Source organism: Flavobacteriales bacterium (genome assembly GCA_020635395.1).
Taxonomy (GTDB): Bacteria; Bacteroidota; Bacteroidia; order NS11-12g; family UBA9320; genus UBA987.
On record JACJZV010000001.1, the window covers coordinates 1,211,102 to 1,326,444 of the forward strand.

Here is a 115,343-nt window from a genome sequence, read left to right on the forward strand (position 1 = left end):
TAGGATGGAGGTAAGTGTTCCGGCTCCGGCAATGATTGGGAAAGCAATAGGCACAATACTGGCCGATGTGGGCGTTTCTTCTTTGTAGAGTTTTACGCCCAAAATCATTTCCATGGCCAGAAAAAACAATACAAACGAACCTGCAACCGCAAAACTATTGACATCCACACCCAAAATGCCCAATATTTTTTTGCCGGCAAAGAGAAAGGTAATCATAAGAGCAAGTGCGGCAATGGTGGCTTTTTCTGATTGTATATGCCCAAGTTTTTGCCTAAGCGACAGCATAATGGGTACGCTACCCAAAATATCTATAACCGCAAAAAGCACCATGGAGGCAGATAGAATTTCGTTGAAATCCAGATTATTCATGCCGCGAAATTAGCGGATTGCCCAAAAGTGGTATCAAACAATTGTTCACAAAAAAAAAATCCCGATGTGAAGACACCGAGATTTTTTTGTGTTTACAAAATCTATTTAAACAATTATTGACCGCTTTGTGAGTCGTGCAATTGTTTTAGTTTTTCTTCCGAACGTTTTATGGCATCTTCGGCTCGTTTAATTCTAGCCTCACGCTCGGCTATATCTTCTTTGCTTACTTTGCCACCTTTTTTGTCGGCTTCCAATTTATCTTTGGCTGCTTTCACTTTAGCTTTCGACTCATCAATTCGAGTTTGTGCATCTGATTTTGCAGTTTCAGCTCGTTTTGTGGCTTCATCTTTTTGTTGTTTTGCCTGCTCAGAGCGTTCTTTTCCAAATTCACGACCACTCATAGAGTCTTTGTTTCGATTTTGCCCGTGATGGTTTCCGTTGTTACTGTGCATTTTGTCTTCGCCTTCGCCATGCTTTTCGCCTTCTGCGTGCTTGTCTTCACCTTCCTCGGCCTCATCATCGCCTCCACCTTTTTGCTCTCTCGATTTATGCTCCATCGATTTATCTTGGCCATGCTCTTTTTTGTATTTTTCAACGCTGTCTTTGGCTTTGTCCATCATTTTTGATTGCCCCTCTCTGCCATGCTCTGCTTTTTTCTCCATGGCTTTTTCATGACCACCACCTTTGCCGTGGCTTTGGGCAATGGCAACATTGAAACTTACTGTCAAAACTGTGGCTATAAGCCATGTAAATATGTGCTTTTTCATTTTTTTAAATTAAATGTTAAAAAATTGGGTTTAAAATTAAACATCCAAATCATTGATTACAGAATCCAATTCATTCAACGAATTGTTCAAAGAATCAACCTGGTTGTTCAATTCCTCTGCTTTGTTTTCGTTGTCAATAGTTTCTTGTTTTGTTTGCTCGTCAACTTCTTCCGTCTTGTCTGATTTACCACACGAAGCAAAAGCCGCAGCTAAAGCGAAAATTAATAGGTACTTTTTCATTCTCTTTTTTTTTGCAAAATTATGTTGAAAAAATCAATTTTTTAAGGATAAAAAATGAGCTTCTAAATCAGCCGAAATGCCGTCCCAACTAAACTTGCCCCGAGCCTGACTCAAACCCTTTTCTCCTGTTTTTTTTCTTAATTCTTCTGATGATAAAAGTTTTACAACATGACTGATAAACTCTGTATCATCATTTGCATGAAAAACCCCATCACCCGTGGCTATTTCGAGGCCTTTAAAGCCAATGTCGGTGCAAACCACCGGAACGCCCATGGCCATAGCTTCCAGCACTTTGTTTTGCGTGCCTGCACCAAACCGTAATGGGGCAACCACCACATCGGCCTGTTCATACATTTTAGAAATATCTTCTACAAACCCGGTAATTTTTACATCAGCCGAGGCCAAATCCAGAATAGACTTTAAGGGTCGTTGACCGGCCACAACAAACTCAATATCAGGAAACTGTGATTTTATTTTAGGGAAAATATTTTCGACAAAATGCAAGACAGCATCCACGTTTGGTGCATAATCCATGTTTCCCGTAAAAAGCAATGTTTTGTTTCTTGAATAGTTATGTCCTTTAAAGGCAAAAGTTTCTAAATCTACCCCATTTCGTAGCAAACCAATGTTCGATTTAGGGTGGATATTCAACAAATGGTCGCGGTCTTCGACTGAGCAAACCAGGTTTAAATCAAAATCGTAAACCACTTTTTCGTACTGCACAACTCTTTTTGATTCGAGGGCATCAAAAATTCGATTAAGTAGGGGTCGTTTTACCGTTTTTCGGCGTTGCCAGTACAACGAGTATGCATCCGGCAAATCCAATATCCGCGGTATGTTTGTTATGTTTCGGGTGTATTGAGACATTCGTAAATGCTGCGTATGAATAACATCAATAGAGTGGTTTTCTAAAAAATCGTGGAGCTGGTCGGCCATTTTTTTGCTTTTGAAGTAAGCCAACTGAAACGGGATTTTTCCGAAAAAGTTTAATGCACTATTCAACCATGATTTCCACACGGGTAGATACACCAAATGCACCTCATCAAAAATTTCCTCTAATTGCTTTTGATATTGAAAATCAGACTTTTGCTCAACAAAAGCAATTAAATATAGGGTGTGGTTTTTGGCAATGCGTCGAGCGAGATTGTATATCTTTAACTTGTCGCCTCGGTGGGGAGGAAACGGAATCCGATTTGCAAAAAATAGAATATTCAACCCTGCGAAAATAGTTTTTACCGTAGTTAAAACACTTTTTGCCCTCAATATTAATCTGGAAGCCCCACAATCTTTTTGTAGAATTTGGAAAAGCCGGAGGTATGGGAAAAAATCATAAATCTTTTTTTGGTAAAAAATGTTTAGACGAGAAAAGAAGGGAACTGTTTAAACTGTATTTTTGAATTAGTTGAGTTAACTTCAGTCGTTATAAATAAATAGAAATATGAAAAAATCATTGATAGCACTTTCACTTTTGGCGGTTGTATTTTCGGGGTGTGATGACGATCCGGCGGTGCCTGTTGTTGAAGAAAAACCAATAGTTTTGACCATTAATCACACATGGAATACGCAAGAATTGAAGTTGAAAACGTGGTACACCACGGATAATGGAGACAGCATTTATGTATCAAACCTTCGGTATCATATCAATAATTTTGTATTGATAGATGATGCCGGAAATGAGTATGCCGACGAAAAATATTATTTGATAGATTTTGTAGAAAAGCCGCAAAACAGCTTGAGTTTTGATTTGGCAAAAGGCAAAAAGATTGCAAAAATTCGCTTCACGCTTGGTGTGGCTGATTCTGCGGTAAATGCATCGGGAGCCTTGTTGAAACAATTTTTAGACCCCATGTCGTGGGGCATGGCTTCGGGCTACATCAATTTTAAGTTTGAAGGTAATTCGCCTTCATCGCCCACCGGAAATTTTTATTACCATATTGGAGGCTATCAACCTTCTGTGGCCACGGCCCGCACTCTTACTTTAGATGTTCCTGGTGATGCTTTAGAGCAGATTTTAGGCAAAAATACCATCAATCTCAACTTGGATTTGGAAGACTTTTTTCATAGCCCAAACCCAATTGATATTTCCACTTTATATGATTATGAAACTGTTGGGCAGCCTGCCGTAATGATTTCGCAAAACTTTGATTCCATGTTTTCGCTGAGCAAATAGTGAGCATTTAGGCTTAACCAACAAGGTATTTAATCGATCACGATTTTTTGACGTACTTGGTCAAAATCACGATGTTTTGACCTTCTACTTTGCCCTCAATGTACTCGGCATTGTCAGGGTCTAACCGGATATTTCTTACAGCAACGCCCCGTTTTGCCACTAAGCTGCTGCCTTTTACGTTCAAATCTTTAATAAGAACCACGGTATCGCCAGTGGCAAGCTCCGCCCCGTTGCTGTCTATATGCACTACTTTTCCATCTTCTGCACCGCTTTTTGCCCATGTCATTTCTTCATCCGTCAAATACATCATATCCAACAAATCAATAGGCCAACCTTCGTCTTTTATTTTTTGCAACAACCTATAAGATAGCACTTTAACAGCAGAATGCTCACTCCAAATGCTGTCGTTCAAGCATCGCCAGCGGGCAGAATTCATGGGTTGGTTACCCTGTATTTGCTCATTGCACTCATTGCAAACCAACACGGCATTTTCAGCAAGTTCGTCTGTTTTGGGCGAAACAATATATGCAGAAAGTTGGTCATTTCCGCCACACAATTCGCAGGCATTTGCCCTGTTTTTTAAATCATTTACTAAACTCATTGCCGCAAAGCACTTAATTTTTTTTGAAACAGAAAATTTAATTTGTTTTCAATGCATCAGGCAAATGGTGGTTAAAAAATACCAAGTGCAGCCAACATGAGCAAATCAGCTTTCTATATAAAACACCCAACGGCCTACGTGTTTTTGGAATTTTCGTTTTCAGCAAATAACGCCGCACCTACAATGCCGGCATCATTTCTAAAATGGGCAGCCACGGTGGGTGTTTTTACCGTTAAATAGTGCGAAAACTCTTCATATTTTTTGCTGATTCCTCCACCCAAAATAAAAAAATCGGGTGTGGTTATGCGGGCTAAATGATTTAGAAAAAAATCAAAACGAATTGCCCAATCTTTCAGATTTAATTTCTTTTCCTTTTTGGCTCCCGAGCCGGCATAATGCTCAATGAGCTTGTTTTTTTTATAAAACATACGGCCAAATTCAAAGTTTGGAATGAGTTGGCCGTTGTAGAAAACGCCTGTACCAATACCCGTGCCGATGGTTATGGTTATTACCTTTCCGGTTTTATCTTTTCCGGCTCCAAGTTTCATTTCGGCAAGAGCAGCCAAGTCGGCATCGTTGGCCACAAAAAATGAATTGTTACAATGATTTTTAAATAAAGTATCCACTTGCACATTCAGCCATTTTTGGCTTATGTTGCCCGATGTGAGGCATTTGCCATCTACAATAACGGTGGGAAAACTGCAACCCACAAGACCCTTCCAGTCCAATTTTTCAATAACTTCTTGAACCGAATGTGCTATTAAATCGGGTGTGGCAGGTTGGGGAGTTTCCAGTCGAATGCGTTCAGAAATTAATTGCCCGTTGGCGGTTTCCACTACGGCGGCCTTTATGCCTGAGCCGCCTATATCTATTCCTAAAACTTCCATTAACGACTTATTTTTTTGGATAGCTCTTCTAACGAAATTCCTTTTGTTTCGGGCATTTTGAAATGAACCCATAAAAGCTGAAAAACCATCATTACCCCAAAAAATAAAAAGATACCACCACCACCAATTTGGTTTAATGCCAATGGCATGAGCAACGGAATTATGGCCGCCAACACCCAATGAACGCTGGAACCCACGGCCTGACCCGAGGCCCGCAATCGGTTGGGAAACAGCTCGGCAATAAACACCCAAATGACGGTGCCTTGCCCAATGGCATGAGAGGCAATAAACAAACACAGAAAAGTGAGCGAAACATAGCCCGACCAATTATAGAAAAAAGCCAAGGCTACCATAAAGAGTGAAACAATGTATCCAACAGAACCAATATACATGAGTTTTTTTCTTCCCCAAACATCAATCAGTTTCATGCCCAATAGGGTGAAAAGCAGATTGCACAAACCAATGCCCACACTGCCCAAAAAGGCGGCATTTTGCTCAAAACCAGCCTCTATAAAAATGCGTTTGCTGTAGTATAAAATGGCATTGATGCCCGAAAATTGATTGAAAAACGCAATAAAAAAGACCAAAGCCAAGCCGATTCTATATTTTTTGGAGAAAATGGTGTCGGTGGTTTCTGATTGTGGCGGAATTAAGGCATCAAACTCGTTGGTGGTTGGGTGCAGAATGAGTTGTTTTTCGCTATCGGTCAATTGCAACAACTCCATACTTTTTGTGGCTTCTTTGGTTTTGCCCATGCTAAAAAGCCAACGCGGACTTTCGGGCAAAAACCAAACCAATCCGCTATAAATCAATGCGGGGAGGGCTTCAATGCCTATCATCCATTGCCAACCGCTGTTGGCCATAAAATAATTCGATAAAAAAGCAATTAAAATGCCGCACACAATGCTTAGTTGATACAAGGCTACCATTTGCCCACGTTTGGCAGCAGGCGATATTTCGGTAATGTATGCCGGTGCAGCGATGGTGGAGGCACCCACCGCCAAACCGCCAATAAAACGAAAAAAGGCAAACATCAAATAATTGGTGGCCAAAGCCGAGCCAACCGCTGAAACAAAAAAGAAGATTCCAATAAAAAAAAGTGTGTTTTTCCGTCCGTATTTGTCGGTTGGAAACTTGCCAAAAACAGCACCCAACACCGTTCCCCAGAGGGCAGAACTCATCACCCAAAAGCCGTGTTGCCAATCGGAGAGTTGCCAAATACGCTGCAAAGTATCTTCCACCCCTGAAATGACCGCCGTATCAAAACCAAAAAGAAATCCGGCCAATGCCACGGCAAACGACCATGTAAATGATTTGTTCATAGATTTCAAAAATAGGGAAAAGTAACGTAGCCCCGTGCCATTGTAGCCCCGTGCCTCGAGGCACGGGGCTACTGAGACACGGCTACAATGGCACGGGAGACAAAAAATCTACATTTTTATTAATCTGTTTTTTGAAATTGAATTGCCTACGGCAATTTCCAAAATGTACGTTCCGTTTGATAGTTCATGCGTGTCAATGGTATCAAAATTTGTATCAACTTGACCGTGCATTACCATTTTACCTGACATATCCGCAATACGAAAGGAGATTGGTGGATGGTTCTTTTCTACGTCAATAAACAATACTTCATTAAACGGGTTTGGGTATAGTTTAACAGTATATTTATTTTCAAGATTGGTTATGCCAACGTGGTCAGAAAAATACACCACTATGGTGTCTCGGGCTTTGCAGCCGTTGCTTGCCGTTACTTCTGTCCACACCACTTTTTTATAAATGGTTTTATAATTCCGTTCTCGCAAAAGCACGTGGCTGGTGTCTCCTCCGGGAATAGTCCATACATATTTTGAGAATCCTACGCCGGGCGAGAGCCACACCGAATCGTTGTTTTTTAGATAAACATCTCCACCCAAATTTGGAGAGGGTGCCTGAAGAATGTTTAATTGCCGACTACCGAAAGTGTCTGTAACGTTGCATTCCTGTTGGTGGGTTATCAGGCGGTAATATCCGGCTTTGGGGTTTATTAAATTATCTTTGTTAAACGAAGAAGCGTTTAGGTCGTTCCAAGAGGTATTGTTTGTACTGTATTGCCAACGGTAGTTTACATCATACCCACAAACGTTTGGGTTAAATGGGTCTAAATTGTTGGAGCAAAGTGTGGTGTCTTTCCACGGAGTTTCCAATAGAGTATATCCTTTAGGGCCGGAAATTTCATAGGGGCCAATGTCCATCGTTCCGCATTGAATACGGGCATTTCCTGCTCTATCCACACCATTCCATATATTGAGTGGAACAGGAATATGAAAGTTTTGGCCACGATTGAACACATCGGAGGTATCACACGTTTCCACCACATGAAAATCGACATCCAACGAAGCATAGTCCACACCAATGCCTTGAGGTGGTTTTACAAAGTTTACTTTTTGGGTGTATAGGTTTTTGGTCTCGGAAAAGGGAACGGTGTCTGACCTGACAAGTGAATCGAAACCAATCCTAAGTGTAGAATATGTTCCACCCTCTAAAATAGAGTTATTACATTTTCCAGGAAACGGTTCTCTGTTTTCTGACCCGATAAAGTTGGCAACACCACCTAAATAGTCCTTATTATCTTGAACAATGCTGTTGTACAGATTAAGTTGCCCTCGATTACCAACACCAAGACCGTAAGAATATGACCAAGGGGCACCATTTTCAAATTCAGGGAAAGGTTTGGTGCTATCAATTCTTCCATTAAAGGCTATCACGGAGTTTAACAGATTAATATCGGAGTTAAAAAATGAGTAAAATCCTCTCCAGTTGTTGTGGATTAAACTATTAACTACATAAACTTTAGTAGATTGGGTTATGAAAATGCCATACCCTCTTTGTCCGGCAATTAGAGAATTACTATAGGTTCCGTGAACTCCTTGTGAAATGAATATGCCTTGTGCCATTTTGTTATTTATCAATTTACAATTGTCAACAACCATATCGTTTGAACCACCATTGTTGTTAAAACATAAGACAACACTCCCCGAAAGACCATCAAGGCATTCGTTCTCAATAAAATCGCAATCCCTTACATAAAAGCGGACGTGGTTGCTGTAACTACCGTTTAAGGCAAGTATTTCTTTATCACGTATTTTATTATTTTTTACTACACAGCGTTCCATCCAAAAGGTATCCAGTTTAAGTTCGTCATAGTATGATCCACCATAGCGTATAATAGACCCTGCATCACAAAAGTTATTTTCAAAAAGACAATCTAATATTTTCACCCTGTTTCCGTCAAATCCAACCAAACCAGATGCTCGTGCGGTTTCATTGTAATCAATATAGTCAGGTGCAATACTCATATTAAACTTGAAATTTGAAGATTTAATTTCAACATCTGAGAAATTTGAGACAATGCAACTTCCATAAGGCCCATATCCCTGTGCTGGGTGAGTGCTGTTTGAGTCATAGGCTCTGTTTCTTACAAATTCACAATCATTAATTCGACAGGTACTGTAGAATAGTCGCACGGCTCCTCCCGACAGAGAAGTATTATTGAAAAAATCACAAAAAGAGAATCGTACATTATCAACCGAATCCAACAATACAGCCCCAAAGTCCCGCCAAGGGTCAGGAGTTATTTGGTAGGTGTACGAAAAAGTACAATGCTCAAAAAGGTTGCTATCAGCACCTTGTTCATTTTTAAAAATTTGTATGCCTCTCCATCCGTTGTTGGTGTCTTTTGCGGTAAATACAATGGGTTGTGCGGCAGTGCCTAATGCTTGCAGGCTGCCTTCCACATTTAGGTTATATGCTCCGTCAAATAAAATTTGCACCCCGGGTTTTACCACAAGGGTTTTTCCTTTGGGCACGGTAATGGTGGCTTTAACAATATACGGGGAACCGCTTTTTAATAACTCTCCACTAACATCTCCGCCGTTGAGTGTTGTTTGTGCCAACGTTTTTTCAATAGAAAGGGCAAAAAGTAGAATGAATATCAGTTTAAAAAAAAATCTATGGCTCATAATAATTCAAATTAAGGAATATTTACACGAATAGCCAAAGGCTTCGTTTGAATAAGTCAAATCAACCTCCCAATAAGTAACGGGACTTCAAACCAACCAACCAAACAAAAGTTCTATGCATCAAAGCATCTAATCATCTAATCATCTAATCATCTAATCACCTAATCACCTAAAAACATATATTCGCAGCCCAAAGTTAAGAATAATGACAGATATAGAAATTGCACAATCGGTAAAGATGCAGCACATCAACGATATTGCTGCCAAATTGGGAGTAAAGGCAGATGACCTTGAGCAGTATGGAAAATACAAGGCTAAGTTGCCGTTGAATCTGATAGACGAAAACAAGATAAAAAACAGCAAATTGGTGCTTGTAACGGCTCTTACGCCTACACCTGCCGGAGAGGGAAAAACCACTGTTTCTATCGGTCTAAACGAAGGTTTGAACAAAATAGGCAAAAAAAGTGTGGTGGTGTTGCGTGAGCCATCTTTGGGCCCTGTGTTTGGCATAAAAGGCGGTGCTGCTGGGGGTGGTCATTCGCAGGTGGTGCCTATGGAAGACATCAACCTACATTTTACCGGTGATTTCTCGGCCATTGAAAAAGCCAACAACTTGTTGGCAGCTTTGATAGACAACAACATTCAAAGCAAAACAAGAAGCCTAAATATCGACCCCAGAACCGTTATCTGGAAACGGGTAATTGATATGAACGACCGTGCGTTGAGAGACATCGTTATTGGTTTGGGCGGCAAAGGAAACGGCGTGCCTCGCGAGGACGGTTTTAACATTACTGCTGCTTCCGAAATTATGGCCATACTTTGTATGTCGAACAATTTGGAAGATTTGAAGCAAAAGCTGGGCAGCATTTTTGTGGGTTATACCTACGACAACCAACCGGTATATGCCCGCGATTTGAATGCCGAAAACGCTATGACCATCTTGTTAAAAGATGCAGTAAAACCTAACCTGGTACAAACATTAGAAGGCAACCCGGCCATTATTCACGGCGGGCCATTTGCCAATATTGCACAAGGCACAAACACCATTTTGGCCACCAAAATGGGACTTTCGTTGGGAGATTATGTGGTTACAGAAGCCGGATTTGGTGCAGATTTGGGGGCCGAAAAATTCCTTGATATCAAATGTGGATACGGAAAACTTCGTCCGGAAGCATTGGTGTTGGTAGCCACCATCCGTGCTCTTCGCCATCATGGAGGTGCACAACCAGAGGAATACAACACACCAAGTGTGGAGCGGGTGCAAAAAGGGTTTGAAAACCTTGAAAAACACATTGAAAACAGCAAAAAATTTGGGCTAAACCCCGTTGTAGCCATCAATAATTTCTACACCGACAGCCAAGAAGAAATAGATTGGTTGATAGAAAAATGTGCATCAATAGGTGTGCAAGCTGTTTTGAGCAAGGGCTGGGCTGACGGCGGAAACGGTACTCAGGATTTGGCAAAAGCCGTTGTTGCAGAAATAGAAAACGGAGCCAACAATTTTAAAGCTCTTTACGATTGGAATGCTTCGATAAAAGAAAAAATAGAGACCATTGCCAAGGAAATTTATGGAGCAGATGGCGTGGACTATACCTCAAAAGCAGAAGCCGGAATACGAACCATTGACAAATTGGGCTTGTCCGCATTGCCTATTTGTATGGCCAAAACTCAAAAATCATTTAGCGACAACGAAAAGAAAATTGGTCGGCCAAGAGGATTTAGAGTTACCGTTCGCGAATTTGAAATTGCCGCCGGAGCCGGATTTGTTATCCCTATTTTGGGCGATATGATGCGTATGCCGGGCTTGCCTGCCGTTCCTGCCTCAGAAGGAATGACAATTGATGCAAATGGTGTTATAAGCGGTTTGAGTTAAGATTAGAGCCTACATTAAATGAATAAGTGGATTTATCTTTTTGTGGCGGTAGCATTATGGTCGTGCACCGATTCAAAGGAAAAATTGGCTGAAAAGATTGCAGCCCTCGAAACTGGGGAAGTGCAAAATGCAGAAACCAAAAAGGAGTTAAATGCTTTGTATGAGCAATATGCATTGAAATATCCGGATGATTCTGCCAGTCAATTTTATACCGAAAATGCGGCCATGTATGCCTTTTTGACAAACGATTTAGACAGGGCGTTAAAACTGTCTGAAAATAGCTTGAATCGTTATAAAAACAAGGATATAATGCCGGTTATCGCCAAGATTTACGGTTTGCAGGGCAAAAGCGATTCGTGTTTGGCCGTGTTTGAAAACTACGCAAAGTTGGATGGGAAAAAGCTTGAATTTGCCGATGCTCGGATATATGTGGATAATTTGACAAAAGTATTAAAAAGTAAAAAGGATGAAGAAATATCCAAATTTGTAAGCGAAAAGGCAGCATTTGTAGAGAGTCAAGTTGGAGTAGAGCCACTTATTCCGTTGTTTGAAATGGTTTATAACACCTACCCAAAAAATGAGTTTTCACCGCTCGCCATGGCACGCCATGCCGAGTTTTTATCAGAAATAGGCAATGTAGAGCAAGCCACGGCTATGTTTCAAAAATTGATTGCTACCTATCCGGATACGCAACTGGCAAAAGATGCCCAGATAATGATAGACAACAATATGATTGGAAAAACAGCAGAAGAGCAAATGCAAATAATCATGAAAAAGAAAGGAGTTTAACCTTTTCTATTATTGTTTATTTATGGTTTTTCGTAATATTGTTCCGATTTACAATGTAGTACTTAATAATTATTATAACATGAGCAAATTTGATGAAGCAATGGACACCTACAAAGGTGAGATGGACAAATTGGGTATTAAATATGATGCCAACTTGCTACAAGCCGTAGCCAAAGGTTTAGGTCCGTCAATTTACAACAACGATGCAAATAAAGTTTCTTGCTCGCAAGAGTCAGAATTGGAGACAGTTAAAAAGAACTTTTTAGTAGGAAAGTTAGGCCTGTCTGAATCAGATGATTTGGCGGGTGCATGCAGTAAAGTTTGTGAACAAATGGGTTCTTCAAACCGAAATAAATACCGAGCCATTTTCTATTATTTGTTGGTTAAACATTACAAAAAAGAAAACGTTTACGCTTCGGCATCCTAAATAAAAAATGTTTTTCAAAAGCCGTCTTCTTGTAGGGCGGCTTTTCTTTTTACCCTTTTCAGAACCTCACAAACCGAACCACACTATCCATAAATCTACAAAATACTACCTCTCAACCCCAACTTTTTAAATATGATTATCTGATTGTTTCGCGTACATTTGAAATAAAAAGAAACCTCGGGTTTTGTCTGAGAGAGAAATAAAATATCGGCCTCCGTTGAATTTTTGCAAAATAACAGCCGTTGTTTTTGCATTAGTTTGTTTGGCGTTTCCTTTGCACGCTGATCAACCCAAAGAGAAAAAACACCAAAGTAGGGAACACTTTTTTGCCAAGTTTTATAAGTGGATGCTTATTGAATACAGCAACGATATGTGCCAACGGATTAATGTTGATTTTAATGTATTAACCGAAAAAGGTAAACAACAGATTATGGCGGATAATCATATTGGCACGGCGGCCATTTTGCTTTATGAGTTTGCCACCGGAGAAGGGCCTGACACAAGATACTATATCGACTCATCTTCTTTTATTGACGAGATAAAAAACGGCTCGGCTGTTGATTGGATTTTGAACCAATATCTGTTGAGTTATTCAGAGAACGAGTACCTACAAAAATTTGACAGCAGCAGCAATCTTCTAAATTGTAGGTATCAGTTTTCGCCTTTGATAGAACCTAATACGTGGAAATTTGCAATAAAACAGCACGTTCAAACCCTTCGGCAAAAAAACATTTCGCAGTTTGTTTTGGGTAGTGTTAATGCCGATGTTTTCTACATAAGCGATTCAACACTTGGAGTACATCTTTGGAATATGACTTCACAAAAATCACTTCTTTGGGGTTTAGGAAAACGGGTTCAACGTCCAATTTTGTTGGGTACTATAACACAGCATATTGTGTTTGAACTAAGCCTCGAGGAAATAAAAGAGCATGAAAAAAGGGCAACCAAATAGCTGCCCTTTTCTTATTTAGAAATTTTAAACTTCTTAATTTACAGAAGAATCAATATTAACAAAGGAGCGATTGTTTTTCCCTTTTTTGAAAACAACCACACCATTGGTCAAGGCAAATAGGGTATGGTCTTTTCCAATACCAACGTTATCTCCTGGGTGGTGTTTTGTGCCACGTTGTCTAACAAGAATATTGCCGGCTACCGCTTGTTGGCCGCCAAAAATTTTAACGCCTAATCGTTTACTGTGCGATTCTCTACCGTTTTTCGAGCTACCCGCTCCTTTTTTGTGTGCCATTGTTTTATCCTTTTATTGATTCGATTTCAATTTTTGTATAATCTTGTCTGTGACCGTTTTTAACACGGTAACCTTTTCTTCTTTTTTTCTTAAAAACGATAACTTTATCGCCTTTTACATGCTCCAAAACTTTGGCCGAAACGGAAGCTCCTTTCACTTGTGGTGTTCCAACATTGGTTTTTCCATCGTTATCCACCAACAGAACTTTATCAAAATTCATAGAGTCTCCGCTGTCGCCACTCAACTTATTTACATACAGTTGCTGGCTGTTTTTAACCTTGTATTGCTTTCCGGCTATTTCTACTATTGCAAACATCGTCTTTTATTAAGGGCTGCAAAGGTAAATTTATTTTTCAAAAAATCATACAATTTGTTAAGATGTTGATTAGAATCGTTTTTCGGGGAAAAAGCCATTACGCTGAACATTTTTTTAGACTTATTTTCGCCACATGGCTTTATGGCATGGTTTATTGGCCGGGTTAGGCATGATGATTTTTATTGGGCCGGTATTCTTTTACCTGTTGCAAACTAGTTTGCAATATGGCACAAAGAGCGGTTTAACTGCGGCTTTCGGAATTTTTACAAGTGATATTTTGGCCGTAGTTGTTTGTTATCAATGGGCTTCGGTGCTGTTCGAAGGGGGCGAGAATAAATTTTGGTTGTCAATCATCGGTGGGTTTATTTTGGTTATTTTTGGTTTAGGTTATATTTTTAAACCTTCAATACCAAAAGATGTTGATATTCATCATGTGAGCAAAGGAAAATATGCTTCTTTTTTTACAAAAGCCTTTTTGATAAATATTGTAAACCCCTTTGTTTTTGGGGTTTGGACCGCCATTATTGGCTTGGCCGAAAAAGATTTTGGGCAAACCAATCAAGTAAAAATTTTTATGGCTGCGGCATTGTTTGGCGTTGTTTTTACCGATTCCTTAAAGGTGTTGGGTGCCAAATATTTGAGAAAATTTATCGAACCTACATTTCTCAGAAAACTTTATTTGGTTATCGGGCTTTTATTAATAGCCTTTAGCATCCGACTTTTTGTTTTTGCCGCCCAAACTGCTTTGTGATTTCCGGTCTTCGACTTACTTTTGATAAAAAACAGAAAATATGGGATTATTAATTTTACTTTTAGCGGCACTTGTGCCAATGGTTATCGGTTTTATTTGGTACAATCCAAAGGTAATGGGCAATGCTTGGATGGCAGAATCAGGCATGACCAAAGAAAAGGCAGAAGGAGCAAATATGCCGTTGGTTTTTGGTCTTTCGTTTGTGTTTGCGTGCCTCTTGTCTTTTGCAATGCACAGTATGACTATTCATCAAATGGGTGTTTATTCCATTTTTAATGGCGACAAAAGCCAACTTGATTACATTGATTTTATGTCTAAATATTCCGAAAATTTTAGAACCTTCAAACATGGTCTATTTCATGGAATAATTGGCGGATTGGTAGTTGCGTTACCCATTTTGGCCACCAACGCACTTTTTGAGCGTAAGAGTTTTAAGTACATTGCAATAAACGCTGGATATTGGATGATTACTTTGGGAATTATGGGTGGCATTATTTGTCAATGGTCACCATGGCCAGGTTCTTTGTAGTTCATAGATATGGTTTGGTAGAAAATAAAAAGACCTGCCTTGTTTTTAAAATCGGGCAGGTCTTTTTTTTATTTCACAAAAACCTGACTTTTATCTCCAAACGCCCGTCTATAAAGCATTCCAATTAATTTCGGAAAATCAGACTTATCAAAATCCGGCTTTTTTCGTTTCACGACAATTTTTCCATTTTCGTTTATCAATTCATTCATAAAAACAATTACACCGCTGTTTTCGTAACTCTCTCCAAACCGCAAATCGCACAAATAAAGGTGGTTAGAATCTTGTTGAACCACATACCAATTTTGGGTTAAAAAAATCAAACGTTTCACTTGATCTTCATTTTCATAAGGCTTTAACAAATCATAATTTTTTGGGTAGCTATGAAATTGAATGTTGCGGTCTTTGTCAAAAATGGAATAATAACCAATTAGAAATGAATCCTTTACATCAACAGTGGCCGTCCATAAAAACCCGTTTCCAAAAGTTGGTTTATTTGAAAAGTGTGCATATTCAATATTTTTTTGACTGAGATTTTTTTCAAAAACAGATTTTGTATAGAATTTAAAACCAATGGTTAAAAGCATATAGGCACTGCTTATTATCAAACCAAGATTATTCAACCTTTTGCGATTTCGGCTACCCCGTTTGGCTAAAAGTGCCATAATAACCAACACCAAAAAGGGGAGGGTATAGGCGGGGTCAACTACGTTTATGTTGTTGTATGCAATCCGCAAATCGAACGGCCAAAAAAATTGGGTACCCCATGTGGTATGACAATCAAGCAGCGGGTGGGTGACCAGCGTGAGAAAAAACATCCACGACCATTGTTTAAAGCTCGCTTCGTTTTTTCTTTTTTCGTGAAACTTAAACAGTAGCCAACCCAAAATAGGTGCCAATACCGAACTAAATATCAAGCTATGCGATATGCCTCTATGAAACTCTTGTGCCGAAATATCATCCATAAAAAAACGGCCAATCACATCAAGGTCAGGAATAGTGCCTGCAATGGCACCCCAAAGCATGGCCTTATTTCCAACCTTTTTGCCAAGAGTGGCCTCACCTACGGCAGCACCTAAAACTATCTGAGTTAATGAATCCATTTATTGATAATAAACTGCCTTAAACGGTTTGCGAATTTCAAACTGGCTGGGTGCTATTTTGCTTACAAATGGTTTTATCAATTTGTTGGCAATGCTGTTTCGATGTTTTATTAGAAGTTTCATGGGTATGGGTTCGGCACCAATGCAACTTTTTATCTCTTCGGCGGTTCGGCCAAGCCACAATTCGGTCAGATTATGCTCAAAACATAGTTTCACAAAGTCGCACAGCATACGTTGATAGATGGCAAATTCGTGGTTTTTATCATAATCAATACCCACAAAATTAGCATCAAAAATATTCTTGAATTTAAAACCAGAACTAAATCCAACCATTTTGTTTTCAATGAAATATCCGGTAAAAACAAAGTTGTTACCCATGTTTTTGGCCATCTCTGCAAAGGTTTCGGCTTTTATTTCTGCAAAACGGTAGTTGGCCAAACCAACAACATTTTTGTATAATTGGTTGATGTCGTCAATATGTTCGACTATTTCCGATTGGTTCATTACGCGAGATTGTACGGCCTCAGATTTTTTATAAATGCTCTTTGCCTTGGTTCTAAATTTGGTAATCATGGCTTCCAGATAATCATCGTAGGTTTTCCATGATTCATCAAAATGCAGAACCATGTTTACATCAATCATAAATTCGATAAAATCTTCGTGGTTCATTTCTTTGACATAACTGAAAGATTCAGGCCAAAAGTCTTTTAGCAATACCACAGAGACATCGTTTTTAGATTTCTTTTCATCGCGTTTTATTCTATCCAATGCCCTACTTAAGTTGACTTTTCCCAATTCGGGGTCAACTGTTGGGCAAAACAAATAGCCGTTTTCTCCGGTAGAAAATGCGTTGCCACAAAGCAAAACCCGTGCTTCCATTTTGCTAAACATTTTTTCGGAGAATAATCCGTTAAATCGGTTTTTTAAATCAGAAATGTTGAAATCGCTCAGATCAAATTTTAGCAATTGCACAATGGCCACCCCAACTGGTTCAAAATGTCCTGCAGATTCTGAACGATAAAATAAAATGTACCTAAAATCGATGGTATCGGATAAGGTGTTTTCGAGAGATTTGAGATAACCAGACAAAAGATAAACGTTATTATCAGCCACCAAACCATCCCACTGAGCTTGATTGACCAGATGTATCGAATCAAAAATACTTAGTTTTAAATCATCCGTTTTTGAGGATATTGTGCTGCAATGCATACTGTTTGCAAATTTAATTTGTGCCAGATTTTAATTCTTGAATTTTGCTATCCATTGCCTCGAATATGTTTTCCGATTCATCAGAAACTTCAAAAACTATGTTAAAATTATCATCCAATATCAGGTTTTGAGGATAGGTTTTTACCAATCTGCTCTGAATTTTTGATGTATATTTTTTTGCATCTGCCACCTGCAAATAGTCAAAATCAAACCGTTGCAAAATATTTTTCATTTTTGATTCATCATCATCGCACAAGGCTATGAAAACCAGAGCGGTATCGCTTTCGTATTTTTTATGAAGTTTGTTGAGTTCGGGCATTTCTTTTATGCATGAAGGACACCATGTGGCCCAAACGTTCAGCACAATGGTTTTGCCCAATAAATCGGCAGAGTTTATGCTATCACCCGAAATGGTTTTCATAGAAAAAGCGGGAGCCTTCTCTCCAACTTTGCTGCAAGAATGGAGCAAAAAGACTACCCCCAAAAGCGATATGAACATTTTCATTGGTTTGATAAACATATCAAGAGTGTAATTTGTTCTGCCTAAAATTGGTTTGATTTTTGAAATAGATGCAACAATCGATTTTTGAGATGCGTCTTATTCGTGCATAAAGTCATAATTTTGGTGTAATGAAAAATAAAATATTCGTAACAATAGTTTTAATGGTCCTTGCATATATGGGTTTTGCTCAATCAGCTCCCAAAGTAATTTTTTTGGACAGCATGAATTACAACATGGGTAGCTTTAAGTCTGGCGAGGCAGCGGAGCATACGTTTAAGTTTGTGAATGTGGGGAATGCCCCTTTTAAAATATTGGATGTAAAATCAACATGTAGCTGCACGGCCAGCAATTGGACTTCTGATTTTGTTCAAGCAGGTGATACAGGAAGTATTCACATTACATTTGATACGAAAGAAAAAATGCCAGGTGAGCATTTAAAAGGGGTAAATTTAGAAACCAACGCTGGAGATTTACATTTGGTAATTCGGGTAACGATAACCGAAGGACCATCCGAAATAATGGAAGAAGAAGACCACCAACATGATGGTCACAAACATTAAAGATGTACTTTCATTCCCATTCTAAGCCCAGTAATCCATTGATTTTGTTTGATTTCGTAGTCTTTTTTGAAGGTTGAAGTAAGCGAATATTTGAACTGCGGATTAACAAAAACTTCTACTTCTTTGCTGATGTATTGAGACAGCTGCACACCCACGGTGCTGTTTAGAAAATGTTTGTTAAGCAACGGAAATTTGGAACTGTATATCCAGTAATATTTATTCGTTTCGTAGTCGTAAATCAACAAATCGGCATGGTCGAGGTAAGAATAAGATAGACCCAACTGGGCTTCGGCAAATAATGAATTTCCGAGTTGGTGTGCTTTAAAATTGGCAATAAAAGGAATTTCGATAAATCCATAATAATTAGAGTATGGTATAAGTTCGGCATCGTCATATCCAACCATTTCTGGCGAATCAAATACGGCAGAATAATTGCTGAATACGCTTTCGGAGGATGAAAGTGCTGTTCGGTTTGCGTTTCGTTTGTTTACAACCAGCATTTCTTCCCCCAATGATGCGTAATAAACGCCGGTTTGCACACTCCATTTTGGGTTAATGTGGTAATAAATATCCAGACCGGCATAAAAACCTAAAGCTGCTTTATCGTTTTTATTTCTAAACGTTTTGCTTTGACCATACACAAAGGCATTGTTGCCATCAAAGCGGGCAAAATTTCTAAAGTCGTTGTATCCCAAATGCCGATAACTCAAACCTGGAGAAAAGGAAAGACCCAATGCCCATTTTGAGCGAATAGCCTTCAAATTTTCAGGGATAAGATTTTCTTTTTGATCAATTGCAATTGCTTTTCCAAAAGTTAGAAATGGGGTAGGGGTTGAGTTAAACCCAATATCTTTTAGTTCTTTATGTTCTAAGGTGGCAAAAGCAAATCTCGACTCACCCTGAGCATCATTTTTCTTTAATTGAGGGGCTTTAAGAACAGGTGCCACGTCCACAAATTCTCGTTCATTAATGGTTGAGACGGTTTTTTCTTCTTTGGGATAATGTATGAAAGGAATAAGAGGATTTTCTGTTTCAACAGCAATTGTTTTTAAAGGTGCAGCTTGTTTTGGAGATGCCCAATCCCATAGTTTTTCAATTTTGAAATCGAAGAAACCAAATCCGGAATCGTGTTTGAATTGATAAACAATGGAGCCAGTACCCAAAACAATAAGTGGAACGATAACAAAAGCACCAGTTTTGATGCGTCTGCTAATTTTTTGTTGTGATATTTTCTGGGAGGTTCCCACTCTATTACTTACCTACCTCGCAAAAATATCGTATTTACGCTGTTTTACTGCTTGTATTGTCAACCATTTTACCAAAATATGAGACTATAAAATACAATGCAGCAATACATAGCGGAAAAGTAATGTAAAATGGAACCCCGAAACCTGCCGGAAGTGTTCCAAGAAGTATGGCAACGGCACCAACTGTTAGGGCATAAGGCATTTGCGTTTTTACATGGCTAATGTGGTTGCAATCGCTGGCCATGGAGCTCAAAATGGTGGTGTCGCTAATGGGCGAGCAATGATCGCCAAGCACAGAACCAGCTAAAACTGCGGAAACCACGTTGGCAAAAACGAACAAGGACAAATCTTGTGATATACCCGAATCAATACAAATTTTCCAACTGGTAAATAGAACCATAGGGTATAAAATGGCCATCGTTCCCCAGCTTGTTCCTGTAGAAAAGGCAATTAATCCGGCCAAAATAAAAACAATGGTTGGCAGCAATTGTGGCAGTATGTTTCCTTCAGTTATTTGTGCCAAATATTCTGCTGTTCCTAATTGCTCAGTGAGGCTTCCCAATGTCCAAGCCAACGCCAAAATAACGATAGCCGGAATCATGGATTTGAACCCCTCTAACACATAATTCATGGTTTTTTCGATAGACAAAACTTTTGTAGAAACAGTTAATAGAATGGCAGAAACGAGACCCAAAAATGAACCCCAAACCAACGCTTTGTAAGAATCTGCATTGCCAATAATGTCGGATAGCGATGCGTTGTCAGCATTTTTGAGTGCAAATTTTCCGGTAAAATAAAGTGAAAGACCAACGGTAACTACTAAGGTTAAAATGGGTAAAAGCCCGTTTAAAACAAATTCTTTGTTGTCCGGAATTTGGTCAATTTCGCCCACTTTCGCATTTTCGATACCGGAGGTTTCTATCTTTCGAGCATTTTGCTCAGCCTTGAGCATTGGGCCAAAATCTCTGCCTTTCCAAATAAGAAAAAACATGAAAATAAGCGTTAGAATTGGGTAAAACATAAACTGCAACGAACTGATGAATACCGAGTATTCGCTACCAAACAAGTTTGCACCATTCGGAATTTTTGAAATGCCATCTTTTATGTAAACCAGCTCCGACCCAATCCAAGTGGTAATGAAGCCGATGGCAGCTACCGGAGCGGCGGTAGAATCTACCAAATAGGCCAGTTTCTCTCTGCTTATTTTGAGCTTGTCGGTTATGGGTCGCATGGTGTTGCCAACAATAAGTGTATTGGCATAATCATCAAAAAAAATGGCAATGCCCAAAAACCATGTGGCCATTTGGCCTGATTTTGCCGTTGATGCCCGATGAGATATTTTTTTGACAATGGCCATCATTCCGCCATTTTGGGAGATGACAGACACCATTCCGCCAATTAAAACCGTAAATAGAATTACCGACAAATGGCCTTCATCGAAAAGCGATTTTTGCACCTGAAGTGGCACATTCAAAAATGTTTGTGCAAGGTTTTCTTCGGCTCTATTGGCTATAATAAGCATTCCGCTGAGTATGCCCAGGGTAAGGCTGATAATAACTTCTTTAAAAATCAACGCCAGCACAATGGCTATGAGCGGTGGCACCACGCTCCAAAAGGAAAGGGTAGGGGTTATATCCAAAAATAAAGTGCTCATCGAGCAAATGTAATCATTGCCAAGTTTTACGACTACAATTCTATTCTAATTTTTAACATCCAATTAAATCCGGCCATCGGGAAAACGTAGTTGAAATCGGCTCTTTGGTTTTGCAAAATACCACCAAAAGTGTAGCCATTTGGTGCAAACGACTGGTTGAAAATATTGTTAAAAAACAGCGATAACGTGGTTTTTTTTATCCCTTTAAACTGGTCGGTAGAATAATTTATGGAAACATCGGTGTAATGAAAAGACGGCAGCATTCGGTTTTCGCTTTGCGTATTGTCCAAAAATTGTTTGCTAACGTATTTTGAGTGAATATTTAGGGTAAAGTTTGGATTGACTTTATAGCCCAATTGGGCTGCCGAAATGATGGACGGAGAAAATGAAATGTTGGTGTTTTTATAGGTATTTGTAAAGGTTTCGTAGTCATCATCCCATTCGTATATGGTTTCAATAAAATCAACAATTTTATTTTGAGAAAGGGTAAGATTGCCACCCAATTGCAGGCTTTTCGATAATGCACATTGAAACTCGGCCTCAATACCTCTTCGATAGCTTTTGGCCACATTTTGCCGGATGGCTTCGCCCACATCGTTTATGGCTCCTGTTAAAACCAACTGATTTTTGTAGTTCATGTAATACACATTCAGTCCAAGCATGGTTCTTTTTCGTTTCAGTTTGTAGCCTGTTTCAATATCATCAAGTTGCTCTGCCATTGGCCAATTTCCGTTTTTACTGTTTCTAAAATCATCTCTCACCGGTTCACGGTTTCCGCGTGCATAAAAAGCATAGAGCTGAGTAAATCGTTTTTCGAACAAAAAGCCTGCTTTTGGGTTGAAAAAACCATAATTTACAGAATAGTTTTTTGCTTCATTTTGATTATCAAAACCTTCAAAATGATATGAAATGGTGCGATACTGCACATCTAAATAAGGGTAAAAATGTTTGAGTTTGTATTGCAGTTTGGCATATACATTTCCATCACCTTTTCTTGAATTGTTGTCGTAATAAAGTGAGTTGAGGGCTTCATAAGCTGTAAATTCAGTAGCAATGGCTTCGCCAAAATGATTTCCGAAATAGGTATTGTAGCCCAAACCCATTGATGCTTCCATTTTTTTAACGTTATAATTGAGCGAAGCCAAACCACCTACCAATACGTTTTTTAACCATCTTCTTCTAATAATGTCGGCAGTAGTAAACGTGTCGTTTCCGACAATTTGATTTTGCAGATTGTAAAACGACAGGTCATCTTTTGGCCGAAATTGCTCATAAAATCCCTTTCCGGTGGTGGTATAAGCCGCCGAGCTAAAAGTTAGTTTTTTATTGAAATGATAGTCGTAGAAAAGTTGATAATGGTTTTGATTGTAGTCATCTACTTCATTTTCGTATGTGTAGTAATTATAGGTTTTTGAGTTCGATTGTTGCAAATTTTGAAGATCGTTTCCGGTTATCCAAAGTTGGTTTATGTATCGGTTCAGTTCGGGCGTATTTTGTTCAAATTTTGGTTGAGGAATGCCCCACCAGGCTTGGTAGGTTCGTTCGTTACCAAATAACAGATTTGCTTTAAATACTGCCTTTTTCCAGTATTTAGAAGCAGCCAAATTGGTTGATAAAAGCTCGGAAGAAGCTCTGTCAATAAAACCATCGCTCTCAATTAAACTGCCCCGAAATAAAAATGCCCAATTGTTTTTGAGTCTGCCTGTGGAGTATGCCGCACTTAGTCGTTGAGTATTAAAACTACCAAAACCAAAATTTAAAACTTTCGAATATTGACTCGGAACAATGTCGGTTTTAATGTTTATACTCGAGCCAAAGGCCGCACCACCATTGGTGCTTGTGCCAACGCCTCGTTGCACTTGCACATTTTGTGTTGAGCTTGTCAAATCAGGCAAATCAACCCAATAAACGCCCTGACTCTCGGCATCGTTTAGTGGAATTCCGTTTATGGTCACGTTTACACGTGTGGGGTCTATGCCCCGAATTCGAACTCCCGTATAACCCACGCCATTGCCAGCATCGCTGCTTATTACGGTTGACGGAGTCATATCCAACAAATAGGGAAAATCTTTACCCTGGTCGGTTTTTATTATTTCTTCTTTGTCGAGATAAGTGGTTACAGACGGATTTTTCCCATTAGCTCTAACCACATTTACAATGGCCGTTTCGGTGGTGTAATTGGCGGGACGAAGCGAAATATTATAAACCATGTTTTTATCAACCAAAATAGACTCGCAAGTCGAGTCGTAACTGATATGGGTTATGCAAATGCGGTAATTTTCGGAAGCCAAATTGGTAAATTGATAAAAGCCATTTTCGTCTGTAAGTTGATAATAGGAATTGTTACCGTTTGTAAGACTTACCGCGGCATTGGCAATGCCTTTCCCATCATTTTCATTGGTAATCCTTCCTGAAAAAGAAAGCTGAGCGTGCGAGGCATAGGCACTTAGCAGAATGATTAAAATGAATGTAAACTGTTTCATTTCCTGTGTTTTAAATAAAATAAAAAATACAGGAGTTGAGTGATACAAATTGAATTGTGTTTCCTACGGCAGCATTACCTGCATCAGGTTCTATGGGTATCATCTCAGCCTTTTGAACCTATCAAAAAGCACCCCTTTTGTACGGGCAAAAGTAGAGGAAATTTTGAAAATCTGCCTAAAAACCTACCTTCGCCGCGGTAACCAAGAATGCACACGGCTGACCGAGAAAATCTAAGACAAGTTCTCCGGGAAAATGCAGTTTTAGCCCACCACGAAGCCGAACTATTTAATACTTGCCTGTCTAAGAGAGTCGTAATGTGCTGAATGTAAATCCGGACGATCAAAGACTTTTAAACCAATTGAATTAAAAAATGATTTTAAATTGCCCATATCTGCCAAGTATTCTTTACTCGATTTGGCATTTCCGCATTCAAAACAAACCGAGACAAACTGAACGATACTGTCATTTTGGTCAACAAAAATGATGTTGTGCCGAGGAAAAAAACAATCGGCAACTGCTCTAACTGAATCCGCTTTGGGATATGGTTTTCGATAACGACCGCTTAGTAAATCGTTTAGGTAAACAGTTTGCGAACTATCTAATTGATGGCTAATGGTATCCCCGAATTTGGAAATATCCATGTTTTTTTCAAAAAATAAATCGGAATAATCATAGGCATCTAACGTTACAAAGGCGAAGATTTTTGAATATTCAAAGTCACTAAAGTCTTTTGGAGAAACCGTAACCATTTCAGTTTTTGATGCATCTTTTTTGAAACAACTACAAAATGCTGTAATTATAAGAATAGACAAAGAAATGAACTGCCGATATTTCATAAATTCGAATATAGCTAAACCCCGTGAATTCTGTTAAAATCTCCTTTCGCCGCGGCCAACAAAGAATCCATTGCACCCATCGAAGAATTAGGAAACCAATTTACTCAAGTTTCTTCTGATTTTTTCAATTTATACACTTGTATCGACCCACGTTCAAAAACTAATTCTCCCACCATTTTGGCAATAGCGGGTTTTTTTAATATGTTTTTTGAGTCCGTGTATAAATATTCCGCTCCCTTGCTAATCATCCATTTCAAGTTTTTGGCGGTAAGGTTGTCATCATGAAAACCCCATCCTTTTTTGTCGATATAATAAAACGATATAAAATAAGATTCGTCGTTTCCAACCACCACCAAAGCATCATTTGGTATGGCTTGTTGCAACTCCGTTTTATATACCAACAAATCTTTGTTAAATCCCGGTGCCTCCGGATTCCAGCGGTCGTGCATTCTAAAAAAACAAACTATTGGAATGGCCACCACACACGCCAAGGCTAGATTGCGATAAATCGTTTTACCCGAATTGTACAGGTGGAAAGCTCCATAAGCTACCAAAATGAACAATAAAGGATAGAACGGAAAAAGGTAGTAATCATGAATTTTGGCAATGGCATTGGCTTCAAAAAGATAATACATCAATACACCAACACTCAGCCACAGCAATAAAGAGAACTTGGCATTTTTGTATGATTTGTTTTTTACAAGAAAGAAAAATCCAGCCAAAAAGAACAACATTGAGCCGTAGCCAACCAACAATTCTGGCATGGTTGAAATTAAATTATGCTGCAAATAATCCATAATTTTATACGGCGAATCATCGTTTTTAAGCATTCCCCCCAACACTGCATTGCCCTTCCATTGCGGAATTACAACGGCATACCAAGCAATAGGAAAAATGGCCATGCCCCCGGCAAGAACGGCCTGTATAAAATACTCTTTTTTTAGACCATTCTTAATAGTTTGTTGAATAAAATATACCAACGGAACGATATAGAATAGAATGAAAGGCAGCTTACTCAAAGCACCCAGACAAATCAATAGGTTGGAAAAAATAAGATACTTGTTTTTCTGGCCATTATACCATCGGAAAAAAAGAGCAAGTCCCCAAATGGAGCAACAAAGGGCAAAATTGTCGGGCATGGGGTTGATGGTATAATAATAAAAGCTCGGCGAGAAATTGAAAGCCCAAGCCCCAATGGCCGATAATATGGGGGCATGAAATAGCTCATCCAACAATTGGTACATACCCAAAACGGCAAGCAAACCAACCAAAAACATGAACAAACGGGTAATGATTAAATGATTTCCAAACACTTTATAAAGACAAGCCACCAACCACTGCATAATGGGAAATTCCATCCTAAAAATGCCGTCGGTATCTCCTCGGTCGTGTCTTCGAGGGTTGAAAATATTCATATCTTCTTCATAAAACGTACTAATGGTAACCTGCGTTTGAGTTTGTCGCCACACATGCACGCTCATCAAATCTTTTGAAAAATGGTTGAAGTGCATGACAGTGCTGAGAATAATTATTGAAATGAAGGTGATGTTTCGAATCCTTTTTTCCATCTGTCAAAAATAAGTTTTCAAAGGAGGATTTTTGTTTTTAACCATTAGTGACAAAGAGTATGCTGATAAAAATGGAATACCCACATTTTGGTAAGACTAATATGTCTTAAAAGTAAATTTTAGTCACTAAATTTTGCAGTTTTTGTTAATCTTTCATCGGTTCCGCCCAATCCGAATTCCTTACAAATATGGTGTACTGTATGTATGGCTTGCCCTTATCAGTCATTTCAAATAAATCTGTAACAGGCAATAATTGAAAAGAGCTGTTTAATCGATTCGAATTTGCATACGGACTACTTTCGCTGTTCATTTTAATAAAGGATTTTTGTTTTTTGCCCGTCATTCTCTTCAAATCTTTAATGCCAACAATATACATTACCAACATGTTGTCGGCTGATAGTTTCATTTTTGTGTACTTGCCCTTATCACGCATCGGTTCTGGCAATTGTTTGCTATCCATTACCATATAGCTGTCGTTCATCAAAAAGTTTATCGACAACATTTTATCTTCCAATCCTAAATCAGACATTCTAATTTTTGCAGCCAATGGATATTCGCCATTTACTCTATATTGAAAGACATGATAAATGCCAAAATACCCATATATTTTCTGTCTGCTAAATTCATTTTCACGATAGGTAGTCTTAAAATTTGAGAACATTACATCTTCTCTGTTTATGTTCTGCTCTACCGCTTCAATATTGGTTTTTATATTCGCCAACTTTGCCAACACTATTTTATTGTCAGCATAATATCCATTTAGTTGGTTAATTTGCTTCAACAATCCTTCCTGTAAATTTTCGGTATTATATTCAATGGGTAAAATACTTTGGTCTTCTGGCAACAGGTCGTTCAAATATTGCGTGGTTAATTCCCAATCTTGAATTTTGTCTATTCCAAAAAACTGAAATTTATCGTTGTCATTTAGGCTCTCATAAAATGCCTGAAATTGGATGTATTTGTTAAAATAGTCCTCATTGTTTCTACCTTGGGCGACCACCCATCGCTTTAACACCTTTTTCAATAAATTGTAATCTTTGTTTACCAAAAATTGGTTGAGATATTCGGCCTGCACAAAGTCCAACTCTGCCACATAACTCCTAATTCCATAATTTTTATGTAGAAATTTAAAAAATTCTACATCAAATTTGGTGGGTTCTTTTGTGCCATGAATTTCGCCAACCAATATTAGTTTACACTTGTTAATATCCGATTTGGCAATTTCAAAGCTAAAAGAATCTTCTAAAAATACTGTTTCGCTGTTGTCTTTTAAGTATTTGACATATTTGCCACCAGTGGCATACTCCCAAAGGTGAAAAACCCCGTACATAACCAATGCCAATAATATGATGCCAACAAATAATTTAAGAGTGAATTTCGATATTTTTTTTATCATCTATTGTGATTTCTAATGTTGACCAGAAATAGGTATTACTCAACATTCATTCTCAACAAAGAAAATAAACTAAAAAAGAAAAGACCAATTTTTTTGGTCATTATTTCAAGACTTAAAAATCTTCAAGGCCATATTAGTAACTTTTATTGGATATGAATGGAATTGAACAACAAAATGATTAGTATTCGTTTCCTTCAATGTCGATATAGATTGTTCGACCGTCAATTGTTTCAGCTTCGGCCAAGTATGTTTTAAACACTCCTATCCTTATATATTTTGGTTCAATAATGCCATGCAAACCACAAAGCCCGTTTTTGAATGTTTTTAACGTGGGGGAATAATCGTTAAAGTTTATTGAATCGTAACCAATATTGATAGAATCCTCAAAATAATAGACTCCATCTTTCACTAAAATAAGGGTTTGCGGGTCAACGTTTTTTATCCCTATCTCAAAGTTTGAATCAAATTTGAATTCTGTTCGTCCGTTGATAAATAAAACCGAATCAACATCTTTGTCGCAAATTTGACGCTTTTTTTCTGGTGGAATCTTGTTTTGATAGTCGTGGTAGGTTTCATCCTCGAAAACTGTAAAACAAGAGCCAGAATGCTTTATCGAAAGTGTATAGTGTGGAACGGTTCCACATATCCCAATAAAATCAGGGTCTTTACTTTTTGCACCATTAAGAACCGAAACATAAAAAATGCGGTTATTCTCGTCCAGAACTTGAAAACATCTGCTATACAATCTCGCAAATTTTAAATTCTCGTACGTGGTGTCCAAAACCAACTTATACCTTTTTGTTTCAGGATTTTGTACTAAGAAGTGCTTTTCGGATATCGACCAAACGGTGTCAAGAGTTTGTTCGCCGCATTGATTAGCGACTTTAGTTTTTTTTGATGTTGAGCAACCAGACAAACCGGCATAGATGGCAAGTATAAGAAGTAGATAATATTTTTTATTCATTGTTTATGCTTATAAATTTACAAGTGTATTCAAAGATACGAAAACTCTTCTGACCTCAACATCCAAAACGGCAGTATCGGTAAAACACTTCATGATTTAAAACAAATTCCATAATAACGCTCCAGTTTATGGTCAATTTTAAATTTGTACGTTACCGGTGTTAAAATTACTTTGTTTGCCATTATATTCTCTATTCACTTGGAGGTTAGATTTTCCATTTCCTTCCATTGCAAGATTTCTTCTTTCGACTTTTGGTTAAAAATATTAAGTGCCATGGCCTCGCCTAAAGATTGTACGGCTATACCGCGGTATTTCGTCATGGAGCCCTGCATTAAAGGCTTAAACAATGGAAATAATCTTAGCATTAACCATTGAGTGAAACCAAAACGGTTGGTTGGGGTTAGAATCATTGATGGCTGAAAAACACTTAAACGCTTAAAATCGAGTTTCGACAACTCTTCCTGCAATTCACCTTTTACCTTTAAATAAAAGTTTCTGGATTTAGAATTAGCACCAACGGAAGATAAAATTTCAAAATGCTGAACGCCTGAATTTTTACAATGAGAAGCAAATTCTATCACTGCCTTTTTATCAACTTTTACCAATTCCTCTCTGCTCACTTTTGATGGTTCGCCAACACCCAAAGTGCAGATGGCCACAGTGTGTCCGTTTAAATATGACTTGTATGTTTCGGGGTTGAAAACATCAACTTCATATTGTTCTACTTGGATATTACCCGTTTCTAAATTTTCAATTTTTCGCCTTCCCAATAAAGTAATGCGATGTATCTTGTATGGCTGTTGCAATAATGCTTTAAGCACATAACTTCCGGCCATACCTGTTGCACCGAGCATAACCACAGAAATCGAATTATTGCTATTTTGTAATTCATCCATTGTTTTTTTCTTTTAAATTTTTGTATTCGCTTTCAGCCATTGCAGAAACTTTGATAGAAGCTCCATCCCGATAGCTATCGGGAGTGGTGTGAGAGGTGCACTCTCCTCGTTTATGGGGAGAGCCGCCTACTCGATTGTACACCGTTTTTTTTTATTCAGTTTTATATTGTTGTCCTACATTTTCAGGATTTTTTAAGTCAATCCAAAATATGTCCAATGGCTCATTAGATTCCATTTGACCATTTTGATTTTTATCTAATCTGGCAAATACATACATTAAATCATTTGCAGAATCATATTCTGAACTCATTACCGAATAAATTTTTGGAATAAGTGCTTTTTTATTCTGTCCATTTATGTCAAAAAAGTAAAATCTTCTCAAATCTTTTACATTTATAAAACCATCTTCATTTGTGTCCTCATCGTATGCAGAAACCATATAGAAATCCCTTTTTACAGGTTGAAAATTTAGCGTATCCTTTGAAAAAGTAGGATAATATAATGTTTTGATTAGCACAGGTTTATCAAATAGTTTGTTTTCTGTTTTTGTTCGATGGTTATAATGTGAAATGTTTACGAAATTATAGCCGTAAATTGCCTCAAATCCGGGCATTAGGTTGTTATTCCAATTATTCCCTATTTCATATTCATCGACCCAAGAAGAATGAAATTCATTTGACCCAGTAAATGGCTCATTAGTTCGCTTATCATAGTTAACCTTATAGATTGGTGTCAATCTATGTTCAGAATTGAAAGTCAACAGAACATTTCTTGGTCTTGTTTCAAGTTTCAAAGAGTCAATTTGAAGTCCGACAACTTTTTGTCCGTCTTCATTTTCTGTAATTTCATTTACCTGAAATCCTTTTTTATCAATCTTGTTGTCAGAGCAACTTGATATCAATAATCCAAAAAATATTGTTATTAAAATTCTATTCATTTCTATTCTTCTAATGTGGAACAACGGTTCTCGGCTTTGCGAAGTGGTGGAATTTCAGCATCAAAGTTACTAAAAACCGCTAAACTTTGATAAAGCACAAAAGTTTCTAAAAAAGTACTGAACACGCCACTTTTGCAAAACCCGTGTGCCTGTTGCAGAACTCAAAAGTAACTCTATTTTTCAACTATTTCAAAAAAGTTGTAATTTTAATCTTCTTATTATCAGCGAGTTAATTGTATTTTGTTTTTGAGGTAAAAATCAAAAATAGCGTTGAGGGTAGTTGTGCAACAGCTACCCTTGTTAGCGGTTCGTTGTTTTGTCTATGTCGTTTCTACAAGTTTTTTTAGTGTTTGTAAAATAGGATTTTCTTCACCTTGTGGTTCTTCCTGAACTGCGTTTGGTCGGTTGTCTTCTTGTATAATTTCAAGTTTTGTTTGTCCGTTTTCTGCTGTCAAAACATAGTTCATTATAAAATAATTTTCAGGCTTGTCTTCAAGGTCAGGTCTTGGTGCAAATAACGAATAATTAAGTTTTGTCAATGGAGTAAATTCCAAAACTGTTCCCCATTGTTCAAATACTTTGTCCTCCCATTTTGTTACGAATTTTATAGAAGTCCCTATTTCCCAGCTTGTTTGTAAGTCGCTACCATATTGCCAAAGTTTTACTTTTTCAGGATTTGTCAATGCGTCCCAAACTTTGTCTGGCGAAGCGTTTAGTTTTATTGTTGAAATGTTTGTTGCCATATTTTATTTGTTAATTGTTTTTTGTCGTTTTGTAATGTCCCGTAAAAATTTTGTCGTCTGTTTGGTGTTTTGTCAGGTGTTCATTGCAATGACAGCTAACGTTAACTTGTAGCCGCCGTTTGTCCATGTTCAGAGGTTTCGCGGACGCGAAACCGTCGAACGGGCAAATGGAGGCTACAAAATGTGTGTGCCGCAAATGGCAAACACTCTCCAAATTTAGCTGAAAGGAGGGTGATAACCAATAGTTAAAAGATTATTGGATTAGCTGATGAGGTAAAAGTCCTCTATACGCGTAGAAGATTAGTGCAGGGAAGTATTCGTAAGCCCCAAGCCCGATATTGGGTACAACCATCACCGTATCAAGGTTAAAACAAAGGGGTTATCTATCAATGACCGACTATTATCACAAACAAAGGTCAAGTTAACAAACCGCCGTATTCGAGACCCGAATCCCGATAGCTATCGGGAGTGGTGTGAGAGGTGCACTCTCCTCATTTATGGGGAGAGCCGCCTACTCGATTGTGCGGTCGGCTTTTTTATTCTTAATTCAAATTCATCTATTACCTTCAAGCATTCTGAGTAGTCAGAAACATACCTGTCACTTTCGAATTGCTCCTTAAAATATTGATAGTAGTTGTCGTAAGTTTTTTCAAAAATCTCATTCCAAGCTTTGTCTTGATTCTCTATTAGTTTCAACTCTTTTGCAGAAACCATCGCTAATATTCTGTCACCAGGTAAATCTTTGCCTGGATTATCGTGCCATAGTTCAAACGCTATTTCAATTCGGTTAGGATTGAGTTTTAAAAGCTGCTCTCCAAGATATTCACTAAATGAAATTTGGTCAATCTCTATTAAGTCTCCGTTTTCTTCTACTTGAAAAAATTCGACCTTCACATTTCCCATGAATTCTAAGGTTACTGGAAAAACAAGTTTATCATGGTTAATTTTAATATCTAACCTTTCTACGATTGCGTCTGAAAAAACGTGAGTCGAAAAGTCATTCAGGTCAATGAGTAGTTTTTCGTCGCCCAACTTGAAACTAGTTATCCAACTATCATGAAGTTTTCCGATTAGATATTTTTTCAAGTTCCCTAATTGGTCAGAATTATCATCTAGGAATTTTGAATATTGTGCAAAATCAAAGATTGGTTGGTCCAAGTCGACAAAGTCGTCTGCCAAAAATGGAGCAATTTCTTTTATGTTTCTAGTTTCTGTCATTTAATCTTTTATAGTTTTTTAGCTGCCGCACAACGGTTTGGCTATGATGCGTATCCCGCAGGGTATGCAATATAGCTCTTGTTACCTTGCGTTTATTAATACTGATATCCCATCTATGACACGGCAAACTTCAACTCCTTCAACATTATAATAATTTTCTATGGTCTCTCCATTCTGAATTTTGCGTTTCAAATATGAGTATTTTAATTCAATGCCCCGCCCAAGATCATTATGGTCTGCATCAATTAATTCTGAATTGGAATCGAGAAATTGCTCTTCAATAACAAAAGTGCTATCAGCCGAGTCAGTTTTTTTTACTTGAATTGACAATCCATTTTTATTTGGTTTTAAAACATCACCTCGGCCAATTCTTTTTACAATTATCTCGTTTTCTTTGTCATTGTAAAACGTTGCAATTTTAATGACTAATTGAAGTTGATTGTCAAATTCAGATTTTTCGATAATCCGTCCTTGTGAATCAACAATTGTAAGATTTCGATATTCCAATTTCGACTTAGAATCAAAATAGTCGGTAATTGTTGAATCTCCGAGATATTTATATTCAGTTATCGGGTTTAAATCCCACAGGTAATATTCTCCCTTTAGATTATAACCAACCCTTTTTATTGTCCTTCCCTTTTTATCCTTAAGAAAATAGGACACAGTCAAACCGAGGTATTCATTCAACTTACCAGTTGAGTCAAAATAAACTTCGTACAGTTCCTGTCCATCTGTACTTTCGTATCTCTGAAATTCCTCAAGAAGTCGCTTTGTGGGTTCAATCTTTTGGTATTGATTGGAATGCAATAGTTCATTGAGCAATGAATCCATATTTATCTGAGAATAACACTGAAATCCGGTTAATATGAATAGTATGAATAAAATTCTTTTCATTATGCTAGGTAACGGTGAGTGTATGATTTCGTAAGGGATTGCGGGCTTCGTTTGTATCCACCTTTACCAAATTTGAAGCGGGAGACTATGCTTCGCATGCCACTGAAACCCTTATGAATTATACACATTGTTGTAGTTCGTTTTTAATCAATTAGTTCCACTCCAATATCAAAATCTAGTCTAGGAGATAAGTATCCACAATCATTAAAATCAAATGGACTATCTTCATATCCGTTAACAACTTCAAGAATCTTGCTGGCAAAAATATTCCATGCTTGTCGAGGCATTTCAATTATTTTTTTGTCAATAGTGAAATTTGTAATCTCGTCAGAGACTCTCAAATCAACTTTATCTAATTTTATCAAGTCACCGTTTTCTAGCAAATTCAATTTTCTAATTTCATGAGCTAAATAAGTCAGACTGCTTGTTGTTCCAATAAATCTGATCGTATCATCCACTATCCTTGAAGACATACCTTTAGGCAAATCAATTTTTAACTTATATTTTGAAAACAATCCCATATCAATCCTCACCTTCAATTGTAACTTCTAACATTTCAAGTCCAACATTAAGCCCCAATAGAAAGTCAATTGTTTCATTATCACAATCTGTAACCAACAACTTATATTTGTCTTGTCTTGATGTAAACTCAATTTCTTCAATACTATTTATCCTTAAAGTCATTGAGATAGAATCATTAAATCTGATGCTTACAAACCAGTCTGGCTCTATAGTCCCTTCAATCAAATTGCCAATTACAAAGAATTGATTTTTTCTTCTTACAGCAAAACTGTCAATTGCTTCGAATATTCCTTGTATTTCAATGTCTTTCTTCATTATCAATTTATGCAGTATGGTCTTTTAAATGAACTACAACATCCGTATATGCCCAATACAAACCACCAATTGTGCATATTTCCATTATCTACAAAATAAAAATCACGCTCCCAACGCATTCCGCAAATCGCCTACTTGGCTTTCCCAAAGCATCGATATTTCGTCTGCTTCGTCTTCGTCGGCATAGTCGGTTACTACCAGAGCAATGTCTCCGGTTAGTTCGTCTTTTTGTATTTCCATTTCAAAAAACTCGCCTTCTTCACTGTCGTCCCACTTAAACTTTACAAACTTTCCGTTGGTTTTGCTTACCAATTCGGCAGTGTTTTCGTCTCCGTCCCAAAAAAAGGTATATTTTTTCCCTTTTACGTTTACATCATCGGCAAACCATTCTACCAATCCTGAAGGGGTAGAAATGTAGTTAAAAAGTATCGTTGGCGAAGATTTTATAAGAAATTCTAATTCTAATTTTACGCGTTCCATCTATCAAATGATTCTAAAATTTCAAATTAAACACTATTTACCGAAAAAAAAAGAGTTGCCACGATTAATTTTACCGCCGTTTTGGTAAAAGATGTGTTTCTAAAAAGCAATCGAACGGCCTTTATTCTTTGGCTTTCGTTTGTAACTATCGGGTTATTAACGGCTTTGCTCACTAAAAGGGGAGAACCCATACTTTGGTTGAATGAACATTATAGCACTTGGGGAATGAATTTTTTTACCTTTATGACCCGCTTGGGCGAGTCGTGGGGCTTTTTGGTGGTTTGGGGTTATGTTTTCTTGTTTAAAAGTGTTCGTCACCAAATGGCCTTTTTGGTGGTGGCTTTACTCACATTGGCATTGGTGGCCATCTTAAAACATTGGGTATTTGAAGATGCCATGCGACCTGCTATCTATTTTGAGCAGTTGAATATAAAAATTGAGAACCTGCCTGAAATTCCGCTCAACAAAAAGCACTCGTTTCCGTCAGGCCACACCACCAGTGGGTTTGCCTATTTTTTCTTTGCCGCATTGTGTTCTTCAAAACAGTTTTTTAAAGCATTTTTTGTAGTTTTGGCCATGTTGGTTGGCTTTTCGAGGGTGTATCTGGTGCAGCATTTTGTAATGGATGTGGTGGCCGGAAGCTGTTTGGGTGTAGGCATTGCGGTTGCATCTTATGTTGTTTCGTTTCGATGGGTAAAACCCCATACTTTCTTAGATAAAAAATGGCTGAATGGATAATCTGACTACCCGACAATTGCACCTACTTTTTAGCCTGCTCGGGGTGTTTTTTTTTATTCCGTTTTTGGGCAGCGTGCATCTGTTTGATTGGGATGAAATAAACTTTGCCGAATCGGCCAGAGAGATGTTGGTAAGCGGAAATTTTGGCCAAGTGCAGGTAAATTTTGAACCTTTTTGGGAGAAACCACCGTTGTTTATATGGCTGCAAGCTGCCTGTATGAAATTGTTTGGCATTTCGGAGTTTTCGGCTCGGCTGCCCAACGCTTTGGTAGGCATTGCCACCCTCAACGTGTTGGTGTTTTACGGAAAAAAGTTTGCCAATCAAACGCTGGCCTTGCTGTGGCCGTTGGTTTACCTGGCATCCATCACTCCCCAATTTTATTTTCATACAGGCATTATCGATCCGTTGTTTAACCTATTCATTTTCTTGGGGTTAATGCAAATTTATCAGACGTTTAATCAATATCACCTCAAACATTGGCTGCTTGCCGGATTGTTTCTTGGTTTGGCCATTTTAACCAAAGGCCCTGTGGCCGGGCTTGTTACGTTGCTGGTTTTGATGGTGTTGTTCGTAAAAAACAAATTCAAACCCTGGATGAAATTAAGTCATTTTTTACTCTACGGAATCACTGCTTTGGCGGTATCTGCCGTTTGGTTTTTGCCCGAAACGCTCAAAAATGGTTTCGGTTTTTTATCCAACTTTTTGGTTTATCAAATTGATTTGATGCAAAATCCGGTGGCCTCGCACGGGCAGCCCTGGTTTTATCATCCTGTGGTGTTGCTAATAGGGTGCTTTCCTGCATCGGTGTTGGGTTTGCGGTTAGTATTTAAAAAAACCGAATTGAGTTTTGAAAGCCTGATGCGAATCCTTTTTTGGGTGGTGTTAATTCTTTTCTCATTGGTTACCACCAAAATTGTACACTATTCATCCTTGTGTTATTTGCCGCTTACTTTTTTGGCAGCCAAACGACTTTCAACCCTAAAAGAAAAGCCATTAGTGCACTACGAAAAATTCTTTATTTGGTTGGTTTCGGTTTTATGGGTAATCATTTTTCTTGCCGTGCCCATAATCGGTTTAAACCGATTGTGGCTGGCCGAAAAAGTAAATTCTACTTTTATTAAGGAGCTCTTGAGTGTTGCCTCAACCTGGGGCATTTCGCAGTTATTGGTCGGATTATTGTCAATGGCCGTGCTGGCATTTTGGCTGTATGCGGTCATTTGGAAACAATCGCTAATCAAACAATCGTTGTTCATTTTGTCGGCTTATTTGGTTTTGTTTATGATAACAATTATACCAAACATAGAGCGACATACGCAGGGTTCCATCATCGAGTTTTATAAAAGCATGGAGCAGGAGGATTGTTATATAGAAACCTACAAATTCAAGAGCTACGCTCAGTATTTTTACACCAAAGTGAAACCGCTTGTGAGCTCGGATAACTTGTATCTAAAGAGAGAAGAATGGTTGTCGAAATTAGATGCTAAAACACGATTGGATTTAAACGAAAACGGGCGGGGCATCTATCAAAACGAACATGTAAATTGGTTTTTGTACCAAAATACTGACAAACCAGTTTACCTGATTTGTATGCCTCACAAAGCCTTTGAATTGGATGAAAACCCTCAATTTGAACCTGTGGGTAATTATGGCGGCTACCGCGTATATAAAAAAGAATCGAGGCCTTAATGCACTCTATCTCCTCTATATTCCAAACGTTTCATTAAATCAGCTTCGTAATCCAGAAATTCGTTCCAACGCTTTTTTACGTATTCCTTATCGCCATATTTTTCGGCCAAATCAATAAACAAGCGATAGTGGCCGGCCTCCGAAACCATAAATTCATGGTAAAATTCTTTTAGTTTTTCGTCGGAAACATGGAGCGAAAGCAGCCGAAAACGCTCGCAACTTCGTGCCTCAATCATGGCACAAACCAGCAAGGCCTCAATGATGTTGTTTTCGATACTCCCACCTTTTTTTACAAATTTTTGCAGCTCAATCACATAGTCATCCTTTCGGGGTTTCCCAAGGTCGTAACCTCTGTTTTTAAGCTCTTTTAGCACTTTTCTAAAATGCCCCCATTCTTCGGCCACTACTGGCGAAACTGCATCAACAATTTCGGGATAATTAGAAAACCGGACAATAAGTGAAATGCCCGTTGTTGCAGCCTTTTGCTCGCAAAAAGCATGGTCTATCAATATTTCTTCAATGGTTTTTTCGGCGATGTTTACCCAACGAGGGTCGGTGGCAAGTTTTAAACCTAACATATCATTTTTTCAATTTCGGGTGATACTCAAAATTATTTTTAGCATAAATTTCATGGAGATAGTAGGTGTTATTTTGGAGCAAAAATGCGTCAATTTTTCCTTTTTGAAAAGGCAGAAGCTGACCGGAAAACACTTTTAAACTATCGGCAAACTGATGTTTTTCATCCAAAAAAAGAATTCGGTCAAACACCTTTTTGTTGTGTTTTTCCCATTCCCAATAGCGGCGTTCGTATAGTGGCAAAACACTTTTAAATTGTGGGTCAATGGCATTGCAACCATAGTTGTAAACATCTGATTTTGAGTAGAAAACAAGTGCTTCTGCTCCTGATTTTTTGTACAATTTTTTTATTGCTTCGCAATCTTGGCAGAGTTGTTTGTGCGAAATGGCCGTAACAAAATCCGGGTTTTGATTTACTGCGTATTTAATAACTTTATTCAACCGAAATAGGCCGATAATGGCCGACAAAACGGCCAAAAAACTCAGGGTTTGTATAAACCTTTGATTAAGTGCTTTTTGAAAGATAAACGGAATCAAAAAAAGAAAGGGTATGGCCAAATACATGCGGGAATAAGGGAAATAAACGGAGGCCATTCCATCGTCGGTTTTGTTTATTGCAAACGTGGCAAACACGGCAACAAAGGCAGCAATAAACGCCAACAGCAGCGATTTTTCGATGTTGAGTTTTTTGCGAAACAACAAAATCATAGCAAAAAGCACAAGAATAACCCAGCCCTGTGCCGGAAAAAACGGAACCAAATAGCGAAACCTGTAATCGAATTTTTGAATTCCGGTTGCGAATATGTCAAAACTTGCTTTCAGGGTAGGAAGTACGTGCGTTTCTAACTCAGGATAGTTTCGTTTAAAGAAATGCAGCCAAAGAAATGTAGATGTAAAAATTAGTATTGGCAGTATCAGCAATTTTAGATTGTATTTATTTTGATATAAATGATTGTAAACCAATAAAATAGACAACGGAAAAAGGAGCAAAATGCTGTTTGGATTTACCAAAACGGATAGCCCTATAAAACTCAGACCGATGCTTTTTGCACTATTTGATGAGCCAAAAAGTAAAACAAATCCGCTAAAAAAGAACAACAATCCACCTGTAAACCCCCTGGCCAACGAGGTTATTAGATGAAACTCAATGGGCATTAAACAGCCAATGGCAGCCGAAAAAATGGCCAAGTGCATTTGTTTTTTTCGCCAAAAATGAAAAAAGAGCAAAACAAACGGAGCGAACCCAATGGCATTAGAAACCACAGGAATGGCCAACCTATTGGGAATGCCCAGATAAACTAAGGGTGAAGCAAAAAAAGCTTCCAAATTGGTACTGTAAAACTGGCCGTAATAAAAGGGTGTATAAAACAGTCCTTGCGACATATCGCGGGTGGCAATCCAGTTAATCAGCTCATCGCTGTCAACATAATTCAAATTAAACCGAAAAAGTACGAATAGTCTGACAATTAGTAGAATAAACAATAGAACTAAAGCAGTATAACGGTCAGAAATTTTTCTCAAAACAAATAAAGAGCAGATAAAAAAATGAGAGCCCCCACCAGCATAAACAAAACTGAATAGGGCAAAATATCGCGGGCCTTAAGACCTGTAATTCCCAGCAAAGGCAATGCCCAAAAGGGTTGCAGCATATTGGTTAGCTGGTCGCCGTAAGCCAAAGCCATAACCGTTTTGGCATTGGAAACACCCAATTTTTGTGCGGCTTCAATCAAAATGGGGCCTTGCACTTGCCATTGACCGCCGCCACTTGGCACCAAAATATTAACAATTGCACTGCTCAAATAAGCAAAAAATGGAAATGTTTTAGCCGAACTGATATGCACAAATGCCTGAGAAACAGACTCTAACAGTCCGGAGTATTTCATTAAACCCATAATGCCTGCATAGAGTGGAAATTGAATAATAATGCCTGTGCTACCCAATATGGCCGTTTCGATGGAATGTAAAAACCCAGCCAGCGACCGATGACTTAAAATGGCCAATGAAAACAGCAAAAAATTAACGTTGTTTAGGCTTAAAAAATTGATAGAAAATTGGGCTTCAAAAAGTTGTAAAAACCACACAATGAGAAAAATACCGCCAAAAACTACGGCCAAAAATTCAGAACGGTCTAATTTTTCGGCACCTTGCAGGGCGGTTGCATCAAATTGGTTGTTGTATTTTGTTTTTGGGTAGATGTCGGAAAATTTTCCTTTTGACAACCACCACGCAAAAATTGGAAGAACCAGAACACAAAGCATAAAAACCACCATGTTGGAAGCGGAAAAAATGGTTTCGGTAAGCGGTACAATGTCCATTTGATTTTCCAAACTATGTCCTGCTTTGTTTACGGTAAGCGGTGCAGAGCCTGAAAGCCCGCCGTGCCACACCATCAGGGCTGTGTAGCCACAAGCCGCAATGAGTGGATAGTTTATTTTAATGTGTTTTTCGTGGGCATATTCGCCCACTTTTCGAGCCAAAATAGCCCCAAAAACCAAACCCAAGCCCCAATTGAAATAGCCCATTAATACAGAAAAAAGTGTAACCAAAATGGCTGCATGAGCATTTGATTTACAATAACTTACAATACGATTTATGAACTTTTCAATAACCGGACTCAACGCAATGCTATGCCCTAAAATGAGCATAAGCACCATTTGCATGGTAAACTCCAACAATTCCCAAAAACCTTTTTGCCAAGCGTTTGCAATGAATGTTGCCGGATTTTTATCTGCCGGAATTTGTCCGAAAAAAAGTGCCAAAACTGCCGTGAAAACCGTTAAAAAAATAGCAATCACCATGGGCGAAGGCAAGTATTTTTTTACTAATTTTAGGTATGTTTGGGTAAACTTCATTTCCAGATAAGTTTCAACATTTTGTGTAAATAAACGGCATCTGTTTGGTCGAAGGTGTTGTATTTCTCACTGTCAATGTCAAGCACACCAACAAATTGGCCATTTTGCTCAATGGGAATTACTATCTCCGAATTTGAGACCGAACTGCACGCAATATGGCCTTCAAATTCATGAACGTTCGGAACAATTTGTATTTCTTTGGTTTTCCAAGCAGTGCCGCATACACCTTTTCCAAAATCAATTCTTGTGCAAGCCACAGGCCCCTGAAACGGTCCCAAAACCAACTGATTTGCTTCAACCAAATAAAAACCCGTCCACCAAAAAAGGAAATGTCGATGCACCAACGCACAAAAATTGCTCATGTTGGCCAACACATTGGTTTCATCTGCAAACAGTGACTCTGCTTGTTGTTCCAACTCTTTGTATGCCCGCTCTTTGTCCATTTTATAGTTGAATTGTAAGTCCGTCATAAGCCAAAAACATAGATTTAGGAAGTTCATGTTGCACATTTTGGTGCAAGCCTAATTGATGGCTAATGTGCGTAAAATAGGTAATATCAGCACCAATTTTTTGTGCCATTTCAATGGCTTCATCCAAAGTGAAATGCGAGATATGCGGTTCTTTACGCAAGGCATTTAACACCAAGATTTTTGTTCCTTTTATCTTTTCTATTTCAATGTCAGTGATATAATTGGCATCGGTTATATAGGTAAAATCATTTATTCTAAAACCAAAAACCGGCAATTTGTAATGATGCACTTCAATGGGAGTGAGCGTTATATCTCCAATTGTAAAGATTTTATTTTCAATACGATGCAGTTTTACTTCAGGCACGCCGGGATATTTAAAATCGGCAAAAGCATAGTCAAAATCCTTGCGTAAAACTTGCTCCACCCGCACATCGCAATACACTTGCATATCGGCTTGTTGCACATAATTAAACGCCCGAATATCATCAAATCCGGCGGTGTGGTCTTTGTGGCCATGCGTAAATACCACAGCATCCAATTTTTTGGCCTTAGCCCGAAGCATTTGCTGTCTAAAATCAGGGCCGGTGTCAATAACAATGCTCGTATTTTCGGTCTCCACCAAAATAGACGACCGCAATCTCTTGTCCTTCTCATCCACTGATTGACAAACATGGCATTGACAGGCAATAATGGGAACACCTTGCGAGGTTCCGGTACCCAAAAACGTTATTTTCAAGCCATTTTCCAAGACAGCCGCAAGGTGTCAAATTTTGGTTAATTCGCAAAATTTTGTTTGGGAGAGGGAGGAATGGGGCTATATACAGCTAATTTGCCCTACAATTTTTTCTAACTCGGACTTGAAAAAATGACGGTCGTAATAAGAAATCGGTTTGACGCCACCAATAACATTCAAATACTTTGTAACAAAACGGGTTTTGGACTCAAATTTACTTTTAAATAAATCCCCATTCTCTTGAATAAATTCCAAAATACCGAGAACGGCTTCTTTATGGCGACCAAGTTTGTATGTCCCCAAAGTACGTGTTGGAAAATCTAACTGACGAAACAAAATTTTAGTTAATTCATATTTGTCTTCTTTGGTCTCGTCAACCGACAAATAGGCTGACCACCATAATCCTGCCAAAGCGTGCCTCAAAAGACTACTTTGAGCAGAAGAATCTATAAACCAATGGTCGGAAATATATTTGTTCGGGTTTGACGATTTTCCTGTGTAAACATCTACCCAACGTTTGACCATATAAGGATATAAATCTGCGTGAGCCATATACACCCACAAACGTTCGTCGGATGCTTGTATTGGTTCTAATTTTTCAAAGGCTTCATAAATAGCAATTGCCGTTTTATAGTCATCCTTTACATCCAATTGACTTACTAAATCCGGAGTTGCTTCTATATTTGGCAACATTAAAACTTGTTTTTTGTCATAGACAAATTCATTTCCTTTGTAAAATTCCAATGTACTACCAGAATCAAGGTCTCTTTTCAGTTTTTGAATGTATTTGTCTTTAAAAATTAATTGTTTAGCCATATCATTCTTCGCTTTCGGATTCAATAATTACATTCAAACCTTCCAACAAACGCTTGAACGGATTTCCTAACAGTCTTTGTGCTATTTCGGGTATATTTTCTTTCTCTGCAATATCCAACAATTCAAATTGTTTTTCTTTTTTCAACCGATAGTCTATTACTTTAGCCCACAAATATTCTTTGTGTTCATCAAAGTTGTATAAAGCCGTCAAAAGTGCATTCAAAACAATTGACGAGTGAAAAACAGGAACAAATTTTACTTCTTGAGAGATAAGGTCACTTCTGTATATATCGTAAGTTTCAGAAGGTAGCTGTATTTCAATTTTATTTTTCTTCAAATCAACATTAGTGTATTTCAAATCCTCATTTTCTACAATTTCCATAAAGGAAGAAACCGCTTTGAGTTTTTCGTATTTAATGTCTGCATTGAACGAAAATTCACCAAAATAAGCCAAAATATCTCCTTGGTCTAAATCAAAAGTATATCCGTCATAATCGGAATGAGATTCCGTATTGGAATATTCGGGTATCCTTTCTTTTGCAACCAAAAGACAGGTAAATTCCACACGACCTTTGACCTCTTTTTTAGGAATTTCAAACTCCATTCTGCCATTATTGCTCAAAAACCGTTTTCTATAAAGCGTGTTAGTACAGGTTACTTCATATAAAAATTCTGCCTTATCATCAGTGAGCAAGTTTTTCAAGTCGGCATTATCGTTTTTGCAGTTTATATTTACTTCGTAAACATCTTGCAAAGAATTTATTTCTGGATTTCCCAACTCTATAGTTCCGAAAATGGCATCTCCCAATCCCAAAACTGGATGCGGAAAAGTTATATCATTGAATTTCATATGCTTTCATTTTTACGGAGTGTTTCAAGTTATCAGCAAATCGGATTTTTATTTTATTGTTTCCAGAAACCAAGGAAATTTTTTTAATAATGTTTTTTTCGATAGTACCCGAATCACTATACCGAACTTCTATACCGTCATCTCTATCATTGTCGGAACCAACTAATAATTCAAGTTCGGCATCGTCAATTTGTCTATCGGAATTGACTATCAAAATATGGTATAACTCATCATTCTCGATTTGAGCTAAAACTCTAAAACCAACTTTAACAAGAGTTTTGCTCAAAGTAGCTTCTTCTGATTTATCTCCTTTATCTTCTTTATCTCCAATATCTATTGAAGTTGTATCACCTCCTTCGCTTTCATTGTTTCCGCCAACGGTTATATTTTCCTCTCCAAATTCATTCGCTTCAATTTGGGCTTCTTCCCTAACTTCCTGCTTTTGTGATATGGTAGGCTTGATTTTTACAGGTTCATTGTCGGTAGTTTGCATCCCAGTTTCATCATCTGTAATTTTGTTACTCATTTCACCCGAAACAGTATTTGTTAGATCTCCTTCGAAATCAAACTCTTCTTCTTTTTCCAACAAATCTTCGGGAATGGAAAGATATTCTTCCAAACCTTGAAACGCTAACTTTTTTCCAGTTTTGATTTTGGATAATGATTCAAGCGACCTGTTAACGAAATCGCTAATCTCGATCTCTGCTTTACGAGCAATTTTATGAATTTTGCCTTCATTTTTAGGATAATTTTCTTTTTTCCACTCATTATGTGCAGGGTTTTCCATCAAACGGAGAATTTCATTTCCTTGCTCATTATCACAAATAAATACAGCCGAATAACCGTTTATTTTTCTTCGAGTTTGTTTGTAAACTACCATTTTCGGTTTTCGGAAATAGGAGGTTCGATTTGGCAACCCCTTTTCCAAATAAACATAAAGTTTCACAGCACCAACCGTACTTAATTTTTCTTCAAAAAGATGAAACTGGTCGGTTGATTTGGCGTATTTTACAGACTTTAAATAAGATTTCGGATTCCAGCTTTCTATTTCGTTTGCATTACCACTTTCAAATCCGTCAGATGAAAAATAATCGTCAATAATCTGCTCTAAATTATCTTTAGCAATTATAACATCATCTACTTGCACAATTAATTTATTGTCGTGAATTGCTAACCAAAAATTATTGAGAACGGATTTAATCATAAATCTTTTTCGTTTTGGCTCATCCCATAAACCAATTATGTTCACGTCTGTTCCAGCTTCAGTTCTTTTGAAAAATTCAGGGATATTATCTTCTGACTGTATGGGCTCCCCATTATTGTTATCATAATAACCGTAAGCCGTCAACTTTTCGTTATTGCCATTTTTGTGAGTGGTTAAAATGGTTGAACCTTCAAAAAAGAAGTCATTTGAAGTGGTTTGAGTTGAAACAATTAGCGTCTTTATGGGAGAAAGCGTATAATAAGCTCCTTTTCCAAAACCGAACGAACCACCTGAACCTTGACTTTTTGCACTAACACCACCAGCTCTTAAAAAAGCATAGAAAGGAGACTTGGTGTTATTTTCATCATACCGCATTCCGATTGTATTGTAATCTGAAATTTTCAAACAAGACAGATTTAATCTTTTCTTTTCTTCCACATCTCCATTGAGGTAAAACAACATATCTTTAAACAATCTCTCTGCATTATCATTATCGTGATAATAGGACTGACATTGTTCTATACTTTTCTTTATCTCAAAAAGATTAGGATAGTCATTTCGGTTCAAATCAAAAAATGTAAAATTAACCTTAACAGGCTTATTTTCATCATCAACAGCATCTAAAGAATTTTGAATAGCTTCTCTTACGATGGAATAGTATGGTTGCCCTTTAAATTTCTCGTCAACAGGGTCGTTCGGCCCGACATCGCGACCGCCTTCAGATTTAAAATGCCATTTGCAATTTTTCTCCATAGTGATAACTTTAAAAAGAAAATCCGCCTTTATTGGTTTTGTTTAATTCCTTATCATATAATATTCTTGTCTCTTTTAATGTTCGGTTGATTTCTTTAAACATCAACTCTACATCTTTTTCAGAGTATTCGTAATTGTTTTTGTTGGCACAATTACCAAGCAAATTCAGATAATCTATAACTTTTTGCACCCTGTTGGACGCTACTTTCTCAAATCTTTCTCTACGCTTTGAAGTCATTCCGTTAATGTTATACGTAATTTAATTCGACAAATATAATGTACATTATTTTATTATGCAAATATTTTTATTATATTTTTCAAATATAGGGTACATTTTAAGTATAAATGTAGTTTTTAGGAGCAAGAATATTCTGGAAAATTGGTTAATTTGCACTAAATAATTTGAGAGAATTTTAAATGCAAAATGGAAAAATCAAAGCAGTGGATTTTTTTTGTTCTGGAGGTGGAATGAGCTTTGGAATGCAACAAGCAGGAATACAAGTTATTGCTGGAATTGATTTTGACGAAAGTTGTAAAGAAACTTACGAATCTAACATAAGGGGAGCTGAATTTATACACGCAGATGTCTTTGAATTGAAGGAAGAAGAATTAGAAAATAAACTCACTCTCAAAAAAAATGATGATCAACTAGTCCTTATCGGCTGTAGTCCTTGTCAATTTTGGAGCATTATAAATACGGACAAGACAAAATCGTCCAAGTCCAAAAACCTTTTAGTTGAATTTTCACGCTTTGTCAAACATTTTAGACCTGGATATGTCGTTGTTGAAAATGTTCCAGGTATTTTTAGAAAAAAAGAAGAAAGTGGACTAAATGAATTTATTGAGTGGTTGGAAACAAATGGTTACAAAAAGCCTCATTTCAAAATTCACAATGTAAACGACTACGGTGTTCCGCAGAATAGAAAACGATTTACTTTGATAGCCACACGTTTATCCGAAGATGAAATAAAGCCACTCGAATTTGAAGGAGAAAAGCGTACAGTGAGAGATGTACTAGGAGAGGGAAACGGGTTTCCGAAGATTGAAGCTGGACACATCGACAAAACAAATTTTCGTCATAGTGTTTCAAATATTAGTGACCTCAATAAAAAACGTTTGAAAAAAGTAGAACAAAATGGAGGTAATAGGTTTGGTTTTGCGGATGACCCAGAGTTGCAGTTGGAATGCTTCTTAGGTAGAGATAATTCGTTTAAAGATACTTTTGGCCGTTTGTGGTGGGACAGACCTTCGCCGACGATTACAACCAAGTTCTTTAGTATTTCCAACGGGCGATTTGTTCATCCTGAAGAAGATAGAGCTTTGTCAATCAGGGAGGGGGCAACCCTACAGTCTTTTCCGAAAGATTATATTTTTGAAACAAAGAGTATTGAGAAGGCCGCCCGAATGATTGGTAATGCAGTCCCCCCTAAATATGCAGAAGCTATTGGTAGAGCTATTATAGAAAGTTGTAAATAGAGTTTTTTGACACGCAAACCTTCAAACACAAAATTCTTTTCTCAAATTGTTGATGTATTACAATCGGCAAGGAGCAAAGTTGTGCAAACTGTTAATCAAACAATGGTTCTCACTTATTTTGAAATTGGGAGAATGATTGTGGAAGAAGAGCAGGATGGAAAAGAAAGGGCTGACTACGGAAAACAAATCTTAAAAGAGCTTTCTGATGTCTTGACTAAAGAATTTGGCAAAGGTTTTTCGGTTGATAACCTTGAAAATATGAGACGGTTTTATGTTGTTTATGGAAAATCCGAAACACTGTCTCGGATTTCTGAAAATACCATTTCCGAAACATCGTCTCGGAAATTTGATTTAAGTTGGTCTCACTATCTGAAACTAATGCGAATTGATGATGAAAATGAACGGAAATTCTATGAAATTGAATCTTTTAAAAACAATTGGAGCGTAAGGGAATTGGAACGTCAATTTGATTCAGCACTTTACACACGACTTGTTTTAAGCAGAGACAAAGACAAGGTAAAAGAGCTATCCGAAAAAGGGTTGGTGCTTGAAAAACAAAAGATGCGATTAAAGACCCTTACATTCTTGAATTTATCGGGCTTCCAGAACATACGTCTTATTCGGAAAACGACCTCGAACAAGAGTTGATAGATAAACTTGAGCACTTTTTATTGGAACTTGGCAGCGGATTCACATTTGTTTCCAGACAAAAACGTATTTCCTTTGATGATAAACATTTTAGAATTGACCTAGTTTTTTACAACCGAATATTAAAGTGCTTTGTACTGATTGACCTGAAAATTGGAGAAATCAAACATCAAGACCTTGGACAAATGCAGATGTACGTAAACTACTATGACCGAGAAATCCGACTAGAAGATGAAAACAAAACCATCGGAATAGTATTGTGTAAAGACAAGAACCAGTCTGTTGTAGAATACACTTTGCCAGAAAATAATGAACAAATTTTTGCCAGTAAATATCAGACCGTTTTGCCAAGCAAAGAAGAATTTAAATTATTAATAAACGGTAAACGGCAATAGTGCATAGCCTTTTGATTTTTACCCACCCAAAATCTCCTTCAATCTTGCTTCTGAAATATCGGCAGTTTGTTGGTCAATTTTGTGCCGAGCCTCTGGGCTAAGATACCAGCCAAGCGGAATGTTTTCGCTGTCATCGCGTTTTAGGTTTAAAAGATACAGTGCATCACCATTGGCTTCTATTAAGGCTCTTCCATTTTCAATCACCTCGTCGCTATTGTTTCCCCAAATATGGGTAAATGTAATGGCAGGAGAAAGCGATTCGGCCATGCCCACCAACGGTTTGTCCGTTTTAAATGCCTTGGTGTTGCGAATGGCGACAAACCTAAATTTAACGTTCAAATGCTGCCTTTTGCATATTTCCCGTAGATTTTGATACACGTTGAGCATGGTTTGCAAACCGAGATTTTCATAATATCCGCCATCCACCAAATTGCCCCAAGAGTTGCCGTTTTTATCTTGTATCAATGCCGGGGGTGTAATAAACGGAAACCTTGAACTAATGCCAATGGCGGTGCTTGTGGGTATGTCGGTTTGTGTAATGTCAAACAAATCAATGATATGCGATTTATTTAAATCATTTAGTCGAACATTGGTTATTATGGCTCTATTTCCTGTTTCTACGTGCGTTGCGTTTAGCACCAATAGGGGAGAATGGTGGTTTGCAAAATTCTTTAAGAAGCCACTTTGCCACGTTTCAGGCTGGGCAATTCCGTCTTCAAACGATTTTTCTAACACTCTCGATCTGTCCAACTTTTTGATGGGAAATGGAATAAATTTTTGAATTAAATCACTGAAAATGAGAGCAGAAGTGACTGGAGCCAGTAAATCTTTGTTAAACACCCCCCGATTTTTTTTGCTTTTTGAATTGGTGGCTTGATAAACCGACCCAAGAGAGCCTCCCGAAACAGCACTAAAGGCATAAGTGTTTTCTTTAAATTGAGGGTTGTAGTCGGCAAGCTTGTTTAAAACCGAATTGGTCCAATAGGCAGATCGAAGTCCGCCACCTTCGGCCATTATTAAATAAACGGTTGTGGTATCACTTTTATTTAGTCGTGGGGTTAGCCATTGGGTAAAATGTGTTTCTAAATCAGGGCGGTTTATTGAAGAATTTTTGATGGTTCGGATAGCGTGGTTGTTGTTGAAAAAGCTAAAAACTAAAGTCATCAAAACCAAGCTGAATGCAATCGGAAATTTGATGATTTTCTGAATAAAATCTATGATGGTGGCCACTATAAGCCAGCAACCAAAACCGAGTAAAACGATGGTGGCCGAGCCCAGGTATTGAGGCAACTCTACTGGATTTTGCATTAAGGCAAAAACCAAAATGGCCATTAAGCATACCCGAAACAGCACCCACGATTTTTGTTTATTCCAAATAAACGATGCCGGATAGGTTCCGTTTTTTATGGGGATATAATCCGGTACGAAAAACTCAAAAAAGGGTTTTTTGCCGCGTATCCAAACAATAATTTGCTTTCTCAAATGTAAAAAAACAAACAGGGCTAATGCAGAAAACAAAAGCAACACGATAAGTCCGGTCATTTCCTTTCCTGCTCTATAAATGGCTAACGACAAAATTAAATAGGGAAAAATGGCTAACAATCGAGGTATTAAAACCTGTGCTTGTAGGGCATATCCAGGCTGTAATTGCCAAAAATTAAAGTAGGAGAAATGAAGTGTTACCCTTGCTGACCGAAAGCTTTGCCAAGCCCACCAGCTTACCGCCAAATAAACAAACCAAGTCTGTCGAACAACAGTCGAATTGCCCGACAACGAAAGTGTTTTTATTATATCCTGCCCCTGATCAAAAACAACGGTGGCAAAAAAACCGATGACCAAAAAGAACAGCACAAACCAACAGGTTTTTAAAACCAAATAGTAGTTGAAAATTAGCCGTAATATCTTTTTCAAATCAATACAAAAATAATCCGAAAGATAGCAAACTATCCTCTCAAAATCAACTCATTAACCGTCAGATTATTGTCTTAAATACTTTTGAAATTTAATCTGTTCCAGTGTCAAAAGACTAAAATAAAGCGAAAAAAGTCAGAGATTCATTGTGTGTTTTTAATCACCGCCTACTTCTTATATTAGGGCTTGCCAGCCCTATAAACTGGCTTTACTTTTTTTCTTAGTCAAAAAAAGTAAACAAAAAAGACAAGCCAAAAAGTGAGGCTACGAACCAATTACGTTCACTTTAGGCTAAATCAAAAGTCTTCTGTATCTATAAGATTTTTCTTTTTCGAGATATGGTTGAAGACAGGAATTGTGTGCTAATAAACCAACTTTATTTTATCCAAAACCCCGTCAAGTTCTTTTTTGGGTTTAAATAGTGTTGAATTTACCGTTGCCGTCAAAATGCCATCTTTCGTATTGGACGTGGTGGTAAGATTTGAGCGATAACTAATGTTGAGCAAGTGTCGTTTTTTATATCGATAGGTCAAGCCGAAATCATATCCTGTTTGGCTGTTCAAATCTTCATATTGTCCTGTTATGCCTAAATTTTTATAAGTCAGATTTAACCCTAAACTCGAAAAAACATCGCTGCCTTGTTGAGCATAAATGGCTGTGGGGGCGGCCATCAATTTTCCAAGTTTAAAAAACCCCATCAATTGAGCGTTCATTTCTATTTTTGATTTTAGACTTTGGGAGTTTTGAAGGTTTATATCAGGCTGGTTTAGGTGATTTACATTAAATCCCAATACCAAATTTTTCCATAAAAGAGCCGTTCCTATGCCCAAATCAAACACTTCTTGTTGTGTGCTGAAGTCTTTAATGTTTAATGAATCGACATGATATTCAAATCCGTTAAAGTCTTTAAACGAAAAATTTACCTCATTGCCGCGATGAAAAAGGCGAATTTGATAATTGACATTGGCTGCTAATTTCAAATTCAGGTTGTTTTTTAGTTCAATATTTCGGGCATATTGGGCGTTAAACGACTTTCGCTGAATGTGGTCAATGCCGTCAAAAGTGGCATAAACACCAAAGTGGTTCGATGATTTGAAAAGCCTTGTTTCAAAACCCAAATCAGTGGTAGCTGATTGGTTGTACATAAACCGTAGCCTATTTAAAACCCCTGTAAATGCTGGATTTAATTTGTTTAACTCCGGAAGTTCTTTGTTGTTTATTAAATCAAAATTTTGTGCAAAAAGACTGGAGGCAACAACTAAAAAATAGGCAATAAGCGTTAATTTTCTCATCTCAAAATATTTACGTGTTCAAAAATAGGCAGAATGATTTTGCTAATGGAATCAAAAATTAGACCGTAAAGAAAACTGAGCTCTCATTTACCGAAATTACAAAAACAAACATTTTCATATTTACCAAAAATTGGTAACTTTGACTAAAGTTTTAAAAATGAAAAATACATCAATATCTCTCGGTAGTTATTTCGACCAGTTTGTGAGTAAACAAGTTTCAGCCGGGCGTTATAAAAATGTTAGCGAAGTTATTCGTGCCGGACTTCGACTTTTGGAGGATGAGGAAAGTAGAGCTGCCACTTTAAGAAATGCCATCCAGCAAGGTATTGACAGTGGTATAGCTCACGACTTTGATCCTCAAAAACATCTTGCCAAACTAAAAGCCCAAAATAGAAAAGATGGCAAAATATAAACTGACAAAAAAAGCAGTCGAAGATTTAACTGAAATATGGGATTATACTTTTGACGAGTGGTCTGAGAAACAAGCCGACATATATTATCAATTGTTTCTTGAAAATTTCCAGCACATTGCGGACGACCCCAACATTGGGAAAAAATACGATGTAATAGAGGATAATCTTATGGGATTGCGGGTAAGTCGACACATTATATTTTATCGAAGATTGAATGACAAAACCATTGAAATAACGAGGATTTTGCATGGACGAATGGATTTGAAAAATAGAATGGAGGAATGAGCTATGTAATAGTTGAGACTTTAAAAAGTCGAATTTTTTAAATCATTTAAAACCATTGGTTCAATATGCAAAAAAAAAACGAACTGTAAAAAATCAAAGTGAACCTTATTTTTGCCCCGCGTGAAAAAACACCTGCAACATCCTATATTTAAAACGGTGGCGAAAGCTGCCCAAACGCTGAATCAACCGGTGTTTGTAGTGGGGGGCTATGTGCGTGATGTTTTGCTAAATAGGCCCTGCAAGGATATTGATTTTGTTACGGTTGGCAGTGGCATTGAGTTGGCCAAAAAAGTGGCCGAAATGCTCCCAAATGCTTCGGAAGTAAATATTTTTAAGAATTTTGGAACTGCTCAAATTAGACAAGCCGATTGGGATTATGAATTTGTTGGTGCCAGAAAAGAATCATACAGCCGCGATAGCCGAAAACCCATTGTGGAAGATGGCACGCTGGAAGACGACCAGAACCGCAGGGATTTTACCATCAACGCATTGGCCATTAGCCTCAACGAATCGAATTATGGAGAGCTTCTTGACCCGTTTGGCGGTATTTCTGACCTGGAGAATAAAATAATTCGTACCCCATTAGAACCGAATATTACCTTTTCTGACGACCCCCTTCGTATGATGCGAGCCATCCGATTTGCCTCGCAATTGGGTTTTAAAATTGAGGAAGAAACCTATCAAGGTATCATGGAAATGGCTCCCCGTTTAGAAATTATTTCAGGAGAAAGAATAATTGATGAAGTCAATAAAATAATCATGTCTCCGGTGCCATCGGTGGGTTTTAAACTATTATTTAACACTAAATTATTGCATCAGTTTTTTCCGGAGTTGGTGCAACTTCAAGGTGTGGAGGAGCGGAATGGATTGCGGCATAAAGACAACTTTTATCACACCTTAAAAGTGTTGGATAATGTGGCCGAAAACAGCAACAACCTCTGGCTACGCTGGGCTGCCATTATGCACGACATTGCCAAACCGGCCACCAAGGCATTTGACGAAAAAGAGGGTTGGACATTTCATGGACATGAGTTTTTGGGTTCGAAAATGGTAAAACGCATTTTTCGAAATCTACGGTTGCCACAAAACCATCATCAAAAATATGTGGAGAAACTGGTGTTACTGCATTTACGACCTATCGCTTTAACCAAAGAAATTGTGACAGACAGTGCGGTTCGGAGGTTAATTTTTGATGCAGGAGAAGAGTTGGACGACCTGATGTTGCTGTGCAAATGCGATATAACTTCTAAAAACGAAATCAAAGTAGAACGGTTTTTAAAAAATCTTGACCTCGTGCAACAAAAAATCATAGATGTGGAGGAGCGGGACAGAATCAGAAATTTTGAACCCGTGCTGTCGGGCGAAGAAATCATGGAAATATTTGGGTTGAAGCCATCAAAAGAAGTTGGAATTATAAAAAATGCGTTGAAAGATGCAGTTTTGGATGGAGAAATTAAAAATATTAGACCGGAGGCCATTAATTTTGTGCTGCAAAAAGGCAAAGAAATTGGTCTGATTCCGGTTTCAATTAACTGATTGATAGATGATTGTATATAAGTTTAAAGTAATATTTGAAGATGTTGACGATGTAGAACGTCACATAGAGATACGTGCCAATCAAACGTTTTCTGATCTTTATCGAAGTATTGTAGAAAGCATAAAATTCGACCCCAACATTACGGCATCCTTCTATATGTCGGGCGATAATTGGCGAAAAGGCAAAGAAATTACCAATGCCGAAAAGGCAGAGGTGTTGCAGATGGCTGATGCCAAGCTCAATTCATTTGTCAATGACCCACATCAAAAAATATTGCTCATAACCCACGATGAAATGGAATGGACATTACGGGTTCAATTGTTTGGTTTTCAGAAGGATAATGGCACTGATGCTTTTCCGAAATTGGTAAAATCTGTGGGTGAGGCTCCCAAACAAAAGAAAATTACAACCATTGGTTTGGCTACCAACGAGTTTGAAAAAATGGTGGACGAAATTGTGAGCGAAGCCGAAGAACCCGATGTGAGCGAAATGGGTTTTGACGATGAAATGGGAAATGATTTTTCGGACGACGATGAAAGAGGGGAGGATGAGGATGAATTTGATGGCGACGAAGAGGGTGATGATGATGGAGGATTCGATGACTTTGACGACTCCGACGACCAATAAACGTTGTCAGAACAAAAGAAATATCTCATCGTTATTGGTGGACCCACGGCTTCGGGCAAAACGGCACTGGCCATTGAGCTTGCAAAACATTTTGACACCGAAATCATTTCTGCCGATTCCAGACAGTTTTATAAAGAACTAAATATTGGTGTTGCAAAACCCTCATTGGAGGAATTGCAAAGTGCAAAACACCATTTTATTGGCCACATTTCCATTCATAATCCATTGTCGGCAGGCGAGTTTGAAAAGCAAGCCCTTTCTGTGCTTGAAAATCTATTTAAAACACGGGATGTAGCTATTATGGTAGGCGGAAGTGGCCTTTTTATCAATGCCATTTTGCATGGTTTTCATGAGGCACCCAAAGACGATGGAAGCATCCGCAAAAAATTAGAAAACCAATATGCACAACATGGATTAACCTATTTGCAAAACGAACTGAAACGAATAGATTCAGACTATTACAATAAAATAGACCTACAAAATCCACAACGGCTTATGCGAGCCATTGAGCGGGTGTTGCTTTCCGGAAAAACAAACGAAGAACAAACTGCCAAACAATTATCAAACCGTCATTTTGAAATACTCGAATTTGCCATTGATTACCCACGAGAAGAACTATACAATCGTATTAATCAGCGGGTGGACGAAATGATAAAAAATGGCTTGATAGCCGAGGTCGAAAATTTAGCACCATTCAAACAATTAAACGCCCTTCAAACGGTGGGTTACGCAGAATTGTTCGACTATTTCGATGGAAAAAGCACACTTAATGAGGCTGTTGATAAAATAAAACAAAACACCCGCCGCTATGCCAAACGTCAAATAACCTGGTTTAAAAACAAGAGCAATTCGGCGTGGATTGATAATAACATAGGCTTCGATTTTATCAAATCTCATCTCGATTTTTATTCAACCCCAAGTACATAGCCTCAATCAAGCGTGTCTCAAAATGATACAATAATTGTGTATTTGTCCCATTTTTAGATAAAAGTAGTTTTGGTAAAATTTAAAATGCTTTTGCATTTATAAAAACGAAATACGCACTTATGCATTCAAAGCCCGCACTTATTTGATATGGCCATATTTACCTATTGCGGGCATGGCTATTGAACCATCCTAAATGTCTGATTAAAAGTCGGGCAGAGAAAATATCGTTTATTTAAATTATTTATTCAAAAAGAAAAATTATGATTACTACAAGAAAAAAGAGCAATGCAAAAAAGAACATTTTGAACATTGCAAAAATTATGACCATTGCTGTGCTGAGCATGGTTGGCTACAACACGGCCAATGCCCAATTAAAAGTGGGCGAAAACGAATCAACCATTCAACCCAGTTCACTTGTGGAGCTTGAAAGCACCAGCAAGGGTTTGTTGCTACCCCGTATGACCACAACCCAGCGGGATGCCATAAGCAGCAATGGTAGCTTTGTAAGTTCCAAAAGCCATGGTTTGCTTATTTACAACACAACAGAAGGATGCGTAAACTGGTGGAACAATGAGTTGAACAGTTGGATTAGCCCTTGTAGCAACACCGACAGCCTTACAAACGACCACGATTACTACGTCTATGTAAGAACATCCAACAACCGGACGGATTCCATTCCCATGGACATTACCAAAGATCTTTGGACACAAGGAACCGTTGTGTGGGGTGCACAAAGCAACTCGGCAAGTGGTTCGAATGCTGCCACATGGGGTATTAATAATACATTATCTGGAAACAACTCTGCCGCTTGGGGAAATAATAATACAGTGACAAGTACCAACTCTTTTGCCACAGGTATTAATGATACAGTATCCGGACATCACTCCGCCGTTTGGGGTACTGCCAATAATGTATCTAGCTTAAATTCTGCAGCTTGGGGAACACAAAACAAAGTAAGTGCAGATCAATCAACAGCCATGGGTTCAAAAAACACAGTAACGGGTCCTCATTCTGCGGTTTGGGGATCTCTAAACGTTGTGTCCGGATCTCAAGTAGGTGTAACAGGTGTTCAAAATACTGTTAATGCAAGCCGTTCTTTTGTGGCGGGAAATGCTAATACGGTTGATAACGCATTAAATTCTGATATAGCAGATGCCTTTGTGGGAGGAAATAGTAATGTGGTGAAAGTAGATAATGCAGTAGTTGTGGGTTTGCAAAACTATGTTGAGGGAGAAAATTTAGCGGTTTTTGGTGCATATAATAGTGGTTCTGGTGTTCAAGGAGGAATAATTGCAGGAATTCAAGATACCGTTACGGGTAATTATTCTGCGGCTTGGGGAAATACCAACCGCATTTCGGGCGACAACTCCGCAGCGTGGGGTGCCACCAACACCGTTTCAGGACTCAACTCTACTGCTTATGGAAGTTCAAATAGCTCTACCGGATTTAATGCCGCTGTGTGGGGTACTGCAAATAAAAATGAAGGGAATGAGTCGTTGGTGTTAGGAAATTCAAATTATAACAAATCTACTCGAGGCATAACAGCCGGTATTTTAAATTACTCTGGTGATGGGTCTGGAAATTTTGTTTCAGGTTATTCAGATACAATATTTGATGGAGTTTCAAATTCAATAAATATCGGTCAACAAAACGTTATTTCCGGTACAGCCAACCAAGCAGCATTTGGATCAAACAATAGGCTTGAAGGACATTCTAATATTACTTGGGGAGCATACAATAAAATTCTTAATGGCTCAGGAGGTTTGTCTTATTCAAACGCAATTGGTGGACAAGGCAATATACTCACGGATTCAAGTACCTACAATCATGTTGTTGGAAGGTCAAATTACGTTTCAAGAAATGAGTATGCCGAGGTGTGCGGATATATTGATACCGCCATTTCTGCAACCAGTATTTTTATGTCTGGCACTCTAAATTACTTAAACGGTGGAAGCTATTCTGCGGTTTGGGGGTATTCCAATAGGATAACAGGAACAAGCTCTGCCGTATTCGGCCTTAGCAATAATGTTTCAGGTAAGCAGTCTGCTGTTTGGGGAACAAACAATACACTCTCAGGTAACAACTCATCCGTAATTGCAGGTACAGGTTTAACTGGAGCAGCAAACAACACAGCTTATGCCGACAAAATTGTAATCAACTCAGGTACAGTGGGTGGTGCTGCCATCACTTCTGATAGAAGGTTAAAAACGAACATCGTTGCCAACCCTTATGGTTTAGAAACCGTAATGCAGCTTCGTCCAGTAGAATACGACAAAAAAGCAAAATTAGCTTCTAACGAGTACGACCGACATGAAATGGGATTCATAGCTCAAGAAATAAAAGAAATTATTCCTCAAATTGTAGATTCTGCCACCAATGCCTACAATGAGCAAATACTTGCGGTGGACTACAATAGCTTAATTCCTGTTCTTACCAAGGCCATTCAAGAGCTAAAAGCTGAAAACGATGCGTTGAAAGAGGAATTGGAAAATACCAATGAAGCATCGGCAGCAAAAGTGACAAGTTTAGAAGCTCAATTGGCTCTTATACAAGTTGCTTTGCAAGCAAAAGGCATCGAAGTAAGTACTGCTGAGGTAACGGTTAAAGATTAAAGATATAGCTTAATCCCAAAACCTTGGCTCATAACGTATATGGTAACATAATCCTCCGTGTCCAACTTCCCCTCTTTTTTGGAGGGGGTTGGGAGGGAGGTTTAAAAAAAGAAAAAGATGAAAATACGAATTAAAAACAAAGCATTATCCACTCTGTGGATGCTTATATTAGGTACTACCACCACGGCATTGCACGGCCAAGTGGTAAACACCTACGCTCACCCAGGCACAAAAATGCACGTGTTTAGCCAAGACACGGTAACCGTATTTGGCAATGCCACCAACTATGGCAGTTGGGGCAGTGTAGAAGGTGGGGTAGTACATTTTTATGGCATTACATTTAAAAACGACAATGCAGCCACCATGCCCGGTGCGGGGCAGTTTTATTTCCAACAACCACGCCCGGCACCCTATGCCAGAAATGGCAGACAGAATTTAGAGGGCGGCTACGACTGGGCTACCAGTGCAGGATGCAGCTTTCCCGACATAAAGCTGTACAACTCCAGAGATTTATACTTGATAAACGATGACAGCAAGGTGCGAGACACCTTTACCTTTGTGGACGGCCACGTAATACACGGTGGAATGGATTTTACGGTGGGCGACAACGACCCGGGAGAGATACTTGGCTACAACGAAACCCAGTTTTTTGTAACCAATGGCAACCCTACCGACACCGAAGGTTTTTTGGAGCGGGAGAGTTTGGCAACATCCGATGCAGAAGAAGCCTACCCAATAGGTCATGCCAAAGGCGATTACACACCCGGGCGAATTAAAAATACCGGAACCGATGATGATTACAGCATGCGTGTGTTTTTAAACACCTTTGATGCAGGCCGCACGGGTACTAATCAAGACGATGTAACCGTGGCCCGTACGTGGGATGTGGAGGAGCGAACCACCGGCGGCAGCAACGTAACACTTGAGTTGCAACACAACGTGGCCACCGAGGGAAGCACATTTGCCTCAAAACGCACCAACCACTACATAACGCACCACGTGGGCAGTAGCCCCAACGGGCCTGCCAACGGCAACGGGGTAGATACCATCTCGCAAAGTGAGTGGGATTTGCTAAAATACAGCAATCTGTATGGCGGCGAAAGCGGCACCGGATATATTACTACCGGTACTGCCATATCCACGGCATTGGTAACAAAAAGAGCCAACCTAAGTGCTTTTTCGCCCTACACCAAAACGGTTTATAGCCTGTCTCCACTTCCGGTAGAGCTTGTTTATTTTGATGCCGAATGGAGCGGAAACAACGCATTGGTTAATTGGCAAACTGCCACCGAGTTAAACAACCGGCACTTTGTGGTGGAACGAAGTTTTGATGGCAAAACCTTTGAGCAAGTGGGCATTGTAAAGTCGCTTGCCGATGGGGGCAACAGCAGCCAAAGCATTGATTATCAATTTGTAGATAAAGGTGTAAAAAGCATTACTACAGAAGTGGTGTATTATCAATTGGTGCAGGTTGATTTTGATGGAAAGGCCGAAACGTTTGGCCCAGAAGCATTGTTCAACAAAAAAACAGCAGCGGGCGAGGTTATGATTTACCCAAACCCAACAAGCGGAAGCATAAACATAGTAAAAACCGATGCGGTGGGGGATATACAAAACGTTGAAATTACCAACATTGCAGGCCAGGTGGTTAGCCAATTTAGCATAAGCAACGAGCAATTGCGAAGCGGCTATAAATTTACTGTATTTGATGTGCCAACCGGCATTTATTTTATCCGAATATCAAACGGAATAAATAGCACGATTGGTAAAATAAGCATCGACCACTCGGTTCAAGACTAAACATGTAAAAAAGCTGAAAACAGCACAATAGTTTATATAACGCGATAACAAATGCACTTGATGGGATGCCCAGTTGTTGGGTGTCCCATTGTGCTTTATATGAATTAAACAACCTTGCCGCTAATCAGGTGGAGATTTACCATATATAGGGTTTCTTTTGTTTTGTGGTTCTGATTTTTGTACTACAGACTTTCCGTTTTGTAAATGACATTTGGTTGAAATGTGGGCTAAATTTCAACATCAAAATTATTAAAAACAACCTATTTAAGTAAGCCAAAACAGAACACATTTTGCCAAATCGAGTCATTTGTTAGTGGATTTATACACGGGTTGAAATCTCAAAATAGGAATCCAAGTATCATAATTACACAAATACGGGTAGTTTTTTAAAGTTCAATACAGTTAAGACATATTTTGATACAGTTGTTAATAAAAATGCTACAATTATTAATAAATGAAAAATCTCTATGCGAAATGTCTTCAAAATCAAGCACTTATCATTTTGTATGCAAATTGTTGACAATTGAAGTACCACTACTTAAAACGAAGAAAAAGTAATTAAGAACAGCTTATGGCACAAATGTTGGCATAACAAGGTTGTTTTATAAACGGCACCTTTAGTTAGGTAGCAAATATTAGATTACTACAATTTATTCCTAAGATGGAAGGCACTTCAAGGAGCAGAACCCTATATACAAAATTGGGGTTAACAGTAAAATATGAGCAAGGCGTTTCTGACGGTTTCGATTGCAAATTTGATTCAAACATCCAATTATTTTCAGGTGACGGGCAAAAGGCTCAGCACCTCCTATTAAAATATCCAAAATACAAGAAGAAATAACTAAATAACTGTAAAGAATTTTAAAACAGAGCATTTTTAAAATACAGAATTATTGAATTATTTATTATGATGAGTTCTTCTACAAATCCAAAAAAAGTTGCAAATCAATTATTATACAGCTTTTTATTTTTGTTGTTTGTTTTACAAGCACCAAACAGTTGGGCATGGTCTCACAGCCAAGTTTTACCCAACAATGTGTTTATCGATGGTAAATTAGAAAACCTTAAAGTTCCTGATTCGGAATGTATCGATAAACAAGTTTTTCACTTATTTTCTCACGGCAGACCTGGAGAGCTGCTGGTAAATGGGCAATGGATGGATGCCCATCAAATTGCCGAATTTCTTCAACCACAAGTTAAAAAAAGCACCCATATTAACATCTACGGATGTGAGTTTGGTAAAGGCAAAGTGGGTCGAGAGGCCGTAACTTATTTAGAAAAAACGTTAGGGATTTCAGTTGCTGCATCGGATGACATTACTGGTGTAGATGGTGACTGGGATTTGGAAGTGGGAAATGGGAATGCTGACATTTTAAAATTAGTTAGCTACCAAGGCAATTTACAGGATGCCTGTGGTGACTTTAAGCAAGCCGAAATTTTAACCCTAAATGGAGGAGTTATCAGCAATAATAACCAGTCAGGTTATTTTGGTTCAGGATTTGCCGATTATCCTACATCTACCGGTTCAAACATAAACGTTACTTGGACAGAAACCGTTGCAACCGCTGGCACTTATACTTTGGCCATTCGTTATGCCAATGCAGACGCCAATCCTCGTCCGTTAAGACTTAAGATTAATGGTACAGTAGTGGACACTTTTAGTATGTCTCCTACTAGTTCATGGACTAATTGGACGATTGAAACGAAAACCGTATCAGTAAATTCAGGCTCAAATACGTTTGTATTATCGGCAGATGCAGGCTCTCAGGGGCCAAACGTTGATCAAGTACAATTATTGGATTGTGCTGGTCTCAATAACCCTTGTAACCCAACAAGTCCTCAATTTACAGACAACGACGGAGATGGAATTGGGGATCTTTGCGATGAAGATGATGACAACGATGGTATTTTAGATATTGATGAAGGTTATGCGAAAAGCTGCTCAGGTGCTGGGAATATAACTGCTTCTATTAGCACCATTACTGCTGATGTGCATTACACTCAATATTTAGGTAATGGTATAACTGCAGACTTCCTTGGTGGCGGCACCAACACACCTTATTTAAGGGTGTGGAATGAAACTACCACTAGTACGGACGAATTATATGGTACTGGACTTTCAGGACATTACATAGAACCAAAGGGAGGTGGTAACTATGTGGACATTACATTCTCAACCGGTACAGTTTCGCTTTCTTTTGCTGTCGTAGATATTGATAATACTGGTGAAAACCATAATGTGCAAGTTTGGGATCAAAACGGTAACACAATAACCAACTTGAGCAACTATATTGCCACCACCTTAGAGGGTACCACAGGTAGTTATCCCAGCAGTGTAACTCCAACGACTTTTAACGATATAGGATCCAACATAGCTGTAACAGAAAACGGAACATACGTTAAGTTGGAAGGTATATCTACTGCCACTCGTCCGGAATTGACTCGAGCCAATATGGTAGTTTTTGACCTTTCGGGCAAAGAAATAAGTAAGATTAGGATTACGAATAATACAACGGTTACAAGTTATACCCCTGGAATATTATTTAATTGTGTTTCCTTACCCAATTCGCTACAACCAGACTTTGATAGTGACGGTATTCCCAATTACTTAGACTTAGATAGTGATAACGATGGTTGCTTCGATGCAATAGAAGGAGGAGGTTCTTATGTGTACAGTAAATTAAATAGTAGCGGAGCCATTAATACTACCATTTACTCAGTTGATGCGAATGGTGTACCAAACAATGGTGGATCTCAATCAGTAGGCAGTTCACAAAACACTGGCGTGGTAGTTTGTTGTGATGCTGCCGCAAGTGGTTATGTGGATACTGATGGTGATGGCGTTTCCGATTTTTGTGATTTAGATGATGATAATGATGGAATATTAGATACAAATGAGTTTGCTTGTTCTGGAAGTTCTACCTTCAATATTACTTGGTTTAATCATTATCCAAATGGGTCATCAGATACTACCTATACAAGTGTAGCTGGCTCTGGTGTGAATGTTCATTATACAAGAGAACTTAATGGCCCAATGACATCTTATGGTTCACCCCCGGAATATATGACACTTAGTAGTGTTTCTTATGCTACGCTTGCTATGGATTTAAATGGTGGATTTAATTCTGATGAAGATAGTATCAACTCGGTGTGGACGTATGAGTTTAGCAAGGAGATACTAATAGGAAGCAGTTTTAAAATTATTGATATTGAAAGAAGTGCCAATTTTGGTTCTTGGAGAGATGGGGTTAAACTGCTGGCTTATGATGCCAATAATTATCCAGTTCCAGTAAGCGTTACCCTTGGAGACTCCTTAGCGTACGACGTAGATGGTTTTATAACAAATCTAACAGGACAGTATAGTGTGGCTACATCAAATGTAAATTATTGGGCAACCTTTACAATAAGTAAGCCCATCAAAAAACTTGTGATAATTTACGATCCAGGTGATGGAGGAGGGAATTCTAATCCACAGGGTCAAAATATATTTTTAGAAAGACTTCCAAACGTTAAAGCTGTTTGCGATACCGATAATGATGGCATACCAAATTATTTGGACACAGATAGTGACGGTGATGGATGTGCCGATGCAATAGAAGGTGGCGGTTCTTATGTTCTTGGCCAGTTATATGCCAATGGTTCTATTAATACAACCACATACCCGGTAAATACAAGTGGTGTTCCCAACAATGGCAGTTCTCAATCAATAGGTAGCTCACAAAATGCAAGCGTTGTAGTTTGTTGCGATGCAGCAGCCAGTGGTTATCCTGATGTGGATGGAGATGGCGTTTCAAATGATTGTGATTTAGACAATGATAATGACGGAATATTGGATACGGATGAAGGAGCTTGTCAATCTACTACAACATATACACTGAATGTAGCTTCAACAGTTGCAGGGGCTTCAACCGCGATAAATGGTGGAAGTTTCAATTTGGTTTTTAACCGTACTTCTGGAAATGCGGTACCCGGTATTCAAGATACATTTACAGTACCATTTACCTATAGTGATTTTAATAATACAGCCACTAGTCAGGATCACCAATGGGCCGGTGTGGTAACAGGTTCAAGTGCAGTTAGCATTCTTCCTAACACCAGTTTGCTCGCTCAAAATCTTCCGGCAAACAATTCCACCAATGAAACTTTTATAGGGAATAATGTAGAAATAGCCTTTGACAATTGGTTGAGTAACGGGGAATTAACACAATTAGGCACTTTTACCACCACTGCTGGAGCACTTCCAACAAGTAGTGTAGCCTATGTTCAAAGCCAGTCTTTGTCCTATTTTTCAGTATTTAATGCTTCTAAAGATGCCAGTATATCCGTGCCTGGTCCGGTGACGGCGTATAATGGCTATTATGCACATCCGGTAGAGGCACCTCTTTATACCTCAGTAGGTTTTATTGCAAGAAGCGGAACACTGGTTACTAATGTTACAGGTACACATAACTGGATTTATACCGCTTTTCTTGGATCAGGAACAATGGCAGGTAATGGAGGTAGTCGTGGATTGATTTCAATAAATAACGGTACGGTAACTTATTGCGTTAGCAAAGACACGGACAACGACGGCACACCTGATTATTTAGACACCGACAGCGATGGCGATGGTTGTGCTGATGCAATAGAAGGTGGTGGTTCGTATGTGTATAGCCAGTTAAATGCAAATGGTTCCATCAATACAACCACTTATCCGGTAAATACAAGTGGTGTACCTAATAACGGTAGTTCTCAAACAATAGGAAGTTCGCAAAATGCAAGTGTTATTGTTTGTTGTGATCCAGTCGCCAGTGGCTATCCAGATGCCGATGGTGATGGTATCTCAAACCAATGTGATTTAGATGATGATAATGATGGGATATTGGATACGGATGAATCTTGCTCTCCTACCTTATCGGGTACATGGAGTGGCTCTACTGGCTCTACTGGATCATTGGGTATTAACATCACTTCTGTCGGCGTATCAGGTGCAACTAAACTTACTGGAGTTACAAATGACGTATTTAACAACATTAATGCTTGGTCTAATCCAAGTGTTATGGGTGCAACATCTTATCAATTTTTGATATATTGGGACACTATTCCCGAGCCTTATTACACTGATATAGATGCTCCGGGTGACGATAAAGGTATCCGACAAGTAACCTTTAATTTTTCATCACCAGTTAGAGATTTTATATTGCATGTTGATAGATTAGGTGGAAATGGAGCTTCAGGCTCTTCACCATATATTACAAACTCTACTGAGTGGACTGTTGCTACATCGGGCGTAACTATGCAAAAACTGGCGGGTAACAACCAATTTATCGTAGAGTCAGACGTTTTTTATCGAATCCCTGATGTAAATCTCGGATATACAAGTCCAGGCCCACAGTCATCGATGGATTCTACTGGAACTGCAGCAGGCTCGATAAAGTTCTCTTCTATGGCTCCTATCTCGTCTATTACCTTTAATGTAACAGGAATTGGAATTGAAGTTATAGGAAGTGATGCACTTGAATTTATCTTTGAAGCTTGTCAACCAATAGATACAGATGGAGATGGTATCCCTAACTATTCAGATTTGGATAGTGATAATGATGGCTGTCCTGATGCACTTGAAGGTGGAGACTATTTAACATATTCTCAGATTCAAAATGATACAATTACAGGTGGAGTGGATTCCAATGGAGTTCCTCTAAGTACATCAGGAGGACAAAGCATTGGCACTTCTCAAATTGATACTATTCAGTCAGCAGAATGTGACCCGTGTAATGCCGCAAGTTCACTATTCAATGATAATGATGGCGATGGTATAGGAGATGTTTGTGATTTAGATGACGATAATGACGGGATATTGGATACAGAAGAAGACCCTGGTTTGTGCCTAGGTTCTACCTTGAGTTATTCTTTTTCAGGTACGATTGATGCAGCCAGAGACAGAGGCAATCCAAATGACGTGAACAGGGATTTAATTTTTGGTGACAATTTTTATTTTAACCTTGCATTTGATAAATTAACGGGCGTTATAATTGAAACGACCATTGGTGATTGGTCATACAGCAGAACTGGTACAGCTACGGTCGATGGACAGACATTGTCTTTTTCAACCAGTGCCGGCAGCTTTCAAACATTGACATTCAGCCCTTCTATCGATTCAACGTATTCTATTCATGTTGTAGGTACCGATGCTTCAGTAACCGCGGTGGTTGTGAAAAACTCAGCTGGTGGTGTTTTGGCTAAATGTGATTTCGGGCTTAACGGTTCACCTATCGCTTCGGGTTACATTGGCGTTACGACCGATGCCACTGCAACAACTATACCTTCTGGTACAACCGCAATAGACTGTTCTGGAGTACCAGCTTTAGATACCGACAACGACGGAACTCCTGATTATTTAGACCTTGACAGCGACAACGACGGTTGTGCTGATGCCGTAGAAGGTGGTGGAAGCGTTGGACTTGTAAATCTAACAAATGACAAGATTTCTGGGAGCGTTGATGCCAATGGAGTTCCTGTTTTAGTATCTGGAGGTCAAAACATTGGAACTGCTCAAGATTCTACGGTAAAAGATTATGCATGTTACCCCAACAGTGTTACCCCAATAGTGGACTACAATACCACCTTAATAAATACACCAGTTGATGGCAATGTAAAAACCAATGACATTGATGCTCAAGGTGATGCGACAAAAATTACGGCAATTGCAGGTACTCCTGTTACTACAAGTCCCGTGACAGAATCTACCGCCCAAGGTGGTACGCTTATTATTGACAGCACAGGTAATTACACCTATACTCCACCAACAGGATTTGTGGGTAAAGACAGTATTGTTTATACGTTATGCGACAATGGAACTACAAAGGCTTGCGAAGATGAAGTTTTGTATATAACCGTACTTCCGGTAGAAGACCCAACTGATCCTACAAGTAACACAACCGTGGCAAACCCTGATGAAGGTGTGAGCTATGGCGACCCTGTAACCCTTCCATTGCTTGCCAATGATGGCGACCCGGAAGGCGACAACCAAAACTTTGGTGGGGTAATTGACCCAACAAAAGGAACTCCCGTTACCAATGGAACAATTTCGACTGTTCCCGGAGTTGACGAAAACGGAAACCCTGTTGCCGATGCAGGCGATTTGACGGTAAGTCCAGATGGAACAATTACGTTTACTCCAAATTCGGATTTTGTAGGTGTCATTGAAACGTTGTATTATGTGGTGTGCGACACCGTAAGCAGCCCATATACCGCTTGCGATACCACCACAATCGATATTACTGTATTGCCTAACGACCCATCGCATGATGAGCCTCCTTTGGCTGGTGATGATTATCAGATTACCAATATAAATACACCGGTAACTGGAAATTGGTTGGCTAATGACAGTGATCCAAATTCACCTAACGATGCCATTACGGTAAACGGTGGTTCAACCTTGGTTGACCCAACCAAACCCGGCACTGGAACATCGCTTGGCAAATTGTCAACAGATCAAGGTGGAACGGTAGAATTATTCGACGACGGAACATTTGTATATACGCCGCCAACCGATTACACTGGCCCTGATAAAGTTGTGTATTACATTACCGATACCGCCGACATTAAACAAACAGACAGTGCCACTATTTATTTGTTGATAGAGCCTATATACACCGACTTTGGCGATTTGACTTCATTGCCATCTGCTGGTGCCAAGTTTATTGACAGCGATAACAACGGCACACCGGATGGGACCAATTCAATATGGGCGGGAGCAACAATTACCGATGAGGTAACAGCCAATATCAATGCTACGGCTACAGCCGATGGAGGTGATGATGGTTTGATAATTCCTTCGCAATTGGATAGTGCAACGGCCAATATCTTTATGGTACCCATAAGCTCTACCAATGCGGGTATAACGGCTTATGCACAATTGGAAATAGATTGGAACAATGATGGGGTGATGGACAGCACCTACACCGGAACAGTTACAACTACCGCCAGCGGAAACGATACGGTAATATTTAACAACGTATGGACACCCGATGGCTTGATGAATGCCACGGTTAACTATAGGGTAAGAGTTTCTGACGACCCAACGGATTTTTCAAAATCATTGCAAAATAATGGAGAGGTGGAAGACTTTCAGGTGGCGAATGTAACTCCGATTCCGGTAGAGCTTGTTTATCTTAATGCAGAATGGGGCGGAAATAATGCCGTGGTTAATTGGCAAACCGCCACAGAGCTGAACAATAGCCATTTTGTGGTGGAGAGAAGCTTTGACGGAGTGAACTTTGAAGCGGTGGGAGTGTTACGCTCACTAGCCAATTGTGGCAACAGCAGTCAAAACATTGAATACCAATTTGTGGACTATGGTGCTAAAACCATTACTCCCGAAGTGGTGTATTATCAGCTGGTGCAGGTTGACTTTGACGGACAAACCGAAAGGTTTGGTCCTGTGGCATTGTTCAATAGAAAAACCGCAGCGGGCGAGGTTATCATTTATCCTAACCCAACAAGTGGAAGCATAAACATCGTAAAAACCGATGCAGTGGGCGATGTTCAAAATGTTGAAATTACCAACATTGCAGGCCAAGTGGTTAGCCAATTTAGCATAAGTAGTGAGCAATTGCGAAATGGTTATAAATTTACGGTATTCGATGTGCCAACCGGCATTTATTTTATCAGAATATCAAACGGAATAAATAGCACGATTGGTAAAATAAGTATTGACCACTCGGTTCAAAACTAATTATGTGAAAATGCTGAAAACAGCAAGATAATTTACATAACGCGATACAAATGCACTTGATGGGATGCCCAATTGTTGGGTGTCCCATTGTGCTTTTTATGAATTAACAATTACCCGATTACTTCGCAAATAATGCTTTGAAACAAAGCAAATTCAAGCTGCGTTGAAAGTGATTAAGAGTGAATTTTAGTATTTTACGTCAACAATTGGCATACTTATCATTCAAACCACCTCCGGCTAAAATCATAGGGATAATTTTATCTAACCGACTTTGTTTTGTGGTTTCCTGTTTTGCCGAGGAAATGTAATTGGCATATTCTTTTTGCCTTCCGGGTGTAAGTTTGTTAAAGGCATCCAACAAATTACCATCGGCATCCATTGCAGTTTTTAGCAATTCGGGCATTTCATATTTGGCATGTTCGGCCTTTGAAACTTTAAGTCCTTTTTTCTCAATATCTATGGCTTGCTCAACATATTTTTTTAAAACTTCAATGTTCAGTTGATCTATTTCAAAGTATTTTACAGAACGCATGGCTTTGGTGGTTTCTTGAGCAGTTTCCAATATTTTATGGGTGTCTTTCAAAAAAACGCCGTTAAAAAACCAAATGCCGAAATGATTCTTAAACGCCCCAAGGCTCAACACATTTTTGCCATGAGCCATATACACCGGAGCTCCCCATTTAAGCGTTTCTTCCATATTCAATGAGAGCATTAGTTCTCGCAAAAGAACAAGTGCGTCTGTCCATTGACTGTGTTTGGCTATAAATTCATCAACTTTTGGATTCATACTGTTTTTTGCAAAATATATTAATTCTTTTTTCTGGGATTAAAATGATGATAAACGGCCTCTACAAAGCCTAAAATAATGCCAATGCCTACCAAAATGTAGAAGATGGTAAATATTTTGCCCATGTCGGTTTGTGGAGCCAAGTCGCCAAAACCAACGGTTGTGAGTGTAACCACACTAAAATAAACCGAGTCAACCCAACCCCAACCCTCAACGAAATGATAAAACACCGAACCACTTATTACCACAAAAAGACAAACCAAGATTAATTCTCGGTATTCTTTATCTTTAAAAAAGGAAACAAGGGTTTGAACTACACTCACTTTGTTTAAACGTTATTTCCCCAGTGCCGATATCAAATCATACTTGGTAATGATATGATAGGAACCGGCCAAATCTTTGACCAATACCGCCGGATTGTTGGTATTTATGGATTTTGAAACAGTTTCAATTTCGTCGTAATAGCCCACCACCGGAAAAGGCTGTTGCATTATTTCGCTTACTTTTTTATCGGAAACCGAGTTGTCGTTGAGCAACATTTTAAAAATTTCGTGGTCGTTGAGCGAGCCAACAAAAGCTCCCGATTCATTAACCACCGGCATTTGCGAAATGCCGAATTTCTGCATTTTGTCGAAAGCCGATTTTGCCAAATCAGAGTCAGTTGCTGTCACCAATGGCAAGTGTTTGTGGCTGCTTATCAAATCCAACGCCCGAGCGGGTTTCGACTCCAAAAATCCACGACTTTTCATCCATTCATCGTTAAAGGCTTTGCCCATATATCGGGTGGCGTGGTCGTGAAAAAGTACTACCACCACATCGGTTGGTTTCAATTTTTCTTTCAGTTGAATGATTCCGGCCACCGCACTTCCGGCAGAGTTTCCTACCAAAATGCCTTCTTCTCTGGCCAATTTTCGTTGATAGATTAACCCGTCTTTGTCGGTCACTTTTTCAAACAAATCAATCACGTCAAAATCAACATTCAGAGGCAAAATATCTTCGCCAATACCTTCAGTGATGTACGGATAAATCTCTTTTTCATCAAAAATGCCGGTTTCTTTATATTTCTTAAACACCGAGCCGTAGGTGTCTATACCCCACACTTTAATGTTCGGGTTTTTCTCTTTAAGGTATTTGCCCACACCGCTTACCGTTCCTCCGGTGCCAACACCCACCACAAAGTGCGTGATTTTACCTTCGGTTTGTTCCCAAATTTCGGGTCCGGTAGTTTTGTAATGAGCTTTAGCGTTGCTGGGGTTGTCATACTGATTTACATACCAAGCACCCGGAATTTCGCTGCCCAATCGTTTGGAAACGGAATAATAGGAGCGAGGGTCGGTAGGTTCTACATCCGTTGGGCAAACAATTACTTCTGCACCCACAGCTTTAAGAATATCAACTTTTTCTTTGCTTTGTTTGTCTGTAGTGACAAAAATGCACTTGTAACCCTTTATCAATCCTGCAATGGCCAGTCCCATGCCCGTGTTGCCGCTGGTGCCTTCCACAATGGTTCCGCCGGGTTTTAAGCGGCCATCAGCTTCGGCATCTTCAATCATTTGCACCGCCATTCGGTCTTTTACCGAGTTACCCGGATTAGTTGTCTCAATTTTTGCCAAAACCGTAGCCGGAACATCCGCCACAATTTTATTTAACTTTACCAACGGCGTGTTGCCAATGGTTTCCAAAATATTGTTGTAATACATCGGGGCAAAGATAGTTCTTAGTTGATTAGATGCTTGGAAGATTAGTTGATTTGTTGTCTCGATTGCTATCGGGATGCTATCATTTCTTGTTTTTATGTTTTGTATTCGTATCTTCAACCCCATCCTATTTGCCTCCTGTACCCTCATGTTAATTGCCTTGCCCTCCTCTTAATATTTGAAACAAACATAGTAGGAAGTATAGTATGAATTTTGGTTGTCCGTATAAGGATCAAATTTTAACAATATTTTAGAAATAGCGTCTCTTAGGAGAGAATCACTTCTGTTGCAAATATTAATCTCTTCTCCATTATAAAGATATCTTTCTGAGGCACATTCGTAAATGTCGTCATTCAAAGTAAGTTCATTTCTCTTATATAAGCTAAGAAAAATAGGCTCAATTTCCAAGGTATCTACACGTGTATTCAGCTTTATTATGAAGGCAGCCTCTCCAGAATAACCATCCAATTTGGAGTTTTTTGAGCATTTGAAAAAATTTAGGCTATCTGGCGTAAAAACTCCTAAATTATTTATGCTATCATAATAATATTCGTTAATTAAAAACGTCGAATCATTCAGAATTCTAAAATTTCTATTAGTACTCAATCCGTAATCTGGAATTTTCTTAATTACATTGCACCCCATCAGAACGAGTATAATAATAAAAACAACTCTATTCATTTTCATTTCTTTGGGGGGCCAATGCTATCGGATCCTCTAGTGCTATCCTTAGTACCACTTGTACTATCTGTACCACTAACACCATTTGACACATTGCTATTATTTGAATATAGTGGTATAAGATTTTTCAACGCGACATCTGCCTTTTTTTCGTTAATTTCCTTTTTTTCTGCATAGTTCTTTCCTCTACTTGTTTTAGCATATTCTAACAATGTATTGATAGAAAGCTCCTGATTATTTTGTTTAAGTTTTATTAATTTAATTACATCTCCCATCAAAGTCATATCTCCGTCACAATAAGAATAAACTGATGCGTAAAAATTCTTTTTATATTCTCCAATTTGTAGTAGTATGGATAGTTCAAAAATATCGCTTGCAAATTCCATATTTACATCGTTACCCTTTTCTCCCTTTTCAGCTTGATATGCATTCAATAATTCATTAGACAATCCTCCCACCTTAATTGCACTCTTTTCGTCTTCCGTTGCCTTAATTGATGCTAAAGAATTCATTTTATCTCCACGTCTCTGGCTAAGGGGCGTTGATGACCGAAAGTGAAACCCCTGCCGGTACAAGCCTCCTCAATGGGTGTAAACGTTCAGCTGATATCCCAATTATAACTCCTTTATATTTTTACTTTATCAGAGTCACTCAATAGGGTAACTCTGAGGACAAATTTAAACAAACTCTGCAAACTTAGTCGGGCAGGTTGTTTGTATGTAATGCCTATCTTTATATAGTCCCGATAGCTATCGGGATGCCATAATTTTTTGTTTTTATGTTTCGTTTTTTTATCTTTTACCCCCATGTTAATTGTCACGTTGTTAGAGACGTAGAAATCAGAGCCTTTGCTAATCTGGTACGAAGCTACTTTATAACACCGCTGCCACCTTTGTTCTGTCTTGCCAAGTAATGTACGTTTGAGTAATAGACGGTGTTAAATAATTCTTGTGTACCGACTTTGATATTAAGATTCAAAATCTTCTGTCTTATTGAATTACGTATGAAAGAATCTGTTTCATTAAAAAGATTTGATAGCATTTCTTTGTGAATTCCCTGATAACTATTTCTTAAGTCTTGATCGAAAACCTTTTTATTTTTTTTATAAAGTTCCAAACGTATAATTTGAATGCTAACGCTATCCTCAGTCGGTAAATAGTAAACATCATACATTGCTTTCGCACTAGTTATTTTAAAAAAGAAACTGTGCTGTCTATATAGTTTCAATTCATCTGGCAAAATTTGAGGTATTTGTAGGTCATCTGCGTTCCTTTGAATTGAGTTTAGTAAAAAACTAGTGTCAATCAATGTTGGATAAATATCATACACAGGATTAATCCAATAGGTATGATATTTTGAACAATTTTGGCCAACACGACAACCTATTAATAGGTACGCAAAAATTAGAAAAACACAATTTTTATTCATCACTCGTATCTGAGGGTTTCACTTTTTTCTTCAGGGGTGTCAAATCTTTTAGGTCAATATTTTTTTTCTTGGCATTTATTGGTGTATCATCTTTTGAATAATTTTTTCCTCTTGCAGTTTTATGGGCATACCTATTAAGAGCTTTTGCATAAAGTTTTTGATCGAATGTTGATTGTTCTAAAATTTGAACAATTTGCTTCTTTAATTTCGAGTCACTTCCTGAATAATTTTCGAGCAACTTGTTATAGTGGCTCGAAAATTCATCAATTTGGGACAAGACCGCCAATTCAAACAAATCGCTTGCAAATTTCATATTTACATCGTTACCCTTTTCTCCCTTTCAGCTTGATATGCATTCATTAATTCATTAGACAATTCTCTCACCTTAATTGCACTCTTTTCGTCTTCCGTTGCCTTAATTGATGCTAAAGAATTCATTTTATCTCCACGTCTCTGGCTAAGGGGCGTTGATGACCGAAAGTGAAACCCCTGCCGGTACAAGCCTCCTCAATGGGTGTTAACGTTCAGCTGATATCCCAATTATAACTCCTTTATATTTTTACTTTATCAGAGTCACTCAATAGGGTAACTCTGAGGACAAATTTAAACAAACTCTGCAAACTTAGTCGGGCAGGTTGTTTGTATGTAATGCCTATCTTTATATAGTCCCGATTGCTATCGGGATGCTATCATTTCTCGTTTCTCTGTTTTGTATTCCAATCTTCTACCACCATCCTATATGCCCTTCAACATTCCGAGCATCTTAACCTATTTTTAGTCGTTCTAAGGAACTTGTGTGCTACCGTTCTTATGTGTTGCTGCCGCCGTGTCCAAAAGCACACCGTGAAACTCAAAGTAGGCGAAACTTGTGTCTGCTAGTGGTTTTATATTATTTTTTGCAATATGCTCGTTTAACTTAGATTCCGTAAGGTCAAAGAGAATGGGATAAATAATATTATAAATTGTGTCATTTTCCCAACAGTTTGGAGTGAAATAAAGTGCCTTTTTATCCATAACTTTGTACGGCGTATGTAGAAAATATAATGTTGTGCTATAGCCAATTTCAAAATTTGTAAGAACGAAATCCAAGCTCTTTAATTCGTTTTTGAAGACCACAATGCGACCAAGAAAAGTGAAGTGAGTTTTCTCTGGAAAACTTAAACATGACAAATTGCATTCAACTGGTCTGTGTATTTTTTTTACCCCATTTGAGTATAACTTTGGATAAACCGAATCACTTTTATGAGCCCGGTAAAACCCAGTTATGGCATAGGTGGTATCGTTAAAGTACTGAAAATAATTGTATGATGCACACCCACGATCAAAAGACGGATACGAATCTTTTGAATAAAAGCACCCAAAAGTTAATCCAATTGAAAGAAGAAAAGTAACTTTTCTAAGTTTTTTCATAAATCATTTTGTAGTAGGCTCCACCAAAAATAGTACGATTTAAAAGTAGAAAAAGCATAACTTTAGAACGTAAAAAAATGAAACGTTGCAAATTTATTTGCCTTTTTATATGAGCAGTTTTCGTGGTATGTTGCATTGAAGAGCACTTTCCAAATTTACTCATTTTTTTGTTTTGTTCGCCGCGGCATATCATCTTGCACTCCTGTGTTAATTGCCCAACTTACAATTTCTCTTTAATTTTCTTATCTTCCTTCTAATTTTGGAGTTGCCATAATATATCTTGCCATGATATAAAATAAAACCGGTCTTATCAAAATAATAACTTTCATATTGTTTTTGTTCATTTTTGAACGAAACCTTCGTTCGAATTTCCAAACAGGGGTAATCAATCGAATCATTTTGTATGGGTGTATTTTCATTAGTATGCTTTGTTAGTAATTTAATCAATGTTCGTGCTTTGTGACCAAAGCAAGTGTCAAAACAGTACAATGGGAGACTATATTCAAATGCCACGGTATCCGTACACCCTACTATAAAAACATTATCCGGTGTTGTCTTAAATTGTATATCTGTTGCTTGTCCATTTGTTTCTAAGTAGAATAATATAAATGATACAATGAAAAATGTAGATTTTAAAATACTCATTACCAATTGCTCCAATTGTTTTCTGTTTTAGATGTATCCAATTTTATTGTTTGACCTGCTGAAATTTCGCTTATGTCTGATGATAATTTTTCGGTAGAACTTGTTGGATTTACTGCGGTATAATTTCTACCCACATACGAAACTCGCTCACCATATCCATAAAATTTTAAAAAAGCATTGTCCTGAAATGTAACAGCTGCCTCCTCTTCGCCGTCTGGGAATTGTCCTGCAAGACCTCTATTCTTTAAGTAATCTTTATTTTTGGCATTATCGTTTTTTTTAAACCTTCTTTTCCAAAATGCAAAACGAAAAGCATGTGAAAATTCATGATTTAAGCCCGCTGCCGGGGGGGCTGTTAAGTAATTTCTAAATTTACCACCTGGAGCATCTCGAAGCATATGAATTGTGCCAACGTTAGGATTGTACTTAATCATAGAGACATTTTCGTCTCCTGGTATGAACTTGGCATCATCATTAGACTTCATGTTTAAATCCGTAATTACAACTGATTTTTTATTGGATTTAAGAAATCTTTCAACCACACCTTTTGGTGAAGGATTTTTTCGAGTTTGCTTGTATTGAGTTTCATCAACATTTAAAATCATTTCTATGGATTGAACCACTTTCTTGACATAGTCATTTTCTGGTATTTCAATACCTGGTTTATACTCCCATAATTTTCTGATTGGTTTGCCATTGTTATCATACTCTCCAGTTTCATAATAGATATAAATTTTTTTACCATCTACATCCTTAAACATCAAAGGTGAATTAACCGAAAAGTTGTAACAAGAAACAAAAGGATACATTTGCCACAACGGATCCACACTCAACCACCTCCCCAATCGCGAATCATAAATTCTTGCACCAAAGTCTAAGCTATTACCCTCGCCTTTTACATCATCATCCCGCTCCATTCCGTTAAAGCCGTATCGATATCCCCCAACAGCAGCGGTGTAGCTACGTTCTTCCATTGTCATCCCATCCCGATAGCTATCGGGAGGATAGTAATCAAAACCACTAAAAACAACTGGGCTTGAGCTATATTTTGGTCGATATGTATAGGCTGTTTGCACAAGCCAAAGTTAAGTTTTTTTTGGTTTTAACGAACATTCTATTCTGTGAATACCCTCTGCGGCAAGCAGGAGGTGCGTTCCCAAACCCTTTGTTTATATAGTCCGGACAGCTATCGGGAAGTTGATTAGAATTCTCGTCGTTATGGAGAGCGTGAGAAACATCTAAAAATTTATTTGAAATTCTTTCTTACGAATTAGAGAAGTAAAAAACAGAGATGCGGCGGCAAGCCTCTGCATGACGTTATGAAACCGTTGTGCAGAGTGTAAACAGCCTATCCGGAGTTGTAAAGATTATAGTGTCTGTTATACACCTTTCAATTATTTCCAATTAAATACATAGAAAAAGCTAAGGTTTACGGATGGGGTGATGTTATATGAATAAGAAAACCGTTTTCGTTTCCATTCATAAGGGTTATCAAGTTCGTTAACCCAGGGCATCGCCTAAAACCAAATGGTCAAATCCTCTGAATCAAAAAAATCCAAAACGCAAGAAACGACAAATAAAATTCTGGGAAAGTAACTAAAAAGATACAAAGACCACGCACGGGGAAAAGTCAGCTTTTTGCCCTGCCGTTTTTCCAAACTAGCCACAAAAGCAATACAAACATTGCGTTGCCAAACAACGAAAATTGCAGCCAGTCAAAATTGGATTTAACATCAGTTTGTATTTCATCCGGTAAAACTGGATTAGGTTTGAGGAACGCATTTGAAGAATCAAATGTATGGATAAAGCCCGAGCCTAATATCTGTAAAACTTCATTGGATTGGGATAGTTTGCCTGTCGGCATGCAAATATTGGTGTACAACAAACGGGCGTCTAAGTCGTAAGGCGTGGTGGAACTACCAAATACAAGGTAACTGGAATCTTTAATAAATCGATAACTGGTGCTACTACCGTCATTACACAACGCAACGATTGATGCGTATTGATCAATGCCATTCCAGGATTCAATCACCTGAAAAACATCATAAGCCAAAATGCCATCTCTTTGAATCCAAAGCAAACTGTCGCGGTATTGCATCAAATACTTACCCTTAAAAACAAAGTGGCCATTCAATAGATAGTTATTCACTTGTTCATTAAGTGGTCTATGATCTCCGGCACAGCATGCATTGGCAACGCCAAACATCAAACACGAAACTAGAAACACAAAAATGCGAAGCATAAAAGCCTAACGGTTAAAACCATTTTCTATTTCAAACAAATCTCCTTTATCAAATCTCATAGTCTCATGCCTATAAACACTACCTTCGCCCCATGAAAATTTCCGGTTTCACATTCGTTAAAAATGCCATCAAGTTGGATTATCCTGTTCGGGAAGCCATTTTGAGTGTGTTGCCATTGGTGGATGAAATGGTAGTGGCCGTTGGAAAATCAGACGATGACACCCGAAATTTGATTGAATCTATCGACCCAAAAATAAAAATTGTTGACACCATTTGGGACGACAGTCTGCGGGAAGGTGGCAAAGTGCTTGCCGTAGAAACTGACAAGGCCAAAGCTGCCGTAAATCCGAAAAGTGATTGGTTGATATATATCCAAGCCGATGAGTGCATTCATGAAAAGTATTATGCTGAAATCCGCTGGAAAATGGAGCAATTTAAGGATGACAATAGGGTAGAAGGGTTGTTGTTCGACTACATTCACTTTTATGGAAGCTACGATTTTGTGGGCGACAGCCGAACATGGTATCGAAAAGAAATTAGAATTATCAAAAATAAACCGGAAATAAAAAGTTGGAAGGACGCTCAAGGTTTCAGAAAGGAAGGAGAGAAGCTAAAGGTAAAAAAGATTGAAGCAGCCATCTATCATTATGGTTGGGTGCGGCATCCAAAATTTATGATGGCAAAGGCTGTAGAGGCTAATAAACTTTGGCATACGGACGATTGGGTAAATGAACGGTATGACCCCGAAAAAGACTTTGATTACAGCCAAATAGATTCACTTAAACGTTTTAAAGACACCCACCCAAAGGTAATGCAAAATAGAATTGACCAAATGAATTGGCAGTTTACACACGACCCAAAGTTCAAGCGGTTTGGATTAAAAACGTGGTTTTTATATTGGTTTGAGCAACTTTTTGGTGTTCGATTGGGAGAATACAAAAACTATATAGAAGTTTAAAAGTTTATAGAAAAGCATGAAAACAACTTTTAGACTGGAAGGAATGACTTGCGAAAGCTGCGAGTGGAAAGTTCAATATTTGTTAGGTGAAATGGCTGGCGTTACCACTGTTTCTGCCTCAAAAGACAAAAACGAAGTGGAAATAAATTGGGATAAAACGCATACCATTCCGGAAATGCAAGAGGTGTTGGGTGGCAAACAAAGCAAGTACACTATATCTGAAATTAAAAATACTATGGCCGTTGAAACGACCAAAAGTTGGTGGCAAACCTACAAACCCATTTTAGTGGTTTTTGGGTATATATCAACCATCACACTGGTCATCCAAACTCAAAATGCGGGGTTTGATTTGATGCAGTGGATGCGGCATTTTATGGCGGCATTCTTTCTTGTTTTTTCTTTTTTCAAAATGCTCAATCTAAGAGCATTTGCCCAAAGTTATGCCATGTATGACGTGGTGGCAAAGCAATTTTCCGTGTGGGGATACATCTATGCGTTCGTTGAGTTTTTATTGGGCATCGCCTATTTGATAAATTTCAATCCCTTTTTTACCAATTTAGCCACTTTAATTGTGATGACCGTGAGCATTGTTGGTGTTTTGCAATCGGTTTTAAACAAAAAGCAAATTCAATGTGCCTGTTTAGGAACCGTTTTTAATTTGCCCATGAGCAGCATAACCATTATCGAAGATGGGTTGATGATAGCCATGAGTGCAGCGATGCTCGTGTTGGTTTAATTCGCCGTGGCGAATAAGGTTTAGGGATAAAAGGTTAAAGGTTAAAGGTTTAGAGGGGTAAGTAAATCGAATTACCTTGGATTTAGAAGTTTTAAACTTAGAATCTCCGAACCTATTTCCTCAAAACATTTATTCCAAATTCACTACTTTCGAACTTCATCAAAGTTTAAAAAATATGTGGTGGATGTATGCATTACTGTCCGCATTGTTTGCGGCTCTGACGGCCATTTTTGCTAAAATCGGAATTAAAAATGTGGATACTGATTTGGCCACGGCCATACGCACGGTGGTGGTTTTGTTGTTGGCTTGGGCTATCGCTTTTGCTCGTGGCGGGGCAAATTTCATCGGCAATTTATCCAAACAAAACTGGCTGTTTTTAATTCTTTCTGGCTTGGCCACTGGGTTTTCGTGGATTTTTTATTTCAAAGCCTTGCAATTAGGCAAAGTCTCGCAAGTGGCGGTGGTGGACAAACTAAGTGTGGCGTTGGCTATTGTTTTTGCCATAATATTTTTGGGAGAAGACATAACATGGAAAACCGCCATTGGTGCTGCCTTCATTATTTTTGGAACAGTTGTAATTATTATATAACAAAAAAGGCCGTCTTTTAAAAACGGCCTTTTCTGTTATCATTTAAAATTTCCTATTTCTTTTTGCAACACGATCCGGCACATTTGTGTTCGGTGGTGCCTTGGCCAGAACCCTCGCTGCTGTTGTGGTTGCATCCGCTGTGACCTTGTGTTTTTTCGGCGGGTTTAGCCTCAGATGAGCCAGAAGAAGCGGCTGCCGATGTTTTACATGCTTCCGTGCAAGTGTGTCCTTTTTCGCCGTGTACAACAACACATTTCCCTGCTTTTTTGCAGGCATCTGTACAAACATGCTTTTTTTGTTCCATTTTAGGCGAAGCCTGAGTTTTTCCGGTAGTTGTTGTTTGTGCTTGAGATGCCAATGCAAACCCAAAAACGCTTACTAAAATTAATACGAGTTGTTTCATTTTGTTTTTTATAATTTTTAAGTTGAAAACTGTTTCTAAAATATTGGTCGAAGAAAAAACAATATCCTGAATAATGGAAGATGATTTTTTTCGAAAGTGTAATATTCAGCACATATTTTGCGGCAAAAAAAAATTACCACCCCACCCAACCTGAGGTAAAATTGTAACGTAGAGTATAGTAAAAGGCGAAAGATTTGGTAGTAGAAAAAACATGGAGTAACGAATTGACATCAACGACGGTTGATCGCTCAGTTACACTCAATGATTTGATTATCAAATGCTTGGATAATGACCGATTGGCTCAAAGCGAGCTTTATAGAATGTATCACGGCAAGCTGCTGGCACTGTGCCTTCGATATTTCTCTAACCGCGATGATGCCGTTTCGGCACTAAATCTCGGCTTTTTAAAGATCTTTAGAAACTTAAGCAAATTCAAGAAATCGGAAGATTTCGGAGCATGGTCATACCGAATAGTACAAAATACTGCCATCGACCAGTTTAGAAGTCAAACCAGATACGACAATAACGTGGTGGTTGACGAAAAACCGGAAGATACCGGGTTGAACCCGGATGTAGTAAGCAAGTTGTACGCCGAAGATTTGATTGTGCTTTTGCAAAAACTTCCGCCCACCACCCGAATGGTTTTCAACCTTTTTGCGATAGAAGCATGGACGCATGCAGAAATTGCCGAAAGGCTCGAAATATCGGAAGGTACAAGTAAATGGCATGTAAACAATGCCCGAAAAATGTTAAAACAATGGATTGAGAAACAATGAAAGCACCGAAAAACATATTGCCCGATGAACTGCTAAAAAACGGTTTGCAAGGCTATGAAGCCGGCTTTGAAAATGCCGATTGGCAAAATATGCTCAATCTGCTGGAAGAAGATGGAATAAGCCCAATTTTAGTACCAATAGAAGAGAAAAAAAGTACAGTTTTTAACTTTAAAAATATTTTGATTATGACACTTTTAGCAACTATATCAGCCGCTGTTTTATGGATGTCGAATTTTAACAATAATACAGCTATAAACCAAACAGAAAACCAAAATGCAACACCTTTAACAAATTTTGTTTCCCCAGACCTATCAAGCGAAAAGATACCTGAAGAGAAGAGCAATATACCTAAGCAAACAATGGACTATCCTTCAAAAAATAGTGTTTCTACACAGGTTTTAGACGATGCCCCTTCACAGCAAGAATCGGATGAATCTACCGAGAAAGTGGTCGAAGCCGAAGAAACTTCTTCCAACACCGCTGATAATTCGGAAAAAGAAAATGAAATATTCAACGACCCAATTGTACCGATAGAAGGTGAATTACCCCCAGTTGACCAAGTTCAAAACCCGGATTCCACCAAATTTTGGAAGACGGTGACCACAAGATATTGGGTGGACACCACATATCGATGGATTTATGAAAAGCCGAAATACGACATTGAGCAAGGTTGGATAGGTTTACATTACACCAATCAAACAATGCAGGACACAATGGCTTGGAATTCTATTGGCCGTCGCTCCGCTACACACGGCTTTAATCTCCAATTTATGTCGGGTAATTTGTTACCTGGAGAGTTTTTGGCTATCTACGGTGGTTTGGACTGGGGAATGCAGTTCTATGGAAGAAACGATAAAGATGAGGTAGAAATCAACTCAGCCAACAAGGATAAAGGGTTTTCGCAACTCAGAACACATGGAAATGACTTGTATGCCACAGCACATATCGAATGGGCTCAGTTTCGTTTGGTGCCTTATCTAAACGGCTCCATTGGTACTCGCATTTTGACCACTGGGCAAACGGTAAGCCAGTTGCTATCAAGCACCGAATACGAGAGCAGCACAGATCATCACATTTTTACTTCGGCTGCATTTTCAACCAAATTTGGGGCCGGACTAAAAGTGAAACTAACCCCACGGTTATATCTTGATGGACGATATGAATTTGTTACAACAGAACCTTTAAAAGTAGTTGACTACAACAATACGGCATTTAATGGCCTTGATTATTCATTAGGATTTAAAAACCTAAAAATGGATGCTTCTCAATTCAGAATTGGCATTGTGGTGGACTTGAGTGAGGATAAAGCAAAGAAAATAGTCAATGTTCCGGGACATTACGAAGAAACAACTCAAATGTTCTACATAGATTCTTCGGACTCGTCAAAAGTGTTTTCGCCATGTCCATGCGGCCCATGTGATAAAAGAAAGAGTACTTCTAACAATTCAAGTGGTTCTAATTGGGAATTCAACGGTGGGAATAACCAAAATAATGATATATTTGTCCCAAGACGAGGAGGAAGCTCAGGAGGCGGAAGCGGTAAGTCCGGTTTCCCGGGCTATGGTAAACCTCCCGTTAAAAACTAATTCTACTGTTTTAGTTATTTTGGTAGGCGATTCGCTGTAGGCGAATCGCCTTTTTTGTACTGTAATTTTTTAAGTTTACCTTTGTGGTGAAAATAAATGAAAAAGTTCATTTCAATATTCTCAATTATCATCTTATTTCAAAGCTTTTCAGGCTTTCAAATATGTATAGATTATTGCTGCGAACAGATAAAAAGCATTCATTTTTCTGAAAGCCAAAACCACCAAAGCGACGGTTGTTGTTCCGAAAAGGAATCATCCTGCTGCACAGAGCAAACAGTAGTTAAAGAGCAAATTTTGCTCGATTATACCTTTTCCTGTAGTGTGCAGTTGCCATGCAATTTTTTTCTGAATGAGTTGCCCGATTACTCAATTGTCTTGCCAACAGTTTTTGAAAATATAATAAGCTATAATACCAATATTCCACCACCCGACAATGCCGAAAAGCAGAGCAAACTGCAGGTTTTTCTGTGCTAAAATCTTGTTTCATTCGTTATACTAAACTGACCGATTCAATTTTAATTTTCAATTTTTTTATGAAACAAAATGAGAAATTTAGTGCTATTGATGTGCATATTCTTTGCCAAAATGTCCTTTGGACAAACAATTTCCGGAGTGGTATTTGGGCAAAATGAGGGTGAGAAACTTCCGCTTGTAGGGGCTCAAATATGGCAGCAAAACAATTATAAAACAGGGGCAACAACCAATGCAAACGGTGAATTTCGTATTACGCTTGATAATTTTTCTAATCCGTTGATTGTGAGTTATGTGGGATATAAAACAGATACTGTTTTTATTACCAATGCAAATCAGAAAATAGAAATTACTTTAAAAACGGATGCCTCAATGATGAAAAATGTGGTGGTAAATGTCCAACGCCAGGGTTTTTCATTAAAAAGCCGAAGTGTGGAAACCACGTTTGAACTTAGGGAGAGTGAATTTCAAAAAGCAGCCTGCTGCAATTTGTCGGAAAGTTTTGAAAACGCTCCTGCCATTGATGTGGCTTTTACGGATGCCGTAACCGGTACAAAACAAATAAAGATGTTGGGGCTTGATGGGGTTTATACCTCCATTTCTCGCGAGTTTATGCCTTCCGTTAGAGGTTTAAATACGTTTTATGGACTCAGTTTTATTCCGGCTGCTTGGGTAGATGGAATACAAATAACCAAAGGTGCGGGCAGTGTTGTAAACGGTTTTGAAAGCATGGCGGGGCAGATAAATGTGGAGTTGAAAAAGCCCTTTGGCAACCAACTTTTTTTGTTCGATTTTTTTACAGCTCAATCAGGCAGAACAGAGGCCGATTTGATGTTGAGAAGAGATTTGAGTCAGTATGTGGCAACTTCTGTTTTCGGGCGGTTTTCCGTTAGTCCGTTTTCGATGGATAGAAATGGAGATGGATTTAGAGATAACCCTACCGGGAATCAGATGCAATGGATGAATCGGTGGCAGTTTTATAACAAAAGTGGGGTGGAGGGGCAGGCCAATGTTTCATATAATCATGACCAAAAGTTAGGCGGACAAGTTGGGGGCGAATCGCCCTATTTGGTAAATATAGGAAACGAACAACTTGATGCTTGGGCAAAGCTGGGCAAATCATATAAAGATAAGCCCTATAAAAGTTTTGGGTCGCAATATGCTTTTAGCAGCATAAACACTTCAACATCTTATGGCAATGATACGAACAGCAAGCTTTTAAATTTGGATGGAAAGTCATTTTATGTCAATTTGATGTATCAAAATATTTTTGGCAATACCAATCATGAATACAAAACAGGAGTATCTTTTTTGGGGGATATAAATAAGGAACAGTTAGAAACTATTTTGATTGAAAAACAAGAGTACACACCCGGTGCCTATTTTGAATACACTTTAAAAATTGACTCAGCTTTAACGTTAGTTTCGGGCATCCGAGCCGATTATTCGAGCCTGTTTGGTTTGTTTATGACCGGAAGAGTGCATTTCAAGTATTCCTTTAACAAAAAAAATACCACCGTTAGAATCTCTGGTGGAAACGGTCATAGAACCCCAAATTTTTTGGCTCAAAATCAACAATTGTTTATCAGCAATCAATCGGTTTCGATTATTAAAAAGGCAAATGAGCAATTCGGAGTTATACAGGAAATTTCTCAAAATCAAGGCATTAGCATACAACACAAAACTAAACTAAGGGGCTATATGCCTACCACTTTTGTTGTTGATTTTTTCAAAACAGATTTTAAAAATGAGTTGTTAGTAAATCGTGAAAATTGGCCAAATGGCGTTGTGTTTTCATCGCTCAAAAATGGTTTACGAGCCAATAGTTTTCAATTTCAAATGGATGTAAAACCATTAAGGAGAACCGAAATTAGACTGGCCTACAGACTTTTTGATGTAACAACGGTTTATGAGGGAGTAAGAAAACAATTGCCCTATGTTTCAAAACACCGAGGGTTTATCAATATCACCCAACAAAACAGAAAGAAATGGCAGTTTAGCACTACTGCCAATTTGGTAGGTGCAATGCGTACGGTTATACCAACGTATGTCAATATTACAACAGACCCAAATCCTGTTTATGAAACCGAACCCTTTTTGCTTTGGAATGGCCAAGTGAGTAAGAAGATAAAGAAAAATATAGAGACATATATAGGGGTTGAAAACATTTTGAATGTAAGGCAACGAAATCCGATTTCTTCATCTGCTAATCCATTTGGCACCACTTTTGATGCCGCTGGCGTGTATGGACCCATTTTTGGCAGGATGTTTTACGGCGGGTTTAGGTATCGAATAATCCATGAAAAAGAACATAATGATTAATATTGTAAATAATAAAGAAATGAAAAATCGAATTTTAATGCTTGTTTTAGCTCTTTGTGCTGTTGCCTTTTCGGCTCAGTCAAAAAGTGTGTTAATTGAATTTAAAGTGGAAGGCCAATGCGGTTCGTGCAAAAAAAGAATTGAAAAGGCTCTTGATTTGCCAGGTATCAGCTATGCTAGTTGGGATGTAAACACAAAAATAATGACGGTTCGGTATAACGATGCAAAATTTGGAGAGAATGATATTCACCAAATAATCAGCGAATTGGGGTACAAAACCAGTAAATTGTCGGCAAACAAAGTGTCCGAATCAAAACTACCCAAATGCTGTCAGCCAGGCGGAGTTTGCAAGGAAGAATAGTTTTTAAAGTTAAATCGATAAAAACGAATAACCCACTTTTGTTGCTGCAACATTAGGTTGCTTTTTTTGCTTTCTATTTCTTCAAGAAACCTTCTTGGCGTTATAAATTATACGCAATAATCTTCAAAATATTCTTGCTGAAAAAGGCAATTGGTTGATGCAATTGGCAAAAAATTGTTCTAAAATTTGTTTCTTTGCACCTCCAAAAATGAGTTAATTTTTTGGCAATCAGTTAGAAATACATGGCAAAATACAACTTAGTACTGCCCAAAATGGGCGAAAGCATCAATGAGGCGACCGTTATAAGATGGATGAAAAATGTGGGAGATAGGGTAGAAGTTGATGAGCCGGTTTTGGAGGTTGCCACCGATAAGGTCGATTCAGAGGTGCCAAGTTCGGAAGCTGGGGTAATAATGCAATTGCTTTGTAATGAGGGGGATGTTGTGGCAGTGGGTGCAGTGGTAGCTGTAATAGAAACAGAGGCCTCTTCGTCAGCCGCACCAGAGTCGGTGGCGGAGCAGCCAAAATCAGAAGCACCGGTTTCTGTTATATCCAAAAGCATCGAATCGGCGGTTCAAACAGCGAGTGTTGCCTCTATTTCTAATGGCTCAGTGGCTTCCGATAGATTTTATTCGCCATTGGTGATGAATATTGCCCGTACAGAGGGTATTTCAATGGTTGAGTTGGAATCTTTGCCTGGCACGGGAAAAGATAGCCGTGTGACCAAAAAAGATATTTTGGATTATGTAAAAGGCGGAAGAAAAGCTGCCCAACAAGTGGCCCCCGCGGAGGTTACAAAAGTAGCTGAAACAGCTGTTGTTGCTGCCAAAACCGAGACTTCCAAACCTGCTGCCAGCCTAAATGCAGGTGACGAGATTATTGCCATGGACAGAATGAGAAAACTGATTGCCGACCACATGGTAAAAAGCAAACACGTTTCGCCCCATGTTTCGTCTTTTGTTGAAGCTGATGTTACCAATTTGGTAAACTGGAGAAATAAAAACAAAGATATTTTTCAAAAAAGAGAGGGTGAAAAGTTAACCTTTACACCACTTTTTGTTGAGGCGGTGGTAAAAGCCATTAAAGATTTTCCGATGATAAATGTGGAAGTTGATGGCGATAACATAATAAAACGAAAATCAATAAATGTAGGAATGGCGGCAGCCTTGCCAAGCGGCAACTTGATTGTTCCGGTTATAAAAAATGCCGACACCAAAAATTTGGTTGGTTTGGCAAGAGAAGTAAACGATTTGGCCGAAAGAGCAAGAAAAAATGCACTAAAACCTGACGAAATTCAAGGTGGAACATACACCATAACAAATGTTGGCACCTTCGGTAATTTGATGGGTACGCCCATAATAAACCAACCACAAGTGGCCATTTTGGCAACAGGAGCCATCGTTAAAAAACCAGCGGTAATTGAAACCGAATACGGCGATGTAATTGGTATTCGCCATTTCATGTACTTATCTCACAGCTACGACCATCGGGTGGTGGATGGTGCTTTGGGTGGAATGTTTGTGAAACGAGTTGCCGACTATCTCGAAAATTGGGATGTAAACAGGGAATTTTAAAAATTCTTAGCGTACATAAAATCTCCAATATTGGCGGCCTCCCTGGGGGCCAATACCTTGAATTTGAACCGTGCCTTTTATATTTTCCAGTTTTTCGATAAAATCGGGTAAATTGCTAATGTCCTCGTTGTTTATTGAGGTTAGAAAAGCCCCATCATCTATTCCTGCCCTTCGCAAAAATCCGTTTCCCACATTCACTACTTTCACTCCATAATTAATCCCATAGTGGTCGCACTCAAATTTACTTGCCACCTCAAAGTCGGCCTCCAGTTTGTCAGAATGGACGATTTCTCGCTTTTTTAAATCAAAATTGCCATCCATATTTACCAATTTAGTTTCAATGGTTAATTCTTTACTTTTTCGCAAAACAGTATAGGTCAGCTGGTCGCCAGGACGATAATGTGCCAAAATTTCATCATAATTTGATTTGTTAAAAACCGGTTTGCCATCAATTTTGATAATCACATCGCCAACTTCAAAACTTTTCGACTTATCATTTAAACCGGTAATTCTTGAAATATAAACTCCATCCTCAAGATTGCTGGTTTTCTCCAAAATGGCATCATTAATATCTACTACTTCCAGGCCATCCAACCCTCTTTGTATCTGACCATATTCTTTTAAATCATTGATTATTTTGATAACAATATTGCTGGGTATGGCAAATCCATATCCTACATAAGAACCGGTTTTGCTGGCAATGGCCGTGTTTATTCCTACCAGTTTTCCATCTAGGTTAACTAACGCTCCACCGCTGTTTCCAGGGTTTATGGCAGCATCGGTTTGTATAAAACTCTCAATCGGAAATTCATTTCTTACCAAATTTATGTTTCTTCCTTTGGCACTTACGATACCAGCCGTAACGGTGCTTGTAAGGTTAAACGGGTTGCCCACGGCCAATACCCATTCTCCAATTTGCAGGTCGTCGCTGTTCGCTAAGTCAATAGCTGTAAGGTTTTCGGCTTCAATTTTTAACAAAGCCAAATCTGATGATTCTGCGGTTCCTATTACTTTGGCTTGATAATTCTTTTTTCCATTATTCAATACTACCTCAATTTTGGTGGCGTTTTTGATAACATGATGATTGGTTACAATATATCCATCGGTTGAAATAATAACTCCCGAACCTGAACTTGACACTTTTCCAATATTTCCAAATGGGTCGAAATCAAAAAACCACAGAGATGATCTTACCATAGCTTCCGATTCAGTTTTAATAAATACCACGGAAGGAGTACTCTTTTTTGATGCTTCGATAAAACTAACTCCGCTGGCATTATTTACACTGCTGCTTTGCAAACCAATGGGCATGGGCTGCATCAACAATTCGGCAGTATTATTGATACGATATTTTGTGGAATTTTTGACTAAAAAATACGAAGTGGCAGCAGATGTTATGATGCTTAAAAACAAGATAGTAAAACCAAACTTACGATTCATAAATTGTTATTTTTTGCTTTTTCTAACAACAATAATACCAATTTTAGTATCCTAAAAGGGATGGAGGCAAACTAATTTTCGATAATATTGGCCGAAACCAAAAATGTAAATCGGTGGTTTTTGGGGTCATTTGTATATAACACCACTTGCTTGTTTGACTGACCTTTCATAAACAAAGAATCAAATTTTAAGGTTGCCCTCAAGGATTCTCCCGGGGCAATTTTTGCACTGCTAAAACCAATGGTAGTGCATCCACACACGGTTTCAACGTTATAGATTCGGAGTGTATCAAGTCCATTATTTTTTATTTCAACACTGAATTGTTTTATCGTTCCAGATTTGATTGTTCCCAAATCAAAATGCTGTTGGTTTGCCATAATGACAGGAGCTTTTTTTAACTGTCTTTTTTTAAGTTTTGAAAAATCCTTCTGTAGATCAAAAGCCACTTTGATTCCTTTAATTGGTATAACCGCATCGGTGGTTTCAATGGTGATGTCATCGTTTATCAAACCATATTTGCCCACTTGCGACATATCCATCGTTATAGTTGCCCAAGATGTATCACCCGGTTGAAGTTCTTTTTTTGAAAACTCAACATTAACATATTCTGGAGCTTTTAGAAGAGATTTAATATGTACAGGAATATTATAATCATTATAAAAGAAAACTTTTTCGGTGTAGATTCTTGAGTCGAAAACACGACCCAACCCCAATATGTTTTTGTTGGTTAAAAGATAGCCGTATTGTCCTTTAAAATATTCTTGTGTTTTCAACTCTTCGGGTTCAGTAATATGGCCTTTAAAAGTTAGAATTTTGGTTGTCGCATTGCTAAAATTGCCATAAATATCAAGGCTCTTTTCAACATCGCCTGCAATGCCTTTGGGATTGAAAGTAGCTTTAACATAGCCTTTTTCTCCAGGTTTTACCGGCACTTTTGTCCACTCAGTATTCGTGCATCCGCAACTGGCCATCACGTTTTTTATTTCAAAATTAACATCGCTGGTGTTGGTAAAAATATATTCAAGCAAAATAGGATCAGAGTCGAAGGCAATGGTGTCAAAATCAATGAGTTCCTTATCAAATTTTAGAGATTTTAGTGGCACTTGGGCTACCGAAATCAGTGATGTTAGAAACAGAGAAAGAATAAATGAAATACGTAAATATTGAGTTAAATTCACTTTTTAAATATTTGTTGCAAATGTAAAGACAAAGATTGTGCAACAAAGGTTGTATGGCAAAGTGATAAATTGGAATGTTATTTTTGAAACGTGCAAAACGAATTTTTAGACCCATCGGCAGAAAACCTCTCCAATAGCGACAAGGACATAGAGAAAGTTCTTCGTCCGGAAAGTTTTACTGATTTTACCGGACAGGACAAAATATTGGAAAACTTAAAAATATTTGTTCAGGCCGCCGTTCAGAGGGGTGAGGCGTTGGATCATGTTTTGTTGCATGGCCCCCCAGGATTGGGAAAAACCACCTTGAGCAACATCATTGCAAACGAACTAAACAGCAACATTAAAACCACATCTGGTCCGGTGTTGGAAAAACCGGGCGATTTGGCAGGATTACTCACAAATTTGGAGGAGGGTGATGTGCTGTTTATTGACGAAATTCATAGATTGAGTCCGGTGGTGGAAGAATATTTGTATTCGGCCATGGAAGATTATCGGATTGACATAATGCTCGATACCGGCCCCAATGCCCGAAGCGTTCAAATATCCATCAATCCATTTACGCTGGTGGGAGCCACCACAAGAAGCGGGTTGTTGACATCTCCTCTTAGAGCCCGATTTGGAATAACCTGTAGATTAGAGTATTACGATGCCAAATTGTTGGCAAAAATTTTAAAACGATCGGCCAGTATTTTAAAAACCAAAATTGACGATGAGGCGGCTTACGAAATAGCCCGAAGAAGTCGTGGAACCCCGAGAATTGCAAACGCACTTTTGCGAAGAACACGAGATTTTGCCCAAATAAAAGGCAATGGAAATATAGAGATTAAAATTGCTCAGTATGCTTTGGAGGCATTAAATGTGGATGCAAGAGGATTGGATGAAATGGATAATCGCATACTTACCACCATCATTGAGAAGTTTAAAGGTGGGCCTGTGGGCATCGGTACAATTGCAACTGCGGTGGGCGAGGAGGCCGGAACAATCGAAGAAGTGTATGAGCCATTTTTGATAAAAGAGGGCTATATTCAGCGAACGGCAAGAGGTAGAGAGGCTACGCATTTGGCTTATGAACATTTAGGAAAAATTCCCCCAAGCAAGATGAATACATTGTTTTGACCTCACCCCAAAAAACACAAATTGTAAAACAAATCATAGCAAAGTATGGGTTTGAAGCCATCGGAATAAGTGCATCAGGTTTTTTAGAGAATGAGGCAAAACAGTTGGAGAATTGGTTAAACAATGGCTACCACGGCACCATGAAATGGATGGAAAACCATTTTGATAAACGCACAAATACAAAGTTATTGGTTGAGGGTTCGAAGTCGGTTATCAGCATGTTGTTTAATTATTATCCTGCTGAATTTCAACCGATTGATGCACCAAAAATTTCTAAATATGCCTATGGCCAAGATTATCATGATGTAATAAAGGATAAACTAAAATTAATTATAGAAGAGCTTGAACAACACTTTGGTAGTTTTCAATCTCGATTTTTTGTTGATTCAGCACCGGTTTTGGAACGGGCTTGGGCAGCAAAATCTGGATTGGGTTGGATTGGCAAACACTCTTTGCTCATAACAAAAAAAAGAGGCTCATTTTATTTTATTGCTCAGATTATTTGCGATTTGGAGTTGGATTATGACAGCCCAACCACCGACCACTGCGGAAGCTGCACAAAATGTATAGATGCATGCCCCACAGAAGCAATTGTGGCCGATAAAGTTATAGACAGCAACAAATGTATAAGCTATTTAACTATTGAACTCAAAGACAAAATTCCAACGGAGTTTAAAAAAAGCATGCAGGATTGGGCTTTTGGCTGCGATATTTGTCAAGATGTTTGCCCGTGGAATCGTTTTTCAATACCTCACTCAGAAGTAAAGTTAACACCAAACCCAACAATTTTAACCTATAAAAGAGAAGATTGGAATAAAATAAACGAGGATATTTTTAGAGATATTTTCAGAAAATCGGCGGTAAAAAGAACCAAATTTTCCGGCTTTTTACGCAACTTGCAATTTTTAGAACAAAGCGAAAATGACTGAAGAGCAATCAAAAAGTGAAATAGAATTTGTCAAAAAGGGTTTGTGGTTCAATCTCAAGAAGATTTTGGACGATATTTTTAGTGTTAAAGATGAAATTGACAAACCCGGAACCACAATAGGAATTAAAAAAGATGTTGTTTTTAGAGGCTTCAACATCTGGATTTTAATTCTTTCCATATTAATATGCAGCATTGGCCTCAATCTAAATTCGACAGCTGTAATAATTGGGGCAATGCTTATTAGCCCATTGATGGGGCCAATAACCGGAATAGGGTTTTCCATTGGCACATTCGACAGAGATTTGCTCCTAAAAGCTATAAAAAATATGGCAATTGCCATATCGATTAGTGTCTTGGTTGCCTTTATCTTTTTCTCATTTGCCCCAATTGGCCTCGATCATAGCGAACTTGACGCACGCACCAAACCCGGTTTTCTTGATTTATTGGTTGCCCTTTTTGGTGGCTTTGCAGGCATTTTGGCCGGAAGCCGAAGCATAAAAAGCAACGTTATTCCGGGGGTTGCCATAGCCACAGCCCTTATGCCACCGCTGTGCACAGTTGGCTATGGGCTGGCCGTTCATGATTTGAGTTATGTGCTGGGAGCATCGTATCTATTCTTTATAAACTCCGTTTTTATAAGTCTTTCAGCATTGGTGGTTGTGCGGTATTTGCGATTTCCAACGGCAAGCTATGTAAATGAAAATACCAAAAGAAAAGGCAGAGCATTTATTGTCATTTTTGTAACTCTTGTGGCGGTGCCGAGTGTTTTTATATATCTTAAAGCCATTAAAGAAGCACGGTTTAAAAGCAAAGCCAATGATTTTATATCTACCTGTATAAATGACGAGAATCATCAGGCCATCAATCCACATATTTTTTATAATGATACCATGAAACATATAAAACTATTTGTTTATGGCAACAATTATTCTGATCAAGAAAAAGATTCGCTAAAGAAATTATTGAATAGCAACTACATAAGTTATGCGACTCTTGAAATTTTTAGTATGGGTACTTATGAGTCATATAAAGTTTTGGCAAATGAGAAAGATGACCTATTAGGAAAAAAGGAACATTTGACCAATCAATTACAAGCTGACTTGTCTCAAAAAAACCTAGAATTGGAAAAGTTGAAACAGCGATATGACAGTATTTTCGAGATAGAAAAAGGATTCGGAAAGACCGTGGCTGAGGCCAAATTACTTTTTAAACAATTAGATACGATGCAAATGGCCATTAAACCGCTGAATAATGAATTTTCGGAAATAGAACCTTTTATTTTAATAAAATGGAAAAGAGGAATGGTAAATGGAGCAAAACAAGATATAAAGGATTGGTTGAAATTGAGATACGGTTATTATAAAAATGTGCGAATTGAAGAACTTAAATAATTCGAAATGAAAACCTTAAATATTCTGCGACATTGTAAATCGGATTGGAGTTATGGCTTGCCCGACCACGACAGGCCATTGAACGAGAGGGGCAAAAACGACATCCCCCAAATTGCCAATCGATTAAATGAACTCAATTTTGCAACGCAACGCTGTTTTTATAGCACAGCCAACCGAGCAAAGACAACGGCCATCGGGGTTTGTGGATTGTTGCACAATAAAACGGAATTGGAAGCATGTAAGGCATTATATACCTTTTCGGATCACGATTTTGTTGATTTTGTATCCTGTATTGACAACCAACTGGATAATGTGTTGATTGTGGCTCACAACCCGGGTTTGACAGATTTAATCAACTACCTAACCAACACTCGGCTTGATAATCTACCAACCGGCGGATTTGCTCAACTGAAATTAGAAATAAATAGCTGGAAAAACATTGATTATCAATGTGGTACTCTCGGTTTATTTGAATTTCCTAAAAAATTTTAGAAAGCCCTATCGAACCTCAAAAATGGTTTTATGACCATTAATTGTGGCTTCGGCCAGTTGGTCACAATCTGCGTTTTTATATGGGTCATAATCAATTTGGATATTTTGAGAATTATCAGATGTTATCTCCAGAATACCTTCAATAAATGTTTTTGCACATCCCAAATCCATTTTTTTAACTAATGGAGATGTGATTTCTGCCGTAAAGGGCTGACTCATTCTATTAATACCTGAAGCTGAACCAGTTATAGAATACGAATCGCCCCAAATGCCTTTGCCTTTATCAACAATTTGAGTTACCCTTCTATCGCTGCTCCAAGATATATCTCCTAAGTTGTCTTTAAGAAGTGCATTTTCAACAACAATCCGCAACTCATTTTCTTTGGGCAAAGTCACAATGGTTCTACCAGAAAGTTGAGCCATTTCTTGACCATTTCCTGAAAAATAAGAATCTTCCTGATTTATGATAATCTCGGCTTGAAACTGGGGAGATCCCAAAGGTAGGTTCATAGCAATGGTAAATTTTCCGGCTCTGTACCTTCCATCTACGCACAACACTCCTTGCGGTTCAGTGTTTCTCAACGGACCAAAATCAACTACAATTTCCAGCCCATCGCCATCCATAAAAGTAGAATCAACAAATAAGATAGAAACATCGCCTGGTATAATGGATGCATCCGATTTTTTTAGCGACGAATCTATGGTTGAAATAATATCAAAGGCGGCATCAAAAATGGCTGTAAAATGTGTTTCAACCAAACTGTTATCCTCGGCAGATTGAATGGTATCCTTATTAACAGAATTTTCATCATCACAGCCACTAAAGAGGACAACGGCAAAACCAAAAATTGCAAAAAGCAGTTGTCGCATTCGTTTTTTTTAAAAGTGTGCAAATATAACGGTGCAATTTCTTATTAATTTTCACAGATTTGTAAATTACTAATGACATAGAATAGTTGTCTATTTTTCAAGAATATACAAGTCTTTACGCTAGAGTGATATTGCCTTTGGCACTCCCAACCGAATACACCTACCGCATTCCTCAAGAGCTAAATGAAGAAATTGCAGTAGGAAAAAGGGTGGTGGTACAATTTGGCAAAAAAAGGATTTATGCCGCGGTAGTATTTGAAATCAATCAAAATCCACCAAATTATCCGGCTAAATACGTTTTATCTGTTTTAGACGATGTGCCGGTGGTGGGCGAGCAGCAGCTTCAGTTTTGGCGATGGGTAGCAAACTATTATTTGTGTACAATGGGCGAAGTAATGAATGCTGCTTTACCAAATGCACTAAAGTTGCAAAGTCAAACAAAAATAACACTTAATGTAGATACTCTACACGCTGATAATGAGCTTGATACATCGGAAATGATCATTATCGAAAAACTTAAAATTTCGGGTAGCTTAACGTTAGACGAGGTAAACGAAATTTCAAAAAAGAAAAGTGGTTTTAAAATCGTTGAATCTCTTTACAAAAAGGGAATTATTGATATTACAGAGCAATTAAATGAGCGTTATAAACCCAAAATAAAAAAGTTTATACGAATTGCCGACAAATATTATTCTAATCGAGAGGAAATGCAGGCATTGTTTGAAAAACTGGAACAAGGTTCAACCCTTCAGTTGCATGTGCTTATGAAACTCGTTTCGACGGACATTAACAACAAAGGGGTTGATAAAAATGAATTCATAAAAGCAAATGGTCTGAGTCCGTCATCTACAAGCACGCTGTTAAAAAACGGTGTTTTGCATGAGTTTGAACAAGTTGTGGAGCGAAATTCTTTTCAAGAACTTGAAGAGTATAAAATAAATGAATTGACTGAAAATCAATTAAATGCCTGCGAAAAATTAAATAATTGGTTTGAAGAAAAAAGCGTTGTTTTATTAGAAGGGGAAACATCAAGTGGCAAAACTCATGTTTACATCCGACTGATGGAAGAGGTGATTAAAATTGGTGGCCAAGTGTTGTATTTGCTTCCTGAAATTTCGCTCACAACACAGTTGATAAAAAGAATTCAGGCGTATTTTGGATCTCAGGTTTTAGTAAACCATTCCAAATTTAGCGACAATGAACGATTGGAAATATGGCAAAAAATTAGAGAAGGAGAGGCAACTATTCTATTGGCTCCTCGTTCGGGTTTGTTCATGCCCTTTCATAGTTTGAGGCTTATAATTGTTGACGAAGAGCACGAAGCAAGTTACAAGCAAATGGAACCCGCTCCCAGATATAATGCAAGAGATGCAGCCATAATGCTGGCAAAATATAGTGGGGCAAAAGTTTTGCTTGGAAGTGCTACTCCCTCAATGGAGACACTCTATAATGCCAGTATTGGCAAGTATGGTTTTGTAAAATTAGAGGGTAGATACAACGATGTTTTAAAACCCGAAATAACCATTGTAAATATGCGTGAAGAACGCAAGCAAAAAAGACTTAATGGCTTGTTTAGCAGTATTTTGCTTGAAAAAATTGAGCTAACACTTAAACATAAAAAACAAGTGGTTTTATTCCAAAACCGAAAGGGATATGTACCCGTAACGGAGTGTACAGAATGTAGTTGGTCGCCTAAGTGCATACATTGCGATATAACTTTGACCTACTATCGGCGTGATGATAAACTGCGTTGTCATTTTTGTGGCTATCAAATACTACCAATAAACCAATGCCCTGCTTGCGGAAATATGGCGATGAAAATGGTTGGATATGGCACGGAAAGAGTTGAGTCGGAGCTTGCTTCCATTTTTCAAGAAGCTCGTATTCAAAGACTTGATTATGAATCAACTAGGACAAAAACAGCACTACAAAAAATAATATCAGGGTTTGAAAACGGAGAAATTGATATTTTGATTGGTACCCAGATGATTACGAAAGGGTTTGATTTTGAAAATTTAGCTTTAGTTGGAATTTTGGATGCCGACCACTCCTTGAATTTCCCTGATTTCAGGGCTTTTGAACGGAGTTTTCAGTTGTTTGCACAAGTTGGTGGCCGAGCCGGACGAAGAAAAGAGCAAGGAGAAATTATTTTGCAGACAAATCAGCCACAACATCCTGTAATACAGCAATTTACATTCGGAAATTATAACGATTTTTACCACCGAGAAATAATAGAACGAGAGAAATTTCATTATCCACCTTTTGGTAGAATCATAAAAATAGTTATTCGTCATAAAGATTGGCAGCAAGCCCAAAAGGCGGCTGAAATGTTAGCTTTGTTGCTGCGAGGCCGATTAGAAGGAATTATGTTAGGGCCTGAAGAGCCGCATATTTCAAAAATTAGGGGGTTATTTATCAGGCAAATTTTAATCAAAATAGCACCCCCGATGCCAATTAATGGCATTAAATTATTTTTATCCGAAAAACTCCAAATATTCAGGCAAAATAAAGATTATAAACAAGTTAGGGTTACGGTTGATGTGGATCCACAGTGAAGTAATGGTTTAGGTTAATGGTTTTACCAAAATTACTTGCTCTCGCTCCACTTTTACCTGACCGGGGTTGGCACCCTTAAATTTTCGCACAAATTTTGGCTCGGTATAAATAACCGCTGCAAGGCTATCGTGTTGATTCTTAGAGAATTTAGCTGCTAAAGATGCGGCATATTCAAGCACTGAGTTGTCTATTCTTTTTGCTTCTTTATTTTTAATTAAAACGTGCGATCCTGCCACATTTCGGGCATGCAACCACACATCGTTTTTATGCATTAGCTTTAGTAGTTTATCATTTGATTGGGCGTTTTTTCCTACCCAAATTTCGAAATCGTTGTATGAAAAAATACGGTAAGGAGGGCTGTCGGCATTTGTGTCTGTTTTTTTTCTTTTCTTTTGATTTTCAAAAGGTTGTAATTCTTTTGTTGAAGTAGATTGTTCTATTTTTTTGATTTTTTCGGTCAAAGAAATTTCCAACACTTTGGCTTTTTCCAAAACAGATTTAACATTTTCGACTTCCAAATGGCTGTTTTTGGCTTTTCGATAATATCGTTCGGCGTTCTTTTGAGCCGATAAGTCGGATTTTAACGGAATTGTTACATCTCGATTTGTATAAAAGTTGAAAAGCTCAATACTGTCAGTTTCTTTAGAAATAGCATGAAGATTGGCCATTAAAATATCTGCGTACTCTTTGTAATTGGTTGATTGTGAGAGTTTTTTGAGTTTTATTTCAGAACTTGAAATTAATTTTTGCTGATGTTTTAATTGTTTTTTCATTTCAGCCAAAAGGTTGGTTTTTAGGTCATTAAATCGCTGTTGAGCCAAGACCAATTTTGCAAAATCGTTTTGGGCATCCAAAACCGAGTCATAATTCTCTAAATCATTTTGGTTTGGATATATTGAAAGGGCAAACTGGTCGTTAGTTTTTGAAATATAAAAACTTGATTTAGAAATATTTAAAATAAACTTTTCCCATTCTGCTTGTTGATTTTCTAAATCAAAAAATTGCATTTTTTGAAGTTGAGAAATCATTTCCGGATGAACAAATGGGTTTAGTTTTTCAAATTCTTTGGATGATTTATTAAATGTAATTTCCTTATTTTCAACGATATATGATTGGTTTTCGAGTTTTGTTTTAAATTGGGCTATTACTTGATTATTTTGAGTCAAAACGGCTCCATTTTTTCTGCCAAAGCATTGAATATGAAGACTGTAGTCTTCATATTCAAAAGTAAAACCTCTGTCCAGAGGAAAAGGTTTGACGGCTTTTAATTGAGTATTCCAAATCTGTTTGAATTGGTTAATAACACCTCGTTTTGGAAAGTATATTTCCTCCGGATTAAGAAAAAGGGTATCGGAAGCGGCAAAGTGTATTTTTAAATAAAAACGTTTTCCAAAAAGCAAATGCAACTCTTCTGCCGAACTGCTAACACATTCAGTTAAATGCATTTCGGCCAGTTTTTCGTTAAGAAACTTGGCCAGAAGTTGAAGTATGAAAGCGTTATTGTGCAAGTAAATAAGCGTTTAAAAATCACCAAAAACATCCGTCAACGCTTCATATCCATTTTCAGTGATAAGGATTGTGTGTTCAAATTGGGCGGACAAACCTCCATCAATTGTGCGGGCAGTCCAGCCGTCTTTTTTGTCCACCTTTGAGCGGGCTTTTCCGGTGTTTATCATTGGTTCGATGGTAAAAATCATTCCGGGTTGCATACGTTTTCCTGAGTTTTTTGAAGCCGAGTGTGGCACATCAGGTTCTTCATGAAAACTCAAACCCACACCATGGCCGCAAAATTCATATACCACCGAATAGCCTTCGCCCCGAGCATAATTGGCGATTTCAAATCCAATGTTTCCAAACCTATTGCCCGGAAAACACTGCTCCATGCCAATTCGCAACGATTTTTTCGTGGCATCTATTAGGTTTTGAGCCTGCTCGCTGATTTGTCCAACAGTGTACATTTTGCAGGTATCACCAAAATATCCATCCAAAATAGGGGTAACATCAATATTCAAAATATCACCGTTTTTAAGTGTATAGTCGTTTGGCACGCCATGGCAAATTACATCATTAGGAGAGGTGCAAATATTCCCCGAAAATGGTTGAACACCGTGCCCACGATAGCCAAGCGTGGCAGAGCGGGCGTTGTGTTTTTTCATAAACTCAGCTGCACGGGTGTCTAATTCTTTGGTTGTAACTCCCTCTACTACAAACTGTTCCAAATATTTTAGGCATTCGGCGGCCAAACGGGAAGCGTTTCGTATTCCCTCTATTTGCTTTGCGTTTTTTATTTTTATCGCCATTGAGCGGCAAATTTAGGTCAAATATTTACTTTGAATGTGGCTGTTTGAATCATCTATCCGAAATCATGATTTTCTTATTTTCACGAAATTCTGTGTAGGTTGGCTTTGCAATTTGTTGGTTTTCAGGTAAATGTTGATTGAGCATATCAATAATTCGGGTTAAGTTTAAATAAGCCGTCTTATAATGATTTTCTTGATGAAGATTGAGCAACGAATCATTCCATTCTTCCGGAATTGGAAACTCTGACGCATAGTTTGGAAGCCACATACCAACAAATCCATACCAATTTGGTTCTCTTTTTTGCCAATAAAAGATGGAGTCATTAAGTGTTTTTTCAATTGACCCAAATGCCGTAGAGTCAATATCGCACAGCCAATAGAGGTAGTTTGGATTTGGATTGTCATGGCCAGATTTTAAATACATTTGTTTTGGGTTAATAATAACCGCCATGCCCCCATCAATATTTGGGGCAGGCCAGCCAAGTGAATAACCAATTGGTCTTTTATTCTTTACATGTTTCTCACGATTAAAAATGATGTAATTAAAATCGGAAGAAAAAATCTTGGAATCGATGATACAGATATTGTAGTTGGTGTCAAAATCTGTAATGTTAAATTTTGGAACAATTGCTGTATCGCAATTGATTGGGTTATAGAGGAAACCACCGGGTTGATACCCAATCATATTTTTGTCACTTTTAACATTATATTCAATAATGGGTTCAGACATGGTGCCATCAGGTTTTACAGTAATTGAAATTTTTTGTGCATTGGAAGGAATCGTGACTGATAAAAGCAATAAAACAATAGGGTAGGAATATTTTTTCATATCATCTAAACTTTAATTACTGGGGTTTCATTGTATTAATTAGAAAGAACTTTTTTTAACCCAATAAATAACCGAACAAAGTGCGATATAAATGATAAATGGAAAAAGAAATGCTCGCAGCGAAAAATTGAATTCCCAAGAAGTTGAAATAAATTCACTAAAGAAAGCCGAGTCAAAATAATACGGCCATGGAGTTAAAGAGAAGAAAGCCATTAGGCCGGATAAAATTCTCAATAGTGTAAAATTCTTTAGTCTCTTTTGTGTAAATAGCATGGTAGATAAGCCAATGAAAAGCAATGGGTAAAATAAGAATTCATAGTGCCTCAAATAATGTTTAAGAGTGGTGAATAGTTCATTTCCATCAGAAGTAGGAAATGAAAAAGCAAAAGTTAAGATTAGGTAAGAAGCAACTAATAAAATATATAGGAGGCCTAAAATTCTACCAACCCAAAGTGATATGTCATCAAATTTTTGAAAAGAGAAAAACCAGTTTTTGTGTTTGAAAAAATAAATAAGTGCATAAAAGATTTGGTAAATCGCAAATCCCAATAGTCCCCACTCTAAATAACTTCCTACAAAGTAAAGGGTTTCATTTTCGATGAAAGCTATCATTTCACAACCTCGCTAATTGCTTGTAAATCTTGCTTATTCATGCAGTTAAAATGCTTTTTGGGGCAGGAGGGATGTCCAAGTTTTGAACATGGTCGGCAAGGTAAATTTTGTACTTCGAATATCTTAGACGCTTCATCCGGCAAATAGGGTGTCATGCCAAACTCCGGCACGGTATTGCCCCAAATAGAAATGATTTTCTTTTTCAAAGCCGCTGCAATGTGCATCATTCCGGTGTCGTGCGTAATAATCCATTCGGCTTTTTGCATCACCAACGCACTTTGGTCAATGTTGAGAAGTCCGCAAAGGGATGATACATTTTTGCATTGATTTTCGATAAAATGGCCTTCTGACTGATCTTCTCTTCCGCCAATCACTACTACGGGAATTGGTATTTTTTGACACAACTCGACAATTTTTTTCGACGGTAATTTTTTGGTTGCATGCTGACCACCAATGGCGTAACAAACAAATTTTTCGGGTAACGTATTTTTCAAAACAGTTGCAGCATCAATAAAATAATCCAAACCCCTATGGTCGTTTTTTATTCCCAATGATTTTGCTGTATCTAAGTATCGGTCAACTATATGAACGGGAGGCAGTTTATTGATTTTGAAGTTGGTAAGTAGCCATTTTTGCACATTGAGTTTGCGTAATTTAAACGTTTTTACACCTAAAAAAAACTTTAAACGACTTGTGCGAAGGTTGTTGTGTAAATCTAAAATCAGGTCGAATTTTTCCTGTTTTAATTGACTCGCTACAGTTGAAAAATCATCGTTGAGCGACCAAATTTTATCAATGTAAGGATTACTTTTTAGTAATCCTGCATAGCTCTTTTTGGTCAAAAAATGAATTTCGACATTGGGAACTTGATTTTTTACACACCTAAAAACAGGCGTGGTTAAGACAATATCTCCAATGGAGCTGAACCGAACTACAAGAATTTTCAAACTGCTAAACTTTTTCAACCACCCAATACCCCAACTCTCGTGTAATTATTCGCACTTTGCTGTCTTTGGCAATGAATTCACCAAAACTTTTTACTTCCACCACATCATCGTCCACCCGCATTTTGCCGATAGGTCGAATGTCTGTATGGGCGATACCCGTTTTGCCAAGCATTTCTTGACCCGGTTTTTCAATAATGTGAATACCGGCTTTAGCATCGGCAAGGGTGTTTTGCAAAACAAGTTTCCGCATCAAAGGTGTATTCATCAACCCTTTCCCGAAAAAGAATGCCCCGACAAAAAATCCGACTAAAGCAACAAACACGGTCATCATGGCGGCTGAAACTTCGTACTCGGTTGTGCCGGAAAAGTCTAAATCAACATTTCGTAATAAACTCAAAATTAAGCTGGTAACGGTTAGAAGAATACCCGAAATACCCGTAACTCCGAAACCGGGAATGACGAATATTTCTAAACCAATAAGTATTAAACCTATTACAAAAAGTAATATTTCCCAGTGTTGAGCTAATCCATCTAAATAGAGTGGGGCAAAATAGAGCAGTGCAGCTATGATGGCCGCAGCCAATGGAAATCCGACACCGGGTGTGCGAAGCTCAAAAAAGATTCCCCAAAATATAATCATGATTAATGCACCCTGCAAAACAGGGTTTGCCAAAAAACCAATTACCTTGTCCAGACTGCTTTTTTCGACCCGAATGAGCTTTGCAGAGCCAAAACCTTCATGCTTTAAAATGTCATTTATAGTTAGAAACTCTCCGTCGCAATAATTATTTGCAATGGCTTCTTCGGTAGTAAAATTCAGTATCTTGCCGCTATCTATCACTCCAGGAATTGCAATAGAAACATCAACCATTGCTTCGGCAATAAGTGGATTTCGTTTATATTTGATTATGGTGTCGCCATTTTCAATAATGGTGTCTTTGCCATGACTTTCTGCCGTTGCTCGCATAATGCTTCGCATAAAAGACTGATATTTATCGTGCAGCACCTCACCGTTTTGGTCAACAACAGTGCTTGAACCAATGGAGGCACCTTTGCTCATAAATATTTTGTTGCAGGCAATAGAAATTAAGGCTCCGGCAGAAGTTGCGTTTTTGTTTATAAAAACATAAATGGGAATGTTGCAGTCCAAAATTCTTTTTCGCATACTATCTGCATCAACCAAAGAGCCACCATAGGTGTCCATTTCCAATAAAATTAGGTCGGCATGTTGCTCTTGAGCTGTGTTAATTGTTTTTGACAGCATGCGTGCCGAGGAAGGACCCACATCTTCTTTAATGGTTCCCAAAACAACTGTTTTGTTTTGAGCAAAAGAAAATGAAGCAAAAGCCGTTAGGAACAGAAAAATGGAGTAAAAGTGTTTCATTTAGTCAACAATTCTAAGCATTTAAAGATATACTGTGTGCAAAATAGTTCAAAAAATAGCAAGTTGATTAATAATTTTGTTTGGAATATTTGTTGCTTCGACAAACGTAAATTTTAAAAGAATGAAACAATTTAAGAAAATCGGGATACTGTTGGCCTTTTTTGTCTCTTTTACCGTTGTAAACGCCAATCCGACCGACTCCATAGGTACGAAAGTAAAAAATGGCAAAATCTTTATCATGCACAAGGTGGAGAAGGCACAAGGGCTTTTTTCAATAAGCAGAAGATATAATGTGCCATTAAATGATATTATCGAGGCCAACCCGGGGTCGGATAAATCATTACAGGTTGATCAAATATTGCTTATTCCCACGGGTAAAGATGCCCCTAAAGAAGAGCAAAAAGTAAAAGAATATTTTCAAAGCGATAAGCAGCCAGCAGCCACCGGCTCCGAAACAAGTGCTAAAACCACCTTTGCCAAATACCATACTGTAATGCAGGGAGAAACGCTTTATTCTGTGTCGGTTTTGTATAAAACTAAAGTTGATATTCTAAAATCGTTAAACAATCTGCAATCAGAAACATTGACTGTTGGCCAGCAATTAGTGGTTCCATCAACCGAAGAAGAAAAGAAATCATTTGACGATAAAATGGTTCAAGCAGAAAAGAAAATAGACGATGCGGTTGCAAAAACCAATCAGTTGCAAAAAGCAACCAATACTCAAACCAATACTAAATCGAATGCCAAAGAAATAAGTAACTCAAAAACATCTACTTATGAAATAAAAGTGGAACCGATGCCAAAATATAACATTGAAAAAGTGGTGGAAACCGGCGTTAATGAAGAGTTGAAGATGGATTTGAGCAGTTCGACCAATAAAAGAGTTTGCTCTCATCATGCGGCTTCGGTGGGTTCTACAATAATGATAACCAATCCGGCAAATAATAAGTCTGTTTTTGTAAAAGTTGTTTCCAACCACAGCCTGAATGCAGATAAAGGAAACATTATATTATTACCCGAAAATGTTTTATCTGAACTTGGATTAGAAGTAGGTGGAAAAGTAGAAACCAGTTTTGCCCGATAATCTTTATCAATACATCAAAAAAGAAGGGTGGCAGTATGTCCCCCTTTTTTTGTTGGCTATCGCAATTTTTACCTCGCCCGCTTTGATTTCAATCTCAATGGCAGCTATGGTAGCTGTTATTGTTGCCAAATGGGTTGTTGCCCAGCCAAATTTTTCTAAAACAACAAAGTTGGTGCTGTTTTCATTTTCACTTTTTATTGATTTGGTTATACTTGATATTTTTCGAACAGATAATTTGTCATCCTATTTTTCAGAATTATTGCTGAAACTTCCTTTAATTATCATTCCGTTATATCTTATTTTTATTGGGCAAGCAACCCGTCAATTCCGAATCTTTTTGCAGCTTTTATCATTTTTGGTTTTGGTTATTTCTGTGTTCAGTTCAGTAAACTATTTTTTTCATTATCAAGAAATCAACCAATTGTTGTTGCAGAGCAAACATGTACCTTTAATCATAAAAATGCACCATATTTATTTTGGCATTTACATGGCCATTTGCATTTGGCTTCATTTTATGTTTTTTACCGAAACAAAACAAAAATTATGGCTAATAATGGGTGTTTTGCAAATAATAACCCTGCACATTTTAGTTTCAAGAACTGGGTTGGTTGCGTTCTATGTATCCATCATCTTTTACTTAATCTATTCGTCCGTCAGAAACAAAAATTTGAAACTACTGTTAGGCGGTAGCATGGCTTTATTTATTTTGATAGCCGGTGCTTACGCTGGTTCAAAATCATTTAGAAACAAAATTGCCAACTCCGTTGAAGATTTTGAAGCCATCAGAACCGGGGAGGATATCAATTATAAATCAATGGCCATGCGTTTGGAATCATTAAAAACAGGAATTGACGTTTTTAAAAACAAACCGTTGTGGGGTGTGGGTTTCGAGCATTTTCCGGAAGAAATAAAGAATCAATATCAACGAAATAAAACCAAGTTATATGAAATAAATTGGGTGGCTCCGCACAATCAATTTGTGGAATCTGCCGCTACCTATGGTATTTTTGGATTACTGGTTGCGTTACTTTCTGTTTTTGTTATGGTTTGGTTAAATGCTAAAAACCCTTTGACATTGAGCGTTTTGGTAGTAATTTTGGTGAGTTTTATGCTCGAGTCGGTCATTGAACGTCAGCAAGGCATTATTATATACACCTTGTTTGGTTTTGGGCTCTGCCAATATTCGGTTTTTAGACAAAAACAAACAGATATATGACTTACGATTTAACATCTGACTTGGGCAAGATTCGTTTTTTATTGAATAAACGTGTTATGAACATATTGAAAACAACTTTTAGCTTCATTCTTTTATCTCTTTTTGGATTGATGCCAGCCATGGCTCAAAAGGATATTAAAGACCGATTTTTCTTCTCGCTCCAATCGTCTATTTATACCGATTTAATATGGGGGCCACTGTATTTAGAAAATGCTCCCACCGGAAACACAATTATTGTGGATGGCCAAGAGGTGCCTCAGTATGCCAACGTGCCTTTTCAAAACTTTATGTACAACATATACTCCTTTGGAGTTGAATCTCGCTATAACCTGAAGGAAATAGATGAAAATACCGCTTTGGCAATTGCCATACCTATGACTTTTGGTTTGGGGTCAACACAACCGGCCAATTCTTCGGTGTCATACACAAAGGGCGGGGCAGGCAGTTTCCAAATGCCTATCATGCTGAGGTATTATGCCGGCTCTGCATCCACCTATAAATGCGAAAAGGAATATGGCGTTTCTTTGGGTGTGGGTTACGAATTCAATAAAATGGGGTTGATTAATTTTGAATCTGTAGCAAAAACCGATGTAGAAAGAAAAGTAAATAGTGGTTTTTGGATACCCGTATTTAGTTTGGGTGTTCATTTTTGGAGAAGAAGCAGCCCAATGGAAGTGAATCTTAAATATGGCCAAACCGATGGTCAAAAATATTATACCGACCGCTACGGAAATCAAATTCTCAACAGCAATGGTCAATATAGCTATGGCTTTGGCAGGGCAAAGTCTATTCGATTGAGTTTTGTCTATTTGCTCGGGTATTAAATGGTCAAAATAAATAGGTTTTGATTTGATAATTAATAGAGAAATAAGTTGGCTCTCTTTTAATGAAAGAGTGCTGCAAGAGGCCGAAGACGAAATAAACCCACTGATAGAAAGAATGCGATTTTTGGGCATTTTTTCAAACAACTTAGATGAATTTTTTCGTGTTCGAGTAGCTTCTGTTCGTAGGTTGATAAAACTGCAAAGAAAAACAGGAATTGAGCTCGACGAATCGCCACAATGGATAATGAACCATATACACGAAAACGTTATTAGGCTTCAAAAACGGTTTGATGCTACCTATTCAAAAATTATCAAACAACTTGAAAATCAGGGAATTTTCATTATTAACGAAAGTCAACTTTCAGAAACCCAAACACAATTTGTAAAGGAATATTTTCTTCAAAAGGTTGAGCCACTTTTGGTGCCGATTATGGTAAGAAAAATCCCAAAATTTCCCTATTTAAACGATGATGCCAACTATTTATTTGTCGGATTTAGAAACAAAAGCGGAAGTAAAACAGAACAATATAGCCTTATTGAGATACCCAGAAATATCAGTCGTTTTGCCGTATTGCCAGATGATAGGGGGAAGAAGTATATTATTTATCTTGATGATATAATACGTGCCAACCTTCCAAGAATATTCAGCATTTTCGATTGCGAACAGTTTGATGCTCATGTTTTTAAAATAACTAGAGATGCAGAGCTAGATTTGGATGATGACATCGTCGTGGGGTTGTATGATAAAATTAGGCGAAGTTTGGAAAAGCGTAAAAAAGGCGAGCCACTTCGATTTATATACGACAGCACCATGCCCCAAGACAGGGTAAAATTCTTACTCAAAAAAATGAATCTGGCTCAGGAAGAAAACATTATTCCGGGTGGTAGATACCACAATTTCAAAGATTTTATGAAATTTCCGAATGTTGGTGGCGAAGATTTGGTATTTAAAAAACGGCCATCGCTGGCCAACGCAGCATTAGAAAATGTAACAAGCACACTAAAAACCATCTGTAAAAAAGATATTTTGCTTCATTATCCATATCAAAGTTTTGATTATGTGATAGATATGCTTCGAGAAGCGGCTATCATGCCCAGTGTTAAATCCATTCGCATTACACTTTATCGGGTGGCCAAAGATTCGAGGGTAATAAATGCACTGATAAATGCAGTGAAAAATGGCAAAGAAGTGATTGTGGTAATAGAACTGCAAGCCCGTTTTGACGAAGAAGCCAATTTGCATTGGGCAAAGGCTTTGACCGATGGTGGAGCAAGAATAATTTTAGGGTCACCGGGGCTAAAAATTCATTCAAAACTTATTTTAATCAATTTTAAACACGAGGGTCAAGAGCGAAAAGTGGCTCATATAGGCACCGGAAACTTTCATGAAGGAACAGCCAATGTATATTCCGATATTTCGTTGCTCACTGCCAATGAAAATTTGACCACCGAAGTGGAACGCGTGTTTCAATTTATTGAAAAACCGTATCTGGCTTTACGTTTTGAACACCTTTTGGTAAGTCCTCGCTATACAAGAAATTCGCTTATAGAATTAATTAAAGGTCAAATACAAAGGCAGAAATCCGGCAAAACCGGTTATGTATTGATTAAGTTGAATAATCTGGTTGACAAGGATTTGATAACCAAATTATACGAAGCGGCAGATTTGGGAGTTAAGATAGATCTGATCGTTCGCGGAATCTGTTCATTGGTTCCCGACCATAAAAACATCAACGCCATCAGTATTTTAGATAAATATTTAGAACATGCCCGAATATTTGTTTTTGGAAAAGGAAAAAACAGAAAAGTATTCATTTCTTCTGCCGATTGGATGACCAGAAATCTAGATTATCGGATAGAGGTTACCACACCCATATATGAATCAAAACTTCAAGACCAGATAATTGAATTTTTGCGAATTCAATTGTCGGACAATGTAAAGGCCAGAAATTTTGATAAGTCGATGAAAAATGAATATGTTCGCAATGATTCGAAAGCCATTCGCAGCCAAATAGAGTTTTACAATTATTTAAGTGAATTAAAGGATATTGAAACAGCTTAACTTCGCAAGTATTGATATTGGTTCAAACGCCATCCGGTTTCTTTTATGTTACGTTTTTGAAACCCCGCAAGGTCCTTTTTTTAGAAAAGGTATATTGCTTCGTGTTCCGTTGCGTTTGGGCGATGACGCATTTAAACTTGGAAGAATTAGTAAAGAAAAAGAAAAAAAAATGATTGAAACCATGTTGTGTTTCAAACATTTGATGGCTACCCAAGAAATTATTGATTACAAGGCTTTGGCCACTTCGGCAATGCGTGACGCATCGAACGGAAAAAAAATTGTTGCACACATTGCCGAAGAAGTAGGTATAGACATACAGATAGTTTCGGGCGAGGAAGAAGCCAACGTGATTTCTGGTGATTCAAAACCCCCTGAATTTTTGCATACTCGCGGAAACTTACTCTATGTTGATGTTGGTGGAGGTAGTACTGAAATGACTTTTCACACCAAGAAGAAAACCATCCGTGAATCTTTTAATATTGGTACCATAAGATATTTAACCAATCAGGTGGATGAAGCTGAATGGCTAAGACTGAAAGAATGGTTAAAAGAACATAATTTATACGACAGTGGAGTTAACATTCTTGGTTCGGGCGGAAATATCAACAAAATATACAAGATAAAACGACGAAGATCGGCTGACTTTCATTTGAATGTGAGTGCTTTGGAGGAGTATTACAACCTAATTAAAGATTTGAGCTACGAAGAACGGATTATTCAGCACAACTTAAACCCCGACAGAGCGGACGTAATTATTCCGGCAAGCCAAATATTTTTGAGGATAATAGAAAAAACTAAATCAAAGCGAATATATGTGCCAAAGACAGGTTTGTCTGACGGTATTGTTCGCTCGCTTTATGCAAATTACAAATCCTTAAAATAAACATCAAACTTTATTCTCCTCCAGATTGGTCGGAAGCACCTTTATCTATGGCCTCCAACTCGTCTATTTTTTTCAACTTAGCCTCTATTTCGTTGAGTAAAGATTGGTCGCCATCATATACCTCTTGCAAACTTTGCAAGGTTGCTCTGGCCTGAAAATAATCTTTTTGAGCCAAATAAACGTCTGATAATAGGATAAATCCTTTTACTACCCAATATTCATAACTTGCATAATCTTCGCTGAGTTTAAATATTTCGTCTTGGCTATCATCATATTTCGTCTGTTTGTACAACACAAGACATCGGTAGTATTGAGCCTCCGCACCCTGGCCCGTTTTTGAGTTTTTAACAACATAATCCAAGTGGAACATGGAGGTTAAGTAATTGGCCGATTCATACTGTATTTTACCCAAAATCAAGTTTGCCTCAATTAAATACATGGTTTCAACATTTTCTATTGGCAAAACATCAGAAGCATTTTTCTTGGCCGCTTCCATGTTTCCTAAAGTATAGTTGCATCGCATTTGGCCAACCACTGCAAAGGTGTAATGATCTTTTGAACTGGCAATACGCTCTAATTTGCTGAAATAGGGCAGAGCCTCTGTATATCTTTTTTGGTAATAAAGAATGTCGGAAAGTTTAAATGTGGCATCTTCCAATTGTTCGTTCAAGGATTTGTCAGCCACAAATCTGTAGTGTTCCACAGCGGTATTGTAGTCTTTTTTGGCATAAGCACATTCGGCCATGTAGTAATGCGATTGAATAACAAAATAACCGGTGTTGCCAAATCGTTTGTTGTATAATTCAAAACCTTTTGACGCTCCATCGCAATCGCCCATTCTATATTTTTGCAGTGATGATTCGTACAACATGCTGTCTTGATAGGAAATACGAACATCGCCACTTCCTGGTTGTGCATTTACCCAATCATACCATGAATCCAACATATTACCGCCCATGGCAGCCTGTTCGCCAATCACGTATGCTTCTTTTGCACTTCGTGAGTTTGGATAGTCGGTAATAACTTTCTTGCAGAATTCAATAGATTTTGCGTAGTCTCCACTTTTGTTGTAGATATTAGCTATTTGCAAATAGCAATCCGGAACATAGATGCTTCCGCTGTAGTTGTTTATTACTCGGTTAAACATGGTCAATGCCTCGCTTGATTTATTCAGATTTTTAAAATAGGTATCTCCAATTTCAAAAAGTGCATCATCAACAAACACAGATTTTGGAAATCTCGATTCTATTTTTTTGAGCGTGGCCACTTTGGTATCGTATTTTCCCTGCAAACCATAAATAATTCCTTGTTGAAAAAGGGCATAATCACTTTGGTCATAATTGCCGGAGGCCACTTTTTCGTAAGAGGCAATGGCATTTGTGTATTGCTTGTTTAAAAAATAACTATCGCCCAATCTAAGAGCATTGTCGTTATAAACATCTGAGCCTTTGTCGTTCGATTTTTTGTCGTATTGACTAAAATAGTTCATGGCTTTGCTTACGTCTTCCTCCATATAGTGCGTATAGCCAATGCCGTATATGGCTTTATGATAGTATTTGCTTTTTTCTGACCCACTGATATTAATCATGCGGTTATAATTGCTTCTGGCCGATGGATATTTTTTCTCGGCAAAGTCAATTTCGCCCAGCCAATAGTATGCGTTTGCTTCCAACAATTTGTCAGAGGTAAATTTTAAAGATTTGTTAAAATATTCTTTCGAGTCGGTTAGATTTCTATCAATAAAAAGCTGTTCTGCACGGTTGTAGGTAATTTTTTGGTAGATAGCCTTACTTTGTGTGTTGAAGTTTTTTATCTCCTCCAAAACTCGTATGGCCTGCTCATAATTGTTGGTCAACACCAACATTTCGGCCAACATGCCTTTGGCATCATCCAAATATTCGCTTTTCGGAAATTTATTAATAAAATCTTGTGTTGATTGGATAGATTGGCTTTGAGAGCCTTGTTCAAAAGCCAGTTTGGCATAGTTAAAATGGGCAATTTCCTGAATTTCCTTGTTATATTCCATTCGTTTGGCCACGCCAAGAGCATTAAACGCTTTTTGTTTGTCGCCGGTAGCCAAAAAACTTTGAGCCAACTGATAGTTTGCCAATTGACCAAGATTATTTTCGAAGCCAGACAATTTTACAAATGCTTGTTGGGCTTTGTCGTGGTTGCCATTCATGTAATATGCAAACCCATACATATAAATATCTTCATCGCCCAAGGCTGTCGAGTTTACATCAAGTTTATCAAAATAGGCTCTGGCTTTGTCGTATTCTTTTAGTTGAAAATGACACTTTGCCAAAAGCAAATTATACTCTTCTTGATACTTCTCCAGTTTGTTTTTTTCGGCGTATTCTAATGATGCTTTGTATCCCCCTTGTGCATAATAAATCTGGGCAATATAAAGGTGCATTACCTGTGGACCATTATCTTTTATTTTTTCAAAACTTTGCAATGCACAAGTGTAGTCGTAGTCTTTATAACAGATGTAGCCATAGTAATAATTGGCTTCGGTGTAATATTCTCCTTGTTGATTTCTGATTTTGTTGAAATGAGCCTTGGCCTTTTCGTAATCTTTATCCTGAAAAAAGGCATAACCCATTTTGAAATGGGTTTCTTCTAAGTATTCCTTTGGCAAATTGCCCACCTGCACTTGCTCATAATATTTAGCCGCCTTTCGATATTTTTTATGGGCAAAAAAGTAATTCCCTAATTCAAACGTAGCTAAATTGGTCAAAGAGTTTTCGGGGTTATGGTTTATGTAATGCTCAATTTTTTTATCGTATCCCTGATGGTATAGCTGCAAATGGCTCAGCAGAACGTATAGCTCAGCCTGACTGGTCAATAAATCGCTGTTATGTTTGGTACTCAAAAAGCGTTCAAACTCCTCAATGGCAGGTCCAAATATTTCTTTGTCATACAATTCAACCCCATGATAAAAAATCTCTTCCGGTTTCTCATAAACCTGAGTTTTTTGAGCATTTACAACAAAAGCAGAAATGATTAGAAGTATGCTGAATAGAAACCGTTTTCTTAAAGTCAATTGCATTTTCCTGTCAAAATAATGAACCTTCAAAAATAACCGTGCTACATCGGGTTTTGGTATTTTGTTCTGCACATTTGTGGATATTGTCATCAAAATCTTTCAAAATTTTTTATTGAAATAAAATTCTGAATTCTATTATTTTTGCAGCCCTCTTCAAACGAAGTGGTTCTTTGAAAAGATGGTGGCTATAGCTCAGTTGGTTAGAGTAGCGGGTTGTGGTTCCGTTGGTCGCCGGTTCGAATCCGGTTAGCCACCCTTTCTTTTTTCTCCCTAAATTTAGATTTAGAATGTATTGATGTCCTTTATTTGTTCGGTTTCAAGTATCGCATAAAAATAATTCTGCCAGTCAATAAGTCGAGCGTGTTGTGCATATCTCCGGTTTTCTTGATGCGTGCCATGAGCCACAAAATAGGGTAGAGGAGAAGAAAAATGAGAGAGGTGGTTTGTCTTTTATCAAAACTATAAGTGGCTCGGTCAAAACCGTGTTTTACACCCAGATAATCATATTGGTCGAGTGTGAGCGAGGCAACGTGCTGCAAACCGTTGTAGTTTTTGATTTCCAGTGGTTTGAAACTGTAGAAAAATCCGGTAAAAAGAAATCGAACTCTCGATTTTAAGCTCAAAATGTTGGGCGTGGAGATATAAACGCTTCCCCCTGGTTTTAAAATTCGGTTTGCCTCTGCAAAAAAACGTTCGTGGTCTTGTATGTGTTCCATTATTTCCATGGCCACAATGGCATCAAATTCATTATCCGAATAGGGCAAACTGTCCGTTACATCAGCCTTTTTGCAGGCCACTTTATCGTAATAGAATATTTCGGGAAATAAGTCGCAGGCAGCCACATCATACCCGGCTTCAAATAATTTTTTTGTAAAAGCTCCATGTCCGGCACCACAATCCAACACTTTTATTTTTTTGTTATCCGTGCATTTCAAAAAATAAGGCCAAAAGGCTTGATGAATGCCCGGAATAGAAATGGGAACTACTTTATTTTCAGTCATCTACAAAAGATTTAATTGATCGCCAGATGTAAAAGTCTTGGGTTTTTGGTTATTACCTCCCGATTCTTGTTTATCAGGTTTAGCCATTTCCTCTATTTTAGGTTTTTCAGAAGTTTTTAGGTTGTTTTCTTCGTTGGTTTCCACTTCGTCCTCCGTTTCTGATTCGTCCATCTCAACAATTTCTTCTACTTCGGCATCATCGGTTTCAATTTCTTTAAACTTTACAAAATTGTTGTAGCTCAGTTTATTTCCGGTAGATTTCCAACCTTTGATGTCAATAAATTCCGACAAATCAATTTCATCTTCGGCTTTTTCACCTTTATCGTTTTTGGTGGTAAGCAATATTGTCGGTCGCTTTTTGGTAGAAACAAAAAGCAACTTCGAGTTTCTGCCTTCGTTGATAAACTGAAATTTTTTGCCAACCGTGGTAGTTTCTATCAAAAAACGTTTTACAAATTCTTCTTTTTGTTTGGCATCAAAATGAATGCAGGTAATAGGCTTTTTAGGGTTGAATTTTTCTATAAGTTCCACATCATTTGGGTCGTAATGGTTTGTAAGTTCATGGTTTGTAAGCTGATATTCTCCTGATTTGTGAATAACCAAAATCAAATCATCTGTTTGAAAACTACCAAGCAATTTTCCCCGTTCATCCACATTTAGTCGGCCAATGGCCTCTTCATACCAAATATTTCTACCGCCAATGGTTGACTGGCCTTTTTCTTTTAATTCAACTTTTCTAATGCGGTATTTACTCACTGTATTACCTTGTGAGCCACGTCCTTTTATGGCTAAATCGGCAAAATCAAAATCAAATAATTTTTTGCGTGCTTTTGCCAACCCATGCAGTTGAATGCTCACAATTTCGGCTTCCCCATTGTTGTTGGCCGTAAAATATTGGATTTTTGAACTTTCAGGCTTTCCGACGTTGTAGGTTTTGTCACGTGTTATGGAGTTTACATTAAACCGTTTGGCAAATGTTTTACCCGATTTCTCATCGGTGTAAATGCAGTTGTACACCTTTCGGTCGTCACCCTTTCGCCATACATCCACATATATAATCTCTTTTCCGAAAAAGGCCTTATCACTCACTTTACTTACAGTATAGTTGCCGTTTCTATGAAAAACAATGATGTCGTCAATATCCGAGCAATCACACACGTATTCGTCTTTTCGCAAACCGGTTCCCACAAAGCCTTCATTGGCATTATAATATAGTTTTTGATTGGCAACGGCAACCACAGCCGCTTCAATACTTCCAAATGTCCGTTCTTCGGTAAGGCGTTCGCGACCTTTGCCGTATTTCTTTAAAAGATTTTTATAATATTCAATGGTAAACTCCGTAAGGTTTTCGAGGTGATGGTTTACTTCTGCCAACTCATCTTCAATACCTTTCAGCAGTTCGTCGGCTTTAAACGAATCGAACTTGCTAATGCGTTTAATTTTAATTTCGGTCAGTTTAACAATATCATCTTGGGTTACTTCTCTTTTAAGAAGTTTTTTGAATGGATCCAACCCCTTGTCAATGGCGGCCAAAACACCTTCCCAAGTTGTTTCTTCTTCAATATCCCGATAAATGCGTTCTTCAATAAATATCTTTTCCAACGAGCTGAAGTGCCATTTTTCTTCTAATTCACCTCGTTTTATTTCTAATTCTTGACGCAGCAAATCGCGAGTGTTCTCGGTGTTTATACGAAGTATTTCGTCCACACTCAAAAACATGGGTTTATTATCCACAATCACACAGGCATTGGGGCTTATCGAAACCTCGCACGCAGTGAAAGCATAGAGTGCGTCAATTGTCTTGTCGGTAGAAATTCCGGCGGCCAAATGCACCTCAATTTCGAGTTCTTTAGCGGTATTATCTACCACTTTTTTGATTTTGATTTTTCCTTTTTCGTTGGCTTTTAGTATAGAATCTATAACCGAACCTGTGGTTTGTCCGTAAGGTATTTCACGAATAACCAGTGTTTTCTTATCGCTTTCTTCAATTTTGGCTCTGATTTTTACTCTACCACCTCGCTGACCGCTGTTGTAATCAGAAAAATCGGCATAGCCCCCAGTTGGAAAATCGGGTTTAAGTTCAGTATTTTTACCTTTTAAAATGGCAATGCTACCCTCAATAAGCTCAATGAAGTTGTGCGGAAGAATTTTCGTGGAAAGTCCAACAGCAATTCCCTCAACGCCTTGAGCCAACAACAACGGAAATTTGACAGGCAACGTAATAGGTTCATTCTTACGTCCGTCATACGATTTTTGCCAATCCGTGGTTTGCTTGTTAAACGCCACTTCAAGGGCAAATTTTGTCAGCCGAGCCTCGATATATCGCGGGGCGGCAGCACTGTCACCCGTGCGAATATCTCCCCAGTTTCCCTGAGTATCAATCAACAAATCTTTTTGACCAAGGTTTACAATGGCGTCGCCAATGCTGGCATCGCCGTGCGGATGATATTGCATGGTATGACCAATAATGTTGGCCACCTTGTTGTATCGGCCATCATCCATTTCTTTCATGCTGTGCAAAATGCGGCGTTGCACAGGTTTTAAACCATCGTTTATATGCGGCACTGCACGTTCCAAAATCACATAAGAAGCATAGTCCAAAAACCAGTCTTCATACATACCTTTCAAAACCCGCTCAGTTCCGCCAGTATTAACCTCTTCGTTTTCTATATGCTCGTTTTCTTCCGACACGTTTTGTGTTAATGTTT

The 115,343-nt window shown here is 38.2% G+C and carries 100 protein-coding genes, 1 tRNA gene, 1 pseudogene and 1 riboswitch (1 of these 103 cut by a window edge); of the genes and pseudogenes, 40 read left to right on the top strand and 62 right to left on the bottom strand.

Annotated elements, in window-relative coordinates:
• The 4 genes from H6607_05150 to H6607_05165 form a co-directional block, all read right to left on the bottom strand.
• Positions 1-369: the 5' portion of a MarC family protein gene (locus H6607_05150; GenBank protein MCB9261743.1), read on the bottom strand. It extends 207 nt beyond the left edge of the window; the window shows 369 of its 576 coding nt (coding positions 1-369); it begins with the start codon at positions 367-369; the stop codon falls past the left edge of the window.
• 113 nt (positions 370-482) lie between these two features.
• Positions 483-1,136 (bottom strand): hypothetical protein, encoded by a 654-nt coding sequence (locus tag H6607_05155; protein ID MCB9261744.1) that lies wholly within the window; start codon positions 1,134-1,136, stop codon positions 483-485.
• A 36-nt stretch (positions 1,137-1,172) separates the two neighbouring features.
• Complete coding sequence (locus H6607_05160) at positions 1,173-1,376, bottom strand: hypothetical protein (GenBank protein MCB9261745.1); 204 nt, start codon at positions 1,374-1,376, stop codon at positions 1,173-1,175.
• A gap of 33 nt (positions 1,377-1,409) precedes the next feature.
• The gene (locus tag H6607_05165; protein MCB9261746.1) at positions 1,410-2,591 is read right to left on the bottom strand and encodes a glycosyltransferase; all 1,182 of its coding nucleotides are present in this window, start codon (positions 2,589-2,591) and stop codon (positions 1,410-1,412) included.
• A 223-nt stretch (positions 2,592-2,814) separates the two neighbouring features.
• On the opposite strand from H6607_05165, the gene H6607_05170 reads away from it, so the two are divergent.
• Positions 2,815-3,546 carry a hypothetical protein gene (locus tag H6607_05170; protein MCB9261747.1) on the top strand — a complete coding sequence of 244 codons (732 nt, stop codon included), beginning with the start codon at positions 2,815-2,817 and terminating at the stop codon, positions 3,544-3,546.
• A gap of 37 nt (positions 3,547-3,583) precedes the next feature.
• On the opposite strand, the gene H6607_05175 is transcribed toward H6607_05170, so the two are convergent.
• From H6607_05175 to H6607_05190, 4 genes are all read right to left on the bottom strand, one after another.
• Positions 3,584-4,147, bottom strand: coding sequence for a PhnA domain-containing protein (locus H6607_05175; GenBank protein MCB9261748.1), 564 nt, complete (start codon positions 4,145-4,147; stop codon positions 3,584-3,586).
• Between the two features lie 134 nt (positions 4,148-4,281).
• Complete coding sequence (locus H6607_05180) at positions 4,282-5,034, bottom strand: ROK family protein (GenBank protein MCB9261749.1); 753 nt, start codon at positions 5,032-5,034, stop codon at positions 4,282-4,284.
• Complete coding sequence (locus tag H6607_05185) at positions 5,034-6,356, bottom strand: sugar porter family MFS transporter (protein ID MCB9261750.1); 1,323 nt, start codon at positions 6,354-6,356, stop codon at positions 5,034-5,036. Before H6607_05185 ends, H6607_05180 begins: the two co-directional genes overlap by 1 nt.
• 108 nt (positions 6,357-6,464) lie before the next feature.
• On the bottom strand, positions 6,465-9,032 hold the full coding sequence (locus tag H6607_05190; protein ID MCB9261751.1) for a right-handed parallel beta-helix repeat-containing protein: 2,568 nt from the start codon (positions 9,030-9,032) through the stop codon (positions 6,465-6,467).
• 205 nt (positions 9,033-9,237) lie between these two features.
• On the opposite strand from H6607_05190, the gene H6607_05195 reads away from it, so the two are divergent.
• The 4 genes from H6607_05195 to H6607_05210 all read left to right on the top strand — a co-directional run bounded on the left by H6607_05195 (position 9,238) and on the right by H6607_05210 (position 13,073).
• A complete protein-coding gene (locus H6607_05195) occupies positions 9,238-10,905 on the top strand; it encodes a formate--tetrahydrofolate ligase (GenBank protein MCB9261752.1) in 1,668 nt (555 codons plus the stop codon).
• Between the two features lie 18 nt (positions 10,906-10,923).
• On the top strand, positions 10,924-11,694 hold the full coding sequence (locus tag H6607_05200) for a hypothetical protein (protein ID MCB9261753.1): 771 nt from the start codon (positions 10,924-10,926) through the stop codon (positions 11,692-11,694).
• A 79-nt stretch (positions 11,695-11,773) separates the two neighbouring features.
• Positions 11,774-12,121: a DUF2853 family protein gene (locus H6607_05205; GenBank protein ID MCB9261754.1), complete on the top strand. Its 348-nt coding sequence runs from the start codon at positions 11,774-11,776 to the stop codon at positions 12,119-12,121.
• 262 nt (positions 12,122-12,383) lie between these two features.
• Entirely contained in the window at positions 12,384-13,073 is a 690-nt protein-coding gene (locus tag H6607_05210) for a hypothetical protein (GenBank protein MCB9261755.1), read from the top strand.
• 33 nt (positions 13,074-13,106) lie between these two features.
• On the opposite strand, the gene rpmA is transcribed toward H6607_05210, so the two are convergent.
• Both rpmA and rplU read right to left on the bottom strand, forming a co-directional pair.
• Positions 13,107-13,367 (bottom strand): 50S ribosomal protein L27, encoded by a 261-nt coding sequence (gene rpmA / locus H6607_05215; protein ID MCB9261756.1) that lies wholly within the window; start codon positions 13,365-13,367, stop codon positions 13,107-13,109.
• A 4-nt stretch (positions 13,368-13,371) separates the two neighbouring features.
• On the bottom strand, positions 13,372-13,683 hold the full coding sequence (gene rplU / locus H6607_05220) for a 50S ribosomal protein L21 (GenBank protein MCB9261757.1): 312 nt from the start codon (positions 13,681-13,683) through the stop codon (positions 13,372-13,374).
• A gap of 133 nt (positions 13,684-13,816) precedes the next feature.
• On the opposite strand from rplU, the gene H6607_05225 reads away from it, so the two are divergent.
• Complete coding sequence (locus tag H6607_05225) at positions 13,817-14,434, top strand: LysE family transporter (protein MCB9261758.1); 618 nt, start codon at positions 13,817-13,819, stop codon at positions 14,432-14,434.
• 40 nt (positions 14,435-14,474) lie between these two features.
• Positions 14,475-14,963, top strand: coding sequence for a DUF1761 domain-containing protein (locus H6607_05230; GenBank protein ID MCB9261759.1), 489 nt, complete (start codon positions 14,475-14,477; stop codon positions 14,961-14,963).
• 68 nt (positions 14,964-15,031) lie between these two features.
• Here H6607_05230 and H6607_05235 read toward each other — a convergent pair whose 3' ends face one another.
• The 3 genes from H6607_05235 to H6607_05245 are packed head-to-tail and all read right to left on the bottom strand — an operon-like array spanning position 15,032 to position 17,777.
• Positions 15,032-16,063, bottom strand: coding sequence for a metal-dependent hydrolase (locus H6607_05235; GenBank protein MCB9261760.1), 1,032 nt, complete (start codon positions 16,061-16,063; stop codon positions 15,032-15,034).
• Entirely contained in the window at positions 16,064-17,272 is a 1,209-nt protein-coding gene (locus H6607_05240) for a hypothetical protein (protein MCB9261761.1), read from the bottom strand.
• Positions 17,273-17,285: 13 nt separating this feature from the next.
• The gene (locus tag H6607_05245) at positions 17,286-17,777 is read right to left on the bottom strand and encodes a TlpA family protein disulfide reductase (protein ID MCB9261762.1); all 492 of its coding nucleotides are present in this window, start codon (positions 17,775-17,777) and stop codon (positions 17,286-17,288) included.
• A 125-nt stretch (positions 17,778-17,902) separates the two neighbouring features.
• Between H6607_05245 and H6607_05250 the strand changes: the two genes are divergently transcribed.
• On the top strand, positions 17,903-18,334 hold the full coding sequence (locus H6607_05250; protein ID MCB9261763.1) for a DUF1573 domain-containing protein: 432 nt from the start codon (positions 17,903-17,905) through the stop codon (positions 18,332-18,334).
• Here H6607_05250 and H6607_05255 read toward each other — a convergent pair.
• From H6607_05255 to H6607_05330, 16 genes are all read right to left on the bottom strand, one after another.
• Positions 18,331-19,581, bottom strand: coding sequence for a hypothetical protein (locus H6607_05255; GenBank protein MCB9261764.1), 1,251 nt, complete (start codon positions 19,579-19,581; stop codon positions 18,331-18,333). The two genes, H6607_05250 and H6607_05255, sit on opposite strands and share 4 nt — an antisense overlap.
• 34 nt (positions 19,582-19,615) lie before the next feature.
• Positions 19,616-21,235, bottom strand: coding sequence for a Na+/H+ antiporter NhaC family protein (locus H6607_05260; protein ID MCB9261765.1), 1,620 nt, complete (start codon positions 21,233-21,235; stop codon positions 19,616-19,618).
• A gap of 32 nt (positions 21,236-21,267) precedes the next feature.
• On the bottom strand, positions 21,268-23,718 hold the full coding sequence (locus H6607_05265) for a TonB-dependent receptor (GenBank protein ID MCB9261766.1): 2,451 nt from the start codon (positions 23,716-23,718) through the stop codon (positions 21,268-21,270).
• A gap of 46 nt (positions 23,719-23,764) precedes the next feature.
• A riboswitch (TPP riboswitch) is annotated at positions 23,765-23,859 on the bottom strand.
• 141 nt (positions 23,860-24,000) lie between these two features.
• Positions 24,001-24,555, bottom strand: a complete 555-nt coding sequence (locus tag H6607_05270) for a hypothetical protein (GenBank protein MCB9261767.1) — start codon at positions 24,553-24,555, stop codon at positions 24,001-24,003.
• Between the two features lie 104 nt (positions 24,556-24,659).
• Complete coding sequence (locus H6607_05275; GenBank protein MCB9261768.1) at positions 24,660-26,123, bottom strand: glycosyltransferase family 39 protein; 1,464 nt, start codon at positions 26,121-26,123, stop codon at positions 24,660-24,662.
• A 145-nt stretch (positions 26,124-26,268) separates the two neighbouring features.
• Positions 26,269-27,519 carry a hypothetical protein gene (locus H6607_05280; protein ID MCB9261769.1) on the bottom strand — a complete coding sequence of 417 codons (1,251 nt, stop codon included), beginning with the start codon at positions 27,517-27,519 and terminating at the stop codon, positions 26,269-26,271.
• 178 nt (positions 27,520-27,697) lie between these two features.
• Positions 27,698-28,483: a hypothetical protein gene (locus H6607_05285; protein MCB9261770.1), complete on the bottom strand. Its 786-nt coding sequence runs from the start codon at positions 28,481-28,483 to the stop codon at positions 27,698-27,700.
• Positions 28,484-28,677: 194 nt separating this feature from the next.
• Positions 28,678-29,379 carry an NAD(P)H-binding protein gene (locus H6607_05290; GenBank protein MCB9261771.1) on the bottom strand — a complete coding sequence of 234 codons (702 nt, stop codon included), beginning with the start codon at positions 29,377-29,379 and terminating at the stop codon, positions 28,678-28,680.
• Positions 29,372-29,521 (bottom strand): hypothetical protein, encoded by a 150-nt coding sequence (locus H6607_05295; GenBank protein MCB9261772.1) that lies wholly within the window; start codon positions 29,519-29,521, stop codon positions 29,372-29,374. The genes H6607_05290 and H6607_05295 overlap by 8 nt, the downstream gene beginning before the upstream one ends.
• Before the next feature lie 9 nt (positions 29,522-29,530).
• Positions 29,531-30,316, bottom strand: coding sequence for a hypothetical protein (locus H6607_05300; protein ID MCB9261773.1), 786 nt, complete (start codon positions 30,314-30,316; stop codon positions 29,531-29,533).
• A 320-nt stretch (positions 30,317-30,636) separates the two neighbouring features.
• Positions 30,637-31,059, bottom strand: coding sequence for an SRPBCC domain-containing protein (locus tag H6607_05305; GenBank protein ID MCB9261774.1), 423 nt, complete (start codon positions 31,057-31,059; stop codon positions 30,637-30,639).
• A gap of 495 nt (positions 31,060-31,554) precedes the next feature.
• Positions 31,555-32,277 (bottom strand): hypothetical protein, encoded by a 723-nt coding sequence (locus tag H6607_05310; protein MCB9261775.1) that lies wholly within the window; start codon positions 32,275-32,277, stop codon positions 31,555-31,557.
• An 81-nt stretch (positions 32,278-32,358) separates the two neighbouring features.
• On the bottom strand, positions 32,359-33,171 hold the full coding sequence (locus H6607_05315; GenBank protein MCB9261776.1) for a hypothetical protein: 813 nt from the start codon (positions 33,169-33,171) through the stop codon (positions 32,359-32,361).
• A gap of 143 nt (positions 33,172-33,314) precedes the next feature.
• Positions 33,315-33,692, bottom strand: coding sequence for a hypothetical protein (locus tag H6607_05320; protein MCB9261777.1), 378 nt, complete (start codon positions 33,690-33,692; stop codon positions 33,315-33,317).
• Between the two features lies 1 nt (position 33,693).
• Positions 33,694-34,008, bottom strand: a complete 315-nt coding sequence (locus tag H6607_05325) for a hypothetical protein (GenBank protein MCB9261778.1) — start codon at positions 34,006-34,008, stop codon at positions 33,694-33,696.
• 102 nt (positions 34,009-34,110) lie between these two features.
• The gene (locus H6607_05330) at positions 34,111-34,488 is read right to left on the bottom strand and encodes an SRPBCC domain-containing protein (protein MCB9261779.1); all 378 of its coding nucleotides are present in this window, start codon (positions 34,486-34,488) and stop codon (positions 34,111-34,113) included.
• An 81-nt stretch (positions 34,489-34,569) separates the two neighbouring features.
• On the opposite strand from H6607_05330, the gene H6607_05335 reads away from it, so the two are divergent.
• Together H6607_05335 and H6607_05340 are read left to right on the top strand one after the other, a co-directional pair.
• Positions 34,570-35,226, top strand: coding sequence for a phosphatase PAP2 family protein (locus tag H6607_05335; protein ID MCB9261780.1), 657 nt, complete (start codon positions 34,570-34,572; stop codon positions 35,224-35,226).
• Positions 35,219-36,913, top strand: a complete 1,695-nt coding sequence (locus tag H6607_05340; protein MCB9261781.1) for a glycosyltransferase family 39 protein — start codon at positions 35,219-35,221, stop codon at positions 36,911-36,913. The genes H6607_05335 and H6607_05340 overlap by 8 nt, the downstream gene beginning before the upstream one ends.
• Here the strand turns inward: H6607_05340 and H6607_05345 are convergent.
• The 9 genes from H6607_05345 to H6607_05385 all read right to left on the bottom strand — a co-directional run bounded on the left by H6607_05345 (position 36,910) and on the right by H6607_05385 (position 45,405).
• Positions 36,910-37,491 (bottom strand): tRNA-(ms[2]io[6]A)-hydroxylase, encoded by a 582-nt coding sequence (locus H6607_05345; protein ID MCB9261782.1) that lies wholly within the window; start codon positions 37,489-37,491, stop codon positions 36,910-36,912. The two genes, H6607_05340 and H6607_05345, sit on opposite strands and share 4 nt — an antisense overlap.
• 1 nt (position 37,492) lies before the next feature.
• Positions 37,493-39,010, bottom strand: a complete 1,518-nt coding sequence (locus H6607_05350; protein ID MCB9261783.1) for a hypothetical protein — start codon at positions 39,008-39,010, stop codon at positions 37,493-37,495.
• Complete coding sequence (locus H6607_05355; protein ID MCB9261784.1) at positions 39,007-40,341, bottom strand: short-chain fatty acid transporter; 1,335 nt, start codon at positions 40,339-40,341, stop codon at positions 39,007-39,009. The genes H6607_05350 and H6607_05355 overlap by 4 nt, the downstream gene beginning before the upstream one ends.
• Positions 40,338-40,811 carry a GAF domain-containing protein gene (locus tag H6607_05360; protein MCB9261785.1) on the bottom strand — a complete coding sequence of 158 codons (474 nt, stop codon included), beginning with the start codon at positions 40,809-40,811 and terminating at the stop codon, positions 40,338-40,340. Before H6607_05360 ends, H6607_05355 begins: the two co-directional genes overlap by 4 nt.
• Positions 40,786-41,547: an MBL fold metallo-hydrolase gene (locus H6607_05365; protein ID MCB9261786.1), complete on the bottom strand. Its 762-nt coding sequence runs from the start codon at positions 41,545-41,547 to the stop codon at positions 40,786-40,788. The genes H6607_05360 and H6607_05365 overlap by 26 nt, the downstream gene beginning before the upstream one ends.
• Positions 41,548-41,625: 78 nt before the next feature.
• Entirely contained in the window at positions 41,626-42,288 is a 663-nt protein-coding gene (locus tag H6607_05370) for a hypothetical protein (protein MCB9261787.1), read from the bottom strand.
• Between the two features lie 73 nt (positions 42,289-42,361).
• Positions 42,362-43,210: a hypothetical protein gene (locus tag H6607_05375; protein MCB9261788.1), complete on the bottom strand. Its 849-nt coding sequence runs from the start codon at positions 43,208-43,210 to the stop codon at positions 42,362-42,364.
• Positions 43,197-45,167, bottom strand: coding sequence for a hypothetical protein (locus tag H6607_05380; GenBank protein MCB9261789.1), 1,971 nt, complete (start codon positions 45,165-45,167; stop codon positions 43,197-43,199). The genes H6607_05375 and H6607_05380 overlap by 14 nt, the downstream gene beginning before the upstream one ends.
• Before the next feature lie 10 nt (positions 45,168-45,177).
• Positions 45,178-45,405 (bottom strand): hypothetical protein, encoded by a 228-nt coding sequence (locus H6607_05385; protein MCB9261790.1) that lies wholly within the window; start codon positions 45,403-45,405, stop codon positions 45,178-45,180.
• Between the two features lie 179 nt (positions 45,406-45,584).
• Here H6607_05385 and H6607_05390 point away from each other — a divergent pair, with 179 nt between their 5' ends.
• Together H6607_05390 and H6607_05395 are read left to right on the top strand one after the other, a co-directional pair.
• Entirely contained in the window at positions 45,585-46,643 is a 1,059-nt protein-coding gene (locus H6607_05390; GenBank protein MCB9261791.1) for a DNA cytosine methyltransferase, read from the top strand.
• 102 nt (positions 46,644-46,745) lie between these two features.
• Positions 46,746-47,686, top strand: a pseudogene (locus tag H6607_05395) (DUF1016 domain-containing protein).
• Between the two features lie 18 nt (positions 47,687-47,704).
• Here the strand turns inward: H6607_05395 and H6607_05400 are convergent.
• Positions 47,705-49,597, bottom strand: a complete 1,893-nt coding sequence (locus tag H6607_05400; protein ID MCB9261792.1) for a patatin-like phospholipase family protein — start codon at positions 49,595-49,597, stop codon at positions 47,705-47,707.
• Positions 49,598-49,959: 362 nt separating this feature from the next.
• Entirely contained in the window at positions 49,960-50,889 is a 930-nt protein-coding gene (locus H6607_05405; protein ID MCB9261793.1) for a type IX secretion system membrane protein PorP/SprF, read from the bottom strand.
• 157 nt (positions 50,890-51,046) lie between these two features.
• Here H6607_05405 and H6607_05410 point away from each other — a divergent pair, with 157 nt between their 5' ends.
• From H6607_05410 to H6607_05445, 8 genes are all read left to right on the top strand, one after another.
• Positions 51,047-51,301, top strand: a complete 255-nt coding sequence (locus tag H6607_05410; protein ID MCB9261794.1) for a type II toxin-antitoxin system ParD family antitoxin — start codon at positions 51,047-51,049, stop codon at positions 51,299-51,301.
• Positions 51,288-51,587, top strand: coding sequence for a type II toxin-antitoxin system RelE/ParE family toxin (locus H6607_05415; protein ID MCB9261795.1), 300 nt, complete (start codon positions 51,288-51,290; stop codon positions 51,585-51,587). Before H6607_05410 ends, H6607_05415 begins: the two co-directional genes overlap by 14 nt.
• A gap of 120 nt (positions 51,588-51,707) precedes the next feature.
• Positions 51,708-53,123, top strand: a complete 1,416-nt coding sequence (locus H6607_05420; GenBank protein MCB9261796.1) for an HD domain-containing protein — start codon at positions 51,708-51,710, stop codon at positions 53,121-53,123.
• 7 nt (positions 53,124-53,130) lie between these two features.
• Positions 53,131-53,751, top strand: coding sequence for a hypothetical protein (locus tag H6607_05425; protein MCB9261797.1), 621 nt, complete (start codon positions 53,131-53,133; stop codon positions 53,749-53,751).
• A 3-nt stretch (positions 53,752-53,754) separates the two neighbouring features.
• Positions 53,755-54,678, top strand: a complete 924-nt coding sequence (gene miaA / locus H6607_05430) for a tRNA (adenosine(37)-N6)-dimethylallyltransferase MiaA (GenBank protein MCB9261798.1) — start codon at positions 53,755-53,757, stop codon at positions 54,676-54,678.
• Positions 54,679-54,938: 260 nt separating this feature from the next.
• Complete coding sequence (locus H6607_05435) at positions 54,939-57,290, top strand: tail fiber domain-containing protein (protein MCB9261799.1); 2,352 nt, start codon at positions 54,939-54,941, stop codon at positions 57,288-57,290.
• A gap of 117 nt (positions 57,291-57,407) precedes the next feature.
• Positions 57,408-59,090 carry a T9SS type A sorting domain-containing protein gene (locus tag H6607_05440; protein MCB9261800.1) on the top strand — a complete coding sequence of 561 codons (1,683 nt, stop codon included), beginning with the start codon at positions 57,408-57,410 and terminating at the stop codon, positions 59,088-59,090.
• A 907-nt stretch (positions 59,091-59,997) separates the two neighbouring features.
• On the top strand, positions 59,998-67,806 hold the full coding sequence (locus H6607_05445) for a DUF4347 domain-containing protein (protein MCB9261801.1): 7,809 nt from the start codon (positions 59,998-60,000) through the stop codon (positions 67,804-67,806).
• Positions 67,807-68,005: 199 nt separating this feature from the next.
• Here H6607_05445 and H6607_05450 read toward each other — a convergent pair whose 3' ends face one another.
• From H6607_05450 to H6607_05495, 10 genes are all read right to left on the bottom strand, one after another.
• Positions 68,006-68,593: a YdeI/OmpD-associated family protein gene (locus H6607_05450; GenBank protein ID MCB9261802.1), complete on the bottom strand. Its 588-nt coding sequence runs from the start codon at positions 68,591-68,593 to the stop codon at positions 68,006-68,008.
• Positions 68,594-68,613: 20 nt separating this feature from the next.
• On the bottom strand, positions 68,614-68,916 hold the full coding sequence (locus tag H6607_05455; GenBank protein ID MCB9261803.1) for a two pore domain potassium channel family protein: 303 nt from the start codon (positions 68,914-68,916) through the stop codon (positions 68,614-68,616).
• A 12-nt stretch (positions 68,917-68,928) separates the two neighbouring features.
• Positions 68,929-70,293 (bottom strand): pyridoxal-phosphate dependent enzyme, encoded by a 1,365-nt coding sequence (locus tag H6607_05460; GenBank protein ID MCB9261804.1) that lies wholly within the window; start codon positions 70,291-70,293, stop codon positions 68,929-68,931.
• 168 nt (positions 70,294-70,461) lie between these two features.
• Positions 70,462-70,977, bottom strand: a complete 516-nt coding sequence (locus H6607_05465; GenBank protein ID MCB9261805.1) for a hypothetical protein — start codon at positions 70,975-70,977, stop codon at positions 70,462-70,464.
• Positions 70,974-71,483: a hypothetical protein gene (locus H6607_05470; protein MCB9261806.1), complete on the bottom strand. Its 510-nt coding sequence runs from the start codon at positions 71,481-71,483 to the stop codon at positions 70,974-70,976. The genes H6607_05465 and H6607_05470 overlap by 4 nt, the downstream gene beginning before the upstream one ends.
• 355 nt (positions 71,484-71,838) lie before the next feature.
• Positions 71,839-72,399, bottom strand: a complete 561-nt coding sequence (locus H6607_05475; protein MCB9261807.1) for a hypothetical protein — start codon at positions 72,397-72,399, stop codon at positions 71,839-71,841.
• The gene (locus H6607_05480; protein MCB9261808.1) at positions 72,392-72,712 is read right to left on the bottom strand and encodes a hypothetical protein; all 321 of its coding nucleotides are present in this window, start codon (positions 72,710-72,712) and stop codon (positions 72,392-72,394) included. The genes H6607_05475 and H6607_05480 overlap by 8 nt, the downstream gene beginning before the upstream one ends.
• Before the next feature lie 470 nt (positions 72,713-73,182).
• Positions 73,183-73,809 carry a hypothetical protein gene (locus H6607_05485; protein MCB9261809.1) on the bottom strand — a complete coding sequence of 209 codons (627 nt, stop codon included), beginning with the start codon at positions 73,807-73,809 and terminating at the stop codon, positions 73,183-73,185.
• A gap of 644 nt (positions 73,810-74,453) precedes the next feature.
• Positions 74,454-75,530 carry a hypothetical protein gene (locus H6607_05490; protein ID MCB9261810.1) on the bottom strand — a complete coding sequence of 359 codons (1,077 nt, stop codon included), beginning with the start codon at positions 75,528-75,530 and terminating at the stop codon, positions 74,454-74,456.
• A gap of 554 nt (positions 75,531-76,084) precedes the next feature.
• Complete coding sequence (locus tag H6607_05495) at positions 76,085-76,696, bottom strand: hypothetical protein (GenBank protein MCB9261811.1); 612 nt, start codon at positions 76,694-76,696, stop codon at positions 76,085-76,087.
• 92 nt (positions 76,697-76,788) lie between these two features.
• Here H6607_05495 and H6607_05500 point away from each other — a divergent pair, with 92 nt between their 5' ends.
• From H6607_05500 to H6607_05510, 3 genes are all read left to right on the top strand, one after another.
• Positions 76,789-77,655: a glycosyltransferase family 2 protein gene (locus H6607_05500; GenBank protein ID MCB9261812.1), complete on the top strand. Its 867-nt coding sequence runs from the start codon at positions 76,789-76,791 to the stop codon at positions 77,653-77,655.
• 16 nt (positions 77,656-77,671) lie between these two features.
• Entirely contained in the window at positions 77,672-78,391 is a 720-nt protein-coding gene (locus tag H6607_05505) for a cation transporter (GenBank protein MCB9261813.1), read from the top strand.
• Between the two features lie 175 nt (positions 78,392-78,566).
• Positions 78,567-78,980 carry an EamA family transporter gene (locus H6607_05510; protein ID MCB9261814.1) on the top strand — a complete coding sequence of 138 codons (414 nt, stop codon included), beginning with the start codon at positions 78,567-78,569 and terminating at the stop codon, positions 78,978-78,980.
• 52 nt (positions 78,981-79,032) lie between these two features.
• On the opposite strand, the gene H6607_05515 is transcribed toward H6607_05510, so the two are convergent.
• A complete protein-coding gene (locus tag H6607_05515) occupies positions 79,033-79,383 on the bottom strand; it encodes a hypothetical protein (GenBank protein ID MCB9261815.1) in 351 nt (116 codons plus the stop codon).
• A gap of 194 nt (positions 79,384-79,577) precedes the next feature.
• Here H6607_05515 and H6607_05520 point away from each other — a divergent pair, with 194 nt between their 5' ends.
• The 6 genes from H6607_05520 to H6607_05545 all read left to right on the top strand — a co-directional run bounded on the left by H6607_05520 (position 79,578) and on the right by H6607_05545 (position 86,473).
• Positions 79,578-80,159: an RNA polymerase sigma factor gene (locus tag H6607_05520; protein MCB9261816.1), complete on the top strand. Its 582-nt coding sequence runs from the start codon at positions 79,578-79,580 to the stop codon at positions 80,157-80,159.
• The gene (locus H6607_05525; protein MCB9261817.1) at positions 80,156-81,745 is read left to right on the top strand and encodes a hypothetical protein; all 1,590 of its coding nucleotides are present in this window, start codon (positions 80,156-80,158) and stop codon (positions 81,743-81,745) included. The genes H6607_05520 and H6607_05525 overlap by 4 nt, the downstream gene beginning before the upstream one ends.
• Positions 81,746-81,841: 96 nt before the next feature.
• Positions 81,842-82,219: a hypothetical protein gene (locus tag H6607_05530; protein MCB9261818.1), complete on the top strand. Its 378-nt coding sequence runs from the start codon at positions 81,842-81,844 to the stop codon at positions 82,217-82,219.
• Between the two features lie 111 nt (positions 82,220-82,330).
• Positions 82,331-84,538 (top strand): TonB-dependent receptor, encoded by a 2,208-nt coding sequence (locus tag H6607_05535; GenBank protein ID MCB9261819.1) that lies wholly within the window; start codon positions 82,331-82,333, stop codon positions 84,536-84,538.
• Positions 84,516-84,899, top strand: a complete 384-nt coding sequence (locus tag H6607_05540) for a heavy-metal-associated domain-containing protein (GenBank protein ID MCB9261820.1) — start codon at positions 84,516-84,518, stop codon at positions 84,897-84,899. The genes H6607_05535 and H6607_05540 overlap by 23 nt, the downstream gene beginning before the upstream one ends.
• Before the next feature lie 242 nt (positions 84,900-85,141).
• Positions 85,142-86,473 carry a 2-oxo acid dehydrogenase subunit E2 gene (locus tag H6607_05545; protein ID MCB9261821.1) on the top strand — a complete coding sequence of 444 codons (1,332 nt, stop codon included), beginning with the start codon at positions 85,142-85,144 and terminating at the stop codon, positions 86,471-86,473.
• Between the two features lie 6 nt (positions 86,474-86,479).
• Here H6607_05545 and H6607_05550 read toward each other — a convergent pair whose 3' ends face one another.
• Together H6607_05550 and H6607_05555 are read right to left on the bottom strand one after the other, a co-directional pair.
• Positions 86,480-87,670, bottom strand: a complete 1,191-nt coding sequence (locus H6607_05550; protein MCB9261822.1) for a trypsin-like peptidase domain-containing protein — start codon at positions 87,668-87,670, stop codon at positions 86,480-86,482.
• A 314-nt stretch (positions 87,671-87,984) separates the two neighbouring features.
• Positions 87,985-89,091: a DUF1573 domain-containing protein gene (locus tag H6607_05555; GenBank protein ID MCB9261823.1), complete on the bottom strand. Its 1,107-nt coding sequence runs from the start codon at positions 89,089-89,091 to the stop codon at positions 87,985-87,987.
• 90 nt (positions 89,092-89,181) lie between these two features.
• On the opposite strand from H6607_05555, the gene ruvB reads away from it, so the two are divergent.
• Genes ruvB through H6607_05575 form a run of 4 tightly spaced genes read left to right on the top strand, consistent with a single transcriptional unit; the run spans position 89,182 to position 93,018 of the window.
• On the top strand, positions 89,182-90,207 hold the full coding sequence (gene ruvB, locus H6607_05560) for a Holliday junction branch migration DNA helicase RuvB (protein MCB9261824.1): 1,026 nt from the start codon (positions 89,182-89,184) through the stop codon (positions 90,205-90,207).
• The gene (gene queG / locus H6607_05565; protein ID MCB9261825.1) at positions 90,204-91,136 is read left to right on the top strand and encodes a tRNA epoxyqueuosine(34) reductase QueG; all 933 of its coding nucleotides are present in this window, start codon (positions 90,204-90,206) and stop codon (positions 91,134-91,136) included. Before ruvB ends, queG begins: the two co-directional genes overlap by 4 nt.
• Positions 91,129-92,526 (top strand): TIGR00341 family protein, encoded by a 1,398-nt coding sequence (locus H6607_05570; GenBank protein ID MCB9261826.1) that lies wholly within the window; start codon positions 91,129-91,131, stop codon positions 92,524-92,526. Before queG ends, H6607_05570 begins: the two co-directional genes overlap by 8 nt.
• A gap of 6 nt (positions 92,527-92,532) precedes the next feature.
• Complete coding sequence (locus tag H6607_05575) at positions 92,533-93,018, top strand: histidine phosphatase family protein (protein ID MCB9261827.1); 486 nt, start codon at positions 92,533-92,535, stop codon at positions 93,016-93,018.
• A gap of 6 nt (positions 93,019-93,024) precedes the next feature.
• Here the strand turns inward: H6607_05575 and H6607_05580 are convergent, their stop codons facing one another.
• The gene (locus tag H6607_05580; GenBank protein ID MCB9261828.1) at positions 93,025-93,888 is read right to left on the bottom strand and encodes a hypothetical protein; all 864 of its coding nucleotides are present in this window, start codon (positions 93,886-93,888) and stop codon (positions 93,025-93,027) included.
• A 131-nt stretch (positions 93,889-94,019) separates the two neighbouring features.
• Here H6607_05580 and priA point away from each other — a divergent pair, with 131 nt between their 5' ends.
• Complete coding sequence (priA, locus tag H6607_05585) at positions 94,020-96,443, top strand: primosomal protein N' (protein ID MCB9261829.1); 2,424 nt, start codon at positions 94,020-94,022, stop codon at positions 96,441-96,443.
• Between the two features lie 9 nt (positions 96,444-96,452).
• Here the strand turns inward: priA and H6607_05590 are convergent, their stop codons facing one another.
• The 5 genes from H6607_05590 to H6607_05610 form a co-directional block, all read right to left on the bottom strand.
• Positions 96,453-97,952, bottom strand: a complete 1,500-nt coding sequence (locus tag H6607_05590; GenBank protein ID MCB9261830.1) for a DUF814 domain-containing protein — start codon at positions 97,950-97,952, stop codon at positions 96,453-96,455.
• A 12-nt stretch (positions 97,953-97,964) separates the two neighbouring features.
• Complete coding sequence (gene map / locus H6607_05595; protein ID MCB9261831.1) at positions 97,965-98,744, bottom strand: type I methionyl aminopeptidase; 780 nt, start codon at positions 98,742-98,744, stop codon at positions 97,965-97,967.
• Between the two features lie 49 nt (positions 98,745-98,793).
• Positions 98,794-99,573, bottom strand: coding sequence for a hypothetical protein (locus H6607_05600; GenBank protein MCB9261832.1), 780 nt, complete (start codon positions 99,571-99,573; stop codon positions 98,794-98,796).
• Positions 99,574-100,181: 608 nt separating this feature from the next.
• Complete coding sequence (locus H6607_05605; protein MCB9261833.1) at positions 100,182-101,132, bottom strand: glycosyltransferase family 9 protein; 951 nt, start codon at positions 101,130-101,132, stop codon at positions 100,182-100,184.
• 4 nt (positions 101,133-101,136) lie between these two features.
• Positions 101,137-102,516, bottom strand: coding sequence for a nodulation protein NfeD (locus tag H6607_05610; protein ID MCB9261834.1), 1,380 nt, complete (start codon positions 102,514-102,516; stop codon positions 101,137-101,139).
• A gap of 121 nt (positions 102,517-102,637) precedes the next feature.
• On the opposite strand from H6607_05610, the gene H6607_05615 reads away from it, so the two are divergent.
• From H6607_05615 to H6607_05635, 5 genes are all read left to right on the top strand, one after another.
• A complete protein-coding gene (locus H6607_05615; protein ID MCB9261835.1) occupies positions 102,638-103,600 on the top strand; it encodes a LysM peptidoglycan-binding domain-containing protein in 963 nt (320 codons plus the stop codon).
• A gap of 97 nt (positions 103,601-103,697) precedes the next feature.
• Positions 103,698-104,816, top strand: coding sequence for an O-antigen ligase family protein (locus H6607_05620; GenBank protein MCB9261836.1), 1,119 nt, complete (start codon positions 103,698-103,700; stop codon positions 104,814-104,816).
• A 56-nt stretch (positions 104,817-104,872) separates the two neighbouring features.
• Positions 104,873-105,640, top strand: coding sequence for a hypothetical protein (locus H6607_05625; GenBank protein MCB9261837.1), 768 nt, complete (start codon positions 104,873-104,875; stop codon positions 105,638-105,640).
• A gap of 13 nt (positions 105,641-105,653) precedes the next feature.
• Positions 105,654-107,702: a polyphosphate kinase 1 gene (gene ppk1, locus H6607_05630; GenBank protein MCB9261838.1), complete on the top strand. Its 2,049-nt coding sequence runs from the start codon at positions 105,654-105,656 to the stop codon at positions 107,700-107,702.
• Positions 107,689-108,585: a hypothetical protein gene (locus H6607_05635; protein MCB9261839.1), complete on the top strand. Its 897-nt coding sequence runs from the start codon at positions 107,689-107,691 to the stop codon at positions 108,583-108,585. The genes ppk1 and H6607_05635 overlap by 14 nt, the downstream gene beginning before the upstream one ends.
• 10 nt (positions 108,586-108,595) lie before the next feature.
• On the opposite strand, the gene H6607_05640 is transcribed toward H6607_05635, so the two are convergent.
• Complete coding sequence (locus tag H6607_05640; GenBank protein ID MCB9261840.1) at positions 108,596-111,724, bottom strand: tetratricopeptide repeat protein; 3,129 nt, start codon at positions 111,722-111,724, stop codon at positions 108,596-108,598.
• Between the two features lie 91 nt (positions 111,725-111,815).
• Here H6607_05640 and H6607_05645 point away from each other — a divergent pair.
• Positions 111,816-111,889: transfer RNA gene (locus H6607_05645), tRNA-His, on the top strand.
• A gap of 47 nt (positions 111,890-111,936) precedes the next feature.
• Here the strand turns inward: H6607_05645 and H6607_05650 are convergent.
• Positions 111,937-112,635 carry a class I SAM-dependent methyltransferase gene (locus H6607_05650; protein MCB9261841.1) on the bottom strand — a complete coding sequence of 233 codons (699 nt, stop codon included), beginning with the start codon at positions 112,633-112,635 and terminating at the stop codon, positions 111,937-111,939.
• Positions 112,636-115,326 carry a DNA gyrase/topoisomerase IV subunit A gene (locus H6607_05655; protein MCB9261842.1) on the bottom strand — a complete coding sequence of 897 codons (2,691 nt, stop codon included), beginning with the start codon at positions 115,324-115,326 and terminating at the stop codon, positions 112,636-112,638.
• Positions 115,327-115,343: the final 17 nt, after the last annotated feature.

Coding starts and splice junctions, on each gene's coding strand:
- H6607_05155 (MCB9261744.1), bottom strand. CDS start 1,136: ATGAAAAAGCACATATTTACATGGCTTATAGCCACAGTTTTGACAGTA.
- H6607_05160 (MCB9261745.1), bottom strand. CDS start 1,376: ATGAAAAAGTACCTATTAATTTTCGCTTTAGCTGCGGCTTTTGCTTCG.
- H6607_05170 (MCB9261747.1), top strand. CDS start 2,815: ATGAAAAAATCATTGATAGCACTTTCACTTTTGGCGGTTGTATTTTCG.
- H6607_05175 (MCB9261748.1), bottom strand. CDS start 4,147: ATGAGTTTAGTAAATGATTTAAAAAACAGGGCAAATGCCTGCGAATTG.
- H6607_05180 (MCB9261749.1), bottom strand. CDS start 5,034: ATGGAAGTTTTAGGAATAGATATAGGCGGCTCAGGCATAAAGGCCGCC.
- H6607_05185 (MCB9261750.1), bottom strand. CDS start 6,356: ATGAACAAATCATTTACATGGTCGTTTGCCGTGGCATTGGCCGGATTT.
- H6607_05190 (MCB9261751.1), bottom strand. CDS start 9,032: ATGAGCCATAGATTTTTTTTTAAACTGATATTCATTCTACTTTTTGCC.
- H6607_05195 (MCB9261752.1), top strand. CDS start 9,238: ATGACAGATATAGAAATTGCACAATCGGTAAAGATGCAGCACATCAAC.
- H6607_05200 (MCB9261753.1), top strand. CDS start 10,924: ATGAATAAGTGGATTTATCTTTTTGTGGCGGTAGCATTATGGTCGTGC.
- H6607_05205 (MCB9261754.1), top strand. CDS start 11,774: ATGAGCAAATTTGATGAAGCAATGGACACCTACAAAGGTGAGATGGAC.
- rpmA (MCB9261756.1), bottom strand. CDS start 13,367: ATGGCACACAAAAAAGGAGCGGGTAGCTCGAAAAACGGTAGAGAATCG.
- rplU (MCB9261757.1), bottom strand. CDS start 13,683: ATGTTTGCAATAGTAGAAATAGCCGGAAAGCAATACAAGGTTAAAAAC.
- H6607_05225 (MCB9261758.1), top strand. CDS start 13,817: ATGGCTTTATGGCATGGTTTATTGGCCGGGTTAGGCATGATGATTTTT.
- H6607_05230 (MCB9261759.1), top strand. CDS start 14,475: ATGGGATTATTAATTTTACTTTTAGCGGCACTTGTGCCAATGGTTATC.
- H6607_05235 (MCB9261760.1), bottom strand. CDS start 16,063: ATGGATTCATTAACTCAGATAGTTTTAGGTGCTGCCGTAGGTGAGGCC.
- H6607_05240 (MCB9261761.1), bottom strand. CDS start 17,272: ATGCATTGCAGCACAATATCCTCAAAAACGGATGATTTAAAACTAAGT.
- H6607_05245 (MCB9261762.1), bottom strand. CDS start 17,777: ATGAAAATGTTCATATCGCTTTTGGGGGTAGTCTTTTTGCTCCATTCT.
- H6607_05250 (MCB9261763.1), top strand. CDS start 17,903: ATGAAAAATAAAATATTCGTAACAATAGTTTTAATGGTCCTTGCATAT.
- H6607_05260 (MCB9261765.1), bottom strand. CDS start 21,235: ATGAGCACTTTATTTTTGGATATAACCCCTACCCTTTCCTTTTGGAGC.
- H6607_05265 (MCB9261766.1), bottom strand. CDS start 23,718: ATGAAACAGTTTACATTCATTTTAATCATTCTGCTAAGTGCCTATGCC.
- H6607_05270 (MCB9261767.1), bottom strand. CDS start 24,555: ATGAAATATCGGCAGTTCATTTCTTTGTCTATTCTTATAATTACAGCA.
- H6607_05275 (MCB9261768.1), bottom strand. CDS start 26,123: ATGGAAAAAAGGATTCGAAACATCACCTTCATTTCAATAATTATTCTC.
- H6607_05280 (MCB9261769.1), bottom strand. CDS start 27,519: ATGATAAAAAAAATATCGAAATTCACTCTTAAATTATTTGTTGGCATC.
- H6607_05285 (MCB9261770.1), bottom strand. CDS start 28,483: ATGAATAAAAAATATTATCTACTTCTTATACTTGCCATCTATGCCGGT.
- H6607_05290 (MCB9261771.1), bottom strand. CDS start 29,379: ATGGATGAATTACAAAATAGCAATAATTCGATTTCTGTGGTTATGCTC.
- H6607_05300 (MCB9261773.1), bottom strand. CDS start 30,316: ATGAATAGAATTTTAATAACAATATTTTTTGGATTATTGATATCAAGT.
- H6607_05305 (MCB9261774.1), bottom strand. CDS start 31,059: ATGGCAACAAACATTTCAACAATAAAACTAAACGCTTCGCCAGACAAA.
- H6607_05310 (MCB9261775.1), bottom strand. CDS start 32,277: ATGACAGAAACTAGAAACATAAAAGAAATTGCTCCATTTTTGGCAGAC.
- H6607_05315 (MCB9261776.1), bottom strand. CDS start 33,171: ATGAAAAGAATTTTATTCATACTATTCATATTAACCGGATTTCAGTGT.
- H6607_05320 (MCB9261777.1), bottom strand. CDS start 33,692: ATGGGATTGTTTTCAAAATATAAGTTAAAAATTGATTTGCCTAAAGGT.
- H6607_05325 (MCB9261778.1), bottom strand. CDS start 34,008: ATGAAGAAAGACATTGAAATACAAGGAATATTCGAAGCAATTGACAGT.
- H6607_05330 (MCB9261779.1), bottom strand. CDS start 34,488: ATGGAACGCGTAAAATTAGAATTAGAATTTCTTATAAAATCTTCGCCA.
- H6607_05340 (MCB9261781.1), top strand. CDS start 35,219: ATGGATAATCTGACTACCCGACAATTGCACCTACTTTTTAGCCTGCTC.
- H6607_05345 (MCB9261782.1), bottom strand. CDS start 37,491: ATGTTAGGTTTAAAACTTGCCACCGACCCTCGTTGGGTAAACATCGCC.
- H6607_05355 (MCB9261784.1), bottom strand. CDS start 40,341: ATGAAGTTTACCCAAACATACCTAAAATTAGTAAAAAAATACTTGCCT.
- H6607_05360 (MCB9261785.1), bottom strand. CDS start 40,811: ATGACGGACTTACAATTCAACTATAAAATGGACAAAGAGCGGGCATAC.
- H6607_05375 (MCB9261788.1), bottom strand. CDS start 43,210: ATGAAATTCAATGATATAACTTTTCCGCATCCAGTTTTGGGATTGGGA.
- H6607_05380 (MCB9261789.1), bottom strand. CDS start 45,167: ATGGAGAAAAATTGCAAATGGCATTTTAAATCTGAAGGCGGTCGCGAT.
- H6607_05385 (MCB9261790.1), bottom strand. CDS start 45,405: ATGACTTCAAAGCGTAGAGAAAGATTTGAGAAAGTAGCGTCCAACAGG.
- H6607_05390 (MCB9261791.1), top strand. CDS start 45,585: ATGCAAAATGGAAAAATCAAAGCAGTGGATTTTTTTTGTTCTGGAGGT.
- H6607_05405 (MCB9261793.1), bottom strand. CDS start 50,889: ATGAGAAAATTAACGCTTATTGCCTATTTTTTAGTTGTTGCCTCCAGT.
- H6607_05410 (MCB9261794.1), top strand. CDS start 51,047: ATGAAAAATACATCAATATCTCTCGGTAGTTATTTCGACCAGTTTGTG.
- H6607_05415 (MCB9261795.1), top strand. CDS start 51,288: ATGGCAAAATATAAACTGACAAAAAAAGCAGTCGAAGATTTAACTGAA.
- H6607_05425 (MCB9261797.1), top strand. CDS start 53,131: ATGATTGTATATAAGTTTAAAGTAATATTTGAAGATGTTGACGATGTA.
- H6607_05435 (MCB9261799.1), top strand. CDS start 54,939: ATGATTACTACAAGAAAAAAGAGCAATGCAAAAAAGAACATTTTGAAC.
- H6607_05440 (MCB9261800.1), top strand. CDS start 57,408: ATGAAAATACGAATTAAAAACAAAGCATTATCCACTCTGTGGATGCTT.
- H6607_05445 (MCB9261801.1), top strand. CDS start 59,998: ATGATGAGTTCTTCTACAAATCCAAAAAAAGTTGCAAATCAATTATTA.
- H6607_05450 (MCB9261802.1), bottom strand. CDS start 68,593: ATGAATCCAAAAGTTGATGAATTTATAGCCAAACACAGTCAATGGACA.
- H6607_05460 (MCB9261804.1), bottom strand. CDS start 70,293: ATGTATTACAACAATATTTTGGAAACCATTGGCAACACGCCGTTGGTA.
- H6607_05465 (MCB9261805.1), bottom strand. CDS start 70,977: ATGAAAATGAATAGAGTTGTTTTTATTATTATACTCGTTCTGATGGGG.
- H6607_05470 (MCB9261806.1), bottom strand. CDS start 71,483: ATGAATTCTTTAGCATCAATTAAGGCAACGGAAGACGAAAAGAGTGCA.
- H6607_05475 (MCB9261807.1), bottom strand. CDS start 72,399: ATGAATAAAAATTGTGTTTTTCTAATTTTTGCGTACCTATTAATAGGT.
- H6607_05480 (MCB9261808.1), bottom strand. CDS start 72,712: ATGAAATTTGCAAGCGATTTGTTTGAATTGGCGGTCTTGTCCCAAATT.
- H6607_05485 (MCB9261809.1), bottom strand. CDS start 73,809: ATGAAAAAACTTAGAAAAGTTACTTTTCTTCTTTCAATTGGATTAACT.
- H6607_05495 (MCB9261811.1), bottom strand. CDS start 76,696: ATGCTTCGCATTTTTGTGTTTCTAGTTTCGTGTTTGATGTTTGGCGTT.
- H6607_05500 (MCB9261812.1), top strand. CDS start 76,789: ATGAAAATTTCCGGTTTCACATTCGTTAAAAATGCCATCAAGTTGGAT.
- H6607_05505 (MCB9261813.1), top strand. CDS start 77,672: ATGAAAACAACTTTTAGACTGGAAGGAATGACTTGCGAAAGCTGCGAG.
- H6607_05510 (MCB9261814.1), top strand. CDS start 78,567: ATGTGGTGGATGTATGCATTACTGTCCGCATTGTTTGCGGCTCTGACG.
- H6607_05515 (MCB9261815.1), bottom strand. CDS start 79,383: ATGAAACAACTCGTATTAATTTTAGTAAGCGTTTTTGGGTTTGCATTG.
- H6607_05525 (MCB9261817.1), top strand. CDS start 80,156: ATGAAAGCACCGAAAAACATATTGCCCGATGAACTGCTAAAAAACGGT.
- H6607_05530 (MCB9261818.1), top strand. CDS start 81,842: ATGAAAAAGTTCATTTCAATATTCTCAATTATCATCTTATTTCAAAGC.
- H6607_05535 (MCB9261819.1), top strand. CDS start 82,331: ATGTCCTTTGGACAAACAATTTCCGGAGTGGTATTTGGGCAAAATGAG.
- H6607_05540 (MCB9261820.1), top strand. CDS start 84,516: ATGAAAAAGAACATAATGATTAATATTGTAAATAATAAAGAAATGAAA.
- H6607_05545 (MCB9261821.1), top strand. CDS start 85,142: ATGGCAAAATACAACTTAGTACTGCCCAAAATGGGCGAAAGCATCAAT.
- H6607_05550 (MCB9261822.1), bottom strand. CDS start 87,670: ATGGTAAGATCATCTCTGTGGTTTTTTGATTTCGACCCATTTGGAAAT.
- H6607_05570 (MCB9261826.1), top strand. CDS start 91,129: ATGACTGAAGAGCAATCAAAAAGTGAAATAGAATTTGTCAAAAAGGGT.
- H6607_05575 (MCB9261827.1), top strand. CDS start 92,533: ATGAAAACCTTAAATATTCTGCGACATTGTAAATCGGATTGGAGTTAT.
- H6607_05580 (MCB9261828.1), bottom strand. CDS start 93,888: ATGCGACAACTGCTTTTTGCAATTTTTGGTTTTGCCGTTGTCCTCTTT.
- map (MCB9261831.1), bottom strand. CDS start 98,744: ATGGCGATAAAAATAAAAAACGCAAAGCAAATAGAGGGAATACGAAAC.
- H6607_05600 (MCB9261832.1), bottom strand. CDS start 99,573: ATGAAAAAATATTCCTACCCTATTGTTTTATTGCTTTTATCAGTCACG.
- H6607_05610 (MCB9261834.1), bottom strand. CDS start 102,516: ATGAAACACTTTTACTCCATTTTTCTGTTCCTAACGGCTTTTGCTTCA.
- H6607_05615 (MCB9261835.1), top strand. CDS start 102,638: ATGAAACAATTTAAGAAAATCGGGATACTGTTGGCCTTTTTTGTCTCT.
- H6607_05620 (MCB9261836.1), top strand. CDS start 103,698: ATGGCAGCTATGGTAGCTGTTATTGTTGCCAAATGGGTTGTTGCCCAG.
- H6607_05625 (MCB9261837.1), top strand. CDS start 104,873: ATGAACATATTGAAAACAACTTTTAGCTTCATTCTTTTATCTCTTTTT.
- H6607_05640 (MCB9261840.1), bottom strand. CDS start 111,724: ATGACAATATCCACAAATGTGCAGAACAAAATACCAAAACCCGATGTA.
- H6607_05650 (MCB9261841.1), bottom strand. CDS start 112,635: ATGACTGAAAATAAAGTAGTTCCCATTTCTATTCCGGGCATTCATCAA.